The 98235-nt window shown below is 68.4% G+C and carries 92 protein-coding genes (1 of these 92 cut by a window edge); 31 read left to right on the forward strand and 61 right to left on the reverse strand.

What is annotated here, in order from left to right:
• Positions 1-385, forward strand: partial view of a M20 family metallopeptidase gene (locus BW39_RS02075; RefSeq protein WP_043819371.1) — the final stretch only. 1043 nt of this gene lie to the left of the window's left edge; the window shows 385 of its 1428 coding nt (coding positions 1044-1428); its start codon lies beyond the left edge, outside the window; the stop codon is at positions 383-385.
• Between the two features lie 208 nt (positions 386-593).
• The gene (locus tag BW39_RS29990) at positions 594-728 is read left to right on the forward strand and encodes a DUF3149 domain-containing protein (protein ID WP_012204679.1); all 135 of its coding nucleotides are present in this window, start codon (positions 594-596) and stop codon (positions 726-728) included.
• A 55-nt stretch (positions 729-783) separates the two neighbouring features.
• Here the strand turns inward: BW39_RS29990 and BW39_RS02080 are convergent, their stop codons facing one another.
• The 4 genes from BW39_RS02080 to BW39_RS02095 all read right to left on the reverse strand — a co-directional run bounded on the left by BW39_RS02080 (position 784) and on the right by BW39_RS02095 (position 4905).
• A complete protein-coding gene (locus tag BW39_RS02080) occupies positions 784-1041 on the reverse strand; it encodes a SlyX family protein (protein WP_013803183.1) in 258 nt (85 codons plus the stop codon).
• A complete protein-coding gene (locus BW39_RS02085; protein WP_043819376.1) occupies positions 1038-2234 on the reverse strand; it encodes an aminotransferase-like domain-containing protein in 1197 nt (398 codons plus the stop codon). The genes BW39_RS02080 and BW39_RS02085 overlap by 4 nt, the downstream gene beginning before the upstream one ends.
• Before the next feature lie 137 nt (positions 2235-2371).
• A complete protein-coding gene (locus tag BW39_RS02090) occupies positions 2372-3358 on the reverse strand; it encodes a Bug family tripartite tricarboxylate transporter substrate binding protein (protein WP_043819378.1) in 987 nt (328 codons plus the stop codon).
• A gap of 59 nt (positions 3359-3417) precedes the next feature.
• Positions 3418-4905 (reverse strand): amidase, encoded by a 1488-nt coding sequence (locus BW39_RS02095; RefSeq protein WP_043819381.1) that lies wholly within the window; start codon positions 4903-4905, stop codon positions 3418-3420.
• 115 nt (positions 4906-5020) lie between these two features.
• Between BW39_RS02095 and BW39_RS02100 the strand changes: the two genes are divergently transcribed.
• A complete protein-coding gene (locus tag BW39_RS02100) occupies positions 5021-5929 on the forward strand; it encodes a LysR family transcriptional regulator (protein ID WP_043819383.1) in 909 nt (302 codons plus the stop codon).
• Positions 5930-6003: 74 nt separating this feature from the next.
• Here the strand turns inward: BW39_RS02100 and BW39_RS02105 are convergent, their stop codons facing one another.
• Positions 6004-7077: a PDDEXK nuclease domain-containing protein gene (locus BW39_RS02105; RefSeq protein WP_043819385.1), complete on the reverse strand. Its 1074-nt coding sequence runs from the start codon at positions 7075-7077 to the stop codon at positions 6004-6006.
• Between the two features lie 232 nt (positions 7078-7309).
• Here BW39_RS02105 and nth point away from each other — a divergent pair, with 232 nt between their 5' ends.
• Positions 7310-7963, forward strand: a complete 654-nt coding sequence (nth, locus tag BW39_RS02110; RefSeq protein ID WP_043819386.1) for an endonuclease III — start codon at positions 7310-7312, stop codon at positions 7961-7963.
• Between the two features lie 3 nt (positions 7964-7966).
• Here the strand turns inward: nth and BW39_RS02115 are convergent, their stop codons facing one another.
• Positions 7967-8974 carry a Bug family tripartite tricarboxylate transporter substrate binding protein gene (locus BW39_RS02115; RefSeq protein WP_012204671.1) on the reverse strand — a complete coding sequence of 336 codons (1008 nt, stop codon included), beginning with the start codon at positions 8972-8974 and terminating at the stop codon, positions 7967-7969.
• A gap of 47 nt (positions 8975-9021) precedes the next feature.
• Positions 9022-9510: a DUF3237 domain-containing protein gene (locus BW39_RS02120; RefSeq protein ID WP_043819387.1), complete on the reverse strand. Its 489-nt coding sequence runs from the start codon at positions 9508-9510 to the stop codon at positions 9022-9024.
• A 106-nt stretch (positions 9511-9616) separates the two neighbouring features.
• Here BW39_RS02120 and BW39_RS02125 point away from each other — a divergent pair, with 106 nt between their 5' ends.
• A complete protein-coding gene (locus tag BW39_RS02125) occupies positions 9617-10504 on the forward strand; it encodes a helix-turn-helix transcriptional regulator (protein WP_442854777.1) in 888 nt (295 codons plus the stop codon).
• 9 nt (positions 10505-10513) lie between these two features.
• Here BW39_RS02125 and BW39_RS02130 read toward each other — a convergent pair whose 3' ends face one another.
• Positions 10514-11521, reverse strand: a complete 1008-nt coding sequence (locus BW39_RS02130) for a tripartite tricarboxylate transporter substrate binding protein (protein WP_043819525.1) — start codon at positions 11519-11521, stop codon at positions 10514-10516.
• A gap of 143 nt (positions 11522-11664) precedes the next feature.
• Here BW39_RS02130 and BW39_RS02135 point away from each other — a divergent pair, with 143 nt between their 5' ends.
• Positions 11665-12570 carry a LysR family transcriptional regulator gene (locus BW39_RS02135; RefSeq protein WP_200871498.1) on the forward strand — a complete coding sequence of 302 codons (906 nt, stop codon included), beginning with the start codon at positions 11665-11667 and terminating at the stop codon, positions 12568-12570.
• Here BW39_RS02135 and BW39_RS02140 read toward each other — a convergent pair.
• Positions 12546-13292, reverse strand: a complete 747-nt coding sequence (locus BW39_RS02140; RefSeq protein WP_043819393.1) for a GNAT family N-acetyltransferase — start codon at positions 13290-13292, stop codon at positions 12546-12548. The two genes, BW39_RS02135 and BW39_RS02140, sit on opposite strands and share 25 nt — an antisense overlap.
• Positions 13293-13397: 105 nt before the next feature.
• On the opposite strand from BW39_RS02140, the gene pdxR reads away from it, so the two are divergent.
• On the forward strand, positions 13398-14861 hold the full coding sequence (gene pdxR / locus BW39_RS02145) for a MocR-like pyridoxine biosynthesis transcription factor PdxR (RefSeq protein ID WP_043819395.1): 1464 nt from the start codon (positions 13398-13400) through the stop codon (positions 14859-14861).
• 20 nt (positions 14862-14881) lie between these two features.
• Here the strand turns inward: pdxR and cobT are convergent, their stop codons facing one another.
• Positions 14882-15988, reverse strand: coding sequence for a nicotinate-nucleotide--dimethylbenzimidazole phosphoribosyltransferase (cobT, locus tag BW39_RS02150; protein WP_043819397.1), 1107 nt, complete (start codon positions 15986-15988; stop codon positions 14882-14884).
• A 414-nt stretch (positions 15989-16402) separates the two neighbouring features.
• Here cobT and BW39_RS31845 point away from each other — a divergent pair, with 414 nt between their 5' ends.
• The 9 genes from BW39_RS31845 (at position 16403) to otnI (ending at position 25322) form a co-directional block, all read left to right on the forward strand.
• Positions 16403-17497: a collagen-like protein gene (locus BW39_RS31845; RefSeq protein ID WP_235264141.1), complete on the forward strand. Its 1095-nt coding sequence runs from the start codon at positions 16403-16405 to the stop codon at positions 17495-17497.
• A 36-nt stretch (positions 17498-17533) separates the two neighbouring features.
• Positions 17534-18175: a phage tail protein gene (locus BW39_RS02160; RefSeq protein WP_043819401.1), complete on the forward strand. Its 642-nt coding sequence runs from the start codon at positions 17534-17536 to the stop codon at positions 18173-18175.
• Between the two features lie 82 nt (positions 18176-18257).
• On the forward strand, positions 18258-19025 hold the full coding sequence (locus BW39_RS02165) for a FadR/GntR family transcriptional regulator (protein ID WP_043819403.1): 768 nt from the start codon (positions 18258-18260) through the stop codon (positions 19023-19025).
• Between the two features lie 146 nt (positions 19026-19171).
• Positions 19172-19810 (forward strand): 3-oxo-tetronate 4-phosphate decarboxylase, encoded by a 639-nt coding sequence (gene otnC, locus BW39_RS02170; RefSeq protein ID WP_043819405.1) that lies wholly within the window; start codon positions 19172-19174, stop codon positions 19808-19810.
• A gap of 114 nt (positions 19811-19924) precedes the next feature.
• Complete coding sequence (locus BW39_RS02175) at positions 19925-21256, forward strand: MFS transporter (RefSeq protein WP_043819407.1); 1332 nt, start codon at positions 19925-19927, stop codon at positions 21254-21256.
• A gap of 43 nt (positions 21257-21299) precedes the next feature.
• The gene (gene denD, locus BW39_RS02180; protein ID WP_043819410.1) at positions 21300-22280 is read left to right on the forward strand and encodes a D-erythronate dehydrogenase; all 981 of its coding nucleotides are present in this window, start codon (positions 21300-21302) and stop codon (positions 22278-22280) included.
• Entirely contained in the window at positions 22277-23209 is a 933-nt protein-coding gene (ltnD, locus tag BW39_RS02185) for an L-threonate dehydrogenase (protein WP_043819413.1), read from the forward strand. Before denD ends, ltnD begins: the two co-directional genes overlap by 4 nt.
• Positions 23206-24489 carry a 3-oxo-tetronate kinase gene (otnK, locus tag BW39_RS02190; RefSeq protein WP_043819416.1) on the forward strand — a complete coding sequence of 428 codons (1284 nt, stop codon included), beginning with the start codon at positions 23206-23208 and terminating at the stop codon, positions 24487-24489. The genes ltnD and otnK overlap by 4 nt, the downstream gene beginning before the upstream one ends.
• Positions 24490-24524: 35 nt before the next feature.
• Positions 24525-25322 carry a 2-oxo-tetronate isomerase gene (gene otnI, locus BW39_RS02195; RefSeq protein WP_043819417.1) on the forward strand — a complete coding sequence of 266 codons (798 nt, stop codon included), beginning with the start codon at positions 24525-24527 and terminating at the stop codon, positions 25320-25322.
• Positions 25323-25407: 85 nt separating this feature from the next.
• Here the strand turns inward: otnI and BW39_RS02200 are convergent, their stop codons facing one another.
• From BW39_RS02200 to BW39_RS02245, 10 genes are all read right to left on the reverse strand, one after another.
• Positions 25408-25779: an oxidoreductase gene (locus tag BW39_RS02200; RefSeq protein ID WP_012204656.1), complete on the reverse strand. Its 372-nt coding sequence runs from the start codon at positions 25777-25779 to the stop codon at positions 25408-25410.
• A 285-nt stretch (positions 25780-26064) separates the two neighbouring features.
• Positions 26065-26496, reverse strand: coding sequence for a hypothetical protein (locus BW39_RS02205; protein WP_013803206.1), 432 nt, complete (start codon positions 26494-26496; stop codon positions 26065-26067).
• Between the two features lie 143 nt (positions 26497-26639).
• Complete coding sequence (locus tag BW39_RS02210) at positions 26640-28145, reverse strand: cobyric acid synthase (protein WP_043819420.1); 1506 nt, start codon at positions 28143-28145, stop codon at positions 26640-26642.
• Positions 28132-29175 (reverse strand): aminotransferase class I/II-fold pyridoxal phosphate-dependent enzyme, encoded by a 1044-nt coding sequence (locus tag BW39_RS02215; protein WP_043819422.1) that lies wholly within the window; start codon positions 29173-29175, stop codon positions 28132-28134. The genes BW39_RS02210 and BW39_RS02215 overlap by 14 nt, the downstream gene beginning before the upstream one ends.
• Entirely contained in the window at positions 29172-30266 is a 1095-nt protein-coding gene (cbiB, locus tag BW39_RS02220) for an adenosylcobinamide-phosphate synthase CbiB (RefSeq protein WP_043819425.1), read from the reverse strand. The genes BW39_RS02215 and cbiB overlap by 4 nt, the downstream gene beginning before the upstream one ends.
• The gene (gene bluB, locus BW39_RS02225; protein ID WP_043819427.1) at positions 30263-30970 is read right to left on the reverse strand and encodes a 5,6-dimethylbenzimidazole synthase; all 708 of its coding nucleotides are present in this window, start codon (positions 30968-30970) and stop codon (positions 30263-30265) included. The genes cbiB and bluB overlap by 4 nt, the downstream gene beginning before the upstream one ends.
• Before the next feature lie 39 nt (positions 30971-31009).
• Entirely contained in the window at positions 31010-31579 is a 570-nt protein-coding gene (gene cobO / locus BW39_RS02230; RefSeq protein WP_013803210.1) for a cob(I)yrinic acid a,c-diamide adenosyltransferase, read from the reverse strand.
• A gap of 63 nt (positions 31580-31642) precedes the next feature.
• The gene (locus BW39_RS02235) at positions 31643-32299 is read right to left on the reverse strand and encodes an aspartate/glutamate racemase family protein (RefSeq protein ID WP_043819429.1); all 657 of its coding nucleotides are present in this window, start codon (positions 32297-32299) and stop codon (positions 31643-31645) included.
• 17 nt (positions 32300-32316) lie between these two features.
• On the reverse strand, positions 32317-33234 hold the full coding sequence (locus BW39_RS02240) for an amino acid ABC transporter substrate-binding protein (protein ID WP_043819432.1): 918 nt from the start codon (positions 33232-33234) through the stop codon (positions 32317-32319).
• Between the two features lie 61 nt (positions 33235-33295).
• Positions 33296-34639 (reverse strand): aspartate aminotransferase family protein, encoded by a 1344-nt coding sequence (locus BW39_RS02245; RefSeq protein WP_043819435.1) that lies wholly within the window; start codon positions 34637-34639, stop codon positions 33296-33298.
• A 160-nt stretch (positions 34640-34799) separates the two neighbouring features.
• On the opposite strand from BW39_RS02245, the gene BW39_RS02250 reads away from it, so the two are divergent.
• Complete coding sequence (locus tag BW39_RS02250; RefSeq protein ID WP_034391831.1) at positions 34800-35678, forward strand: MurR/RpiR family transcriptional regulator; 879 nt, start codon at positions 34800-34802, stop codon at positions 35676-35678.
• On the opposite strand, the gene BW39_RS02255 is transcribed toward BW39_RS02250, so the two are convergent.
• From BW39_RS02255 to BW39_RS02280, 6 genes are read right to left on the reverse strand one after another with little or no spacing between them, the layout of a single operon-like run.
• Positions 35675-36472, reverse strand: a complete 798-nt coding sequence (locus tag BW39_RS02255; RefSeq protein WP_043819437.1) for an aminoglycoside phosphotransferase family protein — start codon at positions 36470-36472, stop codon at positions 35675-35677. The two genes, BW39_RS02250 and BW39_RS02255, sit on opposite strands and share 4 nt — an antisense overlap.
• A 17-nt stretch (positions 36473-36489) precedes the next feature.
• Positions 36490-37287 carry an ABC transporter ATP-binding protein gene (locus BW39_RS02260; protein ID WP_043819439.1) on the reverse strand — a complete coding sequence of 266 codons (798 nt, stop codon included), beginning with the start codon at positions 37285-37287 and terminating at the stop codon, positions 36490-36492.
• Positions 37284-38267: a FecCD family ABC transporter permease gene (locus BW39_RS02265; RefSeq protein WP_043819441.1), complete on the reverse strand. Its 984-nt coding sequence runs from the start codon at positions 38265-38267 to the stop codon at positions 37284-37286. Before BW39_RS02265 ends, BW39_RS02260 begins: the two co-directional genes overlap by 4 nt.
• Before the next feature lie 41 nt (positions 38268-38308).
• The gene (locus BW39_RS02270) at positions 38309-39187 is read right to left on the reverse strand and encodes an ABC transporter substrate-binding protein (protein ID WP_043819442.1); all 879 of its coding nucleotides are present in this window, start codon (positions 39185-39187) and stop codon (positions 38309-38311) included.
• On the reverse strand, positions 39184-39777 hold the full coding sequence (locus BW39_RS02275; RefSeq protein ID WP_013803219.1) for a bifunctional adenosylcobinamide kinase/adenosylcobinamide-phosphate guanylyltransferase: 594 nt from the start codon (positions 39775-39777) through the stop codon (positions 39184-39186). The genes BW39_RS02270 and BW39_RS02275 overlap by 4 nt, the downstream gene beginning before the upstream one ends.
• A complete protein-coding gene (locus tag BW39_RS02280) occupies positions 39774-41174 on the reverse strand; it encodes a cobyrinate a,c-diamide synthase (protein ID WP_043819444.1) in 1401 nt (466 codons plus the stop codon). The genes BW39_RS02275 and BW39_RS02280 overlap by 4 nt, the downstream gene beginning before the upstream one ends.
• 316 nt (positions 41175-41490) lie before the next feature.
• Between BW39_RS02280 and BW39_RS02285 the strand changes: the two genes are divergently transcribed.
• The 3 genes from BW39_RS02285 (at position 41491) to BW39_RS02295 (ending at position 43344) form a co-directional block, all read left to right on the forward strand.
• Positions 41491-41700 (forward strand): hypothetical protein, encoded by a 210-nt coding sequence (locus BW39_RS02285; RefSeq protein WP_012204637.1) that lies wholly within the window; start codon positions 41491-41493, stop codon positions 41698-41700.
• 32 nt (positions 41701-41732) lie between these two features.
• Entirely contained in the window at positions 41733-42134 is a 402-nt protein-coding gene (locus BW39_RS02290) for a cell division protein ZapA (RefSeq protein ID WP_043819447.1), read from the forward strand.
• A gap of 391 nt (positions 42135-42525) precedes the next feature.
• Positions 42526-43344 (forward strand): sulfite exporter TauE/SafE family protein, encoded by an 819-nt coding sequence (locus BW39_RS02295; protein ID WP_012204635.1) that lies wholly within the window; start codon positions 42526-42528, stop codon positions 43342-43344.
• Here the strand turns inward: BW39_RS02295 and BW39_RS02300 are convergent.
• The 4 genes from BW39_RS02300 to hemN all read right to left on the reverse strand — a co-directional run bounded on the left by BW39_RS02300 (position 43308) and on the right by hemN (position 49311).
• On the reverse strand, positions 43308-45794 hold the full coding sequence (locus tag BW39_RS02300) for a bifunctional diguanylate cyclase/phosphodiesterase (RefSeq protein WP_013803222.1): 2487 nt from the start codon (positions 45792-45794) through the stop codon (positions 43308-43310). The genes BW39_RS02295 and BW39_RS02300 overlap by 37 nt on opposite strands.
• Positions 45791-47137, reverse strand: coding sequence for an HD-GYP domain-containing protein (locus BW39_RS02305; RefSeq protein ID WP_081816113.1), 1347 nt, complete (start codon positions 47135-47137; stop codon positions 45791-45793). Before BW39_RS02305 ends, BW39_RS02300 begins: the two co-directional genes overlap by 4 nt.
• A gap of 69 nt (positions 47138-47206) precedes the next feature.
• A complete protein-coding gene (locus tag BW39_RS02310) occupies positions 47207-47923 on the reverse strand; it encodes a sulfite exporter TauE/SafE family protein (protein WP_012204632.1) in 717 nt (238 codons plus the stop codon).
• Between the two features lie 5 nt (positions 47924-47928).
• The gene (gene hemN / locus BW39_RS02315; RefSeq protein ID WP_043819452.1) at positions 47929-49311 is read right to left on the reverse strand and encodes an oxygen-independent coproporphyrinogen III oxidase; all 1383 of its coding nucleotides are present in this window, start codon (positions 49309-49311) and stop codon (positions 47929-47931) included.
• A gap of 162 nt (positions 49312-49473) precedes the next feature.
• On the opposite strand from hemN, the gene fnr reads away from it, so the two are divergent.
• Positions 49474-50193: a fumarate/nitrate reduction transcriptional regulator Fnr gene (gene fnr / locus BW39_RS02320; protein WP_034391808.1), complete on the forward strand. Its 720-nt coding sequence runs from the start codon at positions 49474-49476 to the stop codon at positions 50191-50193.
• A gap of 81 nt (positions 50194-50274) precedes the next feature.
• Here fnr and BW39_RS02325 read toward each other — a convergent pair whose 3' ends face one another.
• The 9 genes from BW39_RS02325 to BW39_RS02365 all read right to left on the reverse strand — a co-directional run bounded on the left by BW39_RS02325 (position 50275) and on the right by BW39_RS02365 (position 58628).
• A complete protein-coding gene (locus BW39_RS02325; protein ID WP_013803226.1) occupies positions 50275-50562 on the reverse strand; it encodes a hypothetical protein in 288 nt (95 codons plus the stop codon).
• A gap of 179 nt (positions 50563-50741) precedes the next feature.
• Positions 50742-51056: a FixH family protein gene (locus tag BW39_RS02330; protein ID WP_012204628.1), complete on the reverse strand. Its 315-nt coding sequence runs from the start codon at positions 51054-51056 to the stop codon at positions 50742-50744.
• A 57-nt stretch (positions 51057-51113) separates the two neighbouring features.
• On the reverse strand, positions 51114-52568 hold the full coding sequence (gene ccoG, locus BW39_RS02335; RefSeq protein WP_013803227.1) for a cytochrome c oxidase accessory protein CcoG: 1455 nt from the start codon (positions 52566-52568) through the stop codon (positions 51114-51116).
• 77 nt (positions 52569-52645) lie between these two features.
• The gene (gene ccoP, locus BW39_RS02340) at positions 52646-53563 is read right to left on the reverse strand and encodes a cytochrome-c oxidase, cbb3-type subunit III (RefSeq protein ID WP_043819454.1); all 918 of its coding nucleotides are present in this window, start codon (positions 53561-53563) and stop codon (positions 52646-52648) included.
• Positions 53564-53590: 27 nt separating this feature from the next.
• A complete protein-coding gene (locus BW39_RS02345) occupies positions 53591-53728 on the reverse strand; it encodes a cbb3-type cytochrome oxidase subunit 3 (protein WP_012204625.1) in 138 nt (45 codons plus the stop codon).
• Positions 53729-53739: 11 nt separating this feature from the next.
• The gene (gene ccoO, locus BW39_RS02350) at positions 53740-54372 is read right to left on the reverse strand and encodes a cytochrome-c oxidase, cbb3-type subunit II (RefSeq protein ID WP_012204624.1); all 633 of its coding nucleotides are present in this window, start codon (positions 54370-54372) and stop codon (positions 53740-53742) included.
• 19 nt (positions 54373-54391) lie between these two features.
• On the reverse strand, positions 54392-55828 hold the full coding sequence (gene ccoN, locus BW39_RS02355; protein WP_012204623.1) for a cytochrome-c oxidase, cbb3-type subunit I: 1437 nt from the start codon (positions 55826-55828) through the stop codon (positions 54392-54394).
• Between the two features lie 63 nt (positions 55829-55891).
• Entirely contained in the window at positions 55892-56029 is a 138-nt protein-coding gene (gene ccoS, locus BW39_RS02360) for a cbb3-type cytochrome oxidase assembly protein CcoS (protein ID WP_013803228.1), read from the reverse strand.
• A 163-nt stretch (positions 56030-56192) separates the two neighbouring features.
• Positions 56193-58628 (reverse strand): heavy metal translocating P-type ATPase, encoded by a 2436-nt coding sequence (locus BW39_RS02365; RefSeq protein WP_043819456.1) that lies wholly within the window; start codon positions 58626-58628, stop codon positions 56193-56195.
• Positions 58629-58744: 116 nt separating this feature from the next.
• Between BW39_RS02365 and BW39_RS02370 the strand changes: the two genes are divergently transcribed.
• The gene (locus tag BW39_RS02370) at positions 58745-59188 is read left to right on the forward strand and encodes a universal stress protein (protein WP_012204620.1); all 444 of its coding nucleotides are present in this window, start codon (positions 58745-58747) and stop codon (positions 59186-59188) included.
• A 108-nt stretch (positions 59189-59296) separates the two neighbouring features.
• On the opposite strand, the gene BW39_RS02375 is transcribed toward BW39_RS02370, so the two are convergent.
• From BW39_RS02375 to BW39_RS02390, 4 genes are all read right to left on the reverse strand, one after another.
• Entirely contained in the window at positions 59297-60850 is a 1554-nt protein-coding gene (locus BW39_RS02375; protein ID WP_043819527.1) for a malonate--CoA ligase, read from the reverse strand.
• Between the two features lie 43 nt (positions 60851-60893).
• Positions 60894-62081 carry a CaiB/BaiF CoA transferase family protein gene (locus BW39_RS02380; protein WP_043819530.1) on the reverse strand — a complete coding sequence of 396 codons (1188 nt, stop codon included), beginning with the start codon at positions 62079-62081 and terminating at the stop codon, positions 60894-60896.
• Positions 62082-62098: 17 nt separating this feature from the next.
• Positions 62099-63067, reverse strand: a complete 969-nt coding sequence (locus tag BW39_RS02385) for a Bug family tripartite tricarboxylate transporter substrate binding protein (protein WP_043819460.1) — start codon at positions 63065-63067, stop codon at positions 62099-62101.
• A gap of 182 nt (positions 63068-63249) precedes the next feature.
• Positions 63250-63999: an enoyl-CoA hydratase/isomerase family protein gene (locus tag BW39_RS02390; protein ID WP_012204616.1), complete on the reverse strand. Its 750-nt coding sequence runs from the start codon at positions 63997-63999 to the stop codon at positions 63250-63252.
• A 39-nt stretch (positions 64000-64038) separates the two neighbouring features.
• Between BW39_RS02390 and BW39_RS02395 the strand changes: the two genes are divergently transcribed.
• Positions 64039-64755 carry a GntR family transcriptional regulator gene (locus tag BW39_RS02395; RefSeq protein WP_013803234.1) on the forward strand — a complete coding sequence of 239 codons (717 nt, stop codon included), beginning with the start codon at positions 64039-64041 and terminating at the stop codon, positions 64753-64755.
• 12 nt (positions 64756-64767) lie between these two features.
• On the opposite strand, the gene BW39_RS02400 is transcribed toward BW39_RS02395, so the two are convergent.
• The 9 genes from BW39_RS02400 to BW39_RS02440 all read right to left on the reverse strand — a co-directional run bounded on the left by BW39_RS02400 (position 64768) and on the right by BW39_RS02440 (position 76647).
• Positions 64768-65922, reverse strand: a complete 1155-nt coding sequence (locus tag BW39_RS02400) for an esterase-like activity of phytase family protein (protein ID WP_043819462.1) — start codon at positions 65920-65922, stop codon at positions 64768-64770.
• A 116-nt stretch (positions 65923-66038) separates the two neighbouring features.
• The gene (locus tag BW39_RS02405) at positions 66039-67037 is read right to left on the reverse strand and encodes a Bug family tripartite tricarboxylate transporter substrate binding protein (protein ID WP_016445190.1); all 999 of its coding nucleotides are present in this window, start codon (positions 67035-67037) and stop codon (positions 66039-66041) included.
• A gap of 96 nt (positions 67038-67133) precedes the next feature.
• Positions 67134-68579, reverse strand: coding sequence for a malonyl-CoA decarboxylase (locus BW39_RS02410; protein WP_043819465.1), 1446 nt, complete (start codon positions 68577-68579; stop codon positions 67134-67136).
• Positions 68580-68811: 232 nt separating this feature from the next.
• Positions 68812-69657: a prolipoprotein diacylglyceryl transferase gene (gene lgt, locus BW39_RS02415; RefSeq protein WP_225614206.1), complete on the reverse strand. Its 846-nt coding sequence runs from the start codon at positions 69655-69657 to the stop codon at positions 68812-68814.
• Between the two features lie 61 nt (positions 69658-69718).
• Positions 69719-70183 carry a MarR family winged helix-turn-helix transcriptional regulator gene (locus BW39_RS02420; protein WP_034391791.1) on the reverse strand — a complete coding sequence of 155 codons (465 nt, stop codon included), beginning with the start codon at positions 70181-70183 and terminating at the stop codon, positions 69719-69721.
• A gap of 109 nt (positions 70184-70292) precedes the next feature.
• Positions 70293-72083: an acyl-CoA dehydrogenase gene (locus BW39_RS02425; RefSeq protein ID WP_043819467.1), complete on the reverse strand. Its 1791-nt coding sequence runs from the start codon at positions 72081-72083 to the stop codon at positions 70293-70295.
• Positions 72080-73450 (reverse strand): spinster family MFS transporter, encoded by a 1371-nt coding sequence (locus BW39_RS02430; protein WP_043819470.1) that lies wholly within the window; start codon positions 73448-73450, stop codon positions 72080-72082. Before BW39_RS02430 ends, BW39_RS02425 begins: the two co-directional genes overlap by 4 nt.
• A gap of 106 nt (positions 73451-73556) precedes the next feature.
• On the reverse strand, positions 73557-75737 hold the full coding sequence (locus BW39_RS02435) for an acetate--CoA ligase family protein (protein ID WP_043819473.1): 2181 nt from the start codon (positions 75735-75737) through the stop codon (positions 73557-73559).
• A 70-nt stretch (positions 75738-75807) separates the two neighbouring features.
• The gene (locus tag BW39_RS02440) at positions 75808-76647 is read right to left on the reverse strand and encodes a p-hydroxycinnamoyl CoA hydratase/lyase (protein WP_043819474.1); all 840 of its coding nucleotides are present in this window, start codon (positions 76645-76647) and stop codon (positions 75808-75810) included.
• 264 nt (positions 76648-76911) lie between these two features.
• On the opposite strand from BW39_RS02440, the gene bfr reads away from it, so the two are divergent.
• The gene (gene bfr, locus BW39_RS02445) at positions 76912-77388 is read left to right on the forward strand and encodes a bacterioferritin (RefSeq protein WP_013803242.1); all 477 of its coding nucleotides are present in this window, start codon (positions 76912-76914) and stop codon (positions 77386-77388) included.
• A 338-nt stretch (positions 77389-77726) separates the two neighbouring features.
• Here the strand turns inward: bfr and ilvD are convergent, their stop codons facing one another.
• Together ilvD and BW39_RS02455 are read right to left on the reverse strand one after the other, a co-directional pair.
• On the reverse strand, positions 77727-79586 hold the full coding sequence (gene ilvD / locus BW39_RS02450; RefSeq protein ID WP_043819478.1) for a dihydroxy-acid dehydratase: 1860 nt from the start codon (positions 79584-79586) through the stop codon (positions 77727-77729).
• Between the two features lie 189 nt (positions 79587-79775).
• Entirely contained in the window at positions 79776-80024 is a 249-nt protein-coding gene (locus BW39_RS02455; protein ID WP_013803244.1) for a TIGR04438 family Trp-rich protein, read from the reverse strand.
• Between the two features lie 106 nt (positions 80025-80130).
• On the opposite strand from BW39_RS02455, the gene BW39_RS02460 reads away from it, so the two are divergent.
• Positions 80131-80436, forward strand: a complete 306-nt coding sequence (locus BW39_RS02460; RefSeq protein WP_034398318.1) for a c-type cytochrome — start codon at positions 80131-80133, stop codon at positions 80434-80436.
• A gap of 103 nt (positions 80437-80539) precedes the next feature.
• Here the strand turns inward: BW39_RS02460 and BW39_RS02465 are convergent, their stop codons facing one another.
• Together BW39_RS02465 and acs are read right to left on the reverse strand one after the other, a co-directional pair.
• The gene (locus BW39_RS02465; protein ID WP_013803246.1) at positions 80540-81022 is read right to left on the reverse strand and encodes a hypothetical protein; all 483 of its coding nucleotides are present in this window, start codon (positions 81020-81022) and stop codon (positions 80540-80542) included.
• Positions 81023-81197: 175 nt separating this feature from the next.
• Positions 81198-83198 (reverse strand): acetate--CoA ligase, encoded by a 2001-nt coding sequence (acs, locus tag BW39_RS02470; protein ID WP_043819480.1) that lies wholly within the window; start codon positions 83196-83198, stop codon positions 81198-81200.
• Between the two features lie 231 nt (positions 83199-83429).
• Between acs and BW39_RS02475 the strand changes: the two genes are divergently transcribed.
• The 4 genes from BW39_RS02475 to proX all read left to right on the forward strand — a co-directional run bounded on the left by BW39_RS02475 (position 83430) and on the right by proX (position 88457).
• Positions 83430-84038, forward strand: a complete 609-nt coding sequence (locus BW39_RS02475) for a TIGR00645 family protein (protein ID WP_012204594.1) — start codon at positions 83430-83432, stop codon at positions 84036-84038.
• Between the two features lie 743 nt (positions 84039-84781).
• Entirely contained in the window at positions 84782-86104 is a 1323-nt protein-coding gene (gene proV, locus BW39_RS02480; protein WP_141834109.1) for a glycine betaine/L-proline ABC transporter ATP-binding protein ProV, read from the forward strand.
• Positions 86101-87300 (forward strand): glycine betaine/L-proline ABC transporter permease ProW, encoded by a 1200-nt coding sequence (gene proW / locus BW39_RS02485; protein ID WP_043819486.1) that lies wholly within the window; start codon positions 86101-86103, stop codon positions 87298-87300. Before proV ends, proW begins: the two co-directional genes overlap by 4 nt.
• Before the next feature lie 110 nt (positions 87301-87410).
• Positions 87411-88457, forward strand: a complete 1047-nt coding sequence (proX, locus tag BW39_RS02490; RefSeq protein WP_043819489.1) for a glycine betaine/L-proline ABC transporter substrate-binding protein ProX — start codon at positions 87411-87413, stop codon at positions 88455-88457.
• A 45-nt stretch (positions 88458-88502) separates the two neighbouring features.
• Here the strand turns inward: proX and BW39_RS02495 are convergent, their stop codons facing one another.
• The 3 genes from BW39_RS02495 to ptsP are packed head-to-tail and all read right to left on the reverse strand — an operon-like array spanning position 88503 to position 93783.
• Positions 88503-90254 (reverse strand): PTS fructose transporter subunit IIC, encoded by a 1752-nt coding sequence (locus BW39_RS02495; protein WP_043819492.1) that lies wholly within the window; start codon positions 90252-90254, stop codon positions 88503-88505.
• Positions 90255-90277: 23 nt separating this feature from the next.
• Positions 90278-91243: a 1-phosphofructokinase family hexose kinase gene (locus BW39_RS02500; RefSeq protein ID WP_043819494.1), complete on the reverse strand. Its 966-nt coding sequence runs from the start codon at positions 91241-91243 to the stop codon at positions 90278-90280.
• Positions 91240-93783, reverse strand: coding sequence for a phosphoenolpyruvate--protein phosphotransferase (gene ptsP, locus BW39_RS02505; protein ID WP_043819495.1), 2544 nt, complete (start codon positions 93781-93783; stop codon positions 91240-91242). The genes BW39_RS02500 and ptsP overlap by 4 nt, the downstream gene beginning before the upstream one ends.
• A 135-nt stretch (positions 93784-93918) precedes the next feature.
• Here ptsP and BW39_RS02510 point away from each other — a divergent pair, with 135 nt between their 5' ends.
• A complete protein-coding gene (locus BW39_RS02510) occupies positions 93919-94905 on the forward strand; it encodes a LacI family DNA-binding transcriptional regulator (protein ID WP_043819498.1) in 987 nt (328 codons plus the stop codon).
• Positions 94906-94926: 21 nt separating this feature from the next.
• Here the strand turns inward: BW39_RS02510 and BW39_RS02515 are convergent, their stop codons facing one another.
• Positions 94927-96552 carry a SulP family inorganic anion transporter gene (locus BW39_RS02515; protein ID WP_043819501.1) on the reverse strand — a complete coding sequence of 542 codons (1626 nt, stop codon included), beginning with the start codon at positions 96550-96552 and terminating at the stop codon, positions 94927-94929.
• Positions 96552-97190 carry a ParB-like protein gene (locus BW39_RS02520; protein ID WP_043819503.1) on the reverse strand — a complete coding sequence of 213 codons (639 nt, stop codon included), beginning with the start codon at positions 97188-97190 and terminating at the stop codon, positions 96552-96554. Before BW39_RS02520 ends, BW39_RS02515 begins: the two co-directional genes overlap by 1 nt.
• A gap of 139 nt (positions 97191-97329) precedes the next feature.
• On the opposite strand from BW39_RS02520, the gene BW39_RS02525 reads away from it, so the two are divergent.
• On the forward strand, positions 97330-98016 hold the full coding sequence (locus tag BW39_RS02525) for a DUF3334 family protein (RefSeq protein ID WP_012204543.1): 687 nt from the start codon (positions 97330-97332) through the stop codon (positions 98014-98016).
• Positions 98017-98235: the final 219 nt, after the last annotated feature.

A 98235-nucleotide genomic window follows, 5' to 3' on the forward strand; every position in this document is an offset into this window, starting at 1 on the left:
CCCGCTGGCCAGCGTGCTGCGCGGCAAGGTGCCGGCCGTGTTCGAAGGCCTGGCGCCCTACGATCCTGCCGTGGAGGACACCCTGTTCGGCTCCACCGACGTGGCCGATGTGAGCTGGATCACGCCCACCGTCCAGGCCTGGGTGGCCTGCTACGCCTTCGGCACGCCGCTGCACTCCTGGCAGATGGTCTCGCAAGGCCAGTCCGGCCTGGCCCACGCCGGCATGGTGCGCGCAGCCCAGGTGCTGGCGGCCACGGCCATCGCCTTGCTGGAGCAGCCCGAACGCATTGCCCAGGCCAAGGCGGAGCTGCTTGAGCGCCGCGGCGGCCGACCCTATGCGTGCCCGATTCCTGCGGAGGTGCCCTTGCCGTTCATGCGGGGGTGATGGGCTTGGCTCGCCCTGGATGATCGACTCCTACCCCATGCCCAGTTCCCGGGCTTGCCCGGGCTTGCAGGGGCTTGCCCCTTTGCGCTGCCGCAAACCCACCCCGCCGCCGCGTTGACCCATCACAAGCCCTCCGCGCCAGGCCACGGCGATAGTTGGATCGGGACCCCACCGATACCAACAAACCACAGGAGGACTTGTGAAGCTGATGATTGATCTTTTTTCCACCGACTACGGCCTGATGAGCCTGGGCGCCATCGTCTTCATGCTGATCATGGCGGGCTTTTTCCTGCGCCTGTTCCTGGGCAAGATGAAGCACGTGGCCAACAAGCCGCTTGAATGAAGAAATGCCCAGGCAGGGGCTGGCCTGGGCATTCGCACGCAGCAGCCCTGCGCACTCAATAGTGCGGGGGCAGTTCGTCGCGCAGATTGGTCGCGCCGCCGGCGGGTCCGCCTTCGGGCACCCGGCGGCGCAGGTCGCGCAGCTCGTCAAGCAGCCGGTCGATCTGCTGCTGCTGGCGGTAGATGGTCAGGTTCAGCTGCTCCAGCAGGTCTTCGGTGTAGCTGGCCTTGATCTCCAGCTCCATCACGCGCGCCTGCAGGGCATCGGCGTCTGCGTGCCCGCCGCCATGTTCTGCGTCGTCAGCCACGCTCATGCCTTGAGCGCCTGGGCCAGGCGGGCGATGCCTTCGCGGATCTTGTCCTCGTCAGCCGTGGCGAACGAGAGGCGGAAGCTGGTGGCATCGGGGTTTTGCGCAAAGAACGGCGCACCCGGCACAAAGGCCACGCCCTGGGCAATGGCCCGCTTGGCCAGCTCACCGGCATCGGCCAGCGCGCCGCCCTTGCCGGTCAGGCGCACCCACAGGAACAGGCCGCCCTGGGGCTGCAGGAATTCCACGGCATCGCCGAGGTGCTCGCGCAGCGCATCGCCCATGGCCTTGGCGCGGCGCGCGTAGACCTCGCGCACATGGGCCAGCGTGGCGGGCATGGCGCCGGACTTCAGGTACTGCGCGGCCGTGGCCTGGGCAAAGGTGCTGGTGTGGGCATCGCTGAACTGCTTGCACATCACGGCGCGGCCCAGCAGCTCGGCCGGGGCCACCAGCCAGCCAATGCGCAGGCCGGGGCTGAGCACCTTGCTCAGCGAGCCGCAGTGCGCCAGCCAGTCGCGGCTGCCGGGCACCTGGCTGGACAGCGCCAGCAGGCTGGGCGGAGGCGCTTCGCCAAAATACAGGTCGCCGTAGGGATCGTCTTCCACCACCAGAGTCTGGTACTTGACGGCCAGCTCCAGCACCTTCTTGCGGCGCTCCAGGCTCAGCATGGCGCCGCTGGGGTTGCCGAAGGTGGGGATCAGGTAGACCAGCTTGGGGCGGTGCTCGGCAATGAGTTGCTCCAGCGCATCGACCTGGGCGCCTTCGGCATCGATCGGCGCGCTGATGACTTCGGCGCCATACAGGCGGAAGCACTGGATGGTGGCCAGGAAGGTCGGGCCTTCGACGATGACCTTGTCGCCGGGGTTGATCATGGTCTTGCCCAGCAGGTCCAGCGCCTGCTGGCTGCCCGTGGTCACCACCAGTTGCTCGGGTGCCAGCTCGCGCACGCCCTTGCCGGCCATGAAGGCGGCGATCTGCTCACGCAGCGGCTGGTAGCCTTCGGTCGCACCGTACTGCAGCGCGGCGCCCGGCTCCTGCTGCAGCGCGGCCTGGGAGGCGGCGCTGATGCCGGCCACGTCGAACATGGCGCTGTCCGGGAAACCACCCGCAAAGCTGATGATGCCGGGCTTGCCCAGCAGCTTGAACAGCTCGCGGATGGCGGAGGTTTCTACGTTGTTCAGACGGTCGGCGAATTGCATGGGCAGGAGTCTCTTTGTCGGTGCAATGAAAAGGCGAAGCCTGCATTGTCGCCAATCCTGCCGCAGCTTTCCTGCACGATTAGAAGCCCCCTGAGTCGATTCGCGCCTTCCCCCTCTCTCCCGGAAGGCAGCTGCGTTCAATCCACCTTGATGTCGGCTCTGGCGGCCACGGCGCGCATTTGCGGCAGTTCGCGCTCTATGCGCTCCTGCAGCGCGCTGGCCGGACCCCATGCGGGCGACAGGCCGATGTCCACCAGCTTCTTCTTCATGGCCGGCTCGGCCATGGCGTCGGCCAGCGCCTTTTCCAGCTTCCTCTGGATGGGTGCGGGCAGGCCGGCCGGGGCGAGGAAGGCAAACCAGGTGTCCATGGCAAAGCCCGGGTAGCCGCTTTCGGCCACGGTGGGCACCTGGGGCAGCAGGGCCAGGCGCTGCGGGCCCAGCGCTGCGATGGGACGGATCTTGCCGGCCTTGATCAGCGGCGTGGTGGCCACCACCGTGTCCACGGCCACCTGCACCTGGCCGCCCATCAGCGCGGTGAGGCTGGGCGAGCTGCCATTGAAGGGCACATGCACCATGCGCATGCCCGTGGCGGTCTTGAGCATTTCGCCGCCGAAGTGCACCGAGGATCCCGTGCCGAAGGAGCCGTAGGACAGCTTGTCGGGGTCGGCCTTGGCCAGGGCCACGAGTTCGGGCAGCGTGCGTGCAGGCGTTTCGTTATGGGCTACCAGCACCAGGCCCATGTCGGCCACCAGCCCCAGCGGCGTGAAACTGCGCAGCGGGTCATAGGGCAGCGGGTTGCGGATGGCGGGGTTGAGCGTCAGCGTGGTGCTGGCGCCCAGCAGCAGCGTGTAGCCGTCGGGCGGCGCCTTGGCCACCAGCGCGCCCGCCACCACCGTGCCTGCACCGGGGCGGTTTTCCACGACCACGGGCTGGCCCAGCCGCTCACCCAGCGAGGTGGTCAGCAGCCGGCCCAGGATGTCGGTGGCGCCGCCCGGCGCAAACGGCACGACCAGCTTGATCGGACGATCCGGGTAGGACTGGGGCTGGGCTTTGGCTGCGGGCAGCGCAAGTGCCGTGGCACCGGCCATCAGACACGACAGAAAACGGGAACGGGACAAGGCCATGGCGCGGATCTCCTGGGGGACAAGGGAACGGGAACCTGGGAAAACTCGATGCAGCGGTTTCAGTCGAGCAGCGGGCTGCGCACGCGCGAGAAGCCGCCGGCCTGGTCATAGGCATGGCCGATCTGCAGCACGGCCAGATCGGCCTGCGCCGGGCCGATGATCTGCAGCCCGGCAGGCAGCCCCTGCGGCCCGAAGCCTGCGGGCGCGGCCAGGGCCGGCAAGCCGGCCATGGTGGCGGGCACCACGGTCTGCATCCAGCGGTGGTAGGTGTCCATCTCGCGGCCGCCCACGGCATGCGGCCAGTCCAGCGCCGCATCGAACGGGAAGACCTGGGCGGAGGGCAGCACCAGAAAGTCGTAGCTGTCGAACAGGCGGCGCAGGGTTTCGTACCAGGCCGAGCGCACACGCGCCGCGTCATAGACCGCCATGGCCGGCAGCGCCAGGCCGCGCTCGATTTCCCAGAGGGCCTCGGGCTTGAGCAGGGCATGCGTGGCCGGGTCGCGGTACAGGGCGGCGTTGGCCCCGGCCACGCTGAAGCTGCGCAGGTCGATCCAGGCGCGCCACAGGCGCTCGAAGTCGAAGGCCGGCACGGCCTCTTCCACCGTACAGCCGATGGTCTTGAAATGCCGCAGCGCCGCACGGCAGGTCTCCAGCAGGCCGGGCTCGGTGGGCAGGTGCCCGCCCAGGTCCCCCAGCCAGCCGATGCGCAGGCCCTTGCAGTCGCGCTGCAGCTGCGCGGTCCAGTCCTTGGGCGGCTCGCTGCGGCGCGTCAGCGGCAGGCGTGCATCAAAGCCTGCCTGCACGGACAGCAGCAGGGCCAGGTCGGGAATGTCCCGCGCCATGGGGCCGGCCACGCTGAACTGCTGGAAGAACACCTCCTCCGAAGGGCCATGCGGCACGCAGCCCACCGAGGTGCGCAGTCCGTAGACATGGTTGAAGGCGGCCGGCGTGCGCAGCGAGCCCATCATGTCCGAGCCATCGGCCACGGGCAGCATGCGCAGCGCCACGGCCACGCCGGCCCCGCCGCTGCTGCCGCCAGCGGAGCGAGAAGGATCGAAGGCATTGCGCGTGGTCCCGTAAACCGGGTTGTAGGTATGGCCGCCCAGGCCGAACTCGGGCGAATTGCTGCGTGCCACAAACAGCGCACCGCCTGCGCGCATGCGCTCGAACACCACGCAATCGGTCTGCGAGACCTGGCCCGCGAAGATGGGCGATCCCTTGGTCGTCACCATGCCGGCCGCCGGCATGATGTCCTTGGGTGCCTGGGGAAAGCCGTGCAGCGGCCCCAGGCTCTGGCCGCGCGCCAGCAGCGTGTCCAGCTCGCGGGAGCGGCCGCGCAGCCAGTCCCGGTCCAGCGGAGACACCAGCGCGTTGACCACGGGGTTGAGGCGGTCGATCTGTGCGCAATAGGCATCCAGCACCTCCACGCAGGACAGATCGCGGCCCTGGATGGCCTTTGACAGCGCGACTGCCGACATCTCCACGACGCCACCACCCCCGGTGGCCAGATCCGGCTGCTGCGTTGCGGTGCTTGCGTTTGGCTCCATGGATTTCCTCGTTTTTGTGACAGAACGAAGTCAGCATAAGCAGGCGAAACTATTTCGACAATCGCCTTTTTCTTGGCTTATCGTTGCGTTTTTCGCAAACCACGAGCAGGCCACCATGCTTTCCAACCGCCTACAGGACACGGCCCTGCGCTACTTTCTCGAAGTGGTGCGCAGCGGCTCGGTCAGCGAAGCCGCCACGCGGCTCAATGTCTCGCCCTCGGCCGTGAGCCGCCAGGTCGCCGGACTGGAAGAGATGCTGGGCGTGCCGCTGTTCGAGCGCCGCCCGCGCGGCATGGCGCCCAGCCCGGCAGGCGAGCTGCTGGCCGCCCACGCGCGCCGCGGTGCGCTGGAGGCCGACCGTGTGGTCTCCGACATCGAGGCCCTGCAGGGCCTGCGCCGGGGCGTGGTGCGTGTGTGCAGCTCGGGCGGCTTTGCCATCGAGTTCCTGCCACGCGCCATGGCGCTTTTCCGCGAGCAGTACCCGGGCATGCAGTTCCACCTGCGCGTGGAAGCCCCTGCCGCCGTGACCCAGGCCGTGCTGGGCGGCGAGGCCGATGTGGGCCTGACCTACAGCCGCGCGGCGGCACGTGACATCGAGGTCTGGCACCGCCAGGTCTCGCCCGTGGTCGCCATCATGCGGCCCGACCATGCGCTGGCCCGGCATGCCAGCATCACCCTGGCCCAGATGCATCCCCATGCCATTGCCCTGCCCGAGGACGCCAACACCGCGCGCCAGCTGTTCGACATCGCCTGCAGCCACCGCCGCCTGGTGTTCGAGCCCGCCCTGGTCAGCGGCCAGTTCGAGACCCTGGTGCACTTCGTGCTGCACGGCGGCGGCCTGTCGCTGGGCGGCGAGGTCACCATGCGCGAGCGCGTGCGCCGAGGCGAGCTGCATGCGACGCCCATCCGCGAGCGCGGCATGAATGCGCGCGCCATCGAGCTGCAGACGCTGTCCGGACGCACCCTGTCCAAGGGCGTGCGGGCCTTTGTGGAGCACCTGCGGGAACTGCTGCCGCCTGGGTAGGAGGAAGAGGAGAAGGGAACGAAGGAAGAAGAAGAAGAAGAAGGGGAACGGGTCTCAAGCGCAGCGGCAGGCGCTCAGGCCGGTCCGCCTTCCAGCTGGCGCTGCGCCCAATGCCACTGCGCCCGGCGTGTGGCCTGCCGCAGCCGCTGTGCCAGCGTCTGGCGCTCAGGCAGGCCGGGCAGGTACTCGGCCATCTGCACGCCGCGCAGTCCCAGTTCCAGCAACTCGATCTGCTCGGAGCTGTTGCCAGTGCACAGCACCATGCCCATCGGCGTGTTCTCGCCCTGCTCATGCTCATGCCGGTCCAGCCAGCGCAGGTATTGCTCCATCTGCTCCTTGTCCTCGGCCGTGAATTCGCCCACCTTCAGCTCCACCGCCACCAGCCGCCGCAGCTTGCGGTTGTAGAACAGCAGATCGAGGTGGAAGTCCTGCTCATCCATATGCATGTGCATTTGCCGCGCCACCAGGGTGAAGCCCGTGCCCGACCTCAGCAGGAAGGCCTCCATCTCGCGGATGATGGCGGCCTGCAGGTCGCCCTCCTGCCAGGCATCGTGCAGCCCCAGAAAGTCGAAGATGTAGGGATCGCGCATGAATAGCGCTGGCGACATGCGCTCGGTGCTGCGCGGCGTGACCGGCTCCTGCGCGATCAGCGCCTCGGCATCGCAGGGCAGCGCCAGGCGTTCATAGAGCTGGGAGTCGATGCGGCTGCGCAGCGTGCGTGCGCTCCAGCGCTCGAGGCTCGCCATGCTGGCGTAGTACTCGCGCTGCACTGGGTCCTTGAGCGCAATCAGCACTATGAAATGCGCCCAGCTCAATTTCCGGGTCGGCGAGACGACCAGGGGCTGGTCGGGAAACGCGGTGGAGAACTGCGTCATGCGCCACAGGTTCTTCTCCGAGAAGCTGCTGCCATAGTCCTGGACCAGATGACCGGCCAGCACCGGCAGGACCTCATCGCTGCAGCCTGCCTGCCGCACCTCGGATTCATGGCCATGGATGTGCTGGCCGATGTGCCAGTACAGCAGGGTGAGTTCACTGTTGACGTTGGCTGCCACGCGAAGCCGCGCGGCCTCGATCAGGTCCCGCACATTGCCCAGCAGGGCCTGTGACGATGCGAGCGCGGGAGAAACGGATATCTTGCGAGTGGTCATGTGGTCGCCCCCCTCCTGGTGGCGTGATGTCTGGATGTCTGGTGTCGGCGAAATCGATCCGGCCGACTATTGCGATGCGGCCTTGGCCAGTCAACGCCGCATCTGCATAACCAGACGATCTGACCCTGGCAGACATGAAAAATCAGAACATTCCTAGAGCCTGTTACGCACTTTCAAATACCCGCGCTTGCATGACAATGCACGCCACATCGATGGATACGCGCCCCCCACAATGAAAACCACCAGCATCGAACCCTTCTTCGCCACGCTCAAGGCCGCCAATCCCTCGCCCCAGACCGAGCTGGAATACACCAATGTGTTCGAGCTGCTGTCTGCCGTGCTGCTCTCGGCCCAGGCCACGGACGTGGGCGTGAACAAGGCCACGCGCAAGCTGTTTCCCGTGGCCAATACGCCCCAGGCCATCCTGGACCTGGGACTTGAAGGGCTGGAGGGGTATATCAAGACCATCGGCCTGTACCGCAGCAAGGCCAAACACCTGATGCAGACCTGCCAGATCCTGGTCGAGCGCCACGGCGGCCAGGTGCCGCGCACGCGCGAGGAACTGGAAGCCCTGCCCGGCGTGGGACGCAAGACCGCCAACGTGGTGCTCAACGTGGCCTTTGGCGAGCCCACCATGGCCGTGGACACGCACATCTTCCGCGTGGGCAACCGCACGGGCCTGGCGCCGGGCAAGACGCCGCTGGCCGTGGAGATGCAGTTGATGAAGCGCGTGCCCCCGGCCTATGCCGTGGACTCGCACCACTGGCTCATCCTGCTGGGCCGCTACGTCTGCCAGGCCCGCAAGCCACGCTGCTGGGAATGCGTGGTGGCGCCGTACTGCGACTACTCGCCCAAGACGCCTGCCCCGGCTGCGGGCAAGCGCTGAGCCTCAATCGGCCTTGAAGCCCGTGGCCGCCACGGCCTTGCCCCAGGTGACCGTATCGGCGCGCATGATGCGGGCGAGTTCGTCGCCCGTGGTGCCCGTCACGCGGAAACCCGCCTCCTCCAGCCGGCTGCGGCTGTCGGGCTGCTGCAGGGCGCGCACGATGTCGGCCTGCAGCCTGGCCACGATCTCGGGCGGTGTCTTGGCGGGCGCAACCACGCCGAACCAGGAATTGAACTCCAGCGACGGATAGCCCTGCTCCCGGATGGTGGGCAGCTCAGGCATGGACTGGGTGCGCGTGGCGCCCGTGCTGCCCAGGGCCGTGAGCTTGCCGGCCTTGACCTGGGGGGCGGCCAGGGCCGCCGTGGCGAAGACGGCCTGCACGTCGCCGCTGAACAGGCCGCCCAGGGCATCGTTGGTGTTCTTGTAGTGCACGGGCTCGGGCTTGAGCTGCACGGCATTGCCGAACATGAAGGCGCCGAAATGGCCGGGCGTGCCGGCGCCGAAGGTGGCGATGAACAGCTCCTTGCGCTGGCGCGCCCAGGCCACGAAATCGGGCACATTGCGGGCCGGCACTTTCTGCGGATTGACCAGCAGCACGAAGTCGGAGGTGACGACCTGGCTGACGGGCACAAAGTCCTTTTGCGGGTCGTAGGGCAGGCGCTGGTAGGTGTTGGGGGCAATGCTGAGCTGGCCGGTCTCGCCCAGCATCAGCGTGTAGCCGTCAGGCACGGCGCGTGCCGCCTCGCTGGCGGCGATGAGGCCGCCAGCGCCCGGCTTGTTGTCCACGACCACGCCCAGGTTGCCCCATTGCTCGGAGAGTTTCTGCGCGAGCAGGCGCGCCACGATGTCCGGCCCCGTTCCCGCAGGAAAGCCGACGAGCAGGCGCACGGGCTTGCTCGGAAAGGCCGGCTGGGCGCCGGCCACGGTCCAGGGAGCCAGCCCGGTGGCCAGCACGGCGGCAAGTGCGCAGGCCACGGCGGTGCGGCGCGACTTCGATGCCTGGTTTTTCATGTGTCTTGTCTCCTGCATTGTGGGTATCGAGAGGGGAAAGGCGCGGCTCAGAGCAGTTCGTGAAAGCGCATCTGCACGCGATCGGGATGGCGCGCGCCGGTGCCGAAGAACAGGCGCTCGTTGATCCAGGCCAGCGCACGGCTGGCCGTCTCCATGCGGGGCGCGCAGCGGAAATAGATGTGCGCGGGGTCCACAGGCTCGCCGCGCGCCAGCTTTGCCATGAGCGCCGGGTCGCCGCTGCGCAGCGCCTGGTTGCAGACATAGATCAGGTCGCCGGCATCGGTCTCCAGCACATAGCGCGCATCGAGCTCGGCCAGCCCGCCGTGCACGATGCGCTGGAAGTCCGCGCCTCCGGGCAGCACGCGCGCGCTCCAGCCGTCGCCCCGGGCCGTGCCGCCCAGGATGGGGATCAGTCGGCGCCCGCCGTGCGCGGTGGCACCGACCTCCTGCGGCGGGCCCACCTGCACGCTAAGGTCGGCGAAGAAGCGAAAGCGCGGATCGGGCAAGGCCGCAAGCTGCGGCACGTCATCTGGCATGGTTCTGGGGCTCCGGTGGATGGAATCGGGACCTAGCATAAGCACCATTGCCCGGGCCGGCCGTCATCCCGGAAGATGACAACGCCCTGCCCGCCCCTGCTATCCCTTGAGACACTGGACCGCCCCCTCCGACACCCCTGACGCCAGCGCCCTGGGCGCCCATGCGTCCGGCCATGCGTCCGGCCACGTGCCCAGCCACGCCATCGGCCACATGGTCGCCAGCCTGGGCGAGCCCGGCTTCGCCCGGCAGGTGCTGGAGGCCATGAACCCGCTGCTGCCCGCCGCCTCCTGGTCGGTCTATCGCACGGGCCCGCGCAGCCGGCCGCAGCTGTTCCTGTCGGCCAGCAGCGAGGCGCGCGACACCACGCGCGACTGCTGGTGGGCCTATCTCTCGGGTCCTTATCTGCGCGACAGCACCTGGAACCACGGCGACGCCGGCCCGGCACGCGCCACGGTGCTGTGCCACATCACGGCCCAGGAGGTGGAAGGCGAGCACCGCGCCCTGGTCTACGACGCGCACGGCATGGCCGAGCGCGTGTCCATCGTCGAGCACCAGGACGACGGCGGTGTGTTTGCCGTCAACTTCTACCGCCACCAGCACCAGAGGGCACTGGGCGATGCGCAGATCGACCGCTTCGGGAGCATGGCGCCCGTGCTGCTGGCCCTGGCGCACAAGCACATCGCGCTGACGCAGGCGCAGCCCGCCGTGGTAACGGCCTTGGCCTCGGCCCCGGCCACCCCACCCAGCCAGCCCCGGCAGCGGCAGACACTGCCGGCCCTGCGCATGCGCCTGCTGCAGGCACAGCCCGACCTGACGCCGCGCGAACTCGATGTCTGCGCCCGGCTGCTGCAGGGCATGACGCATGAGGGCATTGCCTGCGACTTGTGCCTGAGCCTGCCCACCGTCAAGACCTACCGCAACCGCGCCTTCGCGCGGCTGGGCATCCACTTTCGCAGCGAGCTGTTCGCGCTGGCCATGGAGCCGCAGGGCTGAGGCCTTGCGTCAATCCAGCGATGCGCCGGACGCCTTGACGATGCGCGCCCACTTGGCGATGTCCTCGCGCAGCAGGGCCGCCATCTGGGCGGGCGGCACGGGCCTGTCCGCCGGCCCGGCCAGCTCCACGCCCGAGGCTTCCAGCCGGGTGCGCAGATCACTGGCCGCCAGCGCGCGGGCCATGCCGTCCTGCAACTGCGCCAGCACCGGCGCGGGCACGCCTTCAGGCGCAAACAGCCCCACCCACAGCGTGCCGTTGTAGCCGGGCACGGTCTCGCCAATGGTGGGCACATCGGGCAGCAGCGGCGATCGCGCCGCGCCGCTCACGGCCAGCGCACGCAGCCGGCCGGCCTGGATATGGGGCAGCGTTGACGGCAGGCTGCCGAACAGCAGCGGCACCTGCCCGCCCAGCACATCGTTGAGCGCGGGCGCCACGCCCTTGTAGGGCACATGCTGCAGCTGGATGCCCGCCATGCTGTTGAGCATCTCGCCCAGCAGATGGTTGAGCGTGCCGTTGCCGGCCGAGGCATAGCGGAACTCGTCGGGCCGGCCCCGGGCCATGGCGATCAGCTCGGGCACGGATTTGGCCGCAAAGCCGGGATGGGCCAGCAGCACATTGGGCACGGAGCCGATCAGGCCGATGGGCCGGAAGTCCTTCACCGGATCGAAACCCGGCTTGCGGTACAGCGCGGGGTTGATGGCCTGGCTGCTGCTGATGGTCATCAGCAGGGTATGCCCGTCGCGCGGCGCCTTGGCCACGGCCTGGGTGCCGATGTTGCCGCCCGCGCCGGGCCGGTTCTCGACCACCACGCTGGCGCCCAGCACCTCGGTCAGCTTCTGGCTCACCAGCCGGCCCACGATGTCGTTGGTGCCGCCCGGCGCCTGCGGGACGATCATCACGATGGGCCGCGCGGGCCAGGCCTGGGCATGGCCCAGCAGGGGCAAGGCGAGTGCAGTTGCCAGCAGGCTTCGGCGGCGCAAAAGGCTCGACGGCAGGGGAAAGGAAGAATCCGGCATGGTCATGTCTCCATTTGTTCTTGTCGCAAGCCCGCATGGTTGCCCGTGCCGGGCCAGCGCACAATCGCGCATTTCCTGACCCGGCCTTCGGAATTGACAAAGCCTTGACCCCGCCCATGCCCTCTTCGCCCTTCATGCCCCTCATGCATTTCGACCTGACGGATCTGCGCCTGTTCGTGCATGCCGCCGAACTGGGCAGCCTCACGCGCGCCTCGCAAAGACAGCACCTGTCCCTGGCCGCAGCCAGCCTGCGCATCAAGGCGCTGGAGGAGCAGGCGGGCATGCCCCTGCTGTACCGGGAGGCGCGCGGCGTGCGGCCCACGCCGGCCGGCGAAGCCTTCCTGCACCACGCGCGCGGCATGCTGCTGCAGTCCGAGCAGCTGCGCCACGACCTGCAGGAGTACGGCGCCGGCCTGCGCGGCCATGTGCGGGTGTTTGCCAACACCACGGCCGTGACCGACTTTCTTCCCGAGATCCTGCCCGCCTTTCTTGCCGACCACCCGCGCGTGAACGTGGACCTGCAGGAGCGGCCCAACGCCGAGATCGCACGCGGCGTGCTCGACGGCCGGGCCGACCTGGGCATCGTGGCCGGCCAGGTGGACACGCTGGGCCTGCAGACCATCCACTTCAGCACCGACCGGCTGGTGCTGGCCACGCCGCGCGGCCACCGCTTTGCGCGGCGCAAGCGCATTGCGTTTGCCGAGACGCTGGACGAGGACGCCATCGGCATGCAGCAGGGCAGCACGCTGCAGACATTTCTGGCAGGTATGACCGAGCGCCTGGGCAAGCCCATGAAGCTGCGCATACAGCTGTCCAGCTTCGACGCCATGTGCCGCATGATCGGCGCCGGCGTGGGCATAGGCATCGTTCCCGAGAGCGCCGCGCGGCGCAACCGCGAAAGCATGGGGCTGGCGCTGATCGATCTGACCGACGCCTGGAGCGTGCGCGAGCGCCGCATCCTCGTGCGCGACCAGGGCCGGCTGCCGCGCCATGCACAGGCCCTGATCGAGGTGCTTCAGGCCTACTACGCCGCGCCTGCCGTCTCCTGAGCCTGCGACGCACCCTGCTCCACCAGGCTGGACAGCGAAAGAACCTGCCCGCCGCCCGCATCGAAGTTGCCCGGCTCCAGCCAACGCTGGTAGGCCGCGCGCAGCGCCGGCCATTCGCTGTCGATGATGGAGAACCAGGCCGTGTCGCGGCTGCGGCCCTTGTAGACCACGGCCTGGCGGAACACCCCCTCGAACCGGAAGCCCAGGCGCGCCGCCGCGGCACGCGACGGTGCGTTCAGGCTGTCGCACTTCCACTCGTAGCGGCGGTAGCCCAGCTCGTCGAAGGCGCGCTGCATCAGCAGGAACTGCGCCTCGGTGGCCGCACGCGTGCGCTTGAGCTGGCGCGAGTAGCAGACAAAGCCCACTTCCATCACGCCGCTGGCCGTGTCCACGCGCATCAGCGCCAGCGAGCCGATGGCACGGCCCGTGGCCAGGTCGATGACGGCGTGGTGCAGCGGGTCATCGCTGGCCTGGGCGGCCTCGGCAAAGCGCAGATAGGCCTGGGCATCCGCGAAGGGGCCTACCGACATGTAGGTCCAGTCGCTGGCGTCCGGCGCCTGGCTGAAGGCATCGAACAGATCGGCTGCATGGCGCGCGGCGGACAGCGGCTCCAGCCGGCAGTAGCGGCCTTGCATGGGCGTGCGCGGCGGGCGCTGGCGCGGGGTCCATCCGGGAAGGTCGTGGCCTACGGGTTGGGAGTGGGCATTGAGTGCGGGGGGCATGGGAGATTCCTGCTCAGGTCATTTGGCAGGGCCACGATAGCGCTGGCGTGGCATCATGGAAAGTGCCATATTTCAATTTTTTCATGGTGCCACACCACACCCTCCATGCCCGCCCCTGACCTGCTGACCAGCCCCTTGCTCACCGGCGCCGGCGCGCCGCCCCGCCAGCGCCAACTGATCCAGCGCCTGAAGCAGGCCATCCTGGCGGGCCGCCTGCCGGCCGGCGACCGCCTGCCGGCCTCGCGCGCGCTGTCGGAGGATCTGGGAGTCTCGCGCAACACCGTGCTCATCGCCTACGAGCAACTGGCGGCCGAAGGCTATGTGGTCGCCGACCGGCAGGGCACGCGCGTGGCGGCTGTATCCACCCATTCCACGGCAGCCGCCGAGGCGGCAGCCGCGCCCCCTTGCGCACCCCGCACGGCCCGGCGCCTGGACCGCATCGCGCCCACACGCCACGCCATCGACCGCAACCTGCCCCTGACGCCGGGCACGCCCGCGCTGGACAGATTCCCCCTGCCCGCCTGGCGCCGTTCGCAGGACCGCGCATTGCGCCTTCCCGCCAACGCCACGCTGGACTATGGCGATCCTGCGGGCGAGCCCGCACTGCGCCAGGCCATTGCGCAGCACCTGCGCATCTCGCGCGGCGTGCGCTGCGATGCCTCGCGCATCATCGTCACCGAAGGCGCCCAGGGTGCGCTGGACCTGTGCGTGCAACTGCTCACCAACCCGGGCGACCATGCCTGGCTGGAGGAGCCCGGCTACCGGGGCGCCAAGTCGGCCTTTGCGGGGGGAGACCTGTGCGTCAGCACACTGCGCGTGGATGCGGATGGCGCAGCCATTGCCCCCGGCCTGTGGGACAGCCATCCTCCACGGCTGATCCAGATCACGCCGTCGCACCAATATCCCACGGGCGCCGTGCTGTCGGTGGCGCGCCGGCTGGACCTGCTGGAGCGCGCGCGCCGCGCGGGCGCCTGGATCATCGAGGACGACTACGACAGCGAATTCCGCCACCAGGGCACGCCCATCGCAGCCATGCAGGGCCAGGTGCCGGATGCGCCCGTGCTCTATGTGGGCACCTTCAGCAAGACCATGTTCCCGGCACTGCGCCTGGGCTTTGTGGTGCTGCCGCAGGCCCTGGCCACCAGCGCGGCATCCGCCGTGCAGGAGATGCTGCGCGGCGGCCACCGCCTGGAGCAGCTGGCCATGGCGGACTTCATGGAAAGCGGCCAGTTCTCGCGCCACCTGGGGCGCATGCGGCGCCTGTACCGCGAGCGCCAGGCGGCCCTGCGCGAGGCGCTTGCCACGCAACTGGGCGTGGAGCATGAGGTGCTGGGCGGCCACGGCGGCCTGCATTTGACCGTGCGGCTGCCGCCGGACCTGTCCGACCGTGCCATCGTGGAGCAGGCGCGGCGCGCCGGCATGAACCCGGGCACCCTCTCGTCCTTCGCCCTGGCACCGCTGCCCCAGGACAACGGCCTGGTGATCGGCTATGGCAACACCGATGCCGCGCGCTTCGGCGCGCTGGTCAGGCGGCTGGGCAAGCTGGCGGCAGCTGCGTTACCGAGCTAGCCGCGGCGCGGCTCCAGCGGCTATGCCTCCTCCGAACGCGTGCTCACCCCTGCCTGCGCAAAGCTGGCCATCTCGCCCAGCATGGCGCAGGCCGACACCAGCAGCGGCCAGGCCAGGGCCGCGCCCGAGCCTTCGCCCAGGCGCAGCTGCCAGTCCAGCAGCGGCTCGGCACCCAGGTGGGCCAGCATGCGCACATGGCCGGGCTCGCCCGAGCGGTGCGAGAAAACGCAGCGCTCCAGCACGGCCGGCTGCAGGCGGCTGGCCACCAGCACGGCGGCCGTGGTGATGAAGCCATCGACCACGATGACACGGCGCTCGGCAGCGGCTTGCAGCACGGCGCCTACCATGGTGGCAACCTCGAAGCCGCCCATGGCCGCCAGTGCGTCCAGCGGTTCCGTGGCCTGGGCGTGCAGTTGCAGCACCTCCTGCAGCACCCCGAGCTTGCGCGCCAGCCCGGCCGCATCCAGGCCGGTGCCCGCACCCGTGACCTCGGCCAGCGGTTCGCCGCACAGCCGCGCCAGCAGCAAGGATGCGCTGGAGGTATTGCCGATGCCCATCTCGCCCAGCAGCAGCGCATTGCCCGGCAGCTGGCGCACCAGGGCCATGCCGTTGCGCAGGGCCATGGCGCATTCGGTGGCCGTCATGGCCGGGCCCTGGCTGCAGTCGCGCGTGCCGTAGCCCAGCTTGCGGCGCCACAGGCGCGGCTGGCCGGGCTGGGGTAGCTTGTCGTCGGGGTCCTGCTCGCGCGCGGGAAAGTCGCGTGCCACGCCGCAGTCCACCACGTTCAGCGCCAGCCCATGCTGGCGCGCCAGCACGCTGACGGCGGCGCCACCGGCCATGAAGTTCTCGACCATCTGCCAGGTCACATCCACCGGATAGGCCGACACGCCGCGCGCAGCCAGCCCATGGTCGGCCGCAAACACCAGCATCTGCGGCTGCTGCAGCACCGGCCTGTCCTGACCCAGGATGCAGGCAATGCGCAGCGCCAGCTGCTCCAGCCGCCCCAGTGCGCCCAGCGGCTTGGTCTTGTGGTCTATGGCGTGCTGCACGCGCTGGGTGAAGGCGGCATCGGCCAGGGAGGCGATGGCGGGCACGGCAGCCGCAGAGTCGGTAGTGAGGGTTCGCATGGAAAAAGGGCTCGGGCCCGGTAAAGGCGGAAGGCAAAAGCGCAAGTATCGCGCGCCGCGCAGGCCCGCAAGAATCCTGCAGGCGCGGGTTGCAACAGCAGCAAACCTGCATTGCGCCCATGCAAACAGCAACGGACTATTGCCAAGCTGAACTGGAAAACCACAGTCCTGGCAAATAGTCAATTTCAATTTACCAAGTTTCAGTGATTTTGCAAAAATCCACAATTTCGCAGAATCGGTACAAGTCCAGCCACATTTCCCCTCACCTTGCCCTGGACCTGCACGACATCAGGCCAGGTCACCTCGCACACCCGGACAGCCCTGGTAGCGCCGCCAAATACCGCGCCCCTGCCGGAGGCTTGGCCGACAGGAGCCATCCTTCAAATGCCTTCCCCTCTTTTTGTCCGTCGGCCAATGCCTCACACTTCGGCCGGTTCGGTGGCCCTTGCCACCACCGCCGTTCTCGCCCTGCTTGCCGGCCCTGCCGGGGCAGCGGACATCAGCCTCACGCCCCCCGCGGGTGGCGGCGTGATCATCTACTCCGCACCCAACACCCCGGCGCTGCGCGTACAGCCCACGGGAGAGGTGCAACTGCCCGGGCTGCCCGGCACACCCGCCACATCCACCAGCCACGTATGCCATGACGCCAGCGGCAGTCTGGGCCGTTGCGATCCCGCCTCCACGCAGGGCGCGCAAGGACCAAGGGGCGACGCAGGCCCTACCGGCGCTACAGGACCGGCAGGTGCTACCGGCGCCACAGGCCCCGCCGGTGCCACCGGCTCTGCGGGGCCCACCGGCGCCACTGGACTTGCCGGAGTAACGGGGCCGGCAGGCGCTGCCGGAGCCACCGGCTCCGTCGGTGCCACCGGACCTGCCGGCGCTACGGGAGCCACGGGCGCCACCGGCCCGGCCGGTGCCACCGGACCTGTCGGCATTACAGGCGCAGCAGGCGCTCCAGGTAGCCCGGGAGCGGTCGGCGCGGCGGGCGCCGATGGCCGGGAATCCCTGATGGTGACCCAGGTCGAAGCTGCTGGCGCCACCTGCGCCACGGGCGGTCAGCGCATCAGCCAGGGCCTGGACACCAACCGCAACGGCGTACTGGATGCAGCAGAGATCACCAGCACCAGCTATGTATGCAATGGCCTTCAAGGCTCGGTGGGCGCGCAGGGTCCCATGGGACCGACGGGCATGGGTGGTGTCACAGGTCTGGCCGAAGTGCGCCACGGCTGCGTTGCACCCGATCCGGGCGACGCCACCAAGGCCGTCATCCGCAGTGGTGCAGGCTATGCAGCAGCACGCAATGGCGCGGGCGGCCCCTTCACGATCGCCTTCAACCCCGCCGTAGCCCCGGGCAGCTACACCCTGCTGCTGGACAGTCGCACCAACAAGGGCCGGGCCGTGGCCATCACGGCTATGGGGGACCCCGTTGCCGGCATCGCTCTGGCGCCCGGCTGGGTGGACCCGGAGAAAGAAACGCTGGATCGCATCTGCTTCATGCTCGCCCGTTGATACAAGCTACGCCCCTATAGCCTCCCAGGATCCGCCATGTCCCAGAACTCGACCTCTTTGCCGCGCAAAACCGCTCTCGCGCTGGCCGTCACGCTGTCAGCGTCCTTCATGCCTTCAGCCCACGCAGGATCAGAATCTTACGTCGGTGAACTTTTTCTCTTCGCGGGCAACTTCTGCCCTCGAAGCACGTTGCCGGCCGCAGGCCAGACGCTCGCAATCAGCCAAAATACCCCTTTGTTCTCGCTACTTGGCACGACGTATGGAGGCGACGGCCAGATCACCTTCAGACTCCCCGATCTGCAAGGACGTGTTCCCGTGGGCACAGGCAGCGGCCCGGGGCTGTACCCCACCAGCCTGGGCCAGATCGGCGGCACTGAGACCCAGACGCTGACGCAGACCCAGATGCCCATGCATACGCACACGGCCGTTGTCACCTCAGGCGTTCCCGCCAGTACCCAGGAAGCGACCCATGCCACACCCGCTCCCGGCAGAATGCTGGCCCAGGCGCAGAATGCAGGCATCTATCGGGAAACTGCGACAGCCGACGTGACTCTTGGCAATTCAGCGAACGTCAGCGTAGGAGTTGCAGGAGGCAGTCAGCCTTTTTCCATACGCGACCCCTACCTGAGCATGCAGTGGTGCATTGTGGTTGACGGGATCTATCCACCCCGGCCTTGACTGCCGGGTGCGAGGGCCTGAGTGCCGGCCCGTTCTGAGACAATCGCTGCCACACGTGTCTCCCCAGCCCCCCACCCCCTCCATGACGGTTTCCTTCTCGGCCATCCAGCCCGGTCTCAAGCTTGCGGACCAGGTTGCCCGGCAGCTGGAGGCGCGCATCCGCGCCGGCAATCTGCAGCCGGGGCAGAAGCTGCCGACCGAGGCCGAGCTCGTGCAGCAGCTCGAGGTCAGCCGCACCGTGGTGCGCGAGGCGGTGTCCCAGCTCAAGTCGCGCAACCTGGTGGAATCGCGCCAGGGCAGCGGCGTGTTCGTGAAGGCGGCAGGCATAGAGCCACTGGACTTCGAAGGCCTGCCGGCGGCTGGCAGGAATGCGCTGATCCAGATCACCGAGGTGCGCCGCGCGCTGGAAGCCGAGGTGGCCGAGCTCGCGGCGCGGCGGCGCAGCGAAGAGGACATGCAGCGCATCCACGATGCGGAGAGCGCCCTGGCCGAGGCCGTGCGGCTGGGCCGTGATGGCGTGGAGGAGGACATGGCGTTTCACCGCTCCATTGCCCAGGCTTCGGGCAACCCGTTCCTGATCAGCACGCTGGACTACCTGTCTCAGTTCCTGCGCGGCGCCATGCGCATCACGCGCGCCAACGAGGCGCGGCGCGAGGACTTCGGCAAGGCCGTGGAACGCGAGCACCACAGCATCGTGCTGGCCATCGAGGCCGGCGACCCCAAGGCCGCGCGCAAGGCCGCCGCCACGCACATGGGCAACGCCATAGACCGCATCCACCGCGCCGACGCCAGCTTCTGGGAGCAGGACGGCGAACGCCTGGCCCGCGACATCCTGGCCGCCAAGCCCTGAACCACCGAAACCACCCCTTGGCGCATGGCCAAGGGTTTTCACCTTGTTTGGGTTTTTGCGCAAAATTTGTATGATGACCTGATGACAATATCAGTCACACCTCTTTTTGCAGTCGGCACACCTGGCCTTTGCCTGGGCGTTCACCCATGAGCGACGAATCCCGCATCCGCGAGCAGATCTGCGCCACCGGCGCCAGCCTCTACCAGCGCGGCTACACCGTCGGCGCGGCCGGCAACATCAGCGCGCGCCTGCATGACGGCTGGCTGATCACCCCCACCGACGCCTGCCTGGGCCGGCTCGACCCGGCCGAGCTGTCCAAGGTCGATGCCAGCGGGCAGTGGGTCAGCGGCGCCAAGCCCTCCAAGACCCTGGTCCTGCATCGGGGCATCTACGGCAACGACGGCGAGGCGCGCGCCGTCATCCACACGCATTCCACGCATCTGGTGGCGCTGACGCTGTACGGCGTCTGGCGCGAGGACGAGGTGCTGCCGCCCATCACTCCCTACCAGGTCATGAAGGTGGGCCGCATCCCGCTGATCCGCTACCGCCGCCCCGGCGACCCGCAGGCCGCCGCCGAGGTGGCCGCGCAGGCCGGCCAGGTGCGCGGCGCCTTGTTCGAGCGCCTGGGCCCCGTGGTCTGGGAACGCTCGGTGGAGCAGGCCAGCCATGTGCTGGAAGAGCTTGAGGAAACCGCAAGGCTCTGGCTCATGACCCATCCCCGGCCGCAGCCCCTGGACGCGGCCGCCATCGACGAGCTGCGCACCACCTTCGGGGCGCGCTACTGATTTGCACCGCGGCGCCCACGGCCGCATTCCACCACCCAGCCCATCCACAGCCGCGCAGCCGCCAGGCGGCGCATCAAGCGGCGAACTAAGCGGCGAACCCAAGGGAGACTTGAAATGACGACAACGGATATCGCATCCGGCCAGGCCGGGGCCCACCCTGCCCAGGCCGACTCTCCGGAGACGGCGCGCGCCTACGCCAAGGTGTTCTGGCGCCTCGTGCCGTTCCTGATGCTGTGCTATGTGATCGCCTACCTCGACCGCGTGAACGTGGGCTTTGCCAAGCTGCAGATGTCCCAGGACCTGGGCTTCAGCGAGACCGTGTTCGGCTTGGGCGCAGGCGTGTTCTTCATCGGCTACTTCCTCTTCGAGGTGCCCAGCAACCTGCTCATGCACCGCCTGGGCGCGCGCGTCTGGATCGCCCGCATCATGATCACCTGGGGCATTCTGTCGGCCATGTTCATGTATGTGGAAACGCCCACGGGCTTCTACATCCTGCGCTTTCTGCTGGGCCTGGCCGAGGCGGGCTTCTACCCCGGCGTGATCCTGTACCTGACCTACTGGTACCCGGCCCACCGGCGCGCCAAGATCGTGGCGCTGTTCATGTCGGCCATCCCCGTGGCCGGCATCTTCGGCAACCCGCTGTCGGGCTGGATCATGCAGGCCTTCCACGGCGACCATGGCCTGCACGGCTGGCAGTGGATGTTCCTGATCGAGGCGATTCCCGCCCTGGTGATCGGCGTGGTGACCATCTTCTACCTCGACAACGGCATCTCCAGCGCCAAGTGGCTGACGGCCTCCGAAAAGCAGCTGCTGGCGCGCGAGATCGAACTGGACCAGCAGCACTCAGGCGCCCAGAAGCATTCGCTCAAGGCCGTTTTCGCCGACCGCCGCGTCTGGTGGATGTGCCTGATCTACTTCGCCTTCGTCGCCGGCCAGTACGGGCTGACCTTCTGGATGCCCACGCTGATCAAGTCCACGGGCGTCACGGGCGCGCTGAACATCGGCCTGCTCAGTGCCATCCCCTTCCTGTGCGCCATCGTCGTCATGAACCTCATGGGCCACAGCGCCGACAAGCGCCGCGAGCGCCGCTGGCACCTGATCGTGCCCGCGCTGATGGGCGCCGTGGGCTTTGCGATGACGGCCTTCTTCGCCGACAACACCGTTCTTTCCCTGATCTTCCTGTCGCTGGCCGCTGCCGGCGTGCTGACCTGCGCGCCGCTGTTCTGGTCGCTGCCCACGGCCTTCCTGTCGGGCACGGCGGCGGCGGCGGGCATTGCCATCGTCAACTCGGTCGGCAACCTCGCGGGCTTCGCCAGCCCTTACATGATCGGCTACCTCAAGGACCTGACCCAGTCCACGCAGGCCGGCATGTTCGTGCTGGCGGGAGTGCTCGTGGTGGGCGCCATCGCGGTCTGGCTCACCCCCGCAAAGATGGTCAACCGCTGACCGGCCCTTCTTCCCGTCCTTCAAGCTCCAAGCCCCAAGACACATGAAAGTACTGATCACCGGCGGCGCCGGATTCCTGGGCCAGCGCCTGGCCCGCAAGCTGCTCGAACAGGGTGCGCTGACGCTGGCCGGCACCCGCTGGCCCATCCACCAGATCGACCTGCTCGACGTGGTGGCCACCCACGCCATTGACGACACGCGCGTGCGCTCCCTGGTGGGCGACATTGCCGACCCGCAGGTGCTGCGCGGCGCCATAGACCAGGACACGGCCGTGATCTTCCATCTGGCCGCCGTGGTCAGCGGCCAGGCCGAGGCCGACTTCGACCTGGGCATGCGCATCAACCTCGATGCCTCGCGCGCCCTGCTGGAGACTTGCCGCGCCGTGGGCCACATGCCGCGCGTGGTCTTCACCAGCTCGGTGGCCGTCTACGGGGGCGACCTGCCCGACACCGTGCTGGACGGCACAGCCCTGAACCCGCAGTCCTCCTACGGCACGCAAAAAGCCATTGCCGAGTTGCTGCTGGCCGACTACACGCGGCGCGGCTTTGTCGACGGCCGCGTGCTGCGCCTGCCCACGATCAGCGTGCGCCCGGGCCGGCCCAATGCGGCCGCCTCGTCGTTTGCCAGCGGCATCATCCGCGAGCCCCTCAACGGCGAAGCGGCCAACTGCCCCGTGGGTGCCACCACGCGCCTGTGGCTGCTGTCCCCGCGCCGCGCCGTCGAGGCCCTGGTCGCAGGCTGCGAACTCGATGCCAGCGCCGTCGCCGACCGCCGCCCCATCAACCTGCCCGGCGTGTCCGTCAGCGCAGGCGACATGGTGCGCGCGCTGCGCGAAGTGGCTGGCGACGAGGTGGCCAACCGCGTGAGCTGGCAGCCCGACGACAAGGTCGAGCGCATCGTCGGCAGCTGGCCCGGCCGCTGGGATACCGCGCGCGCCAACCAGCTGGGCCTGCGCGGCGACGAGGACTTTGCGGCCATCGTGCGCGCCTACATCGCCGATGACCTGACACCGGCCAAGCCATGAGCAACGACACCTCCACACCACAGCCCGCAGCACGCTGCGTCGGCGTGATCGGCCTGGGCGCCATGGGCGCCGGCATGGCGCAAAGCCTGCGCCGCGCCGGCCACCACGTGCATGTCCACGACATCCGCCCCGAGGCCGCAGCCGCCTTCGCCGCCGAAGGCGGCACGGCCTGCGCCACGCTGGCCGACATGGCCGCCGCCTGCCGCATCATCGTCAGCGTGGTGGTCAACGCCCAGCAGACCGAGGCCGTGCTGTTCGGCGAAGGCGGCATCGCTCCTGCGCTGCAGCCCGGCTCCGTCTTCGTCATGTGCTCCACCGTGGACCCCAACTGGTCCGTGGCACTGGAGGCCAGGCTGCAGGCGCAGGGCGTGCACTACATCGACGCGCCCATCTCCGGCGGCGCGGCCAAGGCGGCGTCGGGCCAGATGACCATGATGACGGCCGCCCGCCCCGAGGCCTATGCCGCCTGCGAAGGCGTGCTCGATGCCATGGCCGCCAAGGTCTACCGCCTGGGCCACAGCGCGGGCGCGGGCAGCAAGGTCAAGATCATCAACCAGCTGCTGGCCGGCGTGCACATCGCGGCAGCGGCCGAGGCCATGGCCCTGGGCCTGCGCGAAGGCGTCGATGCCGCCGCGCTCTACGAGGTCATCACCCACAGCGCCGGCAACAGCTGGATGTTCGAGAACCGCATGGCCCACGTGCTGGCCGGCGACTACACCCCGCTGTCGGCCGTGGACATCTTCGTCAAGGACCTGGGCCTGGTGCTGGACACCGCGCGCCACAGCAAATTCCCGCTGCCCCTGGCCTCCACGGCCCACCAGATGTTCATGCAGGCATCCACCGCCGGCCATGGCCGCGAGGACGACAGCGCCGTCATCAAGATCTTCCCGGGCATCACCCTGCCCCAGGCTCCATCGGAATCCCCATGACCCTTCTTCTGGGCTGCATAGCCGACGACTTCACGGGCGCCACCGATCTGGCGAACAACCTGGTGCGCGCAGGCATGCGCGTGGTGCAAAGCATTGGCGTGCCCGCCGGCCCGGTGGACGAGGGCGTGGACGCCGTCGTTGTCGCGCTCAAGTCGCGCACCATCGCGCCGGCCGATGCCATTGCGCAATCGCTGCAGGCCCTCGAATGGCTGCAGGCCCAGGGCGCCAATGGCCGCGCGCCGCAGATCTACTTCAAGTACTGCTCCACCTTCGACAGCACGCCGCAGGGCAACATCGGCCCCGTGACCGATGCGCTGATGGACGCGCTGGGCTGTGGCTTCACCATCGCCACGCCGGCCTTCCCCGACAACCAGCGCACCGTCTTCAAGGGCCACCTGTTCGTGGGTGATGTGCTGCTCAGCGACAGCGGCATGCGCAACCACCCGCTCACCCCCATGGCCGATGCCAACCTGGTGCGCGTGCTGCAGGCGCAGACAGGGCGCAAGGTGGGGCTGATCGACCATGTGGCCGTCGCGCAGGGCGAGGCCGCCATCCGCGCGCGCATCGCCGCACTCCAGGCCGAGGGCGTGGGCATGGCCGTGGTCGATGCCGTCTCCAACGACGACCTGCTGCGCCTGGGCCCGGCCCTGGCCGGCATGCCGCTTGTCACGGCGGGCTCGGGCGTGGCCATCGGCCTGCCCGCGAACTTCGGCATCCAGCCCACGGCCCGGGCCGCTGCCCTGCCAACCGCCACCGGCCTGCAGGCGGTCGTCTCGGGCAGTTGCTCGGTGGCCACCAATGCGCAGGTGGCGCACTTCATCGCCTCGGGGCGCCCTGCCCTGGCGCTGGAGCCGCTGCGCATCGCCGCCGGCGAGGACGAAGCCGGCAAGGCCCTGGCCTGGGCCCGCCAGCACATCGCCAGCGGCCCCGTGCTGATCTACTCCACCGCCGAATCCGCGGCCGTCAAGGCCGTGCAGGGCCGCCTGGGCGTGGAGCAGGCCGGCGCACTGGTCGAACAGACCATCGCCGCCATCGCCCGGGGGCTGGTCGAGATGGGCGTGCGCCAGCTCGTCGTGGCCGGCGGAGAAACCTCGGGCGCCTGCGTGCAGGCGCTGGGCATCGAGCAGATGCGCATAGGGCCGCAGATCGACCCTGGCGTGCCCTGGTGCCATGCCGCCTCGCCCCTGGCGCCGCAGGGGCTGCACCTCACGCTCAAGTCCGGCAACTTCGGCACCACGGACTTCTTCACCAAGGCCTTCGGCGCGCTGGCAAGCGCCTGATGCCACACTCAGCCTCCGTTTTCAGGAAAGCCTTCATGCCCCGTTTCGCCGCCAACCTGTCCATGCTCTACAACGACCTGGACTTTCTTGACCGCTTCGAGGCCGCCGCGCGCGACGGCTTCCAGGCCGTCGAATACCTGTTCCCCTACGACTTCGCGCCCGGGCAACTGGCCCGCCGCCTGCAGGACCACGGCCTGCAGCAGGTGCTGTTCAACGCCCCGCCCGGCGACTGGAACGCGGGCGAGCGCGGCCTGGCCTGCATCCCCGGGCGCGAGGCGGAATTCGCCCAGGGCATGGAACGCGCCGTGGCCTACGCCCAGGCCCTGGGCTGCCCGCGCATCCACGTCATGGCCGGGCTCAAGCCCGCAGGCGCCAGCGATGACATCCTGCGCGCCACCTACATCGCCAACGTGCGCCATGCCGCACGGCTGGCCGCGGCCCACGGCATCGCCATCCTGCTGGAGCCCATCAATGGCCGCGACATGCCCGGTTTCTTCCTGAGCCGCCAGGACCAGGCCCATGCGCTGCTGGCCGACATTGCCGAGCCCAATGTCCAGGTCCAGATGGACCTCTACCACTGCCAGATCGTCGAAGGCGACCTCGCCATGAAGATCCGCCAGTACCTGCCCACGGGCCGCGTGGGGCATGTGCAGATCGCAGGCGTGCCCGAACGCCACGAGCCCGACGTGGGCGAGGTCAACTACCCCTACCTGTTCCGCCTGCTGGACCAGCTGGGCTACGACGGCTGGATAGGCTGCGAATACCGCCCCGCGCGCGGCGCGGCGGCGCACGCTACCAGCGAGGGGCTGGGTTGGATGAAGGAGTGGCTGTAGCTGTAGCGTCTGCTGCGGCAGCCCGTCATCCGCCAGGCACGGGAGGACGGGGCGCATAGCTGTCCTGCGTATCCGCCGCCTGCGTTCAGGAATATTCCAGATCGCTGTGCTTGCCGACCACCAGCCGGCCGGCCGACAGCGACATCATCAGCAGCGCAATCGCCTCATGCATGATCAGCGTGTGCGTGTTGCCGGTCTCCACCATCTTGCTGCGCAGCGATTCGCGCACCTGCAGCGAGCCGGTCACGTCGATGATGATGTCCACCGCTGCGTCCACCAGTTCCATGAACCGGGTGGTGACCGGCACGCCGCGCGCGCGTGCCAGTGCGATGCCGGGCTGGTTCAAATCCAGGTCGGCCACCCCGAGCAACTGCACGAAGGGCGCGTCCAGCAATTGCTGCAGCAAGGGAGTGCCGGTCTGCCCCGCACCAATGACCACGATCCGGAAGGCTTGCATGGGATGAGTCCTTTTTCCATATGGGAAGTACGGCGCCATCATAGAAATGCCTTGCCGGTGCGCGCCGGTCCGGGACAGGTGGAATGGGTTTGTATGACCCAGATCAAATCCGGTGGACAGGGGCGTGGCGGCGGGCCAGGTCTCTGCGGTCGAGGTTCGATACCGGCTGCCTGCAGCCGGGACCACACCACAGGCTGCTGACGCGGGAGCCTGCATTCGCCCACAAAAAAACCCGCCGGCTTCGTGGCCCGGCGGGTTTTCTCAGGTGAACAACAGCCAGCGCTGTTATTGCCTTACAGGAACCTGCTCCGTGTACTCGCGCAGCACGCCGCCGCCTTCGACGGAGCCGCTGACCTGGCCGTCCTTGACGCGCTCCACGCAGGAGCGGCGGTCGCCTTCGTTCTTGAAGACATCGCAGCGGGCCACGGCATTGCGCTGGAAGTGGTCGCCCGACTGGACGCCGCCTCGGCGCGATTGCTCCTGGACGGCTGCAGCCTCGTGCTGTGCCGGGTCGCGGCGGTCATAGCCGCGCTTGGCCGGCCCCTTGGGCTCGGCGTGCTTCTTGTGGTGGTGGTGGGGCTTGGCCTTTTCCGCAGCGGGCGGAGGGGGCGGCATGCCATCGGGGCCAGGTGCCGGCTGGGCAGTGGCCAGTCCGGCCATGCCAAGCACGGCCGCGCCAATACACAGCTGCAGGGGACGAATCCATGGGTTCTTCATAGCTTCACTCCATTCCTCGTGAAAAAAGTCAAGGCCCAAGCATGCGTGTTTTCCAGCTCCCCATTTATCGGTACAGCGCGGCTGCGCATGCAGGCCATGGCCTACAGCTTGCCGCGCCCCCTGCAAGCGGCCCCTGACCTGGGTCAAGCCTGGTGCGCAAACCAGCGCTGCACGCCTTCGGCCATGCGCGCGAAGACGCTGTCCAGCGTGGGCACCTCGGCGCCCCACAGGGCGCGCAGCACCTCGGCGTTCTCGAACAGGCCGTGCCAGTAGCAGCCCGCGATGCGGCCATCGGGGCTGTGCCACAGCAGGCCAGGCACGGGCTCGGCCACGGCACTGCCAGCGGCCACCATGTCGGGGCGCACGCTGGTCTGGCCGTGGTGGATTTCATAGACCTGCGCCTGCACGCCAGACAGCGGCGCCAGCGCACCCGGCAGCGGCGGCAGTTGCACGCTGGCGGGCAGCACGGTCTTGTCGGGCGCGAACAGGGTCGTCAGCGGAAGAAGGCCCAGGCCGGCTGCGTTGCCGTCCACGCCATGCAGGTCGATCAGCGCCTCGCCCAGCATCTGCAGGCCGCCGCAGATGCCCAGCACCTGCCGGCCTGCCGCAGCATGTGCAGCAACGGCGGCATCCAGGCCCTGGGTCCGCATCCAGGCCAGATCGGCAGCCGTGGCCTTGGAGCCGGGCAGGATGATCCAGTCCGCGCCTGCCAGCTGGGCCGGCGTGCGCGCCCAGACCACGCGCAGGCCCGGCACCTGCAGCAGGGGCTGGAATTCGTCGAGGTTGCTGATGCGCGGGTAGGCAATGATGGCGATGGTGGTGTGCACGGCGCGCCCCGCCCCTCCTCCAGAGCCACGGTCATCAAAGACGCCATCCTCCTCCGGCAGGCCATGCTGGAACTGCATGGGGATCGTGGCCACGGTGGGCACGCCGGTGCGCTCCTGCAGCATCTGCGGGGCGGGCGCCAGCAGGCTGGCATCTCCCCGGAACTTGTTGAGCACAAAGCCGCGGATCAGCGCCTGTTCTTCCGGCGGCAGCAGGGCCCAGGTGCCGTAGAGGTGGGCAAAGGCGCCGCCCCGGTCTATGTCGGACACCAGCAGGCAATGCGCGCCGCAGTGGCGCGCCACGCGCATGTTGACCACGTCGCTGGCATGCAGGTTGATCTCGGCCGGAGAGCCGGCGCCTTCGATGACGACCACATCGTTGTCGGCGCGCAGGCTGTCCAGCGCCTCGGCGATCTGCGGCCAGACGCGGGCGCTGCGGCCGCGCCAGGGCAAGGCCGACAGCTCCTCGCTGACCCGGCCCAGCAGCACGACCTGGCTGCGCATGTCGGCCTCGGGCTTGAGCAGCAGCGGGTTCATGCGCACATCGGGCGCGCAGCCTGCGGCCAGGGCCTGCAGGTACTGTGCCGTGCCGATCTCGCCCCAGGCACCGCCCGGCGCGGAGACCACGCGCGCGTTGTTGCTCATGTTCTGTGCCTTGAAGGGCGCCACCTTGTAGCCCTGCGCGCGGTACCAGGCGCACAGCGCGGTGGCGACCCAGCTCTTGCCGGCGCCGCTGCTGGTGCCCAGCACCATCACGCACAGCGCGGGGCGCTGGCCGGTGGTGGGCAGGGGCAGATTCCCGGCGGCGGGTTCATTCGATTGCATGGTGTTTCTCCATTGGCTGCCAGGCAGCCAGCAAGGCGTTCTGGGATGCGGGCGCCAGCACGCCCATGCGCACGCAGCCGGGCAGGCCGAAGCTGTCGCAGTCGCGCAGCTTGATGCCCTGCGCGCGCAGTTGGGCCAGACGCGCCTGCATGGCGTCGCCCTGCTGGGCTTGCGGCCAGCGCGCCACAAAGTAATTGGCCTGCGAGCCGGGCAGTACCTGCCAGCCCAGGCGCTGCACCAGATCGAGCTGCTGTGCCTTCCAATCGCGCAGCCGTTGCAGGCTTCGCGCCAGCCATTGCCGGGTGGCCGGTGCGGTCCAGGCCGTGAGCATGGCCTCGCCATGGGCGCCCACGGGCCAGGATGGTGACAGGGCGCGCAAGGCATCGATCTCGTCGTGCGGCACGGCTTCGGGCGCAATGGCGTAGGCCGCGCGCACGCCGGTCATGCCCAGGGCCTTGTTGGGGGTCCACATCTGCCAGGCATCGCGCACCTGGGAGGGCACGGCGGGTTCCATGCCCGGCTCCAGTCTGAGGGGCGCATAGGCGCAGTCGATCACGCGCCAGGTGCCGGGCGGTGCGGGCTCGCTCCACAGGGGCCAGACATCCTCGGGCCGGCCCAGTGGGCTCGATGGCGCGCAGGCCCAGTGCAGGCCGGGGCCGGCCTCGGTGATACCGTCGCGCGCGGCCAGGAGCAGGCGCCAGACCTGCGCCGCGTGGGCGTAGTCGCCGTAATGGTGGGCCGGCAGGCTGGCGACGGCCGCGCCCTCGCGCGCTGCATGCATGGTGATGCGGTGGATGAAGTCGCTGGCACTGGCCGCAATGACAATGCGCTCGGTCGGCACACAATGAAAATCCGCCAGCCGTGCGCGCAGCGCCGTGTACTGCGGGTCCGGGTACTGGGCCGCGTGGGCCTGGGCCAGCATGTCCAGCGCCTGCGGGCAGGGTCCGCAGGCATTGCGGTTGGTGGAGAAATCGTGCGCGGGCACGCCCAGCGCGTCCGTGCCGCCGTGGGTGACTGGGATCGGTTTCATGGTGTCTTTCCTGCCATCGCCCATCCAAGGACCAGGGCGGCGGCCAGCGCTGCAGCCACCAGCATGGCGACCACGCGGCCCGCATGCGCCACAGCCTGCTGCAGCTCGGCCGCCTGCGGCACGCGGCCTGCGGGGTTGAGCACATAGACGCCGGGCTTGCCCAGGCGCACGCCCAGCAGCCTTGCCATGGCGCCCATGGGCCAGCCGCCGTTGGGCGACGGGGTGATGCGCGCGTCCTGGCGCAGCGCACCCCAGCCCGGCCGCCGGTCAGCCGCCAAGCCGGACAAGGCCAGCAGCAAGGCGGTCAGGCGCGCCGGTATCCAGTTGAGCAGGTCATCGGCACGCGCCGTCCATTTGCCGGCCCATTGCCAGTGGCGCCGGTCATCGCCCTGCCCGCGCCAGCCCGGGTAGCCCCACATGGCATCGGCCGTATTGGCAAAGCGGTAGAGGGCCGCGCCCGGCAGGCCGGCCACGGCAAACCAGAACAGCGGCGCCAGCACGGAGTCGCTGAGGTTCTCGGCCAGGGTTTCAATGGCGCTTTCGCGCACCTGGCCTGCGTCCAGCTGCGCTGTGTCGCGGCTGACCAGCCAGGTCAGCCGCTCACGGCCTGCGGGCAGGGATTGCTGCAGTGCGGCTTCCACGGCCAGCACCTCTTCGCGCAGCATGCGCCAGGACAAAAGCGGCTTGAGCAGCACGCCCAGCACCAGGGCGCCCAGCCACCAGGGCATGGGCGGCAGCAGCCACTGGATGAACGCGTAGACGGCGAAGAACAGCAGAGCCAGCAGGCACCAGGCGACGGCGCCCAGCGCAAAGCGTGGCCAGTCGCGCACATGTTCTTCGCGTGGGGCAATTCTTCGCCCAACCGCAGCCAGCAGCCGGCCCATGGCGACCACGGGGTGTATCCACACGGGCGGCTCGCCCCAGAGCCGGTCGATCAGCAGGGCCACGGGAACGGCCAGCGCGGCGGCCAGGGCGTGGCGCGCCCAGGGTTCGGCTTGGACCTGGGCCTGCGGCTGCCACAGCGCCTGCCAGCACCACCACAGCGGGCTGAGCGCGGCGCCCAGCAATTGCCAGGAAGGGCTGTCACTCATGCCTGCGGTTGTGGGGCGGCGGCGCGCTGGCCCCAGAAGTCGTCGTAGAGCATGTCCTGCAGCGGTGCGCGGCTGGCCCACTTTTGCTGCTGCAGCATGGGCTCGGCATAGTAGGCTGACACGGGGCCCAGGCACAGCACGGCCAGTGGCCGGCTGCCCACGGGCATTTGCAGCAGCGCGGCCAGCACCTCGGGATCGAACAGCGAGACCCAGCCCAGCCCCAGCCCCTCGGCACGCGCGGCCAGCCACATGTTCTGGATGGCGCAGGCGGCCGAGGCCACGTCCATCTCGGGCAGGGTGCGACGGCCGAAGACATGGGCCTCGCGCCCTGGCGGCATGGCCACGACCAGTACTTCGGCCGCATCCAGCACGCCCTGGACCTTGAGCTGCATGAAGTCTTCCTCGCGCTCGCCCAGGGCACGCGCGGTCTGCAGGCGTTCCTGCTCGATCACGGCATGGATCTCCTGGCGCAATTGCGCATCGCGCACGCGGATGAAGCGCCAGGGCTGCATGAAGCCGACGCTGGGCGCATGGTGGGCGGCGCGCAGCAGGCGCAGCAGCACCTCGGGCGCGACCTCGCCACCGCAGAAGTGGCGCATGTCGCGCCGCTCATGGATGGCGCGGTAGACGGCTGCCCGCTCGGCCTCGGCAAAGGGTTGGGCGGAAATGGTCTCTGGCGCCCGGGATTGCGTTTCGCTGCTCATGCCGCCATTGTCCGCCGCAGGCCGGGCCTGCGGGCGGCATCAGTCCTCAATACCACGCTGGGCGGGAATGCCGGCCTGGAAGGCGTGCTTGACCAGTTCCATGCGCGTGACGGTATCGGCCACGGCAATGATTTCCTCGGGGCAGCGGCGGCCCGTGAGCATGACGTGCACATGGCGCGGGCGGTCGGCCAGGGCCTGCAGCACAGGCTCCAGCGGCAGCCAGCCATAGATCAGCGGATAGGTGATTTCGTCGAGCACGACCAGGAAGTGATCGCCCGAGAGGATGGCGGTGCGCGCACGCTCCCAGCCCTCGCGCGCGATCTGGGCCGACCGCTCATGGTCCTGGCTCTTCCAGCTGAAGCCGTCGCCCAGGCCCTCGATGGGCATGCCCAGCTGCTCGAACATGCGGTGCTCGCCAAAGCGCGCCGTGGGCACCTTCATGAACTGGAAGATCTTGACGGACTTGCCTCGGCCATGCGCGCGCAGGGCCAGGCCGAAGGCCGCCGTGCTCTTGCCCTTGCCGTCGCCGGTGTTCACCAGCACCAGGCCACGGCGTTCGCCTTCGGGCTTTTCATAGGGCTTTTCCGTCGGGGCCTGTTCGATCTGCATGGGTCTGTCATCCTCAAAAGTTGCACGCGCTGCGGCGGGCATGCGCCGCAGCGGAGCGCCACTTTAACCGAGGCGGATGCCCAGCCGGCGCTGCAGGGCACGCACGGCGCTGTCCACCGTGGTGAGCACGGGCAGGCCCGTGGCGGCCTCGCAGGCCGCGCGGGCACGCGCCATGCTGAACTGGGCCAGCGCAATGCGCGTGCAGCCACGCGCAGCCAGGGCCTTGGCCTGCTCGACCACCAGGCGGTCATGCGTGGCGGTGTCGCCCCGGTTGAGCGCGTCCATGGCGCCATCGGCCAGGGCGGGCACGAGTTCGATGCCGGCCGGAAACTCCGGCGGCATGGACTGCAGCGTGGGCGCGAAGCTGGAGATCAAACCCAAGGCACCCTGCTGGCCCTGCACGGCCTCCTCGATCATGGCCTCGTTGGGCTTGAGCACGGGCAGCGGCGCGTGGCGCGCGGCCACGGCCTCGATGCAGGCGCCAAAGGCCGAGCAGGTGAACAAGATCCCCTGCGCGCCCGTGTCCACGGCGTACTGCGCCAGGCGCTGGAAACGCTCGTGCATGGCGGCGTCCAGCCCGCGCCCGTTGCGCGCCAGGTCGGCCGAGAGGCTGTCGTCCAGCAGGTTCATGCGAACCGCCTCGGGCCAGTCGCGCGCAAAGGCTTCGTTGATGGGAGCGACGGAGTGGCTGAGGGCGTGGATGAGGGCGATGCGGGTCATGGATGCGTGCAATAAGTTCAGATGCCCTTGGACGAGGGATGGGCGAAGGCCTCGCGCGTCTCGGCGTTGAGCGGGTAGTTGATGTTGATGTTCCTGGGCGGGATGGGCGACATGAACCAGCGGTTGTAGAGCTTTTCCATCTCGCCGGACTGCATCATGCCCGTCACCACGCGGTCCACGATGGCCTTGAAGCCGGCATCGTCCTTGCGCAGCATCAGCGCCTGGTTCTCGGTGCGCAGGCTTTCGCCGGTGATCAGGTAGTCCTGCGGGTTCTTGGCATTGGCGATCTGGCCGGCGAGCAGGATGTCGTCCAGCACAAAGGCCTGGGCACGGCCGCTCTCCACCAGCATGAAGGAGTCCGAATGGTCCTTGCCCGAAAGGTTGGTGATGTCGAGGTTGCGGCCCCGGTCCGCCTCGCGCAGCAGGCGAAAGGACGTGGTGCCCGCCGTCGTCGCCACGGTCTTGCCCTGCAGGTCGGCGACGGAGCGCAGCCCCGAGTCCGCGCGCACCAGCATGCGCACGTTGTAGCGGAAGATATCCGGCGAGAAGGCCACCTGCTTTTGCCGCTCCACCAGGTTGGTGGTGGAGCCGCACTCCAGGTCCACCGTGCCGTTGGCCACTAGCGGGATGCGGTTGGCAGAGGTCACGGCCTGATAGCGCACCTGCAGTGCGGGCAGCTTGAGCTGGGCCTTGACCTCGTCCACGATGCGCCGGCAGATGTCCATGCTGTAGCCCACGGGCTTGAGATCGCCATCCAGGTAGGAAAAGCCGAACGAGGACTCGCGGTAGCCCAGCGTGATGGCCCCGGCCTGCTGGATCTTGGCGAGCGTGCCGCTGTCCTGGGCATGGCTGGCGGCCAGCGGCAGCAGCGCGGCGATCAGGGCGCTGGTCACGGCCAGGGCCGTGCGCTTCAGGGTCGGGTGGGATGGGGTCATGGGGACACTCCTGTGGCGGGGGTGGGGGAAGCGGGGGAGTGGGCGCAAGCGCAGGAACGGATCAGAGAACCTGGGCGAGTGCGGCCTCGATGGACTCGGCCAGGCGCGTGGCGATGGTCTGCAGCTGTTCCCGCGTGGCGATGAAGGGCGGCGCCAGCAGCACGTGGTCGCCCGCACGGCCATCGGCCGTGCCGCCGCCGGGGTAGCACAGCAGGCCGCGCTGCATGGCTTCGGTCTTGATGCGGGCGTTGAGCTTCAGGCCCGCATCGAAGGGCGCCTTGCTGGCGCGGCCGGCCACCATTTCCACGCCCCAGAAGAAGCCGCGCCCGCGAATGTCTCCAACGTGCTCGCCCACGCGGCGGAGGCTGCCCAGGGCCTGCGCCAGCATCTGCCCGAAGGCTTCGCCATCGGTACGCACCTTGTCCAGCAGGCCGTCGCGCCGTATCACGCGCTGCACGGCCAGCGCCGCCGCGCAGGCCACCGGGTGGCCCAGGTAGGTATGGCCGTGCTGGAAGAAGCCGCTGCCGCGCGACATGGCATCGACGATGCGCCCCTGCGCCAGCACCGCGCCCACGGGCTGGTAGCCGCCGCCCAGGCCCTTGGCCACGGTGATCAGGTCGGGCACCACGCCTTCCTGCTCGCAGGCATGCAGGGTGCCCGTGCGGCCCATGCCGCACATCACCTCGTCCAGGATGAGCAGCACGCCGTGGCGGTCGCACACCTCGCGCACGGCCTTGAAGTAGCCGGGCACGGGCGTGAGCACGCCAGCCGTGGCGCCGCCCACGGTCTCGGCCACGAAGGCGATCACGCTGCGCGGGCCGTGGACGCCGATGGCCGCATCCAGTTCGTCGGCCAGGCGCTGGCCGTATTGCTCTGGGGTTTCATCGTCGCGCTGGTCGCGGTAGGCATTGCAGGGCGAGACATGGGTGGCCGGCACCAGGATGGGCGCGAACGGCGCGCGCCGCCAGGCATTGCCGCCCACGGCCAGCGCACCCAGCGTGTTGCCGTGGTAGCTCTGGCGGCGCGCGATGAAGTGCGTGCGCTCGGGCTGGCCGATCTCCACGAAGTACTGGCGCGCCATCTTGAGCGCGGCCTCCACGGCCTCGGAGCCGCCGCTGACCAGGTAGGCGTGGCTGGTGCCTTCGGGTGCGCCGCGCACCAGTTCCTGCCCCAGTTCCTCGGCCACCGCAGTGGTGAAGAAGCTGGTGTGGGCATAGGCCAGCCGGTCGATCTGGTCATGCATGGCGGCGATCACGTCGGGATGACCGTGGCCCAGCGAGGACACGGCCGCGCCGCCCGAGGCATCGATATAGCTGCGCCCCTGCGCGTCGCGTATCTCCAGGCCGCTGGCGGCGACGGCAACGGGGGGCGTGTGGTGCAGATGGCGATGGAACACATGACTCATGGCAGTTCTTTCAAGGAACAAATGTTTCATCACATTATTTGACGGAACATTTGTTCCGTCAACAGAGATTTCAACCACAGCCGTTCCAAGCCGGCCCGCGCCTGGGCTACAGTCGGCGCAGCCAACACCGCCCTTTTCCTCTCCTTCCTCCTCAAAACCTATGTCTGTTCAAGACGACATCCGCCAGCGATTTGCCGAGCTGAGCCCGGCCCTGCAACAGGTGGCCCGCTTCGTGCTGGAGCATCCCAACGATGTGGTCACGGCCTCCATGCGCAGCGTGGGAACGCGCGCCGGCAGCCCGCCCGCCACGCTGGTGCGGTTTGCGCAGTGGCTGGGTTTTGACGGCTGGCCGCAGCTCAAGCAGGCCTTCGCGCAGGACATGGGTCTGGGCAGCGACGAGGCCTACGGCCAGCGCGCCAAGGCCCTGGTGGGCCGCGCTGGCGACCATGACCTGGTGGGCGAGACCTTCGAGGTGCACCGCCGCAATCTGGAGGCCACCGAGCGGCGCCTGGGCGACGCCCTGCAGCAGGCCTGCGCACTGCTGGAAAAGGCCCGCAGCGTGCATGTGGCGGGCTTTCGCGCCAGCTACCCCGTGGCCTTTTCCTTCGTCTATGTGTACCGGCTGCTGCGCGCCAGCGTGCACCTGCTGGACGGCCAGGGCGGCACGCTGGAGATGCAGTGCCGCGCCATGGAGCGCGGCGACGCCCTGCTGGTAGTCGCCTTTGCGCCCTACTCGCGCGAGGCGCTGGCCGTGGCCCAGGCCGCCAGGGATGCGGGCTGCCGTATCGTGGCGCTGACCGACAGCCCCGCATCGCCCCTGGCGCTGCTGGCCGACGCCACGCTGCTGTTTTCGCTGCACAGCCCGTCGTTCTTCCCCTCCATCACCTCGGCCGTGGCGCTGTCCGAGGCCCTGGTGGAACTGCTGGCCAGCCGCGCCGGCAAGGGCGTGGTGCAGCGCATCGACCAGGCCGAGGAGCAATTGTTTGCCAGCGGTGCGTATCTGGAGGCACCTCGGTCGAGGAAAGCCGGTCGCGACTAGCCCAAGGCCGAAGCCGCCATTTGCGCCACAGCCATCGCAGCGCCAGGATCGTCACCGTCTTCCATGCTCCAGACGGCCGACAGTCCCGACCAGGCCAGCACCCATTGCAACAGGCGCCTTTGCTCCATGCCCGAGACTTTGGCAATGGTGGCCATGCGGCGCGCAAAGCGCCCCGGCGCCAGTGCGCTGGCGCGGTCGGGATTGCTCAGGATGTTGGCGTAGTCAAAGCCCCGCTCGCCATGCAGGCCCTTGGGGTCGATGGCCAGCCAGCCCAGGGGGCCGAAGTCAAGCACATTGCCGTGGTGAAGGTCACCATGCAGCACGGCCACGTCGCGCGGTGCGGCCAGCAGCTCGCGCGCCGTGGCGGCGCACAGGCCCAGCAGGCTGGCGGTTCCATGGCCTTGTGCAAGCAATGCATGGAACCACTTCGTCAGCGGCACCAGGGGTGGCAACGCCTTGGCGCGCGGCAGGTGCAGGCGCTTGGCAGCGGTGCACAGGATGCGCGTGGCCTCCTCATCGCGCTCGCCACGGGCCATCTCCACCAGCGATTCGGGTCCTGTGGCGCGCAGCATCAGCAAGGCCGGCCCTTCATGGGCCAGCACGGGCGCGGCACCATCGCCATTCCACCAGGCCATCAGCTGGGCGCCGGCCACTTCCTCGGGCTCCTGGGCGATCTTGAGCATGGCGGGCGTGCCGCCCTGGCGCACGGGCAGCAACACGCCGCGCGGCGTGGACAGGGGCTGGCCATCGATGGTCAGAGCCCAGCGGCTCAGATACGGCGCATGGAGAGACATTTTTTTCTGGCGGGCGATCAGGCAGCCTCAGCTTGCCCCCGCAGCCGTGGCAGGGCCAGCCACTGCCCGTCGATGGCGCGGATGCGCAGCCGGTGCTCGAACACGGCCTCCAGCGCCGCATGCGTGACCGCGTCGGCGCAGGCACCCTGGTGCACCACTTGCCCCTTGTCGAGAATGACCAGTTCCTGAGCCTGCAAGGCCATCGATATCTCATGCAGCACGCTGACCACGGTGCAGCCCTGGGCGACCAGGGCCTGCACGCATTCGAGCCAGTCGGCCTGGTGCGGCGGGTCGAGGTTGGCCAGGGGTTCGTCCATCAGCAGCACGCGGGCCTGCACGGCCAGGGCGCGCGCCAGCAGCACGCGCTGGCGCTCCCCGCCCGAGAGACTGCCCACGCTGCGCATGCGCCAGTCCCAGCCCTGGGTCTGGCGCAGGGCCTGCTCCACGGCGGCATGGTCTGCCTGGCTGGGCGCAGCCAGCCAACCCTGGTGCGGCAGGCGGCCCAGCATGACCACGTCATGGACCCGCATGTCGCCGGCCACGGGCTGGTTCTGGCCCAGCCAGGCGAGCGAGCAGGCCCGTTCGCGCGCACTCCATTGCCGCAGCGGGCGGCCCAGGAGCTCCACCGCCCCTTGCACGCCAGCGCCGGACTCCATGCCTGCCAGGGCGCGCAGCAGCGTGGATTTCCCGGCGCCATTGGGACCGACGATGGCGGTCCAGCGGCCGGCGGGCAGGGCCAAGCTCAGGCCGCTGAGGACCTGTCGATCGCCCAGGCGAACCTTCAGGGCGCGCGCTTGCAGGGCGGGGGCCGTCATGCGCCCTCCCCGCCGCGCAGGGCGTGGCGGCGGTGCATGAGCCACAGCAGGTAGCTGCCGCCCAGCAAGGCCGTGAGCGCGCCCACGGGCAGTTCCTGCGGGGCGATGAGCCAGCGCGCCAGCAGGTCGGCGGCCAGCAGCAGCACGGCGCCCATGCCCGCGCTGAGCACCAGCAGCCAGCGGTGCATGGACCGCACCATGGAGCGCACCAGATGCGGCGCGGCCAGGCCGACGAAGGCGATCAGCCCGGTCTGCGCCACGGCCGTGCCCGTGGCCAGGGCCAGCAGCAAGATGAGCACCATGCGCAACGGCGCCAGCGGCAGGCCCAGGCTGTGGGCCGTGGCCTCGCCCAGGGACAGGCCGTCGAGCACGCGGCCCAGGCACCAGGCGCCCAGGGTGGTGGCCAGCAGCACGGCCAGCATCAGCGCGCAGGCGCCCCAGCCGATGAAGGAGGTGCTGCCCAGCATGAAGGCCTGCATGGCCTGCATGATGTCCGGGTTCATCAACAGCACCAGGGACGCGGCTGCGCCCAGCACCACCCCCACTACCACGCCGGCCAGCAGCAGGCGCATGGTGTTGTGCACGCCCTGAGCCAGCACCAGGGTCAGCAGCACGGCCAGGGCCGCGCCCGCAAAGGCCGCACCCGTGACACCCAGGCGCGCCAGGCCCGCCAGTGCGAAGGGCGAGGCGCCCAGCGCCGCCATGCTCAATGCAACGCCCAGAGAGGCGCCCGAAGCGCTGCCCAGCAGATAGGGATCGGCCAGCGGATTGCGGAACACGCCCTGGGCGATGGCCCCGGCCAGCCCCAGCAGGCCGCCGGCCAGCCACGCGCCCGCCGTGCGGGGCAGCCGGATCTCGGTGACGATCTGCCAGGACAGCGGATCGCTGCGCGCCGCCCACACGCTTTCCCAGCCCGTGCTGCCCACGCCCGCGCCCAGCAGCATGAGCAGGGCACTCACGACCAGCAGGGCCAGTGCCATCCACGGCGCAGCCAGGCCGCTGTGGTGCCTGCGGGCCGGCCTCACCGTGCGGCCCCGTTCAGGCAGCGCGCCATCAGCGCAGCGCCCTCGGCCATGCGCGGGCCGGCGCGCACCAGCACGTCCAGCTCGGCCGGCACAAAGCGGCAGACGCGCCCGGCCTGCATGGCACGCAGGCGGCCCCAGCCCGGATAGGGCTCGCCCGATGTGCCCAGGCTGCGGTCGCCGCCCAGGATGAAGTCCGGATCGGCGCGCACCACGAATTCAGGGTTGATGCGCGGGAACGGCCCCAGCTGCGCACCCACGATGTTGCGCATGCCCAGGCGCGCCAGGGTCTCGCCGATGAACGAAGACTCGCCTGCGGCAAAGGGGCCGCGGTTGACCTCGAAGTACACGGTCTGCCCGCGCAGCGCGGGGGCCATGCTGCGCTCCACCTCCTGCATGCGCGCCTCGATGGCGGACCAGACACGGTCGGCCCCCTGCCCGGGCGGCAGATCCAGCAACTGGCCCACGGTGCGCAGCACGGCCTGCGCATCGGCATGGGTGCGCGGCTCCAGCGCCACCACCTTGAGGCCCAATGCCTGCAGCCGCGCCACCGAGCGCGTGGCCATGGACACCAGCACCAGATCGGGCTTGAGCGCGACGATGGCCTCGATGTTGGGATCGATTCCGCCGCCCACCACGGGCAGGGTCTTCACATGGGCCGGCCAGTTCGAATAGCGGTCCACGCCGACCAGGCGCTGGCAGCCGCCCAGCTCGCACACGGTCTCGGTCAGCGAGGGCAGCAGGCTGACGATGCGCTGCGGCGGCTGTGGCAGCTCCACCGGAACGCCCCGCCCGTCCGTGACCCGGATGGCAGCCTGCGCCGCAGACAGCGCCAGTGCCAACGCCAGGCCCCACAGGGCGAGACGCCATGGCCTCACGGCTGCGGGCCCTTGAGCGCCAACGGCAGGCCGGCGCACATCAGCGTGACGGTTTCACAGCTTTGCGCCGCACGCTGGTTGAGCACACCCAGCGCATCCACAAAGGCCCTCACCTGCGATCCCAGCGGGATCACGCCCAGGCCGATCTCGTTGCCGACCAGGATCACCGGGCCGGGCGCAGCTTGCAAGGCGGCAAGAAAGGCCGTGCATTGGCCCTCCCATCCGCGCGCCAGTTCCTCGGAAGGCTGGGCCGGCATCATCCAGTTGGTCAGCCACAGCGTCAGGCAGTCCACCACCAGCAGGCGCTGCGGCGTGCTGTGCCGCGCAAGCATGGCGGCCAGATCCAGCGGCTCCTCAAGCGTGGCCATGCCGGGCACGCGCTCGGCGCGGTCGCGCCGGTGGCGGGCGATGCGCTCGCGCATTTCGTCGTCCCAGGGCTGGCCGGTGGCGATCAGCGCGGCCTCGCGGTCCAGGGCGCCATCGAGCCAGGCGCGGGCCAGCAATTCGGCACGGCGCGACTTGCCGCTTTTCTGGCCACCCAGAATGAGTTGACTGCGCGCAAGCGAATAGGTGGAGATCTGGTCGGTCATGACGCCTGGCCTGCGGGAATGTCAGCGCCCAGCAGCGCCGCCACGGCGCGCGGCTGTGAGGCAAACCAGGCATGGAAATAGCTGGCGTGCACGCTGCCCTGGCGGTACAGCGCCTCGCCCCGGTCGGGCTGGGGAGCCTGGCCCGGGCGGCTGCTGCGCCCGGCCTCGGCCATGGACGTGTCCAGCCGGCTGTAGTGGAAGGTATGGCCGCGCAACAGGCCCCAGGGCGTGGGCAGTTGCTGCATGCCCAGGCCGGCCAGGCGCGGCTGCATGCGCGCATGGCCGGGCAACAGGCCCCAGAGGTCCGTGGTCCGGCCCGCAGTGTCGGTCAGTCGTTCGCACAGCGCGAGCATACCGCCGCACTCGGCCCAGACCGGCCGGCCGGCTGCCACGTGGGCGGCAATGTCACCGCGCAACGCGGCCTGGGCGGCCAGCGCGTCCAGGTGCAGTTCCGGATAGCCGCCGGGCAGCCACAGCGCATCGCACTGCGGCAGGCGCTCTGCGGCCAGGGGCGAGAAGAAGGCGATCCGCGCACCCATGGAACGCAGGCAGTCGAGGTTGGCCTGGTAGATGAAGCTGAAGGCCGCATCACGCGCCACCGCCACGGTGCGGCCCGCCAGCCAGGGCTGCACGGCTTCGGCAGGTTCCGGGCACGGTTCAAAGTCCACGGACCAGTCCTGCCAGCTGGCGCCCTGCCCTGCTTCGGCCTGCCAGGGCAACTGGCCCAGCGGCGTGGCCAGCAGCGCATCGGCGGCCACGTCCAGGCGCTGCAGGGCATCGTCCAGCTCATGCGCGGCAACCAGGCCCAGGTGCCGCTCGGGCAGCAGCGAGGTGGTTCCTGCACCCTGCACCCGCGCCAGCGCGCCCAGCCACAACGAAGGCTCGCGCAGGCCGGCACGCAGCAGGTCGGCATGGTGGGCGCTGCCCACGCGGTTGGCCAGCAGGCCGGCCCAGCGCAGGCCGGGCCGGTAGTGCTGCAGGCCATGGGCCAGTGCGCCAAAGGTGCCGGCCATGCCCGAGGCGTCGATCACGGCCAGCACCGGCAGGCCCAGCCGCTCGGCCACATCGGCCGCGCAGGGCGTGCCGTCGAACAGGCCCATGACGCCTTCCACCAGGATGAGGTCGGCCTCGCAGGCGGCGGCGTGCAGGCGCGCGCGCATGTCGGCCTCGCCCGTCATCCACAGATCGACGCTGTGCACGGGCGCGCCGCTGGCCAGCTCGTGCCAGTGCGGGTCCAGGAAGTCAGGGCCGCACTTGAACACGCGCACGCGGCGCCCCTGGCGCGCATGCAGCCGCGCCAGCGCAGCCGTCAGCGTGGTCTTGCCCTGGCCCGAGGCCGTGGAAGTGATCAGCAGCGCCGGGCAGCGTGCCCCGCCCCGGCCAAGGTCAATATTCATGTGTATTTGTTTGCTCCGTGCGACGCTGCCTTGAACCGGCCGCTCCGCCAACGCGGCGCATTGTAGTGCGCACCCCCGCCGTATCCGCACCCCACCCGCACCGCGCCCGCAACCAATGCTTACGCATTACACCCCGCCGAAGCAGACGCGTCCTACACATGGCGCTACGATTTTGTGAGACAGTCTGCCGCCCGCGCTCGAATACCTGAGCACGGTGCTGACGTCAAGCCTTCTAAGCCCCCCTGCTATCAGGTTTCCTCGGATACTTCCACGGAATGCGCTCACTTCGTTCGCACGTCCTACAATCTCAGCGTCTATGACCTCCCAGACTTCCCTCGACCACATTGCAGAGCGCGTGGAGCGCCTGCTGGTTCGCCACGAGGAACTGCAACGCACGAATGCGCTACTCGCCGAACAGGTGGCGGCCCTGACCCAGGAGCGTGATTCGCTGCGCTCGCGGCTCAACGCCGCCCGGGCCCGCGTCGATGCCCTGATCGAGCGCCTGCCCTCCAACCAGGGGGCTTGACCCCCTTCGCAACCGCCGACGCCCGAACGCCCATGAAGCAGATCGAAGTGCAAATCCTGCAGCAAAGCTATGTGCTGACCTGCCCCGATGGCCAGGAAGAGCGTCTGCTCGAGGCCGTGCGCCGTGTGGACACGGCCATGACCCGGATCCGCGACAGCGGCAAGGTCCGCTCGCGCGAGCGCGTGGCCGTGCTGTCCGCGCTGAACATGGCCTTCGACGTGCTGGACCGCGAAGCGCAGGAAAGCGCCATGGCCACGGCCCAGGCCGAAATGCAGTCCCTGCATGACGAGGTCACTTCGCAGCATGCCGCCCAGTCCGTGCCGCCCGAGCCCAGCCCCGAGGAACTGGCCGAGCGCCAGCGCCAGCAGGCCCTTGCCGAGCAACTGGTGCTGCGCCTGGACCAGGCCCTGGAAAGCGATGCTCGGCTGCTCTGAGCCGCTGCACTCCCTGTCTATCCAACGGCCTCTTCGGAGGCCGTTTTTCATGGCATCGGCCATGTCAATGGAAAGCCCATGCCGTTCAAAGAACTTGATTGCGGGCCTGCTCAATCGCCGTAGAATGGAGGCGTCTGCAAACCCGCCGGGCTTTATAGTTCCTTGGACCAATGCTCTATGAGCCCGGGCTTGGTACATTGCCATTCGAGCGTGATCGTCTCGCGTTAGATGAACCCAACGTCTGGCTGCCCTTGCCCCCCTGAACCCCGGTTCAGGATGACGGCCCGGTGGTCTTTGCAGACACCTGATTCCAACCCGGCGCACCTCCACGGTGCGCCGGGTTTTTTGTTGCCCTCCCCTCCCCGCCCATCCACTACCGATCTTCTGCCGCATGCCTGACCTGCTGTTTCTCGAACTGGCCCTGCTGGGCCTGTGCTCCGGCTTCCTGGCCGGCCTGCTGGGAGTGGGCGGCGGCATGGTGCTCGTGCCGTTTCTGACCTACTTTCTCGACAAGCGCGGGGTCGGCCCGGATCTGTCCGTGAAGATGGCGATCGCCACGGCCATGGCCACCATCGTGTTCACCTCGATCTCCAGCCTGCGCGCCCACCACGGTCGTGGCGCCGTGCGCTGGGACATCGTGCGCAGCCTGGCGCCGGGCATCATCACGGGCGGCCTGCTCGCCAGCCTGGGCGTTTTCGCGCTGCTGCGCGGCAAGTACCTGGCGCTGTTCTTTGGCGTATTCATCGGCTACATGGCGCTGCGCATGCTGCGCAGCAACAGCCAGCCCACGGCCACGCGCGCCCTGCCGGGGCCGCTGGGGCTGTACGGCGCGGGCACGGGCCTGGGCTTCATCTCGGGGCTGGTGGGTGCGGGCGGGGCCTTCATCAGCGTGCCCTTCATGATGCGCTGCTCGGTGCCCATGCACATGGCCGTGGGCACCAGCGCGGCACTGGGGTTTCCGATTGCCGTGGTGAATGCGGCGGGCCTGATCTTCACCGGCGCGGGCGACGCCGGGCGCCCCGAATACTCGCTGGGCTACCTGTGGCTGCCGGCCCTGCTGGCCCTGGCCTGCTGCAGCGTGCTGACGGCACCGCTGGGGGCACGGGCCGCGCACCGGCTGCCCGTGGGCCAGCTCAAGCGCATCTTTGCCACGCTGCTGTTCGGCCTGGCGGCCTACATGCTCTGGAAGGGCTTGAGCGCAGGCAGCTGAGCGCTCGCGGCCTGGGCCATTCTCTGCCGGTAGGCGATGGCGCCAATGCCGGCGCGCTGGGCCTGCAGGCATTCGCCGAACTGCTCGCGCGGCAGGCCAGGCGCACACAGGAAGCCCTGGAAGTAGTGGCCCTGCATGCGGTGGATGGCCGTCAGCTGCTCGTGCGTTTCCACGCCCTCGGCCACGATCTCCACGCCCAGGGCCAGACCCAGGCTGATGATGGCGCCGACGATGGCCTGGTCGCCCTCGTCGCTGGGCAGGCCGCGCACGAAGCTCTGGTCGATCTTGATCTTGGAGATGGGCAGCTTCTTCAGGTAGGCCAGGTTGGAGTAGCCGGTGCCGAAGTCGTCAATCACCATGCCCACGCCCAGATCGGCGATCTGGCATACGCGCAGCGCCATGTCCTGGGCGTCCTGCAGCAAGATGCTTTCCGTCAGCTCCAGCTCCAGCAGCTGGGGTGTCAGGCCGTAGCTGCGCAGCAGCTCGGTCACCCGCTCGACAAAGCCTGACTGGCGGAACTCCAGCGCCGACACGTTGACCGAGACCTTGATGGGCATGCCCTGCTGCTGCCAGCGTGCAGCCTCCTGCACGGCCTGCTCCATGACCCAGGCGCCCAGCGTGACGATGTAGCCCGACTCCTCGGCCAGCGGGATGAAGACACCCGGCGAGACCACGCCGAATTCGGGATCGGTCCAGCGCAGCAGCGCCTCGGCAGCAACGATGCGGTCGCTGTCTATGTGCACCTGGGGCTGGAAGTAGACCGCCATGCGGCCATGCTCCAGCGCCTGGCGCATGGCGTGCTCCAGCTTCATGCGCGACAGCAGGCCGGCGCTCATCTGCGGCTGGTAGAAGCTGAAATGGCCCCGGCCCCGCTCCTTGACGCGGTACATGGCGGTGTCGGCCTGGCGGATCAGCTCATCCAGCGTGAGGCCATCGGCCGGGTACTGGGCCACGCCGATGCTGCACTGCACGGAGAAACCCAGGCCGTCGAGCAGGAAGGGGCGCTCCATCTCCTGCAGGATGCGCTTGGCCACCGAAGCGGCCAGCTCGGCGTTGCAGCCCTGCAGATAGAGCACGAACTCGTCGCCACCCAGGCGGCACAGGATGTCCACGGGCCGCATGCAGTCGCTCAGGCGCTGCGCAACCAGCTTGAGCACGCGGTCGCCGAACTGGTGGCCCAGCGAGTCGTTGATGATCTTGAAGCGGTCCAGGTCGATGAACAGGATGCTGAACACCGTGCCGCCTGCGCGCGCGGCCTCGATGGCTGCATCCACGCGTTCCGTCAGGTTCAGGCGGTTGGGCAGGCCGGTGAGCGCGTCGCTGTAGGCCAGCTGTTCAATGCGCTGCTGGGCCACGCGCTGCTGCGTGAGGTCGCGCATGAAGCCGATGCTCTGCACCACGTCGCCCTGCGCGTTGCGCAGCGGCACCCAGGACAGGCGCACGGCGCAGCGCGCGCCGCCGGCCTGGCGCAGCCACAGGTCGCCCTCCCAGAAGCCGCCCTGGTGCCACTGGATGCGGGCCAGGTCGCCCAGGGTGTCGGCCTGGCCTTCGGAGGCCTCGAACAGCGACTCCACCGTGCGCCCCTGCACGGGCATGCCGCCCAGCAGGCGTTCGCAGGCCGGGTTGGTGCGGGCCACATCCATGTAGCCGTCGGCAATGAAGATGCCGTCCAGGCTGGACTCGAAGACGCGCGCGGCCAGCTCCAGGCCCGCCTGGGTCTGGGCCTCGGCCGTGATGTCGCGAAAGGAAAAGATCCGCCCCATGGGCAGGCCCCGGCGCAGCTGGGGCACGGCGCGGCGCTCCAGGATGCGTCCGTCGCGCAGGTCCAGCACGTCGGCCGCCTCCATCAGGGGCTGGGCCGACAGCAGCTTCAACTGGCGCGCATAGGATTCGGCATCGCGCACCTGGCTGGCCAGGTGGTCGAGGATGGCCACGTCGTTGCGGCGCACCAGCAGCGCCTCGGGAATGCCCCAGAGCGTGGCAAAGCGGTGGTTGAAGGCGCGGATGCGGCCATCGGGATCGCAGACCAGGATGGCGTCGGCCGCGGACTCCAGCGTGGCGCGCAGCTCGCCCAGCAGGCTCTCGAACTCGGCCTCGTGCAAGGCCTGCTCGCGCCGGTCCAGCATGCTGACCAGCAGCACCTCGCCATCGAGCGCGCGCACGCGCATCTCCACGGGCGCCAGCTGGCCATCGGCGCGGCGCACCTCGGCAATGAACTGGGCTCCGGCCTGCCAGTTGAAGGGATCGCTCCAGAAAGCCTGCTGCTGCGGCGTGGCGGCCAGCACCTGCACGGGCAGGCCCGGGGCCGCATCGGCCTCATAGCCGGTGACGGATTCGCTGGCGGCGTTGGCGCGCAGCACCTTCAGGGTGCGCGCATCGATCAGCCACAGGGCCTCCTGCAGTGCATCGAGCAGGCGGGGCCAGGCGCGGTTGAGCGCTTGCTTGTTCAAGACGCCACCTTCGGTGGATCCAACTCCACCGCCCGTTCAAAGTAATAGCAGACACGCCGGCGCGGCGACAGGTAGTCCAGCGCATCGCGCGGCAGTTGCGCGGGCGCCACTCCCCGGCGTATGCCCAGCTCGGGAAACAGCTCCAGCGCCAGCACGGGCGCCTGCGCGGCCGGCACGCCGGCATCGTGCACCATCACCGAGGGCTTGAGCGGGCGTGATGCATTCACGGACATGACCATGGCATGGCGCCCGTCGGTCAGCTCCACCACCGAGCCCGGGGGGAACACACCCATCATGCGGATGAAGCCATTGAGCACGGGCGCGGCGAACTTGTCGCGCAGCCGGCTGAACAGCATGGACAGGGCCTCGTGCGGCGTATGCGGCGTCTGTGCATCGCCGGGATTGCACAGGCGATCGTAGCTGTTGACCAGGGCCAGGATCTGGCCCGTGAGCTCCATGTCTTCGGCCACCAGGCTCAGCGGGAACCCCGTGCCGTCGGCCCATTCATGGTGCTGGGCGATGGCCGTGGTGACCTGGGCCGACAGGCCCATGCGCATGGCAATGGCCACGGATTCGCCCACATGGCGCTCGTAGCGCTCGCGCAGGGCGTCGGGCACGGAAGGCTCCAGGGCCAGGCCGTGCATGCCTTCGACACCGGCCACGGGCTTGCCCGCGTCATGCAGCAGCGCCGCCAGGCCCAGGTCGCGCAGCAGCGATTCCCGCAGGCCCAGGGCCCGGCCCAGCAGCAGGCTGAGCACGGTCACGTTGACGGCATGCACGCTCTGGCTGCTGCCCACGCCATCGGACAGCAGGTGAATGGCCACGTCCTGCGGGCCCGCCAGTTCGGCCAGGCAGCCATCGACCAGGGCCTCGGTGGGCATGCGCGCCTGCTCGGGCGCGCTGGCAATGGTGGTCTCTATGGCCACATAGCCACGCTCCACCTTCTGAAAGCGCGCATTGCAGTCCTCCAGCCGGCCGCGCCAGTCGGGCACGGACAGCAGCAACGGTGCTGGAGCAGGTTCGGTGGGTGCAGGCTCGGGGGCCACCACGACGGGCGGCAGCTCCTGCGGCGGCGGGGTGCGCACCTCGGCGGGCCAGGTGTCGCTTTTGTGCGGGACACAGCGCACCACCTCCAGGCCCAGGGATTTCAGGGTCTGGATCTGTGCGCTGGAGGTGATCTTGAAGCTGCTGACCGGAAAGGGATGGTTCAGCCACCCAACATCGAGCTGGACAAACATGCCCGGACGGAGGTCTCGGATATCGATGAGGACGGAATGGTTCACGCGCGGCAACGGCCCCGAGGCTGAAGGAATCGGCAATATGTAAGCCGATGATTCGGGCATTATCTCCAGTTCTGAGGGCCTCGCAGCCAATCCGCGACCCCAGGTGCCAAGTCTGGCCTCAGCTGTTGCTCAACGGCACCAGAGGCTGGGCTTGTAGATCAGGTCCATCCACAGCGCCCAGACGGCCACGCCCACCAGCATCAGGCCGGCCAGGCGCGTGCCCCATTCGGCGCGCAGGCCGTTCAGGCGCTGCCGGCCCAGCCGCCACAGCCAGGGGCCGGCCACCAGCCACAGCCCGCTGCCCACGCCAAAGGCCGCCATGGCCAGCGCGCCCTGCAACGGGCCGCCGCTGAGCGCGGCGACCAGCACGGCCGAATACAGCAGTCCGCAAGGCATGAGCGCCCAGGCATAGCCTGCCGCCAGCGTACCGCCCGGCGCCGACACCCAGGGCTGCACGCGCCGCCAGGCGGCGCGACCGGCAGACTCCAGCCAGGCGGGCTGGCGGGCCTGCACCATCATGGCCAGGCCCCAGGCCATCACGGCGACATGGGTCAGCGTCCAGAACGGCTGCAGCGCCGTGGTCTGGCTGGTGAGCCAGGACAGGCTCTCCATGGCCAGGGCCGAGGCAGCGCCCAGGCTGGCATAGCCGGCCAGACGGCCGCCGTGGAACAGCGCCGTGCGCAGCCACAGCCGGCTTTGCAATCCATGCACGGCCACCACCTGCGAGCCGCCGCCCTGCCCCGCCCCGCCCGTGACCACGCCGCAGGGCGCAGCGCACATGGCAAGGCAATGGGGCCCGCCGACGAGCCCCATGATCAAAGCGGTCCAGAGCAGCGACAACAGCATGGGGCCTAGATGATCCTCGAAAACCGCGCCCGGTTCTTGTCCGCCTGCAGATATCGGTCAAACAGCATGGCCACGCCGCGCACGAAGTACCAGCCCATGGGCGTGACCTGGAAGCCCTCGTCGCTGATCTGCACCAGGCCCTTGGCCTGCAGGTCCTCCAGGGCCGCCATCTCGGGCGCGAAGTACTCGCGAAAGCCTAGCAGCCAGGCCTGCTCCATGGGCTCGAACAGCACGGCGCCCTGGCACATGATGGCCATGATGACGGCGCGGCGCACCAGGTCGTCGCGCGACAGCGCCAGGCCCCGCACCACGGGCAGGTGGCTGGCGTCGATGGCGTCGTAGTACTCCTCCAGCGTCTTGGCGTTCTGGCTGTAGCTGGCGCCCACCTTGCCGATGGCCGACACGCCCAGCGCGATCAGGTCGCAGTCGGGCTGGGTGCTGTAGCCCTGGAAGTTGCGGTGCAGCCGGCCCTGGCGCTTGGCCACGGCCAGCGAGTCCTCCGGCAGGGCGAAGTGGTCCATGCCCACATAGACATAGCCACCGTCCATGAACGCGGCGATGGAACGCGACAGCATGGCCAGCTTGTCGGCCCCCTGGGGCAGATCCTCGGCCGCAATGCGCCGCTGCGGCTTGAAGCGCTCGGGCAGGTGGGCATAGGCATAGAGCGCGATGCGGTCGGGCCGCAGCGCGTTGACCTGGGCCAGCGTGCGCTCGAAGGATTCGGGCGTCTGCTTGGGCAGGCCGTAGATCAGGTCCACGTTGATGGAGGCAAAGCCCAGCTGCCGCGCGGCCGCCACCAGCTCGAACACCTGCTCGGCCGGCTGCACGCGGTGCACCGCGATCTGCACCTGCTCGTCGAAGTCCTGCACGCCGAAGCTCAGGCGGTTGAAGCCCAGCTCCTTGAGCACGACCAGGCGCTCGACGCTGACGGTGCGCGGATCGACCTCGATGGAGTACTCGCCACCCGGCTCCAGCTTGAAATGCTCGCGCAACAGGCCCATCAGCGTGCGCAGCTCGTCGTCGGAGAAGAAGGTGGGCGTGCCGCCGCCCAGGTGCAGCTGGCTGACGGTCTGGCCCTTGCCGCAATGGGCCGTGTGCAAGGCCATCTCGCGCGCCAGATAGTCCAGGTAGACGGCGGCGCGATCGTGGTGGCGCGTCACGATCTTGTTGCAGGCGCAGTAGTAGCAGAGCGACTCGCAAAAAGGCACGTGCACATACAGCGACAAAGGCGTGGCACGCGCTGCGGTACTCGATTTGCGTTGTTGCAGCGCCAGGATATAGTCCTCTGCACCAAAGGCCTCGACAAAGCGGTCGGCGGTAGGGAACGAGGTGTATCGGGGCCCCGGTACGTCAAAGCGACGCAGCAGCTCTGGGGTGACAGCGGTCATGGGTTTTTTCCTCTAATACCTCGACTGTGCCGCAGCACATCGGTCATGTCCTTGACTCATATCAAGAGTTGTTTGAGGGACTGCTGCGACAATTTGATCCAACTCATCGCAATCCACGAGGTCACCGCCGGCACGCTGTGTGCCGCTGATGTTTATCACTCCATGAACCTTCAGACCATCAAAGCCTCCTGCTCCAACTGCAACCTGCGCGAACTGTGCATGCCCATGGGCCTGGATGCCGAGCAGATGCAGCGCATCGACGACATCGTGGCCACGCGCCGCAAGGTCAAGCGCGGAGGCCTGCTGTTTCGCAACGGCGAGACATTCACCTCGCTGTACGCCATCCGCACCGGCTTCTTCAAGACCTGCGTGGCCACCGAGGATGGACGCGACCAGGTCACGGGCTTTCAGATGGCCGGCGAGATCATCGGCCTGGACGGCATCGTCAACGACCACCACACCTGCGATGCCGTCGCGCTGGAAGACGCCGAAGTCTGCGTCATGCCCTTCGACAAGCTGGAAGACCTGTCGCGCGAGGTCACGGCCCTGCAAAACCATGTGCACAAGGTCATGAGCCGCGAGATCGTGCGCGAACACGGCGTGATGCTGCTGCTGGGCAGCATGCGCGCCGAAGAGCGCCTGGCCGCCTTCGTGCTCAACCTGGTGCAGCGCCTGCATGCGCGGGGCTTTTCCAAGTCCGAACTGGTGCTGCGCATGACGCGCGAGGAAATCGGCAGCTACCTGGGCCTGAAGCTGGAGACGGTGAGCCGCACCTTCTCCAAGTTCGCGGACGACAACATCATCGAGGTGCGCCAGCGCCATCTGCGCATCCTGGACACGGAGGCGCTCAAGCGCATCGTCAACAGCCAGCAGTGCCAGTGAGGCTGCAAGGGCGGCAAGCATTCATCCGCCAATGAACAAGGCCCGCGACAGCGGGCCTTGTTCATTGCGGCGGGCTCTCGCTCAGTCCCGCCCCAGCCCCTGCATGGCCAGGTCCGGGTCGGGCTCGGAGACCACGCCGTCATTGAGATCGCGGGCCGAGCGGCCCAGCATGGTGGTCATCAGGCTGGAGAGCATGGTCACGCCCCAGAAGGCGAAGAAGGCCAGCGTGTAGATGCCCTGGCGCGACCAGCCCAGGTCGCCGAGCCAATGCAGCTCCAGGGGGTCCACAAAGGCAAAAACCAGCATCTCCATCACGGCGGCTGCCAGAAAGGCAGGCCAGGCAATCCACATCCAGCGTTGGGCCAACATCAGCGATCTCCTTGTGCTGTCGAGGGGTCGCCTTCATTGTGCGCCGCGCCAACGCATGGCGCCAAGCCCCGCAGCGCCCTGCACGCCTGTAGGAAACCCTCACCCGTCGCGCATGCCGGAGATGCGATCCGCCATGCAAAAAGGCCGCGACTGCGGCCTCTTGCAGGGGTGCACGGCGATCAGCGGTCCGTGGGGTGATCGTGCGCGGGCGTGGCCGCATGGTTGCGGCCGGTGACGGCGGGCGCCATGCTCTTGGGCACTTCGCGCACGCCATCGGCACGCTCGTTGATCGTGATGCCGTTGCGGTAGTAGTCGGGGTCGATCACGGGATCGGCGCCATTGATGGCGATGATGGCCGTGATCACGGCAGCGACCACCACGGCCGCCGGGCCGGCCACCACCAGCCAGACATGGCCGAACTTCCACCAGGGCTTGCCGGCGTCGGGGTGCGAGGGAGCCTGCGCGGGCGCGGACACTGCGGGACTGGAAGACATGGGAAACCTCTTTCTTTCAGGCGGCAGGCGCGGACCTTGCCGCGCCTGCCAGGAACATCACCGGGGCACCAGGAAGACGGCCTTTTCGGACGCGCGTCCCGCGCCCGAATGCACGGCATCGATATCGAAGAATACGGTGTGCGAGCCCGGCTCGGCCGAACCGTAGGGAATCTGCAGGCGCGCCGCAATGCCGCGCGTCTCGGCCGGGCCGACCTCGACTTCCTGCTCGGACGCCAGCTCCAGCCCATCGAGGCCGTGGGCGCTGATGCGGTAGCGCTGGGCCTGCTCGGTGGCATTCATGATCTGCAGGCGGTAGACATTCTCCAGCTTGCCGCCCGCCACGATGCGCGACAGCGAGGCGCGGTCGCGGATCACGTCCACCTTGACCGACTGGCGCAGCGCCAGGCTCACGATCATGGCCACGCTCAAGCCGATCAGCACGGCCGAGTAGATCAGCACGCGCGGACGGAAGATGCGGCGCAGCACCTGGGCACGCCGCCACAGGCCGGCCATGGCGTTCTGCGTGGTCAGGCGGATCAGGCCGCGCGGGTACTCCATCTTGTCCATGATGGAATTGCAGGCGTCTATGCACAGGCCGCAGCCAATGCATTCGTATTGCAGACCGTTGCGGATGTCGATGCCCACGGGGCAGACCTGCACGCACATCTTGCAGTCGATGCAGTCGCCCAGGCCCTGGGCCTTGTAGTCCACCTTCTTGGTGCGCGGCGCACGCGGCTCGCCCCGGCCCGTGTCGTAGCTGACGATCATGGTGTCCCGGTCGAACATGGCGCTCTGAAAGCGCGCATAGGGGCACATGTACTTGCAGACCTGCTCGCGCATGTAGCCCGCGTTGCCATAGGTGGCAAAGCCGTAGAACAGCACCCAGAACATCTGCCAGCTGCCCTGCAGCGCCAGCAGCTCGCCGCCCAGCTCGCGGATGGGCACGAAGTAGCCCACGAAGGTGAAGCCGGTCCACAGCGCAATGGCGATCCACAGCAACTGCTTGAGCGACTTCTTCCAGGCCTTCTCGAAGGTCCAGCCGTTCTTGTCCAGCCGCATGCGCGCGCTGCGGTCGCCTTCGACCTTGCGCTCCACCCACATGAAGATCTCGGTGTAGACCGTCTGCGGGCACGAGAAGCCGCACCACAGGCGCCCGGCCACGGCCGTGAACAGGAACAATGCCAGCGCCGAGATGATCAGCAGGCCCGCCAGGTAGATGAAGTCCTGCGGGTACAGCACCAGCCCGAAGAGATAGAAGCGCCGCGTTCCGAGGTCGAACAGCACCATCTGGCGCTGGCCCCACTCCAGCCAGGGCAGGCCGTAGAAAACCAGTTGGGTGAGAAACACCAGGGCCCATCGCCAGCGTGCGAAGACACCGCTGATGGAGCGCGGGTAGACCTTCTTTTCCGACTCGAACATCGACACCAGCTCGCCCGGATCAGGCGTGGCCGGCGTGATCGGAATGACTTTGCGGGGAGGCTTCCCGGTGTCATCCCCGCTCTCGGGCTTCATGGTGGGTTCCTTTGTTTTTTTGAAATATCTGAAAACTCAAAACGCAAAAAGGCGGCGCCGCAGCGCCGCCCCTGTGCTTACTGACGGACTGCGCCGTCTTTGTGCGACATGCCCCAGACATAGGAAGCAAGCACCGCGATCTGCGCCTCGGTCAGCTTGTCCTTCTGGGCAGGCATCTCGTTGTGCTTGCCGTTGTTGATCATGGCCGTGATGGCGGCCTCGCCCCAGCCGTGCAGCCAGATGTCATCGGTCAGGTTGGGCGCGCCCAGGGCCTGGTTGCCCTTGCCGTCCATGCCGTGGCAGGCTGCGCAGGCCGTGAACTTGGACTTGCCCAGCGAGGCCTTGAGCGAGTCGTGCGGGCTGCCCGACAGGCTCAGCACATAGTGCGAGAGGTTGCGCACATCGTCGGGCGTGCCGACGGCAGCGGCCATGGGCGGCATGATGCCGATGCGGCCACCCGTGATGGTTTCCCTGATCTTCTCGGGCGTGCCGCCATGCAGCCAGTCGCCATCGGTCAGGTTGGGGAAGCTCTTGCCGCCGCGTGCGTCCGAGCCGTGGCACTGTGCGCAGTTGTTCATGAACAGGCGCTCGCCGATGGCCATGGCCTGGGGGTCCTTGGCCATGTCTTCGGTGCTCATGCTCGTGAACTTGGCGTACAGCGGCTCCAGGTCCGCGCGGGCCTTGGTCATCTCGTTTTCATAGGCGCCCAGCTGCGTCCAGCCCAGCTTGCCCGCGAACGAGCCCAGGCCCGGATAGGCCGCCAGGTAGGCGAAGCCGAACACCGAGGTGATGATGAACAGCCACATCCACCACTTGGGCATGGGGTTGTTCAGCTCGCGCAGGTCCTCGTCCCAGACGTGGCCCGTGGTGTTGTCGGCCGATGGGACCACCTTCTTGCGTGCGGTGAGATACAGCAGCAGCAGGCAGCCGATGATGCCGCCCAGCGTGATCGCCGTGACATAGATCGACCAGAAGTTGTTTACGAAATCGCTCATGGGAAGTTCTCGTTCTGGTGGAGGGACTCAGTCTTGCTCGAACGGCAGCTGGGCGGCCTCGTCGAAACGGGCCTGGTTGCGGCGGGCGAACGCCCACCACCAGATGCCGATGAAGCAGGCCAGCGAGGCCAGCGTGGCCACGATGCGCATGGTGGTGATGTCCATGTCGCTCTCCTTTACTTGACCGAACGGCCCAGGACCTGCAGGTAGGCGATGACGGCGTCCATTTCCGTCTTGCCCTTGACCTGCTCGGCAGCGCCGCTGATTTCCTCGTCGCTGTAGGGCACGCCCACCTTGCGCAGCGCGCTCATGTGCTGGGCGACCACGGTGTCATCCACCTTGTTCTTTTCCAGCCAGGTGTAGGCAGGCATGTTGGACTCGGGCACCACGTCGCGCGGGTTGTTCAGGTGGATGCGATGCCATTCGTCGCTGTACTTGCCGCCCACGCGGTGCAGGTCGGGACCCGTGCGCTTGGAGCCCCACTGGAAGGGGTGGTCATAGACGAACTCGCCAGCCACCGAGTAGTGGCCGTAGCGCATGGTCTCGGCGCGGAAGGGGCGGATCATCTGCGAGTGGCAGTTGTAGCAACCCTCGCGCAGATAGACGTCGCGGCCCATCAGCTGCAGCGGCGTGTAGGGCTTGAGGCCCGCCACCGCTTCCGTGGTCGACTTCTGGAAGAACAGCGGAACGATTTCCACCATGCCGCCGACGGCGACCACCAGCAGGGTCAGCACGATCAGCAGGAAATTGTTGGTTTCCACCTTCTCGTGGGAAAAGCTCTTGGGAGCGCTATTGTTGTGATCGGACATGAGTAATGCTCCTAGACGCTCAGGCGTGGGCCACGACGGCAGGCACGGCCACCTTCACCGAACGGCCCGAGATCGCGGTCTTCCAGGTGTTCCACAGCATGACCAGCATGCCGCCCAGGTACAGCAGGCCACCGGCCACGCGGATCACGTAGAACGGATAGCTGGCCTTGACGCTTTCGACGAAGGTGTAGGTCAGCGTGCCATCGGGATTGACGGCGCGCCACATCAGGCCCTGCATCACACCGGCGATCCACATCGCGGCGATGTACAGCACGATGCCGATGGTGGCCATCCAGAAGTGCAGTTCGATGGCGCCCACCGAGTGCATCTTGGTCTTGCCGAACAGGCGCGGGATCAGGTAGTACAGCGAGCCCATGGTGATCAGGCCCACCCAGCCCAGAGCGCCCGAGTGAACGTGGCCCACGGTCCAGTCCGTGTAGTGCGACAGCGCGTTGACGGTCTTGATGGACATCATCGGACCTTCGAACGTGGACATGCCGTAGAACGACAGCGACACGATCAGGAAGCGCAGGATGGGGTCGTCGCGCAGCTTGTGCCATGCGCCCGACAGCGTCATCACGCCATTGATCATGCCGCCCCAGCTGGGAGCCAGCAGGATCAGCGAGAACACCATGCCCACGGACTGCGTCCAGTCGGGCAGCGCGGTGTAGTGCAGGTGGTGAGGACCCGCCCACATGTAGGTGAAGATCAGCGCCCAGAAGTGGACGATGGACAGGCGGTAGCTGTAGACCGGACGGCCAGCCTGCTTGGGGATGAAGTAATACATCATGCCCAGGAAGCCCGCGGTCAGGAAGAAGCCCACGGCGTTATGGCCGTACCACCACTGCACCATCGCGTCCTGCACGCCGGCGTAGGCCGAGTAGCTCTTCATCCAGCCGGCCGGAATGGCCGCGCTGTTGACGATGTGCAGCAGTGCCACGGCGATGATGAAGGCGCCGAAGAACCAGTTGGCCACGTAGATGTGACGGACCTTGCGGATGCCGATGGTTCCGAAGAACACGATGGCATACGAGACCCAGGTCACGGCGATCAGCAGGTCGATCGGCCACTCCAGCTCGGCGTACTCCTTGCCCTGGGTGTAGCCCAGCGGCAGGCTGATGGCGGCGGCGACGATGACGATCTGCCAGCCCCAGAATGTCAGGCTGGCCAGCTTGGGCATGAACAGCCGCGTCTGGCAGGTGCGCTGCACCACGTAGTAGCTGGTTGCGAACAGCGCCGATCCGCCAAAGGCAAAGATCACGGCGTTCGTGTGCAGCGGACGCAGGCGTCCGTAGCTCAGCCATGGAATGCCGAAGTTGAGTTCCGGCCAGGCCAGCTGCGAGGCGATCAACACCCCGACAGCCATGCCTACCACCCCCCAGACGACGGCCATGATAGAGAACTGCCTTACGACGGAATCGTCGTAATAGACAGCGTTTTTATTTGAACTATCCATCGTGCACCCCTTAGATTGCTATCAAAGTGTTACGTTCTTCGCTCCCGGGCGTGTTGACCCACGTCAATCGTCCCGAAGAATGCGCTCACCCTCTTGCTCCACACTCTCGAACTGCCCGCGATACACGGCCCACCACAGGGCCGCAAGGATGGCCAGCACCAGCACCACCGACAGCGGGATCAGCAAATACAAAATATCCATGGTCAGTTCCCCGTCGCGCTGACGCGCAACGCCTTGCCCCCAAAACGGGCGCGATCCAGCTCAGTGACACCGAGCAAGAGCCGCCTCGCGGCGAAGGTGTCGTTCCCCTCCCGCGAAGCGAGAGAGGGGGAAGCGGCGCAGCCGCTCAGGGGGTGTATTTCCATCAGAACCTCCCCACCGTTGCGGTGGAGCCCGTCTTCATCGCGACGGACGCTGCGGGCGCAGCAGGCGTGCCCGTGTGATTCGTTGCAGCCAGTGGCAGGCTGCGCGCAAGGCGCGCGGCATTCATCACCACCAGCAGCGAACTCAGTGCCATTCCCAGGCCGGCCACCCAGGCAGGCATGAAGCCCGCCAGGGCCAGCGGAATCGACACCGCGTTGTAAGCGGCTGCCCAGGCCATGTTCTGGCGCACCACCTGCAGCGTGCGGCGCGACAACAGGCATGCCTGCAGTACCAGTTCCAGGCTGTCACCCAGAACAACGAAATCTGCGCGCGATTGTGCCAGGGGCACTGCTCTACCAAAAGCAAAAGAGACATGCGCTCCAGCTAAAACTGGGCCGTCGTTGAGGCCGTCGCCCACCATGGCCACGTGGTGGCCGGCAGCCTGCGCCTGCTGCAGGCGCTCCAGCTTGTCCTGCGGGCTGCAGCCGCCTTCGGCCTGGGTGATGCCCACGCGCGCCGCCATGGCGCGGGCCGCGTCCTCGCGGTCGCCGGACAGCAGCATCACCTGCACGCCATGCCGGTGCAGCGCCTGCACCACGGCGGCGGCCTCGGGCCGCATGTCCTCGCTGAGGACGAAGCGGGCCAGCGTGTGCCAGCCCTGCGAGGTCTCCTCGGCCAGCAGCACACCCTGCACGGGCTGCTCCCCGGCCAGGCCTGCGTGCAGGGCCGAGCCCAGCCGCAGATGGCGGCGCGCGCCGGGGCGCTGCACCCAGGCGTCCAGGCCCAGGCCGGCCATTTCCTGCATGGTGTCCAGCTTCCAGTCGGTGGCGGCATCGGCGCCGACCTGCGCAATGGCGCGCGAGGCCGGGTGGATGGACTGGCGCGCCAGCAGCGCCGCCAATGCCAGCACTTCGTCGGCATCTTCGCCCGCAGCAGGCTCGAAGGACGACAGGGCCAGGCCATCGCGCGTGAGCGTGCCGGTCTTGTCGAACACCAGGGTGTCCACGGCGGCCAGCGCCTCCAGGCCCTGCAGGTTGCGCACCAGCACGCCGCTGCGCGCCAGCGTGCCGGCGGCAGTGAGCATGGCCACGGGCGTGGCCAGCGACAGCGCGCAGGGGCAGGTCACGATGAGCACGGCCACCGCCACCATCATGGCCTTGCCGGGATCGGTGGGCCACCACCAGATGGCAGCGCCCAGCGCAGCCAGCAGCACCACGACGAGAAAGGGCCGCGCCACCTTGTCGGCCAGCTGGGCCAGGCGCGGCTTTTGCAGCGAGGCGCTTTCCATCAGGCCCACGATCTGGGCGAAGCGCGTATCGGCGCCCACGCCATCCACGCGCACATCGACCACGGCATCCAGGTTGTAGCTGCCGGCCGTGACGGTATCGCCCTCGGCACGCAGCACGGGCGTGGACTCGCCGGTGAGCAGGGCCTCGTCGGCATGGGTGCGGCCGCGCACGATGGTGCCGTCGGCCGGGAAGGCCTCGCCACTGAGCACGCGCACCCGGTCGCCCGCCCGCAGGCGGCGCGTGGCCACGCGCTCGAAATGGCCGGCTGCGTTCTCGCGCAGCACGGCATCGGGCAGGCGGTTCATCACCGCCTCCAGCGCGCCGGCCGTGCGGTCGCGCAGGCGCAGCTCCAGCCAGCGGCCGGACAGCAGGAAGAAGACGAACATGGTCAGCGAGTCGTAGAAGACTTCCTCGCCGAAGGGGCCCGAAGGATCGAAGGTGCCCAGCGAACTGATCACGAAGGTGATCAGCATGCCCAGGGCCACGGGCAGGTCCATGCTCACGCGGCGCTGGCGTATGTCGCGCAGCGCGCTGGAGAAGAAGGGGCCGCAGCAAAACAGCACCACGGGCAGCGAGATGACCCAGGAAGCCCAGCGCAGCAGCGTCTCCATCTCCTGCGACAGGTCGCCGGGGCGGGCCACGTAGGCGGGCCACGCATACATCATGACCTGCATCATGCAAAAGCCGGCCACCAGCCAGCGCCACAGCGCACGGCGGCTTTCGGCCTGGCGGCGCTCGCGCGCAAAGGCATCGCGTGCGGGAAGCGCCTGGTAGCCGGCGCGCCGCACGGCCTCCATCCACTCGGAGGGAAGCACCTGCGCGTGGCGCCAGGTGACACGGGCGCGGCGCGTGGCAGCACTGACTTCGGCCTTCTCCACTCCGGGCACGGCACGCAGCGCATCCTCGATGGTCAGGGCGCATGCGGCACAGTGCATGCCTTCCAGAACGACGTGCGAATCCCAGGCGGGAAAGTCGGTGGGTTCCTTGGAAGGGTCGGCGGGAGTTGCGGGGCCTGCGGGCCGTCCGAACGAACTCCACTCCTGCGGATCATCCAGCAGCCGGGCGGTGGCCTGCTGCGAGGGCGAGGGGCCTGAATCAAGCGCCGCCACTGCCGCCTCGCTGGATGGGGCTATCGTGGTGTGGGGCATGGTTCTTAGCGTAATCGGGCCGCATGATAAGCGTATTGACATTAATCAACCGTTAACTCATGGTTGGGTCTATGCTGACTTCATCCCATCCATCAGCACACACGAAAGGAGCACGCATGTACAACCGCATCCTGATCGCCACCGACGGTTCCGAGCTTTCCGACAAGGCCGTGGACAGCGGGCTGGGCCTTGCCGCGCTGTGCGGCGCCAGCGTCGTCGTCGTCCAGGTGGTGCAACACTATCCGCGCAGCTACTTCGAGGGCGGCGAGACCGTGGACCTCAAGCAGATCGAGCGCATCGAAGGCCAGTGGACTTCCAACGCGCAGACCGTGCTGGATGCCATCCATGCCAAGGGACAGGCTCTGAAGGTCAACGTGACCACCGAGATCGTCAAGTCCGACCTGGTCGCCGAAAGCGTGATCGACGTGGCCAAGCGCCGCGACTGCGATCTCATCGTCATGGCCTCGCACGGCCGCAAGGGCCTGCAGCGCCTGCTGCTGGGCAGCGAGACGCAGCATGTGCTCACGCACACCCATATCCCCGTGCTCGTCCTGCGTTGAAGGGTAGCGGCAGCCTCGGCGGCCGCCACACAAAAAAAGGCATCGGCGGCGCCGATGCCTTTTGCTTTTTCAATCAGGTCAGGGCGCAATCCGCACCCTGGCGCCAACTCAGGCGAACAGCTGCTTGTGTTCGTCGCGCAGCAGGTTCTTCTGCACCTTGCCCATGGTGTTGCGCGGCAGCTCCTGCACTACGAAGCAGCGCTTGGGAATCTTGAAATTGGCCAGCTGGCCCTTGAGCGCATCGACCACCGCCTGGGGCTCCAGGGCGGCACCGGGGCGCGGCACCACCACGGCCACGCCCACTTCGCCGAAGTCCGGGTGCGGCACGCCGACCAGGGCGCTTTCGGCCACGCCGGGCAGCTCGTTGATGAAGCCCTCGATCTCGGCCGGATAGACGTTGTAGCCGCCCGAGATGATCAGGTCCTTGCTGCGGCCCACGATGCTCACATAGCCCCGCTCGTCGAGCTTGCCCACGTCACCCGTGCGGAACCAGCCATCGGCCGTGAACTCCTCGGCCGTCTTCTCGGGCATGCGCCAGTAGCCCTTGAACACATTGGGGCCACGCACCTGGATATTGCCGATCTCGCCCACGGGCACCTGCTCGCCTGCGTCGTCCACGATGCGCACGCCCACGCCGGGCAGCGCAAAGCCCACGGTGCCGGCGCGGCGCTCGGACTGGCCGCCGTTGTGCGCGTCGGCGCGGTAGGGATTGGAGGTCAGCATGATGGTCTCGCTCATGCCGTAGCGCTCCAGGATGACGTGGCCGGTGCGCTCCTGCCAGTCGCGGTGCGTCTCCACCAGCATGGGTGCCGAGCCCGAGATGAACAGCCGCATGTGGGCCGCCGCCTCGCGCGTGAGCCGCGCGTCCGCCAGCATGCGCACGTAGAGCGTGGGCACGCCCATGAAGACGGTGGCATCGCGCATGCGCGAGATCACCGTGCCGGGCTCGAACTTCGACAGCCAGATCATGGGGCTGCCATTGATCAGCGCGCCGTGGATGGCCACGAACAGGCCGTGCACATGGAAGATGGGCAGCGCGTGGATGAGCACGTCGCCGTCCTGCCAGCCCCAGTAGTCCTTGAGCGTCTCGGCGTTGGACAGCATGTTGCCGTGCGTGAGCATCGCCCCCTTGCTGCGGCCCGTGGTGCCGCTGGTGTAGAGGATGGCGGCCAGGTCGTCCTCGCCGCGCTCCACCACCTCATGCTCGTCGCCATGGTGGGCCGCGCGTTCCAGCAGCGTGCCGCTGCGGTCGTCGCCAAGGGTGTAGACATGGGCCACGCCCGAGGTGAAGGCGATCTTGGAGACCCAGCCGAAATTGCCCGGCGCGCAGACCACGACGGCGGGCTCGGCATTGCCCACGAAGTATTCGATCTCGGCGCTCTGGTAGGCCGTGTTCAGCGGCAGGAAGACATGGCCGCTGCGAAGCGTGGCCAGATAGAGCATCAGCGCCTCTACCGACTTTTCCACCTGCACGGCGATGCGGCTGGCGGGCGGCAGTTGCAGCGACTGCAGCAGGTTGGCCATGCGCGCGCTGCCACGGTCCAGGTCGGCCCAGCTGTAGAACAGGCTGGCGCCGTCCGCGCCTATGGCCTCTACGGCCCACTTCTGCAGATCCTGGGGAAAGGCGGCGCGCAAGGCAGCGAACAGATTGCGGTTGGTCATGGCTGTGAAGAAGAAGGAAGAGTCCGCGGGAAGCAGGGAAATCTCAGGCACGTTCATGGTTGGGCGAAGGCTGCGCCACGGACAGCTCGCGCAGGATGCGCTCGCGGTCCGCGTCCAGCGCGGGCGGCTGCCTGCGCACCAGGGGCTGATCGCACGCGGCCAGCAAGGGGTTGCCCGCCACGCGCAGCGTCTGGCCACCGGGGGCCTGCACCTGGGCCAGCATGCCGCGCTCGCGCACCTGGGGGTGCTCGACGACATCGGCCACGCTGTTGTACTCCCCCGCCGGGATGCCATTATCAGTGAGCAGGCGCAGCCAATGCGCCCTGGGACTGTCCCGCAGGCGCGCCTCCAGCGCGGCCTTGAGTTCGGCCTGGTGCTCGCAGCGCAGGGCATTGCCGGCAAAGCGCGCGTCCTCGGCCAGTTCGGGCAATTGCAGCAGGCTGCACAGCTTGCGGAACAGCGCATCGCTGCCCACGGCGATGACGAACCAGCCGTCCTGCGCCGCGAACACATCGAAGGGTGCCATGGACGGATGCCGCGTACCCATGGGCCCCGGCACGCTGCCCAGCGCACCGAGCCGCGCCACGGGGTTCTCCAGCAGGGCCACCTGGCAGTCGAGCATGGAGACATCGACACGCTCGCCCTGCCCCGTGCGGGCGCGGCGCATGAGCGCGGCCTGCGTGCCGATGACGGCGTACAGCCCTGCGCCCAGGTCGCCGATGGACACGCCCACGCGGCAGGGCCCGGCGCCCGGGTGGCCGGTCACACTCATCATTCCGCTCATGGCCTGCACCACCATGTCGTAGGCAGGAAAGCCGCTGTAGGGACCCGTCTGGCCAAAGCCAGAGACCGACGTCATCACCAGCTGGGGATGGCGCGCATGCAGGGTCTCCCAGCCATAGCCGAGCTTGTCCATGGTGCCGGGGCGGAAGTTCTCGACCAGCACATCGGCACCTTGCAGCAGGCGCTCGAAGACCTCGCGGTCCTGCGGCTGCTTGAGGTCCAGCGCAATGGATTCCTTGTTGCGGTTCACCGACAGGAAATAGGCCGAGCCCCCGTCCACAAACGGCCCGATGCCGCGCGCATCGTCGCCCGTGCCGGGCTGCTCCACCTTGATCACGCGTGCACCCAGGTCGGCCAGCATCTGCGTGCACATGGGGCCGGCCAGCACGCGCGTGAGGTCGATGACGGTAAGGCCTTCCAGCGGCAGGCCCGTGGCTTGTTCATTCATGGTTTGCTCATTCATATTCACTGCAATCCGGCGCCGGAACGCTGGGTCAGGGCCTTGGACTCCTGCCCTTCCTTGAGGGCCCAGGCGCGGAATTCTTCTAGGGATGCCGAGGGCGCGGCCAGATTGCCCTGCTTGGCCAGCCTGGCCTTCACATCGGGGTCTTCCAGGGCCTTGGTGCTGGCATCGAACAGCTTCCTGGCCACCTCCTCGGGCAGGCCCGCCGGGGCGAACAGCCCGAACCAGAACGTGTAGTCAAAGCCCGGCACGCCGGACTCCTTCATGCCAGGCAGCTCGGGAAACAGCGGGGAGCGCTCGGCCGTGCTCACGGCCAGCATGCGCAGCTTGCCCGCCTGGGCCAGCGGCAGCACCGAGGGCGGTGTGCCGAAGGTCAGGTCCACATCGCCGGCGGCCACGGCCTGTATCGATGGCGCACCGCCCTTGAACGGCACATGCAGCATGCGCAGCCCGCCGCTGGCGCCCGCGAACGACAGCGTGGCCAGGTGCGTGATCACGCCTGCGCCCGAGGAGGAATAGCTGAGCTTGTCGGGCTGGCTGCGTGCCAGCGCCACCAGATCGCCCACGCCCTGGCCCGGAAAATCCTTGCGCACGGCCAGCAGCATGGGGGCCGAACTCCAGCGCGTGATGCCCGTGAAGTTGCGCGCGCCGTCATAGCGCGCGCTCTTGTAGAGCAGCTGGTCCGAGCCATAGATATTGGCGCTGCCCAGCAGCAGCGTGTAGCCGTCGGGCGCTGCACGCGCCACATGCTCGGAGGCCAGCGTGGTGCCGGCTCCCGGGCGGTTGTCCACCAGCAGGGGCTGGCCCAGGATCTTGCCGACCTTGTCGGCCACGATGCGCGCCACCGCGTCGGCACCGCCGCCGGGCGGAAATCCCACGACCAGCGTGACGGGCCGCGCGGGATAGGACTGGGCCATCGTGCCACCGGCCAATCCGGCCAGCAGCAACGACAGTGCAAAACGCTTGAACATGGCTTGTCTCCTGTTTATTGATACCCCCTGAGTCGCTGCGCGCCTTCCCCCAAAGGGGGACGACACCCTCGGTGCGGGAGCGGCCCTTGCTCGGTGTCCCCGAGTTGGGCCGCGCCGGTTCCGTGGGCTGTGGGCGGTAGGCAGCACCACGGGCAATCTGCGTGTATGCGGGAGGATGCGGTTCAGCGCCCCTTGAACTCCGGGCTGCGTTTCTCGCGCCAGGCCCGGCCGCCTTCCTGCAGGTCTTCGGAGGCGATGCTGCGCTGCACCTCGCGCGTGATCTCGGCCACGTCATGGCGGCCACGCGCGATCAGGTTCAGGTGCTTTTTCATGCCGAACAGGGGGATGGGCGCCATGGCGGCCAGCGTGCCGGTGAGCTGCTCCACGGCCGCGGCGAAGGCGGCGGGATCGGCCAGATGGGTGAGGAATCCGCAGGCCTTCATCTCCGGGGCCTGGATGCGCTCGCAGGTCAGGAACAGCCGCTTGGCCGTGTCCAGGCCCAGGCGCGAGACATAGCGCTCCAGCCCGCCCGCGTAGAAATGCAGGCCCAGGCGCGCGGCCGGCATGAACATCTCGGCCGCCGTGCTGCCCACGCGAAAGTCGCAGGCCAGGGCCATGTCGGTGGCACCGCCGTAGACGCCGCCGTGGATGGCGGCCACGGTCACGGCGCGGCATTGCTCGATGGCATCCACCATCTCGCCGAAGCTGCTGCCCTCGGTCTGGCTTCCTTGGATCTCTGATATATCATAACCACTGCAAAAGTACTTGCCTTCGCTGCGCAGCACCACCACGCGCACATCGTCGCGGTGGTTGATATGCTCCATGTGCGCGACCAGCGCACCCAGGTCTTCCGGGGCCAGCTTGTTGGCCGCTTCGGGACGCTGCAGCGTGATGGTGGCCAGGTGATCCTGGATGTCGAGTCTGGGTGTCATATGTATCAGTCAGTCAATCAGATATATTTGAATTAGAAAATGCTTCCAGCCAAGCAGCCATTGGAGAAAACCCCGGCAACGTCCAGCCTGCAGGAGCGTATACGGCAATCGCTGGAAGACGAGCTGCGCTCGGGCGCCATGCGGCCCGGCGACGCCATCGACGAGCCGGCCCTGTGCGAACGCTTCGGCGCCTCGCGCACCCCCGTGCGCGAGGCGCTGCTGCTGCTGGTGGCCAAGGGGCTGGTGGAGATCGTTCCGCGCTCGGGCATCTATGTGCGGCGGCTGGATGCACGCGAGCTGGTGGCCATGATGGAAGGCCTGGCCGAGCTGGAAGGCGTGCTGGCCAGGCTGGCTGCCACGCGCATCCATGCGCAGCTGCGCGAGCGGCTGCAGGCGGCGCTGGCACACACCGCCGCCTGCGCCCAGGCGCAGGATGCCGAAGGCTATGTGCAGGCCAACATGCAGCTGCACGAACTGATATACGAGGCCAGCGGCAACGACTTCATCGTGGAGCAGACGCGGCTGCTGCGGCTGCGCATCACGCCCTACCGGGGCCGCATGTTCGAGAAGCCCGGCCGGCTTGCGCGCTCGCAGCAGGAACACGCCACCGTGGTGGCCGCCATCTGCGCAGGCCAGGCGGAGGTGGCCGCCGAGGCCATGCGCCAGCACATCTGCGCAGGCGGCAGCGCCTTCACCGACATGGTGCTGGGCGCGCCCGCGCAGGCGGGCTACGAGCGCCCGCGCAAGTCAAGGTAGCCCGAAGAGGGTTCAGGGCCGCACTTCGAAGGCCAGGAACTGCGTGACCTGGTTGTCCGCGAAGTTGTTGTCGGCCACCAGCACCAGGGTGCGGTTGCCGTTGGCCAGGCGCGGACCCCAGGAGATGCCTTCGATGTTGTCGAGCTTGATGCCCTGGTAGGTCACGGGCATTTCCAGCAGCAGCTCGCGCTTCATGGGCTTGTAGCTGGCGCCCACCAGGCTCTTGAAGCTGCGCACGTCGGTGGTGTCGGGCTCGATGGTGGCGCGCGTCAGGCGGATGGTGTTGCCCACGCCATCGGCAAAGGCGCGCTCGATGGCAATGAACTCGTGGTTGGAGACCGCCAGCAGCTCGGGCAGGCCGTTGTCCGGCGGAAAGCTGCCGCTGGCGGCCTTGTCCAGGGGAATCTTCGGCAGTTGGTAGGCGTACTGCGCGCCCGACTTGCCCGTGGCCGGATCGAGCTTGAGGACGCGGATGACGCTGCCCGCAGCCAGCGTGGTGAGGGGGCCGTCTTCCACCAGCGCATCCTCGTTGGCCGTGAACACGCTGCCGTCGGGCGTGACGGCCAGGGCCTCGAACAGCTTGTTGTTGCGCCCGCCGCTGGTGGTGTTGTCCACGTAGTTGAAGGCCGCAGGCGTCTCGAAGTCGCGCACGAAGCTGCCGTCGACCTTGATCTCGCGCACAAAGGGCTGGAACAGGCTGGCGGGGTCGGTGCTGAAGTTGCCCTCGCTGGACACGTAGAGGTTGCCGTTGGGCGCCACGCGGATGCCTTCGGGGTCCACGGTGCGGCGCGTGCTGGGCAGCGGCTGGCCGTCGCGGCCCTTGAGCGTGACCATCTTGCGGATGGTCACGGCCTGGATGGCCTTGTCATCGAACTGAATGCCCAGGTTGTAGAAGCGCGGCGTGCCACGCTCGCCGCCGCGCTCATCGGAGATGGCCCAGTAGCTGCCATCGGGCGCGCGGTCCAGGCCGGAGATGCCGCCGAACTCCACGCCGTCGAAAAGTGTCTTGGTCTTGATGCTGTAGTCGCCGATCAGCCGCAGCGAGCCGATGGTCTCGGGGCCGTCGTCGCTGCCGCCGCAGCCTGCCAGGCCCGTGGCCGTGCCGAAAGCCAGGACCAGCGCGAGCAGCACGGATGCGGGCGAGCGGACCTTGTCTGCCTTGTTCATATTCCCTCCCAGGATGGATCTCAGAAGGGATGGACCGTAGCCAAGGCCCGTGACAGGGTGGTGACATGCACGCGCATGCCGCCGCCCTGCCCCTGCCCTGACCGGCCCCTCGTCCGCTACTCCAGCTTGGCGCCCGAGGCCTTGACCACCTGCGCCCAGCGCGCGATCTCGCCATGCACCATGGCCGCGAACTGCTGCTGGTTCATGCCCCCGTAGTCGGCGCCGTTGCGCGCCCAGATGGACTTGATCTCTTCGGCCGAGCCTATGCGCTGCACCTGGTCGATGACCTGGGCCTGCACGGCCTGCGGCGTGCCCTTGGGCGCCCACAGGCCGTACCAGGTCGTGACCGTGTAGTCGGGCAGGCCGGACTCGGCCGCGCAGGGCACGTCGGGAAAGGCGGGGTTGCGCTTGTCGCCAGAGACCATCAGCGCGCGGATGCGTCCGCTCTTGATGTGCTGGGCCGACGAGCCCAGGCCGTCGAACATCATGTCCACATTGCCGGCGATCAGGTCCTGCAGCGCCGGGCCTGCGCCCCGATAGGGAATGTGGGTGATGAAGGTATTGGTCTGCAGCTTGAACAGCTCGCCGGCCAAATGGTGCGAGGTGCCCGCGCCCGCCGAGGCGTAGTTGAGCTTGCCCGGCCGCTTGCGCAGGTCGGACAGCAGCTCCTGCACGGTCTTGTGCGGCACGTTGCGCGGGTTGACCACCAGCACCTGGGGCACGCTGGCCAGCAGGGCCAGTGGGATGAAGTCGCGCTCCAGGTCATAGTCCAGGCGCGGGTACATGGACGGCGCAATCACATGGTGGGTGCCGCCCATGAAGAAGTTGTAGCCGTCCGGCGCCAGCTTGGCTGCGTAGCTGGCGCCCAGGGTGCCGCCTGCGCCGCCGCGGTTGTCGATCACCAGGGTCTTGCCCGCGCTCTTGGCGAACTGGGCCGAGAACGGCCGGGCAAAGGCATCGGTGCCCCCGCCGGCCGGAAACGGCACGACCAGGTTCACGGGTTTGGACGGCCAGTCCGCCGCCGCGCGGGCTGCCATGGGCAGGGCCAGCGCGGCCATCGAGGCCCCGGCTGCGCGCAACACCGCGCGCCGCCCCGTGGGGTGGGAAGCTTGCATGACTTGTCTCCTTGTCGCCTCTTTGAGGCTGTCTTCGTTGTCAGGCGCAGCAGTCCCTGTGCAAGAAAAGGGGCACGGCCTGCGCCGCGCCCCTTTTCATTTGCACAGGGCTTCGATGTCCGAGGACACCGGTATGCGGCCCTGCGCCAGCAGGCCGCGATGCTTGTCCAGGCGCTTGAGGTCGTAGAGGTAGTTGACCATCAGCCCCAGCGACTGCTTGAGTCCCTTGGCCGACAGGTCGGCCGCCCAGTTGAGCCGCTCCACGCGCGCGCCGTTGCCCAGGTGAAAACGCGCCACCGGGTCCAGCGGCCGGCCCTTGGCCGTCTCGCGCCCCAGATAGTGTGCAGCGCAGAACAGCAGTGCGCGGCGCACGGGTGCGTCGGGCTTGAGATCCTGCGGCGCGTCCAGCGCCGCCAGCAGGTGCTCGGCGCCCATGCCGCCGGCCTTGAGCTCGAAGGCCTTGCGCTGGCGCTCGTCCATCTTCTCCAGGATGGCATCGCCGTGCTTGGCGATCCAGGCACGCAGGCCCGGAATGGGAGACAGCGTGGCGAAATGGCGCAGCCGGGGGAACTCGCCCGTCAGCGTCTCCACCACATGCTTGATCAGCGAGTCGCCGAAGCTCACGCCGCGCAGGCCGGCCTGGGTGTTGCTGATGGAGTAGAAGATGGCCGTGGTGGCGCGGCCCAGGTCGGCGGCCGCCGCCGTCTCGTCCAGCAGCGGGGCGATGCTGTCGGACATCCGGTCCACCAGCGCCACCTCCACGAAGATCAGCGGCACGGTGGGCATGCGCGGGTGGAAGAAGCCGTAGCAGCGCCGGTCGCTGTCCAGGCGGTTCTTGAGGTCGGCCCAGCTGCGGATGTCGTGCACGGCCTCGTACTGGATGAGCTTTTCGATCAGCGAGGCCGGCGAGTCCCAGCTCAGGCGGCGCAACTCCAGCAGGGCCACGTCGAACCAGTTGGCAAACAGATGCTCCAGCTCGGCGTCCAGCGCGGAAAAGCGCTGCTGCTCCGCCTTGGGCAGGGCCAGGAGTTCGGCGCGCAGGTCCACCAGAAAGCCCATGCCGCCCTGAGGCTGGGCAAAGCGCTGCAGCAGCCGCGTGCGCGGCGACATCAGCGCGCGGCGCAGGTCCATCTCGGCCTGGCCGCGCTCGGCATCGCTGGCCGCCGTGTCATAGCGCTTGCGCGCGGCCATCAGGGCTTCGGTATCGGGGCCGAACTGCTCGACGATCAGCGCCCAGAAATCCTTGTGCGCAGGCAGCTCGGCCTGGGCGTACCAGTCCATGAGCAGTTGCGCATGGCGGCCGCCCTCGACATCGCTCAGGCCGGCGTCGGCGGCAGCCTGCAGGTCTTCCATGAGCTTGCGCAGCTCGCGCGGGGACAGCACTTCCTGGCCACGCCGCAGGGTGGCCTGCAGGCGCTGGGCCGTGCCGCGCGGCGCGGGTCCCTTGGCTGCCTCGCCCTCGGACTTTGTTGCAGGCGCAGCCGCATCGGTGCTGCGAAAGCGGGACACATTGCGGGCAATCCAGTCAGTAGCCAGACCCATTCAGAAGTTCCTCCATGTCAAGCGGTCACGGGACTGTCATGCCGCCAATCGGCCAATGACAATCTTTTGCTGCTCACATTATGAGAGTCTGCACGGCAGACCGTGTACGCCGATGTCGCGTTCTTGTCTTCGGGCTATCCCCATGCATGCCCCTGTCCCCTCTCCCGCCAATCTTGCACAAAAAAACAAAGCGGGCACCAGGCCCGCTTCGTATCCGTGCGTACCGCCGGTCTCAGGCCGGCTTGCCCGCCTGGGCAGGATAGGCCGGGCGCCCCGCGGCCCAGAACCACATGGCGATGCCGCCGATCACCATGGGCACGCACAGCCACTGGCCCATGCTCATGCCCAGCGACAGCAGGCCCAGGAAGTCATCGGGCTCGCGGAAGTACTCGGCAATGAAGCGGAAGGCGCCGTAGCCGACGAGGAAGACCGCCGCCACCTGACCCGGCTTGTGCTCCTTGCGCGCATACAGCCACAGCAGCACGAACAGCAGCAGGCCTTCCAGCAGGAACTGGTAGACCTGCGAGGGGTGGCGCGGCAGCATGGAGCCGCTTTGCGGGAAGACCATGGCCCAGGGCAGCTCGGGGCTGGCGAAGCGGCCCCACAGTTCCCCGTTGATGAAGTTGCCGACGCGGCCGGCCGCCAGGCCCGTGGGCACGCAGGGCGCGACGAAGTCGGCCACCTCCAGCCAGGAGCGGGCCCGCGAGCGCGCGAACCAGACCATGGAGGCGATCACGCCGACCAGGCCGCCATGAAAGCTCATGCCGCCCTGCCAGACATAGAAGATCTCCAGCGGGTGGCTCAGGTAGTAGCCCGGCTTGTAGAACAGGCAGTAGCCCAGCCGGCCGCCGACGACCACGCCGAGCACGCCCAGGAAAAGAATGTCTTCCACGTCCTTGCGCGTCCAGGCGCGGTCGCCCTGCATGCGCACGAAGGGCGGGTGGCGCAGCCTGCGCGTTCCCAGCCAGAGGAAGAGGCCGAAAGCGGCCAGATAGGTCAGGCCGTACCAGTGCACGGCGAGGGGCCCGATCTGCAGGGCCACGGGATCGATCTGCGGGTACATCAGCATGGTCGGCATTGTGCCGCAGCGCCGCATGGCCGGCGCCGGCCAGGGGTTGGAAAGCGGGCGGCGCGGCGGTTCAGCCCGGCTGGCTTTCCTGGATGGCCATGAGCTTGTCCAGGGCCGCGAACAGATGGCGCTGCTCGGTGGAGGTCAGCAGTTGCTCCAGCTCGTCTTCCAGTTGCACCACCACGCCCTCGGCCCGCGCCTGCAGCGCGCTGCCTTCGGCCGTCATGTGCAGCTGCTGCAGCCGGCGGTCGCGCGGATCGGGCTGGCGCCCGATGAGCCCGCGCTGCACCAGGCGCTCGACCACCGGCACCAGGTTGGAGGGCGAGATGTCCAGCGCCTCGCCCAGCTGGCGCAGGTAGATGCCGGGATTGGAGTGGATGAGCACCAGGATGGAGAACTCGCTGGGCTTGAGGTCCAGTTCGGCCACGCGCCGCGCGAACAGCTTGTGGATGTGGATTTCCGCGCGCGTGAGGCGGTAGCCCAGGAAACGCTGCAGGCGCGACTGATCGACGGCGGGTTCGGAGGAGCTGTCCATGGACACGGATCTGGAAGAGGAGGAAGGCACACCGAGGCAAAGCCGCCCCGGCGCCTGCGGATCTTCAGGGCTGGTGCGGCGTTCCATCATAAAAGCCCCGGCTGCCCGCTCAGGCCAGAGCAGCCGGCAGCGGCGTGCGGGCGGCGGACTCGGTGCGGCGCAGCCAGTGCTCCGCATCCAGCAGCCCATGCGCGAAGAACCAGGCCGCGCTGTCCGCCTTGGAGCGGCGCAGCGCCGGATCGGCCAGCGGCTGGCTGACACGCGCCGCGCGCGCCCAGGCAAAGGCCATGCACAGCGTGCCGACCAGGCGCAGATAGTCCTCGGCGCAGCGCGCCAGCAACGGGGCGTCGCCTGCGGCGCGGGCGCACAGCGCGCCCGTCAGCGCTTCGGTGCGATCGCTCCAGCTGCGCAGCGCGCCGGCCAGGCCGGGCTCCATGCCCGCCGCCTCGCAGGCAGCGGCCTCCTCGCGCAGTGCCGCCAGCAGCGGCGCCAGCGCGGCCCCGCCGCTGGCGGCCACCTTGCGCTGCAGCAGGTCCAGCGCCTGGATCTGGTTCGTGCCCTCGTAGATCATGGCGATGCGCGCATCGCGCAGCGTCTGCTCGATGCGGTACTCGTGCACGTAGCCGTAGCCGCCGAAGACCTGCAGCGCCTCGCTGGCCAGCGCAAAGCCCCTCTCGGTGAAGAAGGACTTGACCACGGGCGTGAGCAGCGAGGCCAGCGCATGGGCCTGGGCGCGCTCCGCGGCATCCGGCGCCTGTTCGGCCAGGTCCAGCTGGTGGGCCACCCAGCCTGCAATGGCGCGCATGCCTTCGGTCCACACACGCAGGTCGGCCAGCATGCGCTGCACGGCCGGCTGCAGGGCAATGGGGTCGGCGGGGCCCTGCGCATCGGCGGGCCGGGGCTGGGCGCGCATCTGGCGGCGCTCGGCCGCATAGGCGCGCGCCAGTTGCCAGGCCATCTCGGCATGGCCCAGGCCCTGCAGGCCCACGTGCAGGCGGGCGGAATTCATCATCATGAACATGGCGGCCAGGCCCTGGTGGGGCTGGCCCACCAGCCATGCCTGGGCGCCCTCGAAGCGCATGGCGCAGGTGGCGCTGCCCTTGATGCCCATCTTCTTTTCAATGCCGTCGCAGTGGATGGCGTTGGGCAGGAACCCGCCCTCGTCCTGGGGAATGCCGCGCGGCGCCAGGAACAGCGACAGGCCCCGCGTGCCCGCCGGCGCATCGGGCAGGCGCGCCAGCACCAGGTGCACGATGTTCTCGCTCATGTCCTGGTCGCCGCCCGAGATGAAGATCTTGCTGCCGTCCAGGCGGTAGCTGCCATCGCCCCGGGGCCGGGCCTGGCTGCGCAGCAGGCCCAGGTCGGAGCCGGCCTGGGGCTCGGTCAGGCACATGGTGGCCAGCCAGCGCCCGCTGACGATGTGCGGCAGATAGGTGGCGCGCAGGTGCGCGTCGCCATGGGCGTGCAGGCAGGCATAGGCGCCTTGCAGGATGCCCGGGTACATGGTCCAGCCATGGTTGGCCGAGGCCAGCATTTCGTGCAGCGCGGCATCCAGCAGCTGGGGCAGGCCCTGGCCACCGGCCTCGGGCGCGCAGGCCAGGGCCGGCCAGCCGGCTTCCACGAAGGCCGCATAGGCCTCGGGAAAGCCGTCGGGCGTGCGCACCCTGCCCTCTTCCAGTCGGCAGCCCTGCAGGTCGGCCGGGCCGTTGAGCGGCGCCAGCACGTCGGCGCAAAAGCGCCCGGCCGCCTCGACCACCATGTCGGCCGTCTCCTGGTCCAGGGCTTCATGGGCCGGCATGCGGCGCCAGTCGGCCTCTGCACCCAGCCAGTGCTGCTGCACGAAGCGGATGTCCTGCAGCGGCGGCTGGTAATGCGAGCAAATTGATGCCTGCGCGCTCATGCCCGGCCCTCCATGGCCGCGACCAGGCGGCGGTAGGGGCCGATGGCGCTGGCCAGGCACAGCACGGACAGCAGCGCGGCCAGGGCGGACACCAGGCCCAGCGACAGGCCCACGAGCTTTTCGTCATGGAAGACGAAGTCCGTGAAGAAGGCCACGAGGAAGGGGCCGAGCCCCAGGCCGATCAGGTTGATCAGCAGCAGGTAGATGGAAGTCACCTGGCCGCGCAGCTGGTTGGGCGTGACCGCCTGCAGGATGGGCGGTGCCAGCGCCACCGGCATGCCCAGGAAAAAGGTGGTGACCGCCACGGCCACCAGGGCCACCGTGGGCGAAGGCGCAAAGGCCAGCACCAGGCCGGTGATGATGAGCACGCCTGTGGCCACCAGCGAGATGACGATCGACCCCACCTGCTTGCCGCGCGCCGTGAGGTAGTCGGCCAGGAAGCCGCTGAGCAGCATGCCGCCAATGCCGAAGGTCAGGATGATGACGCCGTAGGCGGGACCGATCTCGCCGGGCGTCCAGCCCCACTGGCGGATGAAGGTGGCCGGCAGCCAGGCCGTGACGCCGAAGGTGATCATGGCCGTGATGCCAGGCGCCAGCAGCAGCGGCAGGAAGGCGCGCTTGTTGCGGAACACATGGGACAGATCGGGCGCGGGGCCTGCGGCAGCGGCGGCCCTGGCGGACGCGCCTGCCGCCTGCAGGCCGCGGCGCACCGGCTCGCGCACGGTGTACATCAGCGCCACCAGCGGAATGCCGGGCAGGGCCACGAAGATGAAGGCCGCCTGCCAGGGCTTGAAGCTGCCCAGCAGCGGGAACACCACCTCGCCGGCCTGGCTGGTGGCCTGGATGACCAGGCCGCCCACGATGAAGGCCGTGGCCGAGCCGATGTACACGCCCGAGGTGTAGATGCTCATGGCGCGCGCGCGGCGCTCGGGCGGGAAGTAGTCGGCCAGCATGGAATAGGCAGCCGGCGACAGCGCCGCCTCGCCCACGCCCACGAACATGCGCGCCACGAACAGCGAGACAAAGCCCGTGACATAGCCACCGGCCGCCGTGGCCACCACCCAGATCGCCATGCCGATGACGATGAGGTTGCGGCGGTTCCAGCGGTCGGCCAGGCGCCCCAGGAAGATGCCGACGAAGGTGTAGAAGATGGCGAAGGCAAAGCCGTGGACGATGCTGAACACCCAGTCCGACAGCTGCAGATCCTTCTTGATGGGCTGCACCAGCAGGCCCAGGATCTGCCGGTCCACGAAGGACAGGGTGTAGGCCAGCAGCAGGATGATGGTGACGTAGTAGGCATAGCCGAGTCCGTTCGACTCGGCCGGCGCGGGCGTGGACACGCGGCCCGGCGGGTAAGGCAGGCTCATGGAGACCTCCTGTGGAGGAAGGGAAAGCGAAAAAAAGAAAGCGGGAAAGCGAGACAGGGCTGCGCATGAAAAGGGCCGGCGCACCGCGCCAGCCCTTGCGCGATCATCAGCCCGCGCTGTGCTCGACCAGCATCAGCGCATCAAGCGCGACCACGCCCTGCCCTTCGGGCAGCACGATGACCGGGTTCAGGTCGATCTCGCGGATGGCCGGCGTGCCGCGCAGCACCTGGCCCAGGCGCACGATGAGTTCGGCCAGCGCCTGGCGGTCCAGCGCCGGGGCGCCACGGTAGCCGTGCAGCAGCGGCGCGCCCTGCAGGCGGTCCAGTTCGCGCAGCACCTCGCCGGTGGACAGGTCGGCGTCCAGCAGGCGCGCATCGCGCATGATCTCGGCCGTCACGCCGCCCAGGCCGGCCAGGATCACCGGGCCCCACTGCGGATCGTTGCGCGCGCCGATGATCATCTCCAGGCCACGTTGGCCCATGGCCTCGATCAGCACGCCGTCCAGCGCAATGGCGCTGTCATAGGCCGCCACGTTGGCATGCAGCCGCCCCCAGGCCTCGCCCATGGCCTGCGCATCGGCGATGTTCAGGATCACGCCGCCCGCATCGCTCTTGTGGCTGAGATCGGCGGACTGCGCCTTGAGCGCCACGGGCCAGCCGATCTCCGACGCAATCGCCACGGCCTGCTCGGCCGAGGTGGCCAGCCGGCCGCGCGCAAAGGGTATGCCGGCCTGTGCCAGCACGGCCTTGGATTCGTACTCGGGCACCACCGTGCGGCCTGCGGGCAGGGTCAGGGCGACGGGCTGGGCATCGGTTCGCTCGAAACTGCGCTGGCTGAAGGCGGTCAGGCGCTGCACGGCGCGCAGGGCACGCTCGGTGCTGGGAAAGTAAGGCACGCCCAGCGCACGCATCTCGGCGATGAACTCGGCAGGCACGGCCGCGCCCTCGTCCAGGCCCGCCACGATGACGGGCTTGGCCGGCCGCAGCTCGCGCACGGCGCGCAGCACGGGCGGCATCTTGATGCCGCAGGTCACCGGATCGCCCTGGATCAGGCCGACCAGGACGGTGGAAAAGCGCGCATCGCCAAACAACGCGTCCAGCGTGCGGAAATACAGATCCGGCTCCACCAGGCCCTGGGCCGTGAGGTCCAGCGGGTTGCTCACGCCCACGAACTCGGGCAGCGCCGCACGCAGCGCGGGCGAGTCGTCGTCGCCGATGGCGGGCAGGGCCAAGCCCAGCTCCTCGGCCCAGTCCAGCGTCAGCGCCTTGAAGGCGCCGGACTCGCCCAGCACGGCAACTCCCGCTGCAGCGGCTGCACCGGCTGCAGCGGCCGCACCAGCCGATGGCAGCACGGGGCAGCGGATGGCGATCTCGGCGATGTCGCCCAGCTCCTCCAGTGTCTCGGCAAACACGGCGCCTGCGCGCTCCAGCTTGGTGCGCATCAGCGCATAGTCGCCGGCCATGGCGCCGGTGTGCGTGGCGGCCGAGGCGCGCGCCGCGCTGCTCTTGCCCGGATGCAGCAGCACCACGGACTTGCCCAGGCTGCGCGCGCGGGCCACGGCGGCCAGGATGCGCGCGGGCTGGCGGAACTGCTCGACGATCATGGCGACCACGCGCGTGGAGGGCTGCTCCAGCAGGAAGTCCACATAGTCCTCGGCATGGCTGGCGGCCTCGTTGCCCGTGGAGATGGCGTGCGACAGCGGCAGCGCGCGGCTGGCCAGCGTGGTGCACAGCACGGTCATCATGGCGCCGCTTTGCGAGACCACGCCAATGGCGGGCCGCGCGGCATCGGCCTGCTGCGCGTCGATATTCACTTCGACAAAGGTCAGCGGCACGCGCTGCAGGTAGTTGATGCAGCCCAGGCAGTTGGGGCCTTCCACCACCATGCCGGCCTCGGCGGCAATGCGTGCGATCTCTCGCTGCTCGGCCATGCCGCGCTCGCCCGCCTCGGCAAAGCCTGCCGAGAAGATCACCGCCGCGCCCACGCGGCGCGCCGCCAGTGCGCGCACCGTGTCCAGCACAAAGGGCTGGGGGATGGCCAGCACGGCCACATCCACGCCTTCGGGCAGCTGATCGACCGAGGCCAGGCAGGCCCGCCCGGCGATCTCGCTGCGCTTGGGATTGATCAGGTGGATGTCGCCGGCGAAGCCGTTGCGCTCCAGATTGCCCAGCACCGATGCGCCCAGCGCACCCGGCGTGGCCGAGGCGCCGACGATGGCGATGGAACGCGGCCTCAGCAGCCTGCCGATGTCGGGCCGCAGGGCGGCCGCCATCTCTGTCGTTGTCATTCTTGTCTCCAATGGGTTGGCGGCAGGCGCCCTAGCAGCGAGGGCGCGGCCACTCAGGATGTGCGGGTCTTCAGGACTTTTGCTTCGAGAGGTCGTAGGTGCCCAGGCCGGGCTTGTAGGTCTTGTCGTCGAGGAACTGGCGCATGCCTTCCTTGCGGCCTTCGTTGTCGTAGCTGTTGGCGGCTTCCTGGGCACGCACCAGGTAGTCCTCGGCGTTGTCGTAGCTCATGTCGCGCACGCGGCGGATGGCGTCCTTGGTGGCCTTCAGGGCGCTGGGATTCTTCTGCAGCAGGGCCTCGGCCACTTCGGTGACGCGGGCCTGCAGGCGATCGGCCGGCAGCGACTCGTTGACCAGGCCCCACTCGGCGGCCGTGCGGCCGTCGATGTTCTCGCCCAGCATGGCGTGGTACATGGCACGGCGGAAGGACAGCAGCTCCACCGCCACCTTGGAGGCGCCGCCACCGGGCAGGATGCCCCAGTTGATTTCGGACAGGCCGAACTTGGCGTCATCCGAGGCAAAGGCCAGGTCGCAGGCGAACAGGGGGCCGTAGCCGCCGCCGAAGCACCAGCCGTTGACCATGGCAATGCTCGGCTTCTGGAACCAGCGCAGGCGGCGCCACCAGCCATAGCTCTCGCGCTGGGCCTTGCGGGTGCCGGCCAGGCCGGTGGCCTCGGTCTCGCGGAAGTACTCCTTCAGGTCCATGCCGGCCGTCCAGGCCGTGCCTTCGCCTGCAAGCACGACCACGCCCACGTCGTCACGGAACTCCAGGTCGTCGAGCACACGCATCATCTGGCGGTTGAGCTGGGGGCTCATGGCGTTGCGCTTTTCGGGACGGTTGAATTTCACCCAGGCCACGCGGCCTGTGACGGTGCAGGACACGGTCTGTTCTTCGGTACGTTCGGTGCTCATTGCGCTTCCTTGTGCAAAGGGGAAATGGGGTTTTGGACACCGATGCTTCGGCTCCATAATCGTTATGATAAATAACTATTATTGAAGCCCGCAATACAGCGTTTACCCTAGCCCCCTCCCCCCCGCCAGCCTGCCGCGATGCGAATGCTTCTGCGTCGCGCATGCATGCAATGCGCCGTCCCCGGGGAATTGCAGCGCGCGCTTTGGCCCAAGGGCCGGTTCACGCGATACTTGCGGCGTTCACACAGTCAGGAGAAGAAGAACATGCAAGGCCAACCAGAAGTCATCGAATGCCTCATAGAGTTGCTGCGCGGCGAGCTTGCCGCGCGCGACCAGTACTTCATCCACTCGCGCCAGTACGAAGACCAGGGCCTGCTGCGCCTGTTCGAGCGCATCGGCCATGAGATGGAAGAGGAAACCCAGCACGCCGACGCCATCCTGCGCCGCATCCTGTTCCTGGGCGGCCGCCCCGACATGCGCCCGCACGAGTTCACGCCCGGCGAGACCGTCGAAGAGATGCTGCGCAAGGATCTGGCCACCGAATACCGTGTGCGTGACAGCCTGCGCTCGGCCATGGCCCTGTGCGAGCGCCACAGCGACTTCAACAGCCGCGACCTGCTGCTGGCCCAGCTGCGCGATACCGAGGAAGACCACGCCTACTGGCTGGAGAAGCAACTGGGCCTGATTGAAAAAATAGGCCTGCCCAACTACCTGCAAAGCAAGATGGGCGAGCCGGCCTGAATGAAGCTCCCCCTGAGGCGCTTCGCGCCTTCCCCCTCTCTCGCTTCGCGGGAGGGGGACGACAGCCTCGCGGCGGGGCGGCCCTTGCTCGCTGTCCCTTGTTTTGGCCGCGCCAGTTTTTCAGGCACTTCCCATAAATGAGAGTGGGCTGTTTGCTCCACGATGAAAACCCGAACCGGCAGCCACGATGAAACGGCAAGCCGGTCGCCCCACGATGAAACAAGAGCCCTCAAGGGCCTGAGAGAAGAGAAAAGAAAAAGGGATGGAAAGCCGCAAGGCCTTCCATCCCTTTTCATTTTCATCGGGTGCGCACCGCCGGGCGGCGGTGCTGCGCGGTGTCAGTCGTCCAGCAGGGACAGGTCGCGCACGGCGCCCTTGTCGGCCGACATCACCAGCTTGGCATAGGCCTTGAGCGCGGCCGAGACCTTGCGCGGGCGCGGCTCGGCGGGCTTCCAGCCCTTGGCATCCTGCTCGGCACGGCGGCGGGCCAGTTCCTCGTCGGAGACCAGCACGTTGATGCTGCGGTTGGGAATGTCGATGCGGATGCGGTCGCCGTTCTTCACCAGGCCGATGGCGCCGCCAGCGGCAGCTTCCGGCGAGCAGTGACCGATGGACAGGCCCGAGGTGCCGCCCGAGAAGCGTCCGTCGGTCAGCAGTGCGCACTCCTTGCCCAGGCCCTTGGACTTGATGTAGCTGGTCGGGTAGAGCATTTCCTGCATGCCGGGGCCGCCCTTGGGACCTTCATAGCGCACGACGACGATGTCGCCGGCCTTGACCTTGTCGTCCAGGATGTTCTGCACGGCCTCGTCCTGCGACTCGGTCACGTGGGCCGTGCCTTCGAACACATGGATGCTTTCGTCCACGCCGGCCGACTTGACCACGCAGCCGTCCAGGGCGATGTTGCCCGTCAGCACGGCCAGGCCGCCTTCCTTGGAGAAAGCGTGCTCGTAGGAGCGGATGCAGCCTTCTGCACGGTCCAGGTCCAGGCTGGGCCAGCGCGTGTTCTGGCTGAAGGCCACCTGGGTGGGAATGCCGGCCGGGCCTGCCAGGTAGAAGTGCCTGACGGCCTCGTCCTGGGTGGTGGTGATGTCCCACTGCGCCAGGCCTTCGCCCAGGGTCTTGGCGTGCACGGTGGGCACGTCGGTGTGCAGCTTGCCGGCGCGGGCCAGCTCGCCGAGGATGGCGAAGATGCCGCCGGCACGGTGCACATCCTCGATGTGGTATTTCTGCGTGTTGGGCGCCACCTTGCACAGCTGGGGCACGGAGCGCGAGAGGCGGTCGATGTCGGCCATGGTGAAGTCGATCTCGGCTTCACGGGCAATGGCCAGCAGGTGCAGGATGGTGTTGGTGGAGCCGCCCATGGCGATGTCCAGCGTCATCGCGTTCTCGAAGGCCTTGAAGCCCACGGAGCGCGGCAGCACGGAGGCGTCTTCCTGCTCGTAGTACTCGCGGGCCAGTTCGACGATGCGGCGGCCGGCGCGCTTGAACAGTTCCTCGCGGTCGGCATGCGTGGCCAGCACCGTGCCGTTGCCGGGCAGGGACAGGCCCAGCGCCTCGGTCAGGCAGTTCATGGAGTTGGCGGTGAACATGCCCGAGCAGGAACCGCAGGTGGGGCAGGCCGAGCGCTCGACCTGGGCGACCTGCTCATCGGTGTAGTTGGAGTCGGCCGCGATCACCATGGCATCGACCAGGTCCAGCTTCTTGAACTCCAGCTTGTGCGTGTTGGGATTGGCCAGCTTGGTCTTGCCCGCTTCCATGGGGCCGCCGGAGACGAAGATCACCGGAATGTTCAGCCGCATGGCGGCCATCAGCATGCCGGGGGTGATCTTGTCGCAGTTGGAGATGCACACCAGCGCGTCGGCGCAGTGGGCGTTGACCATGTACTCCACCGAGTCCGCGATGATGTCGCGGCTGGGCAGCGAATACAGCATGCCGTCGTGGCCCATGGCGATGCCGTCGTCCACGGCAATGGTGTTGAATTCCTTGGCCACGCCGCCTGCGGCCTCGATCTCGCGCGCCACCAGCTGGCCCAGGTCCTTGAGGTGGACGTGGCCCGGAACGAACTGCGTGAAGGAGTTGGCGATGGCGATGATGGGCTTGTCGAAGTCGCCATCCTTCATGCCGGTGGCACGCCACAGGGCGCGCGCACCGGCCATGTTGCGGCCGCCGGTGGAAGTCTTGGAACGGTATGCGGGCATGGGGAATCCAGTTGTCTGTCGTCTCGGTCCATCCCTGGTCCTGTGGGGAAGGCCAGGGTCTGGGCGAAGATTATGGCGCAGCGCCCGCCGCACCGCTGGGGCACAGGAATGCCTCGGCCGGCATGGGCCGCCCCTTTGCAGACCCCAGGCATCGCCTGCCGCGAAGCCTGCGCCGCCGTTCAAGGCTCCTCAGCGGCGCGAACGCGAGCGCGTGCCCGTGCCCATGGCTTCCTTGTTCTTTTCGATGCGCTTCAAGCGCCGCTGCTCGATCTTGTCGGCCGCGCGCCGCTTGGTGTAGCCAGAGGTGTCGGCCCAGGCCCACCAGGCTGCCGTCACGCCATAGGCGCCCAGGATGACGTACCAGGACCAGGAGGCCACAGGCTCGATATCGGCCAACTTCAGCAGGGTGAGCAGGACCGCGATTCCCAACAGATACATAACTTCTCCTTCACCAGACGGTGCTTCACACGAGGTAACGCATCAGGCATGCGCGCCCACTACAATGTTTCGCATAATTATTCCCGACAACCCCCAGGAACTCATGATGAAGCAGACATTGATCGCATTGGCCTTGACCGTCGTCACCGTGGCTCCCGCCATGGCCGACCAGGCTCTTGCCGCCTCCAAGAACTGCATGGCCTGCCACGCCGTGGACAAGAAGCTGGTGGGCCCGTCCTATAAGGATGTGGCCTCCAAGTACGCAGGCCAGAAGGACGCGGTGGACAAGCTGGCTGCCAAGATCATGAAGGGCGGCAGCGGCGTCTGGGGTCCGGTTCCCATGCCCGCCAACCCCCAGGTCAACGATGCCGACGCCAAGAAGCTGGCCGCCTGGGTGCTGTCGCTGAAGTAAGTTCCGCCGGCCTCCCGCCTCGGGGCCCGCAACGAAAAAAACCGCGCAACGCAAGTCGCGCGGTTTTTTTCATGGTCCTCCCGTGAATCCGGGCGGGGGCCGCCTACCTGTAGTCCGGTGCGCCTGCGCCGGGCTGCTGGTACAGGCGAACCTGCTGCTCCAGCTGCCCCACATAGGCGGCCGTGCTGTTGTCCGACTCCTGGGCACGCTGCACCAGGTGCGCCTCCAGCCCGTCCAGCCGCGCCATCAGCACTTCCTTGTCACGCGCATGCAGGTCCTCCAGCACGGTGCGCAGCTCGGTGAAACGCGAAGCCTCGGCCTTGTCGGCCAGGTCACGCTGGGCCTGCATTTCCTTGGCGTGGCGGCGCGCCTCCATCAGTACCGAGCCCTGCAGCCACAGCACATAGGCGACGAAGAACACGCCCAGCAGGCAGGTCAGCGCCAGCATCAGCACGCCCAGCGGCGCCTGGACTTCGGTCACGCCCAGCGACACGACGGAAGGCGCGGCCAGCGTGTTCCAGTTGAATGCCGCCAGCAGCGCAATCAGGGCCACGGTGATCAGCAGCGACAGGGTTCTCAGATTCATGGTGCAACGCCTCCCTCGGCAGTGGTGAAAACAACAGCTTCGGTTGTACTGCAGCCATCATGCCTGAGCTGTCGGCCCACACAAAATAGGACTGCAAGACAGCGCGCCGCCCGCAGTCCAGCCAAGAAAAAACCGGAGCCTGTGCTCCGGTTCTTCATGGCGGGCGTGTCCGCCCTCAGTTCGTCTCGGCCAACTGGTCGAGGATGGCCGGGTTCTCCAGCGTGCTCGTGTCCTGGGTGATGGCCTCGCCCTTGGCAATCGAGCGCAGCAGGCGGCGCATGATCTTGCCGCTGCGCGTCTTGGGCAGGTTGTCGCCAAAGCGGATGTCCTTGGGCTTGGCGATGGGGCCGATTTCCTTGGCCACCCAGTCGCGCAGCTCCTTGGCGATCTGCTTGGCCTCCTCGCCCGTGGGACGCGAGCGCTTGAGCACCACGAAGGCGCAGATGGCCTCGCCTGTCAGGTCATCGGGGCGGCCCACCACGGCGGCCTCGGCCACCAGGTCGGTCTTGGACACCAGGGCCGACTCGATCTCCATCGTGCCCATGCGGTGGCCCGAGACATTGAGCACATCGTCGATGCGGCCCGTGATGCGGAAGTAGCCACGGTCCTCGCTGCGCACGGCGCCGTCGCCGGCCAGGTAGGTCTGCCCGCCCAGCTCGGCCGGGAAGTAGCTCTTCTTGAAGCGCTCGGGGTCGCCCCAGATGGTGCGGATCATGCTGGGCCAGGGCTTGGTGACCACCAGCAGGCCGCCTGCGCCGTTGGGCAGTTCATGGCCGGTCTCGTCGACGATGGCGGCCATGATGCCCGGCAGCGGCAGCGTGCACGAGCCCGGCACCAGCGGCGTGGCGCCCGGCATGGGAGCGATCACGTGGCCGCCGTTTTCGGTCTGCCAGAAAGTGTCCACGATGGGGCAGCGCTCGCCGCCCACATTGCGGTGGTACCACATCCAGGCCTCGGGATTGATGGGCTCTCCCACGCTGCCCAGCAGGCGCAGGCTGGACAGGTCCGAGTTCTTCGGATGCACGGCGGCATCGCCGTCGGCGGCCTTGATCAGCGAGCGGATGGCCGTGGGCGCCGTGTAGAAGATGGTGCAGCCGTGGCGCTCGATCATCTGCCAGAAGCGGCCCGCGTTGGGGAAGGTGGGCACGCCCTCGAACACGATCTGCGTGGCGCCAGCGGCCAGCGGGCCGTAGGCCACGTAGGTGTGGCCCGTGATCCAGCCGATGTCGGCCGTGCACCAGAATACGTCGCTGGACTTGAGGTCGAAGGTCCACTCCATGGTCTGCTTGGCCCACAGCACATAGCCGCCCGTGCAGTGCTGCACGCCCTTGGGCTTGCCCGTGGAGCCGCTGGTGTAGAGGATGAACAGCGGGTGCTCGGAATCCACGGCCACGGGCGCGCACTCGGTGCTCTGGCCGGCCAGGATCTCGCCGAAGGTCTTGTCGCGGCCTGCCGTCATGGCACAGGCCGTGGCCGTGCGCTCGTAGACGAAGACATGGCGCACGGCCTCGCAGCCGCCCAGCGCCAGCGCATCGTCCACGATGGCCTTGAGCGGCAGCTCCTTGCCGCCGCGCATCTGGTAGTTGGCGGTGATCACGGCCACGGCGCCCACGTCCACGATGCGCTCCTGCACCGCCTTGGCCGAGAAGCCGCCGAACACCACGCTGTGCGTGGCGCCGATGCGCGCGCAGGCCTGCATGGCGATCACGCCCTCGATGGTCATGGGCATGTAGATCAGGACGCGGTCGCCCTTTTGCACGCCCTGGGCCTTGAGCGCGTTGGCGAACTGCGAGACGCGCTCCAGCAGTTCGCGGTAGCTGACCTTGGTGACCTCGCCGCCATCGGCCTCGAAGATGATGGCCGTCTTGTGCTCGACGTCCGTGCCCATGTGCTTGTCCAGGCAGTTGGCGCTGGCGTTGAGTTCGCCGTCGGCGAACCAGCGGAAGAACGGGGGATTGCTGTCGTCCAGCACCTGGGTGAAGGGCTTGGACCAGACCACGTTCTCGCGCGCCAGGCGGGCCCAGAAGCCCTGGTAATCGTTCTCTGCCTCGGCGCACAGCGCCTTGTACTGCTCCATTCCGGAGATGCGGGCCTTGGCGGCAAAGTCTGCCGGCGGCGGGAAGACCCGGTTCTCCACCAGTACCGATTCAATGGGGGATGCTGTTGCGGTGCTCATGCTTGCTTGTCTCCTGGGCTGGCCAAATAAAAATTGTGGTGTGACTGTCGGGGGCCGGTCTTACATGCCACTGACTGAAACCCCCTTGGGCGCGTCTACCTGGGGATTCCCCGCAGTTCCCGGCTGTCACTGGCAATGGCCTGTTTCGCCGCTAAAATCGCGCGCCCGTTTTCCACGGCCATTGTCCCCTCCCATCCACGCTCCCACACCAGACAAGCGCGACCGACCACCATGGCCCGCCAGCAAAACTCCAATCGAGCCCCCGGCTCCCCCCTGCGTCCCCTGCCTTCCCTGATCTTCGCCAGCCGCTGGCTGCAGCTGCCGCTGTACCTGGGCCTGATCGCCGCCCAGGGCGTCTACGTCTGGCACTTCCTGCTCGAGTTGTGGCACCTGATCGAGGCCGCCTTCGGCAACCAGGAAGCGCTGCAGGCCCTGATCACCAGCATCGGCTACAAGCACGATGCACCCATCGGCGCGCTCAACGAGACCATCATCATGCTGGTGGTCCTGGCGCTGATCGACGTGGTGATGATCTCCAACCTGCTGATCATGGTCATCGTGGGCGGCTACGAGACCTTCGTCAGCCGCCTGGGCCTGGACAGCCACCCCGACCAGCCCGAGTGGCTGGGCCACGTGAACGCCTCCATCCTCAAGGTCAAGCTGGCCCTGTCCATCATCGGCATCAGCTCCATCCACCTGCTCAAGACCTTCATCAACGCAGGCAGCTACGACGTCAAGGTGCTGATGTGGCAGACCATCATCCACGTCACCTTCCTGGCCAGCGCCCTGGCCATCGCCTACACCGACAAACTGATCAACAGCACGGCCAGCAACCACTGAGCCAGTCGGCATCCCGCACCGAAGCCCCGCAGCGCCAGCCGCTGCGGGGCTTTTTTCATGGGCGGGCGCAGGCAACGGGTCGGTCACCTGCCAGCGCCCGGCCGGCCAGCGCGCCGGGCACGCTTTTTGCCGCAGATCGGGCCTGAAGCTTTCCTCAAGCTGACGCTTGACCGATTTTATTCATCGATGACAGCATATGCCTTGCGAATCATGGTTTCAATGCTCTCATTAAGTGAGCAAATACTGGCCGGATTGCAGCCCCCAAGGGCTTGAAACAGCCCAAAACAGGCCTTCTTCGGCTCATGCGTTTTGACGCAGTAAAACCTGTTTTATATAATTTCGGCTTCTTTACAACCTGCCAAGCAGGTCATCGGCACCGTCTTCACGGCCTGCCGATACACCCCGGCGGATCGTTGTGCTCCCGGCACAGCCCCGTCAACCGGGCCGAAACTCGGTCCTGATGTTGTGGGGCATCGCGCTGGCTGATCTTCAGCCACGATGCCCGACTGAGACACCGCGCGCCTCGACGCCGGCTGCTCTCGACTTCTGGCTCTTGCGCACCGCTTCGCGTGCCATCCGAGCCGCCTCGGGTGCTTTCGCACCTGTTTGAATCCCAGCAACGGGGGACGGCAGTCCTCTGCAGCGAACGGCATCAGGGCTTCATTTTTGGCTTGCGCGCCAGCGTCTTCGCCCGTCGAGGACGCTGGACTGTGTTCCATCTCACCCAAAAGGAGAACGCCACAGTGGCCAAGCAGATCATCATCGATCATGTGTTCAAGGTGTTCGGGGACGACCCCAAGACCGCACTCGACCTCGTCCAACAGGGCCTGAGCAAACAGGAGATCCTGGAGCGCACGGGCCAGTCCATCGGCGTGTTCGACGCCAATTTCACCATCGAGGCCGGCGAGATCTTCGTCGTCATGGGCCTGTCGGGCTCGGGCAAGTCCACCCTGGTGCGCATGCTCAACCGCCTCATCGAGCCCACGGCCGGGCGCATCGTGGTCGATGGCCAGGACATCAATGCCCTGAGCGAGCGCGATCTGCGTGCGCTGCGCCGCAAGGACATCTCCATGGTGTTCCAGTCCTTTGCGCTGATGCCGCACATGACGGTGCTGGACAACACGGCCTTCGGCCTGGAGCTGGCCGGCGCCGACAAGGCCGAGCGCCAGACACAGGCCCAGGCCGCGCTGGAGCAGGTGGGCCTGGGCGCCTGGGGCGCCAGCTACCCCGACGAGCTGTCGGGCGGCATGCAGCAGCGCGTGGGCCTGGCCCGGGCGCTGGCGTCCGATCCGTCCATCCTGCTGATGGACGAGGCCTTCTCGGCCCTGGACCCCATCATCCGCACCGAGATGCAGTCCGAGCTGCTGCGCCTGCAGCAGATCCAGCGCCGCACCATCGTCTTCATCTCGCATGACCTGGACGAGGCCATGCGCATCGGCGACCGCATCGCCATCATGAAGGACGGCCAGGTGATCCAGGTCGGCACGCCCGACGAGATCCTGCGCAGCCCCGCCGACGACTATGTGCGCAGCTTCGTGCGCGGCGTGGATGCAGCCTCGGTCTTCAAGGCCGGCGACATCGCGCGCCAGGCGCTGACCGTGGTGTCCGAGCACAGCGACCGCGGCTGCCGCGCAGCCCAGCGCCTGCTGGAAGACTCCGACCGCGACTACGCCTATGTGGTCAACGCGCGCCGCCGCTTCCTGGGCGTGGTGTCCTCGCAGTCGCTGCGCGACGCACTGCATGGCCGCCCGGGCATGCTGGGCCTGAGCCACGCCTTCCTGCCCAACGTCGAGCCGCTGTCCGCAGGCACGCCGGTGGCCGAGCTGTTCGGCCCCGTGGCCGCCGCGCCCTGCGCGCTGCCGGTGACCAGCGACGACGGCCAGTTCATGGGCGTGGTCAGCCGCACCACCATGCTGCGCTTCCTGGACCGCGACACGCCGCCCGTGCCGCCGCCGCAGGAGATCGTGCCGCCGGTCACGCTCAACCCGCATTTCCCGGCCTCCAACGCCCCCACCGTCGCGCCGACCGTGGAGCCGATTGAACAACGACAAGGAGATGCCGCATGAGCGATGCAACCAACAGCCTGAACCCGAACACCGCCGCCGCCGCCACCGATCCCTGGGCCGATGCGAGCGCAGCCCCTGCTTCCACCGATTCCTCAGCGTCTGCTGCCTCTGCAAGCGCCGATCCCTGGACAACCGCCGCCACGCCGGCGCCCGATGCCTCGGCCGATCCCTGGGGCGCCGCCAGCGGCGGTGATGCCGCAGGCGGTGACTGGCTGGGCGCCTCGGCCGGCTCGGGCGTTCCTGACGACGCCCATGCCAGCCTCTGGCACCAATTGACCACCGACGGCCTGCCCGTGCAGGGCTGGATCAACAGCGGCCTGGAATGGGTGGTCCACCATTTCCGCCCCTTCTTCCAGGCCGTGCGCACGCCCATCGACGGCACGCTGTCGGGCATCACCGATGCCATGCTGGCCCTGCCCTGGCCGCTGCTGATCCTGATCCTGACCCTGGTGGCCTGGCAGTTCGCGGGCCGCGCCATGGCCATTGGTGCCGCCGTCTCGCTGGTGGTGGTCGCCATGCTGGGCATCTGGCCCGAGGCCATGGTGACGCTGTCCCTGGTGCTGACCTCGCTGGTGTTCTGCATGGTCATCGGCCTGCCCGCGGGGATTTTGCTGGCCTCCAGCGACCGTGCGCAGCGCTGGACACGCCCGCTGCTCGACGCCATGCAGACCACGCCGGCCTTCGTCTACCTGGTGCCCGTGGTGATGCTGTTCGGCATCGGCAACGTGCCCGGCGTGATCGTGACCATCATCTTCGCGCTGCCGCCGCTGATCCGACTGACCAACCTGGGCATCCGCCAGGTGCGCCCCGACCTGATCGAGGCCAGCCGCGCCTATGGCGCATCGCCCTGGCAGTTGCTGTGGAAGGTGCAGCTGCCGCTGGCCATGCCATCCATCATGGCCGGCGTGAACCAGGCGCTGATGCTGTCGCTGTCCATGGTGGTGATCGCTTCCATGATCGCCGTGGGCGGCCTGGGCCAGATGGTGCTGCGCGGCATCGGCCGCCTGGACATGGGCCTGGCCACCGTGGGCGGACTGGGCATCGTGCTGCTGGCCATCGTGCTGGACCGCATCACCCAGGCCATGGGGCAGACGACCCGTGGCGGTGCGCGCTGGTGGCACAGCGGCCCCGCCGGCTGCATCGCCCGCCTGCTGGGCGCCGGCAACAAGCCGGTCCATCGCGGCAGCACCAGCTGAATGCCTTCACTGCGGCGCGGATGGGCCCACTGCCGCGCCGCCTTCCCGAAAAGCGGCCAGCCACGCTGGCCGCCCACTCCCCTTTCATCACACAACGGAGGAACCCGAGGATGAACCAAGCCCTGAACCACAATCGACTGCCAACTGCCGCTGCCAGCCACTGGCTGCGCACCGCCACGATGGCTGCCGGCATCGCACTGGCCTGCGCAGGCGCATCGGCCGCCAGCGACCAGCCCGGCAAGGGCGTGAAGGTGTCGCCGCTCAAGAGCTCCATCGCCGAAGAGAGCTTCCAGACCCTGATCGTCATGAAGGCCCTGGAGAAGCTGGGCTACGACGTGCAGCCCTTCCAGGAAGTCGAGTACCCCACGGCCCACGTGGCGATTGCCAATGGCGATGCAACTTTCCTGGCCACGCACTGGAACCCGCTGCACGCCGACTACTACAAGAACGCGGGCGGCGACGCCAAGCTGTTCCGCAAGGGCGTGTACTCGGACAACGCGGCCCAGGGCTATCTGATCGACAAGAAGACGGCCGACGAATACAAGATCACCAATATCGGCCAGTTGAAGGACCCCAAGATCGCCAAGCTGTTCGACTCGGACGGCGACGGCAAGGCCGACCTCACCGGCTGCACGCCGGGCTGGGGCTGCGAGGCCGTGATCGAGCACCACCTGACGGCCTACAAGCTGCGCGACACCGTGACCCACAAGCAGGGCACGTACTCGGCGCTGATCGCCGACACCATCTCGCGCTACAAGGCCGGCAAGCCCATCCTCTACTACACCTGGACGCCCTACTGGGTGAGCAACGTGCTCAAGCCCGGCAAGGACGTGGTGTGGCTGGAGGTGCCCTTCTCCTCGCTGCCCGGCGAGCAGGCCAAGTTCGATACCAAGCTGCCCAACGGCAAGAACTACGGCTTCGTGGTGAACAAGCAGCAGATCGTGGCCAACAAGGCCTTCACCGACAAGCATCCCGACGCCGGCAAGCTGTTCGAGCTGATGCAGCTGCCCGTGAGCGATATCAGCGCGCAGAACCACATGATGAGCCAGGGCCAGAACAAGCCCTCGGACATCAACCGCCATGTGGACGGCTGGATCAAGGCCCACCAGAAGACCTTCGACGGCTGGCTGGAACAGGCCCGCGCCGCAGCCCGCTGAACGCTGCGGGGGGAGCCGCTCCAGGCGTTCCCCCGGCTTCCTGCTTCAAAGGCCCGCTTCGGCGGGCCTTTTGAACATGCGCAGGGCGATGGCCGTGACCACCACGCCCGCCACCAGCGCCACCGCATACATGGCCACGTGGGTCACGGCGTTGGGTATGGGCGCGACGAAGATGCCGCCATGCGGCACCTTCAGCTCCACACCCGCCAGCATGGACACGGCGCCGGCCACGGCCGAGCCCAGCACCAGGGCCGGAATCGTGCGCAGCGGATCGCGCGCCGCGTAGGGAATGGCCCCTTCGGTGACAAAGGCCAGGCCCAGCACGCCGGCCGAGGCGGCGCTGCCGCGCTCCTCGCGCGTGAAGCGGTCGGCGAACAGGCGCGTGGCCAGGGCCAGCCCCAGCGGCGGCGTCATGCCGGCGATCATGGCCGCAGCCATGGGCGTGTAGACCTGGCTCGCGATCATTCCCGTGGAAAACGCATAGGCGGCCTTGTTCACCGGCCCGCCCATGTCAAAGGCCATCATCGCGCCCAGCAACAGGCCCAGCAGCAAGGCACTGGCACCCTGCATGCCGCGCAGCCAGGCGCTCAGCCACTGCAGCAGCTCGGCCACGGGCGCACCGACCAGATAGAACATCAGCAGCCCCGTGAACAGGCTGCCCAGCACAGGCAGGATCAGCATGGGCAGCAGGCCCTTGAGCGCCTGCGGCAGCCGGATGTGCGCCGCCATGAAGGCCACGGCATAGCCGGCGATGAAGCCGGCCGCAATGCCGCCGATGAACCCCGCCCCCATGCTGGACGCGATCATCCCGCCGATCATGCCCGGCGCAATGCCGGGCCGGTCGGCAATGGAATAGGCGATATAGCCGGCCAGCGCCGGCACCATCAGCGCAAAGCCGCCCTTGGCGCCGATCTGGAACAGCGTCCAGCCCAGCGTGCCCTGGTGCGCATCGTCATGGACATAGATGCCGCCCAGCGCAAAGGCCATGGCGATCAGAATGCCGCCCGCCGTGACGAAGGGCAGCATGAAGGACACGCCGGTCATCAGGTGGCGATAGGCACCGCCCTGGGTCCGGGCCGGCGTGGGCGCGGCGCCGCCTGCAGCAGCGCCTACGGCGGCACCATGCACGGTGGCTTCGGCCAGCGCCCGGGTGATCAGCCCCGAGCCGTCGCGTATGGCCGGCTTGGTGCCGCTGCGCAGCAGCGGCTTGCCCGCGAAGCGCGAAAGATCGACCTCGCGGTCGGCGGCGATGATGACCAGGTCGGCCTCGGCAATCTCCTGCGGCGTCAGCGCATCGAGCGCGCCCACCGAGCCTTGCGTCTCCACGCGCATGGCGTGGCCCAGCGCCGCCGCGCCGCGCTGCAGGCCCTCGGCCGCCATGAAGGTATGGGCGATGCCCGTGGGGCAGGAGGTGACGGCCACGATCCGCTTGCCCATGCGCTTGCCCAGGCTCTCGCCCATGCGCTGAGCTGCGGGACTGGCGGCAGCGCAGCGCGCAAGCACGCCGGCCGGATCGTCGAGCGCCTCGCGCAGGCTGCAGCGCTCGACGGCGGCGAGCACGAAGCGGGAGGCATCGGCGTCGGTATCTGCATCGTCATCGGTGCCGGCATCCCCCACGATCAGCAATTGCCCGGCCTGCGCGGCGGCATCGGCTGCATGCAGCCCGATCACACCGCCGCTGGCGCGCACTTCCACGGCCAAGGGCCGCTGTCCGGCCGCATGGCGCAGGGCTTCGGCGGCCAGCAGCGCTTCGGCGTCGTGCCCGGCGGCTGCGATCACCACAAAAAGAGGGTTCATGAGAGCTCCTGAAGAATGGGGGATCACGGCCACTGGCATGGCTCCAGCAGCACGCTGGCGGCCAGGGCCTGGACGCGGTTGGCATCGACTTCGCGCGCGGGCGCGGCCTGCAGCCAGGCCAGCGCGCTGGCCGTGGACAGGCGTGCGGTGTCCGCCAGATCCAGTCCGCGCAGCCGCGCGGCCACCATGCCCGCGACCATGGCATCGCCCGCGCCCACGGAGCTGCCGCGCGCCCGCTGCGGCGGCCGCGCAATCACCGCGCCTTGCACGGTGGCGAACAGCGCGCCCTCCTCGCCCATGGACACCACGGCCAGCCCCAGCCCTCTGTCCAGCAGGCGGCGCGCGGCGGCCAGAAGCGCATCGCGGCCGTCCAGGCGCTGGCCTGTGGCGGCCTGCAACTCCTCCCGGTTGGGCTTGATGGCCCAGGGCATGGCCGCATGGGGGGCCGTCGCCAGGGCGGCGGCCAGGGGGGCCTCGCTGGTGTCCAGCAGCACGTCGGCGCCGGCGGCCACGGCCTGGGCCTGGAGCCGGACCCAGCTGTCCGCAGGCAGGCCGGCCGGCAGGCTGCCCGAAAGCACCACGGCCAGGCCGGGCCGCAGATACCGGGCCAGCGCGGCCATGACGGCGTGCAGATGCGCTTCGGTCAACACCAGGCCCGGCAGGTTGATGTCCGTGGTCTGGCGCCCGCCGTCGGCCACCAGCTTGATGTTGGTGCGCGTCTGGCCCGGCACGCGCAGGCAGGCGTCGGCAATGCCGCGCTGGGCGAACAAGGCCTCGAACATGCCGGCGTTGTCACTGCCCAGCACGCCCAGCGCGGCCGTGGAAACGCCCAGGCCCGCCAAGGCGGCGGCAACATTGATGCCCTTGCCGCCCGGCGCCTGCACGCTGCCCAATGCGCGCTGCACCTGGCCGGGCAGCAGCGCATCCAGGGTCACAAGCTGGTCTATGGCCGGGTTCAGGGTCACGGTGATGGCTTGCGGGGCGTTCATGCCGTCACCTCCTTGGCCAGTGCCCGCACCTGCGCGGCATCCTCGCAGCCGAGCGCCCTGTCTGCGAGCGCCTGCAACTGCCGCAGGCTGGCCGCGCGCAGGCCGGCCTTGACACCGGCGATGTCGTTGGGCGTCATGGACAGCTCGCCCACCCCCAGCCCGGCCAGCAGCAGCGCACCGAACGGGTCGCCGGCCAGTCCGCCACAGACGCCCACGGGGCGCGCGCGGGTGGCAGCGCCCTGAACGGTGGCGCGCACCATCCGCAGCACGGCCGGATGCAGGCTGTCGGCCTCGGCCGCCAGCTGCGGGTTCTGGCGGTCCATGGCCAGCACGTACTGGGTCAGGTCGTTGGTGCCTATGGAGAAGAAGTCCGCATGGCGGGCCAGTGCGTCGGCCTGCACGGCGGCGGCGGGCACCTCGATCATGATGCCCAGCGGCAGGACCGGGGCGTCCAGTTCGGCACGCAGCCGTTCGCAGGCCGCGCGCAGCGCCAGCAGCTCCTGCACGCTGGTGACCATGGGAAACATCACGGACAGCCTTGCGCCATCGCGGGCCGCCCGGTACAGGGCGCGCATCTGGGGCTCCAGCAGGTCGGGGCGGCGCAGCAGCAGCCGCGCGCCGCGCACGCCCAGGAAGGGGTTGTCCTCGCGCGGCAGCTCCAGGTGGGCGACCTGCTTGTCGCCGCCGATGTCCAGCGCGCGAACGATCAGCGGCCGGCCCTCCAGCGCCTGCGCCATGGCGCAGTAGGTTTTGTACTGCTCGTCCTCGCCGGGCGTGCTGCCGCGCTCCAGGAACAGGAATTCCGTGCGCATCAGGCCCACGCCCTCGGCGCCCTGGGACAGGGCCAGCGGCACCTGCTCGGGCAGGTTGACGTTGGCGCAGACTTCGATGCGCACGCCATCGGTGGTGATGGCAGGCAGGCTGCGCTGCGCGGCCACGCGTTCCTGCAGCGCCCGCTGCTCGGCCATGTGGGCACGCGCCGAAGCCAGGTCCTGCTCCGAGGAATCAAGGTAGATGCGGCCATTGGCGCCATCGACGATGGCCAGGGCCCCATCGGCCATGCCCAGCACGCCGCCGCCTGCCGCCACGGCGGCCGGCAGCCCCAGCGTGCGCGCGAGTATGGCCGTGTGCGAGGTGGGACTGCCCTGCGCCGTGACCAGCGCGGCCACACGCGCCGTGTCCAGCCGGGCGGTTTCCGAGGGCGAAAGATCGGCCGCGACCAGGATGCAGCCGCTGTCGGGCAGGCCATCCGGTCCCGCCGCTGCCAGCGAGGGCTGCAGTTGCACCAGCACGCGCCGGCCCACGTCGCGCAGATCGGCGGCACGCGCGGCCAGCGCAGGGTTGTCCAGCGCCTGGAGACGGGCAGCCCCCTCCTCCACGGCGCGGTCCCAGGCCCAGGCCACGCCGTGGCCCTGGACCATGAACTGGCAGGCGCGCGTGATGAGTCCGGTGTCGCCCAGCCACTCGGCCTGCGCGCTGAAGATGGCCGCATCGCCTTCGCCCAGGCGGCGGCGAGTGTCGTCATGCAGGGCGCGCAGCTGGCCCTGTGTCTCGGCCAGCGCCGCATGCAGCCGCGCACCGCACACGCTGAGCGGCTCGGGCAGGTCGGGGATCTCGGCGGCCTCCACACGCCACTGGTGGATGCGGGCCACGGCCAGCCCCGGGCTGGCGCCCAGGCCCACAAAGGCAGGCCGCGCCAGCGGCGGCAGCCAGCCCGTGGCGGGCGATTCGGCCGCCTTGCGCGCAGCGGCGTCGGCATCGGCACGTTCCTGGGCCACCAGGGCCTGGGCCACGGCACACAGGCGCTGGACCGCGGCCCTGGCATCGGGCCCCTCTGCCGAGACGGTGACCTTGTCGCCTTCGCGCAGTCCCAGCTGCAGCAGGCTGGCCATCTGCCGCGCATCGGCCACCTCGCCGCCATGGCGCACCTGGATGCGCGAGGCAAAGCCGCGCGCCGCCTCCGCCCAGCGCGTGGCAGGCCGCGCATGCAGGCCGTTGGGATAGGCAATGGTCCATTCGCGCGCCTCGGCCAGATCCACTGCCGCCGGGCGGGCGGCAGGCGGCGCCGGGTCCGCCTGCCCCTGGAGCACATCAATGACCTGCTGCGCATCGCCGGTGGTGAACAGCGCCTGCAGCCGGGGTGTCTGCAGCAGGCCGGCCAGGCGGCGCAGCAAGGTGATGTGGGCATCGGAGCGTGCCGCCACCGCCACGACCAGATGCACGTTCTGGCCGGCATTCCAATCCAGGCCCTCGCGCACCTGGAGCACGGCCACCGCGTCGCGCAGCACCAGGGCCCGGTCTTCGGCGCGGCCGTGGGGAATGGCCACGCCGTGGCCCAGAAAGGTTTCGGCCTGGGCCTCGCGCGCCTGCATGCCGGTGGCATAGCCAGGGGCCACGCAGCCAAGGTCCTGGAGCAGCCGGGCCACCTGGGCAATGGCGTCGGCCTTGTCGCGCACCCTGGCGTCCAGGCGCACGGCGATCTGCAGGCCCGCAGGAGCGGTGGGTGCAACCGCCGGGAGGGATGAATGGGCATTGATCATGGCGCGGATTGTGGGAACGTTCCCAACCATCAGTCAATCTGCACTGCAACATAACCCGGCCATAATCCGGCCATAACTCGGCATTTCTTTGGAGTTATCCTCTGCGGCACACCACAACCAACGGGAACGATTGCATTGAGCATCAGCATCAACGATGTGGCCCGTGCGGCCGGGGTTTCCAAATCGACGGTATCGCGCGCGCTGGCGGGCGGCTCGGTGAGCGAGGAGGTCCGGGCGCGGGTCGCGGCCGCCGTGCAGGCCACGGGTTACCGGCCCAATCTGATGGCGCGCCGGCTGCGCGCGCGCGACGCAGGGCCCATGGGCGTGCTGGTGGCCGACATACGCAACCCGTTTTTCACGGCCCTGATCCGCGCGGTCGAGGCCGAGGCCTATCGCCAGGGCCGGCGCGTGCTGTTGTGCAATACCGACGAAGACCCGCAGCGCGAAGCCATGTACCTGCAGCTCATGCAGGAAGAGCGCATCGCGGGACTGATCTTTGCGCCCACCCAGGCCAGCCTGCACAAGCTCGAGCGCATGCAGCTGGAGTTCCCCGTCGTCCTGGTGGACCGGGCGGGCGCCCCGGCCTGCCATGACAGCGTGGTGCTGGACAACGCCCAGGCCTGCGCCACCCTGGTCAGGCATCTGGTGGACCAGGGCCGCCGCCGCATTGCAGGCGTCTTCGGCAGCACCAGCAGCACGGCGCGCGAGCGCTGCGACGGCTATCTGGCCGCCATGCACGATGCGGGCCTGGCGCCCGACTTGCGCCAATTGCCCCCGACCAGCGATGCCGCCGAGGCCGAGGTCGCGCAATGGCTGCGCCAGCCGCAGCGGCCTGACGCCTTCGTGGCCAGCAACAGCCTGCTGCTGGAAGGCTGCCTGCGCGCGATACGCGCCGCAGGCCTGCGCATCCCCGGCGATGTGGCGCTTGCCGGTTTCGACAACGAGCGCTGGACAGAACTGGTGGCCCCCGCCATCACCGTGATCGAGCAGCCGGTGGAGGCCATGGGCCGCGCCGCATTCGGCCTGCTCATGGAGCGGCTGCACACGCCCGACCTGCCGCTGCGCAAGGTGATCATGCAGGGGCGCTGCATCGTGCGCGAGTCCACCCAGGCGGCGGGCTGAGGCGCTGCGCCGGGGCGGGGATCACGCAGGGATCTGCAACTGGCGCACGGCGTCGTCCACGCTCCAGCCCGCATAGCTGGCGCGCGGCAAGGCCGGATTGCCCACGCGCGCCAGCAGGTCGCGCACGGGGTCCTTGACGCGGGCCAGGGCCAGCGGCACGCCCAGTTGCCGCAACTGGGCCGCGAAGTCGCACAGCGCCTCGACACTGGTGGCATCCAGATCGGCCGAATCTTCCAGGCTCAGCACCACGCCGCGGGGCGAAGGCAGGGATTGCAGCCGCTCCCGGATGGCCGCAAACACCGGGTCGGCATTGCCGAAGAACAGCGGCGCCTCGGGCCGCGCGATCAGCAGGCCGGCCGGCACCACCGCGTCGGGGTGGCGTGCGGCATCGACAAAGTCATGCGTGTCCCCCAGCCTGCCCAGCCAGCTCACATGCGAGCGCGACAGCGTTTGCAGCAGCATGAGCAGGCTGGCCGCGATGGCCAGCAGCAACCCGTCGAGCACGCCCAGCGCCAGCACGGCAAAGAAGGAAAGAACAACGATCAACCGATCCCGCCGCCAGGCGAAGTAAGGGCGCAGCGCGGCAGGGTTCAGCGTGTGGCCCACAGCGTGGATGACGATGGCGGCCAGCAGCGGCTGCGGCGTGCGCTCTATCCAGGGCAGCAGCAGCCAGACGGCCAGGCCCACCACGGCGCAGGCCACCAGGCCTGCAGCGCGGCTTTGCGCGCCCGCCACCTCGTTGGCCGAGGTGGCCGAGTAGCCCGCGCCCACGGGCATGCCATGGAACACGCCCGACAGCAGGTTGGCCGCGCCCAGCGCCATCAGGTCGCGGTTGGCATCGATGCGGTCGCCGTGGCGCAGCGCAAAGCTGCGGATGGAGCCATAAGACTCGGCATAGAGGATGAGCGCCATCGCAAAGGCCAGCTCGCCCAGGCGCAGCCATTCGGCGCGCGACAGCGAGGGAATGCCGGGGTTGGAGAAATCCAGCCGTATCGGCCCCACGGCCGCAATGCCCCAGCGCGCGCACCAGCCGCCCGCATCCAGCGCAATGCCGGCCGCAATCACCAGCAAGGCCGCAGGCAGGCCACGCCAGCGGGCCAGCGCACGCATCAGCAGCAACGCCGCAACGGCCATGGCCAGGCCCGCTCCATTCCAGTGCCGCCAGCCGGCCAGCAGCTCCCAGACAAAGCGCGGCAGATCGCCATGCACGGGCTGGAAGGCGACGGCATGCGGGATCTGCTTGACCACGATGGTCAGCGCCAGCCCCAGCGCAAAGCCGCGCAGCACGGGCTTGGCGATGAAGTTGGACACGGCGCCCAGCCGCGCCAGCCCCGCCACCACGAAGAACAGGCCCGTCAGCAGCACGATGCCCACGCCCAGCAGCATGCGCTGCTGCGGCGAGGTGCCGGCCATGGACGCCGTGGCCGCCAGCAGCACGGCGGCAGAGGAGGATGTGGCCGAGACGATGGCGAAGCGGCTGGTCCCCAGCAGGCCATAGGCCAGCAGCCCGGCGAACAGCGCAATCACCCCGGCCTGCGGCGGCAGGCCGGCGATGCCGGAATAGGCCACGGCCTCGGGCAGCAGCAGGCCGGCGATGGACAGGCCGGCGCCCCAATCGGCCAAGGCAGGCAGGCCAGGCGCACGCATCAGGATTGCGGAGCAACGACGCCGGACCAGCCCGGCAGGTAGCGCGCCTCGGCGCCGTGCGCCAGGCCCAGGGCCTCATGCAAGGCCTGATCGGGCAAGGCGACATCGCTCTTGCCACTGCGCAGGTCCTTGGGTGCAAAGCGCGTGCGGAAAAAATCGGCCCAGAGGAATTCGACGAAAGGCGCCGTGTCCTTGGCATAGCCACCGGCCTTGCGCACGGCGCCGGCCAGGCTGCGGTAGGGGTCGTCGCGCAGGCGGTCCAGCTGCTCGGGCAGCTTGGCCCAGTCGCATCGGCGGCCGCGCTCGTCATACGGATGGGCCCATTGGTGGAACTCCATCAGGCGCCAGAACATCAGCGGATCGGCCTCGCTGAAATCGGCCAGCTGCATGACCCAGACCTGCTCCACGGACTCTTGCGTCAGCGCCAGCCCCAGGTGGTGGTGGTCAACGATGTAGTGCAGGCCACGCGGCCCCAGCACGGCCGGAAACCAGTGCGAGGCCAGAAGGCCTTCGCGCTCCTTGCGCTTGAGGCGGCTCCACTGGGCGCGCTTGGTCTGCACTTCGGCGGCGCCTATGGTCATCTGCGTGGGACGCAGTGCGTCCAGCGGAACCCGGGTCAGATGCTGCTGTGCTCTCATCGTCCAACCTCCGTTGCATCAAAGGTGCGGACCCGGCGGGCTGCCCGGTCCGACATCCAGAATACGCCTTCGGAGTTACAAATGGTCGCAACAACGGACTTGCACCCATAATCGCTCACAATTTTGTCCCGTTGACCTCATGAACCAGCCCCAACATCCCATCGTCCATGGCACGGAAGACGTGCTGATCAGCCTCTGCAACTCCGTCTCGCGCGTGCTCCAGGTGGCCACGCAGTGCCAGATCCAGTATTCGGGCATGGTGCAACGCATCACCAAGACCAGCCTCAAGCCCGACATCGGCTGCTTTGTCCTGGTGGACGGCGGCTTCTCGGGCCTGGTGATCATCAATTTCTCGGCCGCCGCCGCCATGGAGCTGTACCGCAGCTACATGCTGAGCATGGGCATGGGCGAGGACGACCTGGCCACCTCCTATACCTCGGACGATGTCAGCAACGTCATGGGCGAGCTAATGAACCAGGTGGTGGGCGACTTCACCAGCAAGGTCCAGCGCGAGCTTCAGACCTACATCACCCAGAGCCAGCCCAAGATGATCCGCCTGAACAAGCAGGTCAACCTCAGCGTGGACGCCAACCTCGACTCCCCCGAGGCGCGCCGCGTGACCTTCTACACGGGCAACAACAACATCTTCTATCTCGAACTGGCCATGGACCGAACCGAGTTCATCAAGGTCGTGGACTTCGAGCCCCAGGAGCGCCCCGATCCCGATGCGCTCATGGCCCAGACCGCCGCCAGCGCCCCGGCCGCAGCGCCCGCGCCGGCCGCCAGCACCGACACCGACGAACTGCTCAAGTCGCTGGGCATGTAACTGCCGGCACACGGCTCCGGCATACAGCCCCGCATACGGCCCCGGCAACGCGGGCAAGACCCTGGTGCATGCGGATGTATCAGGGCGGCCCCGCAAACGACATCGTTGATATGCAGATAATTGGGATGCCAACTATTTGAATATCACCCGATGTCGTCCCCTTCCGCCCCCTTCCCGCCCACGCAGGCCGACCCCGCCGCCGTGCAAAGGCATTTCATG

It is taken from the genome of Delftia sp. RIT313, assembly GCF_000632165.1.
Taxonomy (GTDB): Bacteria; Pseudomonadota; Gammaproteobacteria; order Burkholderiales; family Burkholderiaceae_C; genus Comamonas; species Comamonas acidovorans.

What these genes read in the sequence shown, in the direction of transcription:
- BW39_RS29990 (WP_012204679.1), top strand. Translation starts at nt 594, where the DNA reads ATGATTGATCTTTTTTCCACCGACTACGGCCTGATGAGCCTGGGCGCC.
- BW39_RS02080 (WP_013803183.1), bottom strand. Translation starts at nt 1,041, where the DNA reads ATGAGCGTGGCTGACGACGCAGAACATGGCGGCGGGCACGCAGACGCC.
- BW39_RS02085 (WP_043819376.1), bottom strand. Translation starts at nt 2,234, where the DNA reads ATGCAATTCGCCGACCGTCTGAACAACGTAGAAACCTCCGCCATCCGC.
- BW39_RS02090 (WP_043819378.1), bottom strand. Translation starts at nt 3,358, where the DNA reads ATGGCCTTGTCCCGTTCCCGTTTTCTGTCGTGTCTGATGGCCGGTGCC.
- BW39_RS02095 (WP_043819381.1), bottom strand. Translation starts at nt 4,905, where the DNA reads ATGGAGCCAAACGCAAGCACCGCAACGCAGCAGCCGGATCTGGCCACC.
- BW39_RS02100 (WP_043819383.1), top strand. Translation starts at nt 5,021, where the DNA reads ATGCTTTCCAACCGCCTACAGGACACGGCCCTGCGCTACTTTCTCGAA.
- BW39_RS02105 (WP_043819385.1), bottom strand. Translation starts at nt 7,077, where the DNA reads ATGACCACTCGCAAGATATCCGTTTCTCCCGCGCTCGCATCGTCACAG.
- nth (WP_043819386.1), top strand. Translation starts at nt 7,310, where the DNA reads ATGAAAACCACCAGCATCGAACCCTTCTTCGCCACGCTCAAGGCCGCC.
- BW39_RS02115 (WP_012204671.1), bottom strand. Translation starts at nt 8,974, where the DNA reads ATGAAAAACCAGGCATCGAAGTCGCGCCGCACCGCCGTGGCCTGCGCA.
- BW39_RS02120 (WP_043819387.1), bottom strand. Translation starts at nt 9,510, where the DNA reads ATGCCAGATGACGTGCCGCAGCTTGCGGCCTTGCCCGATCCGCGCTTT.
- BW39_RS02130 (WP_043819525.1), bottom strand. Translation starts at nt 11,521, where the DNA reads ATGCCGGATTCTTCCTTTCCCCTGCCGTCGAGCCTTTTGCGCCGCCGA.
- BW39_RS02135 (WP_200871498.1), top strand. Translation starts at nt 11,665, where the DNA reads ATGCATTTCGACCTGACGGATCTGCGCCTGTTCGTGCATGCCGCCGAA.
- BW39_RS02140 (WP_043819393.1), bottom strand. Translation starts at nt 13,292, where the DNA reads ATGCCCCCCGCACTCAATGCCCACTCCCAACCCGTAGGCCACGACCTT.
- pdxR (WP_043819395.1), top strand. Translation starts at nt 13,398, where the DNA reads ATGCCCGCCCCTGACCTGCTGACCAGCCCCTTGCTCACCGGCGCCGGC.
- cobT (WP_043819397.1), bottom strand. Translation starts at nt 15,988, where the DNA reads ATGCGAACCCTCACTACCGACTCTGCGGCTGCCGTGCCCGCCATCGCC.
- BW39_RS31845 (WP_235264141.1), top strand. Translation starts at nt 16,403, where the DNA reads ATGCCTCACACTTCGGCCGGTTCGGTGGCCCTTGCCACCACCGCCGTT.
- BW39_RS02160 (WP_043819401.1), top strand. Translation starts at nt 17,534, where the DNA reads ATGTCCCAGAACTCGACCTCTTTGCCGCGCAAAACCGCTCTCGCGCTG.
- BW39_RS02165 (WP_043819403.1), top strand. Translation starts at nt 18,258, where the DNA reads ATGACGGTTTCCTTCTCGGCCATCCAGCCCGGTCTCAAGCTTGCGGAC.
- otnC (WP_043819405.1), top strand. Translation starts at nt 19,172, where the DNA reads ATGAGCGACGAATCCCGCATCCGCGAGCAGATCTGCGCCACCGGCGCC.
- BW39_RS02175 (WP_043819407.1), top strand. Translation starts at nt 19,925, where the DNA reads ATGACGACAACGGATATCGCATCCGGCCAGGCCGGGGCCCACCCTGCC.
- denD (WP_043819410.1), top strand. Translation starts at nt 21,300, where the DNA reads ATGAAAGTACTGATCACCGGCGGCGCCGGATTCCTGGGCCAGCGCCTG.
- ltnD (WP_043819413.1), top strand. Translation starts at nt 22,277, where the DNA reads ATGAGCAACGACACCTCCACACCACAGCCCGCAGCACGCTGCGTCGGC.
- otnK (WP_043819416.1), top strand. Translation starts at nt 23,206, where the DNA reads ATGACCCTTCTTCTGGGCTGCATAGCCGACGACTTCACGGGCGCCACC.
- otnI (WP_043819417.1), top strand. Translation starts at nt 24,525, where the DNA reads ATGCCCCGTTTCGCCGCCAACCTGTCCATGCTCTACAACGACCTGGAC.
- BW39_RS02200 (WP_012204656.1), bottom strand. Translation starts at nt 25,779, where the DNA reads ATGCAAGCCTTCCGGATCGTGGTCATTGGTGCGGGGCAGACCGGCACT.
- BW39_RS02205 (WP_013803206.1), bottom strand. Translation starts at nt 26,496, where the DNA reads ATGAAGAACCCATGGATTCGTCCCCTGCAGCTGTGTATTGGCGCGGCC.
- BW39_RS02210 (WP_043819420.1), bottom strand. Translation starts at nt 28,145, where the DNA reads ATGCAATCGAATGAACCCGCCGCCGGGAATCTGCCCCTGCCCACCACC.
- BW39_RS02215 (WP_043819422.1), bottom strand. Translation starts at nt 29,175, where the DNA reads ATGAAACCGATCCCAGTCACCCACGGCGGCACGGACGCGCTGGGCGTG.
- cbiB (WP_043819425.1), bottom strand. Translation starts at nt 30,266, where the DNA reads ATGAGTGACAGCCCTTCCTGGCAATTGCTGGGCGCCGCGCTCAGCCCG.
- bluB (WP_043819427.1), bottom strand. Translation starts at nt 30,970, where the DNA reads ATGAGCAGCGAAACGCAATCCCGGGCGCCAGAGACCATTTCCGCCCAA.
- cobO (WP_013803210.1), bottom strand. Translation starts at nt 31,579, where the DNA reads ATGCAGATCGAACAGGCCCCGACGGAAAAGCCCTATGAAAAGCCCGAA.
- BW39_RS02235 (WP_043819429.1), bottom strand. Translation starts at nt 32,299, where the DNA reads ATGACCCGCATCGCCCTCATCCACGCCCTCAGCCACTCCGTCGCTCCC.
- BW39_RS02240 (WP_043819432.1), bottom strand. Translation starts at nt 33,234, where the DNA reads ATGACCCCATCCCACCCGACCCTGAAGCGCACGGCCCTGGCCGTGACC.
- BW39_RS02245 (WP_043819435.1), bottom strand. Translation starts at nt 34,639, where the DNA reads ATGAGTCATGTGTTCCATCGCCATCTGCACCACACGCCCCCCGTTGCC.
- BW39_RS02250 (WP_034391831.1), top strand. Translation starts at nt 34,800, where the DNA reads ATGTCTGTTCAAGACGACATCCGCCAGCGATTTGCCGAGCTGAGCCCG.
- BW39_RS02255 (WP_043819437.1), bottom strand. Translation starts at nt 36,472, where the DNA reads ATGTCTCTCCATGCGCCGTATCTGAGCCGCTGGGCTCTGACCATCGAT.
- BW39_RS02260 (WP_043819439.1), bottom strand. Translation starts at nt 37,287, where the DNA reads ATGACGGCCCCCGCCCTGCAAGCGCGCGCCCTGAAGGTTCGCCTGGGC.
- BW39_RS02265 (WP_043819441.1), bottom strand. Translation starts at nt 38,267, where the DNA reads ATGGCACTGGCCCTGCTGGTCGTGAGTGCCCTGCTCATGCTGCTGGGC.
- BW39_RS02275 (WP_013803219.1), bottom strand. Translation starts at nt 39,777, where the DNA reads ATGACCGACCAGATCTCCACCTATTCGCTTGCGCGCAGTCAACTCATT.
- BW39_RS02280 (WP_043819444.1), bottom strand. Translation starts at nt 41,174, where the DNA reads ATGAATATTGACCTTGGCCGGGGCGGGGCACGCTGCCCGGCGCTGCTG.
- BW39_RS02285 (WP_012204637.1), top strand. Translation starts at nt 41,491, where the DNA reads ATGACCTCCCAGACTTCCCTCGACCACATTGCAGAGCGCGTGGAGCGC.
- BW39_RS02290 (WP_043819447.1), top strand. Translation starts at nt 41,733, where the DNA reads ATGAAGCAGATCGAAGTGCAAATCCTGCAGCAAAGCTATGTGCTGACC.
- BW39_RS02295 (WP_012204635.1), top strand. Translation starts at nt 42,526, where the DNA reads ATGCCTGACCTGCTGTTTCTCGAACTGGCCCTGCTGGGCCTGTGCTCC.
- BW39_RS02305 (WP_081816113.1), bottom strand. Translation starts at nt 47,137, where the DNA reads ATGCCCGAATCATCGGCTTACATATTGCCGATTCCTTCAGCCTCGGGG.
- BW39_RS02310 (WP_012204632.1), bottom strand. Translation starts at nt 47,923, where the DNA reads ATGCTGTTGTCGCTGCTCTGGACCGCTTTGATCATGGGGCTCGTCGGC.
- hemN (WP_043819452.1), bottom strand. Translation starts at nt 49,311, where the DNA reads ATGACCGCTGTCACCCCAGAGCTGCTGCGTCGCTTTGACGTACCGGGG.
- fnr (WP_034391808.1), top strand. Translation starts at nt 49,474, where the DNA reads ATGAACCTTCAGACCATCAAAGCCTCCTGCTCCAACTGCAACCTGCGC.
- BW39_RS02325 (WP_013803226.1), bottom strand. Translation starts at nt 50,562, where the DNA reads ATGTTGGCCCAACGCTGGATGTGGATTGCCTGGCCTGCCTTTCTGGCA.
- BW39_RS02330 (WP_012204628.1), bottom strand. Translation starts at nt 51,056, where the DNA reads ATGTCTTCCAGTCCCGCAGTGTCCGCGCCCGCGCAGGCTCCCTCGCAC.
- ccoG (WP_013803227.1), bottom strand. Translation starts at nt 52,568, where the DNA reads ATGAAGCCCGAGAGCGGGGATGACACCGGGAAGCCTCCCCGCAAAGTC.
- ccoP (WP_043819454.1), bottom strand. Translation starts at nt 53,563, where the DNA reads ATGAGCGATTTCGTAAACAACTTCTGGTCGATCTATGTCACGGCGATC.
- BW39_RS02345 (WP_012204625.1), bottom strand. Translation starts at nt 53,728, where the DNA reads ATGGACATCACCACCATGCGCATCGTGGCCACGCTGGCCTCGCTGGCC.
- ccoO (WP_012204624.1), bottom strand. Translation starts at nt 54,372, where the DNA reads ATGTCCGATCACAACAATAGCGCTCCCAAGAGCTTTTCCCACGAGAAG.
- ccoN (WP_012204623.1), bottom strand. Translation starts at nt 55,828, where the DNA reads ATGGATAGTTCAAATAAAAACGCTGTCTATTACGACGATTCCGTCGTA.
- ccoS (WP_013803228.1), bottom strand. Translation starts at nt 56,029, where the DNA reads ATGGATATTTTGTATTTGCTGATCCCGCTGTCGGTGGTGCTGGTGCTG.
- BW39_RS02365 (WP_043819456.1), bottom strand. Translation starts at nt 58,628, where the DNA reads ATGCCCCACACCACGATAGCCCCATCCAGCGAGGCGGCAGTGGCGGCG.
- BW39_RS02370 (WP_012204620.1), top strand. Translation starts at nt 58,745, where the DNA reads ATGTACAACCGCATCCTGATCGCCACCGACGGTTCCGAGCTTTCCGAC.
- BW39_RS02375 (WP_043819527.1), bottom strand. Translation starts at nt 60,850, where the DNA reads ATGACCAACCGCAATCTGTTCGCTGCCTTGCGCGCCGCCTTTCCCCAG.
- BW39_RS02380 (WP_043819530.1), bottom strand. Translation starts at nt 62,081, where the DNA reads ATGAATGAACAAGCCACGGGCCTGCCGCTGGAAGGCCTTACCGTCATC.
- BW39_RS02385 (WP_043819460.1), bottom strand. Translation starts at nt 63,067, where the DNA reads ATGTTCAAGCGTTTTGCACTGTCGTTGCTGCTGGCCGGATTGGCCGGT.
- BW39_RS02390 (WP_012204616.1), bottom strand. Translation starts at nt 63,999, where the DNA reads ATGACACCCAGACTCGACATCCAGGATCACCTGGCCACCATCACGCTG.
- BW39_RS02395 (WP_013803234.1), top strand. Translation starts at nt 64,039, where the DNA reads ATGCTTCCAGCCAAGCAGCCATTGGAGAAAACCCCGGCAACGTCCAGC.
- BW39_RS02400 (WP_043819462.1), bottom strand. Translation starts at nt 65,922, where the DNA reads ATGAACAAGGCAGACAAGGTCCGCTCGCCCGCATCCGTGCTGCTCGCG.
- BW39_RS02405 (WP_016445190.1), bottom strand. Translation starts at nt 67,037, where the DNA reads ATGCAAGCTTCCCACCCCACGGGGCGGCGCGCGGTGTTGCGCGCAGCC.
- BW39_RS02410 (WP_043819465.1), bottom strand. Translation starts at nt 68,579, where the DNA reads ATGGGTCTGGCTACTGACTGGATTGCCCGCAATGTGTCCCGCTTTCGC.
- lgt (WP_225614206.1), bottom strand. Translation starts at nt 69,657, where the DNA reads ATGCCGACCATGCTGATGTACCCGCAGATCGATCCCGTGGCCCTGCAG.
- BW39_RS02420 (WP_034391791.1), bottom strand. Translation starts at nt 70,183, where the DNA reads ATGGACAGCTCCTCCGAACCCGCCGTCGATCAGTCGCGCCTGCAGCGT.
- BW39_RS02425 (WP_043819467.1), bottom strand. Translation starts at nt 72,083, where the DNA reads ATGAGCGCGCAGGCATCAATTTGCTCGCATTACCAGCCGCCGCTGCAG.
- BW39_RS02430 (WP_043819470.1), bottom strand. Translation starts at nt 73,450, where the DNA reads ATGAGCCTGCCTTACCCGCCGGGCCGCGTGTCCACGCCCGCGCCGGCC.
- BW39_RS02435 (WP_043819473.1), bottom strand. Translation starts at nt 75,737, where the DNA reads ATGACAACGACAGAGATGGCGGCCGCCCTGCGGCCCGACATCGGCAGG.
- BW39_RS02440 (WP_043819474.1), bottom strand. Translation starts at nt 76,647, where the DNA reads ATGAGCACCGAACGTACCGAAGAACAGACCGTGTCCTGCACCGTCACA.
- bfr (WP_013803242.1), top strand. Translation starts at nt 76,912, where the DNA reads ATGCAAGGCCAACCAGAAGTCATCGAATGCCTCATAGAGTTGCTGCGC.
- ilvD (WP_043819478.1), bottom strand. Translation starts at nt 79,586, where the DNA reads ATGCCCGCATACCGTTCCAAGACTTCCACCGGCGGCCGCAACATGGCC.
- BW39_RS02455 (WP_013803244.1), bottom strand. Translation starts at nt 80,024, where the DNA reads ATGTATCTGTTGGGAATCGCGGTCCTGCTCACCCTGCTGAAGTTGGCC.
- BW39_RS02460 (WP_034398318.1), top strand. Translation starts at nt 80,131, where the DNA reads ATGAAGCAGACATTGATCGCATTGGCCTTGACCGTCGTCACCGTGGCT.
- BW39_RS02465 (WP_013803246.1), bottom strand. Translation starts at nt 81,022, where the DNA reads ATGAATCTGAGAACCCTGTCGCTGCTGATCACCGTGGCCCTGATTGCG.
- acs (WP_043819480.1), bottom strand. Translation starts at nt 83,198, where the DNA reads ATGAGCACCGCAACAGCATCCCCCATTGAATCGGTACTGGTGGAGAAC.
- BW39_RS02475 (WP_012204594.1), top strand. Translation starts at nt 83,430, where the DNA reads ATGGCCCGCCAGCAAAACTCCAATCGAGCCCCCGGCTCCCCCCTGCGT.
- proW (WP_043819486.1), top strand. Translation starts at nt 86,101, where the DNA reads ATGAGCGATGCAACCAACAGCCTGAACCCGAACACCGCCGCCGCCGCC.
- proX (WP_043819489.1), top strand. Translation starts at nt 87,411, where the DNA reads ATGAACCAAGCCCTGAACCACAATCGACTGCCAACTGCCGCTGCCAGC.
- BW39_RS02495 (WP_043819492.1), bottom strand. Translation starts at nt 90,254, where the DNA reads ATGAACCCTCTTTTTGTGGTGATCGCAGCCGCCGGGCACGACGCCGAA.
- BW39_RS02500 (WP_043819494.1), bottom strand. Translation starts at nt 91,243, where the DNA reads ATGAACGCCCCGCAAGCCATCACCGTGACCCTGAACCCGGCCATAGAC.
- ptsP (WP_043819495.1), bottom strand. Translation starts at nt 93,783, where the DNA reads ATGATCAATGCCCATTCATCCCTCCCGGCGGTTGCACCCACCGCTCCT.
- BW39_RS02515 (WP_043819501.1), bottom strand. Translation starts at nt 96,552, where the DNA reads ATGCGTGCGCCTGGCCTGCCTGCCTTGGCCGATTGGGGCGCCGGCCTG.
- BW39_RS02520 (WP_043819503.1), bottom strand. Translation starts at nt 97,190, where the DNA reads ATGAGAGCACAGCAGCATCTGACCCGGGTTCCGCTGGACGCACTGCGT.
- BW39_RS02525 (WP_012204543.1), top strand. Translation starts at nt 97,330, where the DNA reads ATGAACCAGCCCCAACATCCCATCGTCCATGGCACGGAAGACGTGCTG.